This window comes from Hydrogenophaga sp. (genome assembly GCF_011390835.1).
Lineage (GTDB): Bacteria > Pseudomonadota > Gammaproteobacteria > Burkholderiales > Burkholderiaceae_C > Hydrogenophaga.
The window spans coordinates 1-113141 of sequence record NZ_JAABRQ010000002.1 but is presented as its reverse complement, the minus strand read 5'-3'; the positions used below and the strand labels follow the sequence as shown (position 1 = coordinate 113141).

The 113141-nt window shown below is 64.4% G+C and carries 110 protein-coding genes and 2 tRNA genes (1 of these 112 running past the window's edge); 53 read left to right on the top strand and 59 right to left on the bottom strand.

Features of this window, described 5'->3' with window-relative positions; all coding sequences use genetic code 11:
• The 4 genes from nadD to GPT34_RS02485 all read right to left on the bottom strand — a co-directional run.
• A protein-coding gene (gene nadD / locus GPT34_RS02500) for a nicotinate (nicotinamide) nucleotide adenylyltransferase (protein ID WP_291009355.1) crosses the window boundary here: on the bottom strand, positions 1-371 show its 5' portion. The gene continues 283 nt to the left of window position 1, outside the view; the window shows 371 of its 654 coding nt (coding positions 1-371); it begins with the start codon at positions 369-371; its stop codon lies off the left edge, out of view.
• Positions 368-1285, bottom strand: coding sequence for an oxygen-dependent coproporphyrinogen oxidase (hemF, locus tag GPT34_RS02495; protein ID WP_291009353.1), 918 nt, complete (start codon positions 1283-1285; stop codon positions 368-370). Before hemF ends, nadD begins: the two co-directional genes overlap by 4 nt.
• A 48-nt stretch (positions 1286-1333) precedes the next feature.
• Complete coding sequence (purD, locus tag GPT34_RS02490) at positions 1334-2611, bottom strand: phosphoribosylamine--glycine ligase (RefSeq protein ID WP_291009351.1); 1278 nt, start codon at positions 2609-2611, stop codon at positions 1334-1336.
• A gap of 142 nt (positions 2612-2753) precedes the next feature.
• Positions 2754-3473: a YebC/PmpR family DNA-binding transcriptional regulator gene (locus tag GPT34_RS02485; protein WP_291009349.1), complete on the bottom strand. Its 720-nt coding sequence runs from the start codon at positions 3471-3473 to the stop codon at positions 2754-2756.
• A gap of 87 nt (positions 3474-3560) precedes the next feature.
• Between GPT34_RS02485 and GPT34_RS02480 the strand changes: the two genes are divergently transcribed.
• Positions 3561-5102, top strand: coding sequence for a DUF853 domain-containing protein (locus GPT34_RS02480; protein ID WP_291009347.1), 1542 nt, complete (start codon positions 3561-3563; stop codon positions 5100-5102).
• A 14-nt stretch (positions 5103-5116) separates the two neighbouring features.
• Complete coding sequence (locus tag GPT34_RS02475; protein WP_291009345.1) at positions 5117-5608, top strand: DUF1499 domain-containing protein; 492 nt, start codon at positions 5117-5119, stop codon at positions 5606-5608.
• A 91-nt stretch (positions 5609-5699) separates the two neighbouring features.
• Here GPT34_RS02475 and clpA read toward each other — a convergent pair whose 3' ends face one another.
• From clpA to icd, 3 genes are all read right to left on the bottom strand, one after another.
• The gene (gene clpA, locus GPT34_RS02470; protein ID WP_291009343.1) at positions 5700-8042 is read right to left on the bottom strand and encodes an ATP-dependent Clp protease ATP-binding subunit ClpA; all 2343 of its coding nucleotides are present in this window, start codon (positions 8040-8042) and stop codon (positions 5700-5702) included.
• A gap of 92 nt (positions 8043-8134) precedes the next feature.
• Positions 8135-8491, bottom strand: a complete 357-nt coding sequence (clpS, locus tag GPT34_RS02465) for an ATP-dependent Clp protease adapter ClpS (RefSeq protein ID WP_291009341.1) — start codon at positions 8489-8491, stop codon at positions 8135-8137.
• A gap of 217 nt (positions 8492-8708) precedes the next feature.
• Positions 8709-9962 carry an NADP-dependent isocitrate dehydrogenase gene (gene icd / locus GPT34_RS02460; protein ID WP_291009339.1) on the bottom strand — a complete coding sequence of 418 codons (1254 nt, stop codon included), beginning with the start codon at positions 9960-9962 and terminating at the stop codon, positions 8709-8711.
• A gap of 106 nt (positions 9963-10068) precedes the next feature.
• Between icd and GPT34_RS02455 the strand changes: the two genes are divergently transcribed.
• Entirely contained in the window at positions 10069-10518 is a 450-nt protein-coding gene (locus tag GPT34_RS02455; RefSeq protein ID WP_291009337.1) for a DUF192 domain-containing protein, read from the top strand.
• Positions 10519-10573: 55 nt separating this feature from the next.
• On the opposite strand, the gene GPT34_RS02450 is transcribed toward GPT34_RS02455, so the two are convergent.
• The 3 genes from GPT34_RS02450 to xseA form a co-directional block, all read right to left on the bottom strand.
• The gene (locus tag GPT34_RS02450) at positions 10574-12811 is read right to left on the bottom strand and encodes an NADP-dependent isocitrate dehydrogenase (RefSeq protein WP_291009335.1); all 2238 of its coding nucleotides are present in this window, start codon (positions 12809-12811) and stop codon (positions 10574-10576) included.
• Positions 12812-13046: 235 nt separating this feature from the next.
• Positions 13047-13628 (bottom strand): Fe-Mn family superoxide dismutase, encoded by a 582-nt coding sequence (locus GPT34_RS02445; protein WP_291009333.1) that lies wholly within the window; start codon positions 13626-13628, stop codon positions 13047-13049.
• 123 nt (positions 13629-13751) lie between these two features.
• Positions 13752-14978: an exodeoxyribonuclease VII large subunit gene (gene xseA / locus GPT34_RS02440; protein WP_363356086.1), complete on the bottom strand. Its 1227-nt coding sequence runs from the start codon at positions 14976-14978 to the stop codon at positions 13752-13754.
• A gap of 393 nt (positions 14979-15371) precedes the next feature.
• On the opposite strand from xseA, the gene GPT34_RS02435 reads away from it, so the two are divergent.
• The 6 genes from GPT34_RS02435 (at position 15372) to adk (ending at position 19474) form a co-directional block, all read left to right on the top strand.
• Entirely contained in the window at positions 15372-16013 is a 642-nt protein-coding gene (locus GPT34_RS02435; protein WP_291009329.1) for a MotA/TolQ/ExbB proton channel family protein, read from the top strand.
• Between the two features lie 33 nt (positions 16014-16046).
• Positions 16047-16484, top strand: a complete 438-nt coding sequence (locus GPT34_RS02430; RefSeq protein ID WP_291009327.1) for a biopolymer transporter ExbD — start codon at positions 16047-16049, stop codon at positions 16482-16484.
• Positions 16485-16497: 13 nt separating this feature from the next.
• Positions 16498-17592, top strand: coding sequence for a tetraacyldisaccharide 4'-kinase (lpxK, locus tag GPT34_RS02425; protein WP_291009325.1), 1095 nt, complete (start codon positions 16498-16500; stop codon positions 17590-17592).
• A gap of 25 nt (positions 17593-17617) precedes the next feature.
• Positions 17618-17821, top strand: coding sequence for a Trm112 family protein (locus GPT34_RS02420; RefSeq protein WP_291009323.1), 204 nt, complete (start codon positions 17618-17620; stop codon positions 17819-17821).
• 58 nt (positions 17822-17879) lie between these two features.
• Entirely contained in the window at positions 17880-18662 is a 783-nt protein-coding gene (gene kdsB, locus GPT34_RS02415; protein WP_291009524.1) for a 3-deoxy-manno-octulosonate cytidylyltransferase, read from the top strand.
• 155 nt (positions 18663-18817) lie between these two features.
• A complete protein-coding gene (gene adk, locus GPT34_RS02410) occupies positions 18818-19474 on the top strand; it encodes an adenylate kinase (RefSeq protein ID WP_291009321.1) in 657 nt (218 codons plus the stop codon).
• Between the two features lie 78 nt (positions 19475-19552).
• Here the strand turns inward: adk and GPT34_RS02405 are convergent, their stop codons facing one another.
• The 3 genes from GPT34_RS02405 to GPT34_RS02395 are packed head-to-tail and all read right to left on the bottom strand — an operon-like array spanning position 19553 to position 21464.
• Positions 19553-20032, bottom strand: coding sequence for a DUF6152 family protein (locus GPT34_RS02405; RefSeq protein ID WP_291009319.1), 480 nt, complete (start codon positions 20030-20032; stop codon positions 19553-19555).
• Positions 20033-20055: 23 nt separating this feature from the next.
• Positions 20056-20475, bottom strand: a complete 420-nt coding sequence (locus tag GPT34_RS02400) for a hypothetical protein (protein WP_291009317.1) — start codon at positions 20473-20475, stop codon at positions 20056-20058.
• A gap of 2 nt (positions 20476-20477) precedes the next feature.
• Positions 20478-21464 carry an asparaginase gene (locus GPT34_RS02395; protein WP_291009315.1) on the bottom strand — a complete coding sequence of 329 codons (987 nt, stop codon included), beginning with the start codon at positions 21462-21464 and terminating at the stop codon, positions 20478-20480.
• 81 nt (positions 21465-21545) lie between these two features.
• Between GPT34_RS02395 and lexA the strand changes: the two genes are divergently transcribed.
• The 3 genes from lexA to GPT34_RS02380 all read left to right on the top strand — a co-directional run bounded on the left by lexA (position 21546) and on the right by GPT34_RS02380 (position 23847).
• Positions 21546-22232 (top strand): transcriptional repressor LexA, encoded by a 687-nt coding sequence (gene lexA / locus GPT34_RS02390; RefSeq protein ID WP_291009313.1) that lies wholly within the window; start codon positions 21546-21548, stop codon positions 22230-22232.
• Positions 22233-22363: 131 nt separating this feature from the next.
• Positions 22364-22717, top strand: coding sequence for a hypothetical protein (locus tag GPT34_RS02385; protein ID WP_291009312.1), 354 nt, complete (start codon positions 22364-22366; stop codon positions 22715-22717).
• Between the two features lie 122 nt (positions 22718-22839).
• Positions 22840-23847, top strand: a complete 1008-nt coding sequence (locus GPT34_RS02380) for a D-2-hydroxyacid dehydrogenase family protein (RefSeq protein ID WP_291009310.1) — start codon at positions 22840-22842, stop codon at positions 23845-23847.
• 69 nt (positions 23848-23916) lie between these two features.
• On the opposite strand, the gene GPT34_RS02375 is transcribed toward GPT34_RS02380, so the two are convergent.
• Entirely contained in the window at positions 23917-25995 is a 2079-nt protein-coding gene (locus GPT34_RS02375) for a hypothetical protein (protein WP_291009308.1), read from the bottom strand.
• A 76-nt stretch (positions 25996-26071) separates the two neighbouring features.
• On the opposite strand from GPT34_RS02375, the gene GPT34_RS02370 reads away from it, so the two are divergent.
• From GPT34_RS02370 to GPT34_RS02350, 5 genes are all read left to right on the top strand, one after another.
• Entirely contained in the window at positions 26072-27592 is a 1521-nt protein-coding gene (locus tag GPT34_RS02370; protein ID WP_291009306.1) for a 3-hydroxyacyl-CoA dehydrogenase, read from the top strand.
• Positions 27593-27668: 76 nt separating this feature from the next.
• Positions 27669-28448 carry an oxepin-CoA hydrolase, alternative type gene (locus GPT34_RS02365; protein ID WP_291009304.1) on the top strand — a complete coding sequence of 260 codons (780 nt, stop codon included), beginning with the start codon at positions 27669-27671 and terminating at the stop codon, positions 28446-28448.
• A gap of 126 nt (positions 28449-28574) precedes the next feature.
• Positions 28575-29294 carry a Crp/Fnr family transcriptional regulator gene (locus GPT34_RS02360; RefSeq protein WP_291009301.1) on the top strand — a complete coding sequence of 240 codons (720 nt, stop codon included), beginning with the start codon at positions 28575-28577 and terminating at the stop codon, positions 29292-29294.
• Between the two features lie 43 nt (positions 29295-29337).
• On the top strand, positions 29338-30423 hold the full coding sequence (locus tag GPT34_RS02355; protein ID WP_291009298.1) for a phosphotransferase family protein: 1086 nt from the start codon (positions 29338-29340) through the stop codon (positions 30421-30423).
• Positions 30424-30464: 41 nt separating this feature from the next.
• A complete protein-coding gene (locus GPT34_RS02350; RefSeq protein ID WP_291009295.1) occupies positions 30465-31724 on the top strand; it encodes an acyl-CoA dehydrogenase family protein in 1260 nt (419 codons plus the stop codon).
• A gap of 23 nt (positions 31725-31747) precedes the next feature.
• Here the strand turns inward: GPT34_RS02350 and GPT34_RS02345 are convergent, their stop codons facing one another.
• Positions 31748-32422 (bottom strand): hypothetical protein, encoded by a 675-nt coding sequence (locus GPT34_RS02345; RefSeq protein ID WP_291009292.1) that lies wholly within the window; start codon positions 32420-32422, stop codon positions 31748-31750.
• A 63-nt stretch (positions 32423-32485) separates the two neighbouring features.
• Between GPT34_RS02345 and GPT34_RS02340 the strand changes: the two genes are divergently transcribed.
• The 3 genes from GPT34_RS02340 to GPT34_RS02330 all read left to right on the top strand — a co-directional run bounded on the left by GPT34_RS02340 (position 32486) and on the right by GPT34_RS02330 (position 33606).
• Entirely contained in the window at positions 32486-33190 is a 705-nt protein-coding gene (locus tag GPT34_RS02340; protein ID WP_291009289.1) for a glutathione binding-like protein, read from the top strand.
• Positions 33191-33260: 70 nt separating this feature from the next.
• Positions 33261-33337 (top strand) — tRNA-Pro (locus tag GPT34_RS02335).
• A 192-nt stretch (positions 33338-33529) separates the two neighbouring features.
• A tRNA-Arg gene (locus GPT34_RS02330) sits at positions 33530-33606 on the top strand.
• A 72-nt stretch (positions 33607-33678) separates the two neighbouring features.
• Here the strand turns inward: GPT34_RS02330 and GPT34_RS02325 are convergent.
• The gene (locus GPT34_RS02325) at positions 33679-35010 is read right to left on the bottom strand and encodes a hypothetical protein (RefSeq protein WP_291009287.1); all 1332 of its coding nucleotides are present in this window, start codon (positions 35008-35010) and stop codon (positions 33679-33681) included.
• 474 nt (positions 35011-35484) lie between these two features.
• On the opposite strand from GPT34_RS02325, the gene GPT34_RS02320 reads away from it, so the two are divergent.
• The 5 genes from GPT34_RS02320 (at position 35485) to GPT34_RS02300 (ending at position 40081) form a co-directional block, all read left to right on the top strand.
• Positions 35485-36672: an ABC transporter substrate-binding protein gene (locus GPT34_RS02320; protein ID WP_291009284.1), complete on the top strand. Its 1188-nt coding sequence runs from the start codon at positions 35485-35487 to the stop codon at positions 36670-36672.
• Positions 36673-36755: 83 nt separating this feature from the next.
• On the top strand, positions 36756-37619 hold the full coding sequence (locus GPT34_RS02315) for a branched-chain amino acid ABC transporter permease (RefSeq protein WP_291009281.1): 864 nt from the start codon (positions 36756-36758) through the stop codon (positions 37617-37619).
• Positions 37616-38608: a branched-chain amino acid ABC transporter permease gene (locus GPT34_RS02310; RefSeq protein WP_291009278.1), complete on the top strand. Its 993-nt coding sequence runs from the start codon at positions 37616-37618 to the stop codon at positions 38606-38608. Before GPT34_RS02315 ends, GPT34_RS02310 begins: the two co-directional genes overlap by 4 nt.
• Entirely contained in the window at positions 38605-39366 is a 762-nt protein-coding gene (locus GPT34_RS02305) for an ABC transporter ATP-binding protein (RefSeq protein WP_291009275.1), read from the top strand. Before GPT34_RS02310 ends, GPT34_RS02305 begins: the two co-directional genes overlap by 4 nt.
• A 1-nt stretch (position 39367) precedes the next feature.
• Complete coding sequence (locus tag GPT34_RS02300) at positions 39368-40081, top strand: ABC transporter ATP-binding protein (RefSeq protein WP_291009272.1); 714 nt, start codon at positions 39368-39370, stop codon at positions 40079-40081.
• A 7-nt stretch (positions 40082-40088) separates the two neighbouring features.
• Here GPT34_RS02300 and GPT34_RS02295 read toward each other — a convergent pair whose 3' ends face one another.
• Positions 40089-40871 (bottom strand): IclR family transcriptional regulator C-terminal domain-containing protein, encoded by a 783-nt coding sequence (locus GPT34_RS02295; RefSeq protein ID WP_291009270.1) that lies wholly within the window; start codon positions 40869-40871, stop codon positions 40089-40091.
• A 153-nt stretch (positions 40872-41024) separates the two neighbouring features.
• On the opposite strand from GPT34_RS02295, the gene pobA reads away from it, so the two are divergent.
• From pobA to GPT34_RS02280, 3 genes are all read left to right on the top strand, one after another.
• Positions 41025-42209 carry a 4-hydroxybenzoate 3-monooxygenase gene (gene pobA, locus GPT34_RS02290; RefSeq protein WP_291009268.1) on the top strand — a complete coding sequence of 395 codons (1185 nt, stop codon included), beginning with the start codon at positions 41025-41027 and terminating at the stop codon, positions 42207-42209.
• An 80-nt stretch (positions 42210-42289) separates the two neighbouring features.
• Positions 42290-43201, top strand: a complete 912-nt coding sequence (locus GPT34_RS02285; protein ID WP_291009265.1) for a CoA transferase — start codon at positions 42290-42292, stop codon at positions 43199-43201.
• A 154-nt stretch (positions 43202-43355) separates the two neighbouring features.
• Entirely contained in the window at positions 43356-44033 is a 678-nt protein-coding gene (locus GPT34_RS02280) for a cold shock and DUF1294 domain-containing protein (protein ID WP_291009263.1), read from the top strand.
• A 22-nt stretch (positions 44034-44055) separates the two neighbouring features.
• On the opposite strand, the gene GPT34_RS02275 is transcribed toward GPT34_RS02280, so the two are convergent.
• Positions 44056-46395, bottom strand: a complete 2340-nt coding sequence (locus tag GPT34_RS02275) for a YgiQ family radical SAM protein (RefSeq protein ID WP_291009261.1) — start codon at positions 46393-46395, stop codon at positions 44056-44058.
• A 250-nt stretch (positions 46396-46645) separates the two neighbouring features.
• Here GPT34_RS02275 and GPT34_RS02270 point away from each other — a divergent pair, with 250 nt between their 5' ends.
• The 8 genes from GPT34_RS02270 (at position 46646) to GPT34_RS02235 (ending at position 53357) form a co-directional block, all read left to right on the top strand.
• On the top strand, positions 46646-47059 hold the full coding sequence (locus tag GPT34_RS02270) for a hypothetical protein (protein WP_291009259.1): 414 nt from the start codon (positions 46646-46648) through the stop codon (positions 47057-47059).
• Positions 47060-47198: 139 nt separating this feature from the next.
• A complete protein-coding gene (locus tag GPT34_RS02265; RefSeq protein ID WP_291009256.1) occupies positions 47199-47591 on the top strand; it encodes a hypothetical protein in 393 nt (130 codons plus the stop codon).
• Positions 47592-47722: 131 nt separating this feature from the next.
• Positions 47723-48640, top strand: coding sequence for a crotonase/enoyl-CoA hydratase family protein (locus GPT34_RS02260; protein ID WP_291009253.1), 918 nt, complete (start codon positions 47723-47725; stop codon positions 48638-48640).
• A gap of 43 nt (positions 48641-48683) precedes the next feature.
• Positions 48684-49379, top strand: coding sequence for a CHRD domain-containing protein (locus GPT34_RS02255; protein WP_291009252.1), 696 nt, complete (start codon positions 48684-48686; stop codon positions 49377-49379).
• A 219-nt stretch (positions 49380-49598) separates the two neighbouring features.
• Positions 49599-50135, top strand: coding sequence for a polymer-forming cytoskeletal protein (locus GPT34_RS02250; RefSeq protein WP_291009249.1), 537 nt, complete (start codon positions 49599-49601; stop codon positions 50133-50135).
• Positions 50136-50265: 130 nt separating this feature from the next.
• A complete protein-coding gene (locus GPT34_RS02245; protein ID WP_291009247.1) occupies positions 50266-51954 on the top strand; it encodes an ExeA family protein in 1689 nt (562 codons plus the stop codon).
• A gap of 10 nt (positions 51955-51964) precedes the next feature.
• Positions 51965-52666 carry a general secretion pathway protein GspB gene (locus GPT34_RS02240; RefSeq protein ID WP_291009244.1) on the top strand — a complete coding sequence of 234 codons (702 nt, stop codon included), beginning with the start codon at positions 51965-51967 and terminating at the stop codon, positions 52664-52666.
• Between the two features lie 49 nt (positions 52667-52715).
• A complete protein-coding gene (locus tag GPT34_RS02235) occupies positions 52716-53357 on the top strand; it encodes an ATP-binding cassette domain-containing protein (protein WP_291009241.1) in 642 nt (213 codons plus the stop codon).
• Between the two features lie 130 nt (positions 53358-53487).
• Here the strand turns inward: GPT34_RS02235 and GPT34_RS02230 are convergent, their stop codons facing one another.
• Both GPT34_RS02230 and GPT34_RS02225 read right to left on the bottom strand, forming a co-directional pair.
• Positions 53488-53655, bottom strand: a complete 168-nt coding sequence (locus tag GPT34_RS02230; RefSeq protein WP_291009238.1) for an antibiotic biosynthesis monooxygenase — start codon at positions 53653-53655, stop codon at positions 53488-53490.
• A gap of 472 nt (positions 53656-54127) precedes the next feature.
• A complete protein-coding gene (locus GPT34_RS02225; RefSeq protein ID WP_291009235.1) occupies positions 54128-54343 on the bottom strand; it encodes a hypothetical protein in 216 nt (71 codons plus the stop codon).
• 238 nt (positions 54344-54581) lie between these two features.
• Between GPT34_RS02225 and GPT34_RS02220 the strand changes: the two genes are divergently transcribed.
• From GPT34_RS02220 to GPT34_RS02205, 4 genes are all read left to right on the top strand, one after another.
• On the top strand, positions 54582-55760 hold the full coding sequence (locus GPT34_RS02220; protein ID WP_291009232.1) for an ABC transporter permease: 1179 nt from the start codon (positions 54582-54584) through the stop codon (positions 55758-55760).
• Entirely contained in the window at positions 55757-56572 is an 816-nt protein-coding gene (locus GPT34_RS02215) for an ATP-binding cassette domain-containing protein (RefSeq protein ID WP_291009229.1), read from the top strand. Before GPT34_RS02220 ends, GPT34_RS02215 begins: the two co-directional genes overlap by 4 nt.
• A gap of 13 nt (positions 56573-56585) precedes the next feature.
• The gene (locus tag GPT34_RS02210; protein ID WP_291009226.1) at positions 56586-57593 is read left to right on the top strand and encodes an MlaD family protein; all 1008 of its coding nucleotides are present in this window, start codon (positions 56586-56588) and stop codon (positions 57591-57593) included.
• A gap of 103 nt (positions 57594-57696) precedes the next feature.
• Positions 57697-58332 (top strand): ABC-type transport auxiliary lipoprotein family protein, encoded by a 636-nt coding sequence (locus GPT34_RS02205; protein WP_291009223.1) that lies wholly within the window; start codon positions 57697-57699, stop codon positions 58330-58332.
• 30 nt (positions 58333-58362) lie between these two features.
• Here the strand turns inward: GPT34_RS02205 and GPT34_RS02200 are convergent, their stop codons facing one another.
• A complete protein-coding gene (locus GPT34_RS02200; protein ID WP_291009220.1) occupies positions 58363-59526 on the bottom strand; it encodes an acyl-CoA dehydrogenase family protein in 1164 nt (387 codons plus the stop codon).
• A gap of 105 nt (positions 59527-59631) precedes the next feature.
• On the opposite strand from GPT34_RS02200, the gene GPT34_RS02195 reads away from it, so the two are divergent.
• The 7 genes from GPT34_RS02195 (at position 59632) to GPT34_RS02165 (ending at position 67403) form a co-directional block, all read left to right on the top strand.
• On the top strand, positions 59632-60837 hold the full coding sequence (locus tag GPT34_RS02195) for an acetyl-CoA C-acetyltransferase (RefSeq protein WP_291009217.1): 1206 nt from the start codon (positions 59632-59634) through the stop codon (positions 60835-60837).
• A gap of 125 nt (positions 60838-60962) precedes the next feature.
• A complete protein-coding gene (locus GPT34_RS02190) occupies positions 60963-63122 on the top strand; it encodes a 3-hydroxyacyl-CoA dehydrogenase NAD-binding domain-containing protein (RefSeq protein WP_291009214.1) in 2160 nt (719 codons plus the stop codon).
• A 107-nt stretch (positions 63123-63229) separates the two neighbouring features.
• Positions 63230-63973: a 3-oxoacyl-ACP reductase FabG gene (gene fabG / locus GPT34_RS02185; RefSeq protein ID WP_291009212.1), complete on the top strand. Its 744-nt coding sequence runs from the start codon at positions 63230-63232 to the stop codon at positions 63971-63973.
• Between the two features lie 152 nt (positions 63974-64125).
• Positions 64126-65775: an ATP-binding protein gene (locus tag GPT34_RS02180; protein ID WP_291009209.1), complete on the top strand. Its 1650-nt coding sequence runs from the start codon at positions 64126-64128 to the stop codon at positions 65773-65775.
• Positions 65762-66151 carry a response regulator gene (locus GPT34_RS02175; protein WP_291009206.1) on the top strand — a complete coding sequence of 130 codons (390 nt, stop codon included), beginning with the start codon at positions 65762-65764 and terminating at the stop codon, positions 66149-66151. The genes GPT34_RS02180 and GPT34_RS02175 overlap by 14 nt, the downstream gene beginning before the upstream one ends.
• A 26-nt stretch (positions 66152-66177) precedes the next feature.
• Positions 66178-66810, top strand: coding sequence for a chromate transporter (locus GPT34_RS02170; protein WP_291009203.1), 633 nt, complete (start codon positions 66178-66180; stop codon positions 66808-66810).
• A complete protein-coding gene (locus GPT34_RS02165; RefSeq protein ID WP_291009200.1) occupies positions 66807-67403 on the top strand; it encodes a chromate transporter in 597 nt (198 codons plus the stop codon). Before GPT34_RS02170 ends, GPT34_RS02165 begins: the two co-directional genes overlap by 4 nt.
• A 6-nt stretch (positions 67404-67409) precedes the next feature.
• Here GPT34_RS02165 and GPT34_RS02160 read toward each other — a convergent pair whose 3' ends face one another.
• From GPT34_RS02160 to GPT34_RS02140, 5 genes are all read right to left on the bottom strand, one after another.
• Entirely contained in the window at positions 67410-67751 is a 342-nt protein-coding gene (locus tag GPT34_RS02160; RefSeq protein WP_291009197.1) for a hypothetical protein, read from the bottom strand.
• Positions 67748-68491, bottom strand: a complete 744-nt coding sequence (locus GPT34_RS02155) for an NAD-dependent deacylase (protein WP_291009194.1) — start codon at positions 68489-68491, stop codon at positions 67748-67750. Before GPT34_RS02155 ends, GPT34_RS02160 begins: the two co-directional genes overlap by 4 nt.
• On the bottom strand, positions 68484-69227 hold the full coding sequence (gene rlmB, locus GPT34_RS02150) for a 23S rRNA (guanosine(2251)-2'-O)-methyltransferase RlmB (RefSeq protein WP_291009191.1): 744 nt from the start codon (positions 69225-69227) through the stop codon (positions 68484-68486). Before rlmB ends, GPT34_RS02155 begins: the two co-directional genes overlap by 8 nt.
• A gap of 44 nt (positions 69228-69271) precedes the next feature.
• Positions 69272-69979, bottom strand: coding sequence for a toll/interleukin-1 receptor domain-containing protein (locus GPT34_RS02145; protein ID WP_291009187.1), 708 nt, complete (start codon positions 69977-69979; stop codon positions 69272-69274).
• A 63-nt stretch (positions 69980-70042) separates the two neighbouring features.
• Positions 70043-70741, bottom strand: a complete 699-nt coding sequence (locus GPT34_RS02140; protein ID WP_291009184.1) for an ATP-binding cassette domain-containing protein — start codon at positions 70739-70741, stop codon at positions 70043-70045.
• Here GPT34_RS02140 and GPT34_RS02135 point away from each other — a divergent pair.
• Both GPT34_RS02135 and mnmH read left to right on the top strand, forming a co-directional pair.
• On the top strand, positions 70712-71431 hold the full coding sequence (locus GPT34_RS02135; RefSeq protein WP_291009181.1) for an arylesterase: 720 nt from the start codon (positions 70712-70714) through the stop codon (positions 71429-71431). The genes GPT34_RS02140 and GPT34_RS02135 overlap by 30 nt on opposite strands.
• Positions 71432-71482: 51 nt before the next feature.
• Complete coding sequence (gene mnmH, locus GPT34_RS02130; protein ID WP_291009178.1) at positions 71483-72550, top strand: tRNA 2-selenouridine(34) synthase MnmH; 1068 nt, start codon at positions 71483-71485, stop codon at positions 72548-72550.
• Here mnmH and GPT34_RS02125 read toward each other — a convergent pair.
• From GPT34_RS02125 to GPT34_RS02020, 22 genes are all read right to left on the bottom strand, one after another.
• Complete coding sequence (locus GPT34_RS02125; protein WP_291009175.1) at positions 72547-72741, bottom strand: hypothetical protein; 195 nt, start codon at positions 72739-72741, stop codon at positions 72547-72549. The genes mnmH and GPT34_RS02125 overlap by 4 nt on opposite strands.
• A gap of 30 nt (positions 72742-72771) precedes the next feature.
• Positions 72772-73956, bottom strand: a complete 1185-nt coding sequence (locus GPT34_RS02120; protein WP_291009172.1) for a PLP-dependent transferase — start codon at positions 73954-73956, stop codon at positions 72772-72774.
• Positions 73957-74053: 97 nt separating this feature from the next.
• Positions 74054-74578, bottom strand: coding sequence for a phosphoribosyltransferase (locus tag GPT34_RS02115; RefSeq protein ID WP_291009169.1), 525 nt, complete (start codon positions 74576-74578; stop codon positions 74054-74056).
• A 60-nt stretch (positions 74579-74638) separates the two neighbouring features.
• Positions 74639-76027, bottom strand: coding sequence for an adenylosuccinate synthase (locus GPT34_RS02110; protein WP_291009166.1), 1389 nt, complete (start codon positions 76025-76027; stop codon positions 74639-74641).
• Positions 76028-76040: 13 nt separating this feature from the next.
• A complete protein-coding gene (locus GPT34_RS02105; RefSeq protein ID WP_291009164.1) occupies positions 76041-77201 on the bottom strand; it encodes an ATP phosphoribosyltransferase regulatory subunit in 1161 nt (386 codons plus the stop codon).
• 108 nt (positions 77202-77309) lie between these two features.
• Positions 77310-77495: a DUF2065 family protein gene (locus GPT34_RS02100; protein WP_291009162.1), complete on the bottom strand. Its 186-nt coding sequence runs from the start codon at positions 77493-77495 to the stop codon at positions 77310-77312.
• A gap of 6 nt (positions 77496-77501) precedes the next feature.
• Positions 77502-78395: a protease modulator HflC gene (gene hflC / locus GPT34_RS02095; RefSeq protein WP_291009159.1), complete on the bottom strand. Its 894-nt coding sequence runs from the start codon at positions 78393-78395 to the stop codon at positions 77502-77504.
• A 31-nt stretch (positions 78396-78426) separates the two neighbouring features.
• Entirely contained in the window at positions 78427-79833 is a 1407-nt protein-coding gene (hflK, locus tag GPT34_RS02090; RefSeq protein WP_291009157.1) for an FtsH protease activity modulator HflK, read from the bottom strand.
• A 54-nt stretch (positions 79834-79887) separates the two neighbouring features.
• On the bottom strand, positions 79888-81072 hold the full coding sequence (gene hflX, locus GPT34_RS02085) for a GTPase HflX (RefSeq protein WP_291009154.1): 1185 nt from the start codon (positions 81070-81072) through the stop codon (positions 79888-79890).
• A 64-nt stretch (positions 81073-81136) separates the two neighbouring features.
• On the bottom strand, positions 81137-81409 hold the full coding sequence (gene hfq, locus GPT34_RS02080) for an RNA chaperone Hfq (RefSeq protein ID WP_291009151.1): 273 nt from the start codon (positions 81407-81409) through the stop codon (positions 81137-81139).
• Positions 81410-81479: 70 nt separating this feature from the next.
• Positions 81480-82814, bottom strand: coding sequence for a ribosome biogenesis GTPase Der (der, locus tag GPT34_RS02075; RefSeq protein WP_291009148.1), 1335 nt, complete (start codon positions 82812-82814; stop codon positions 81480-81482).
• Between the two features lie 108 nt (positions 82815-82922).
• A complete protein-coding gene (gene bamB / locus GPT34_RS02070; protein WP_291009145.1) occupies positions 82923-84056 on the bottom strand; it encodes an outer membrane protein assembly factor BamB in 1134 nt (377 codons plus the stop codon).
• On the bottom strand, positions 84053-84727 hold the full coding sequence (locus GPT34_RS02065; protein WP_291009142.1) for a tetratricopeptide repeat protein: 675 nt from the start codon (positions 84725-84727) through the stop codon (positions 84053-84055). The genes bamB and GPT34_RS02065 overlap by 4 nt, the downstream gene beginning before the upstream one ends.
• A gap of 68 nt (positions 84728-84795) precedes the next feature.
• On the bottom strand, positions 84796-86088 hold the full coding sequence (gene hisS / locus GPT34_RS02060; RefSeq protein ID WP_291009139.1) for a histidine--tRNA ligase: 1293 nt from the start codon (positions 86086-86088) through the stop codon (positions 84796-84798).
• 53 nt (positions 86089-86141) lie between these two features.
• Entirely contained in the window at positions 86142-87443 is a 1302-nt protein-coding gene (gene ispG, locus GPT34_RS02055) for a flavodoxin-dependent (E)-4-hydroxy-3-methylbut-2-enyl-diphosphate synthase (protein WP_291009136.1), read from the bottom strand.
• 2 nt (positions 87444-87445) lie between these two features.
• Positions 87446-88354: a helix-turn-helix domain-containing protein gene (locus GPT34_RS02050; RefSeq protein WP_291009133.1), complete on the bottom strand. Its 909-nt coding sequence runs from the start codon at positions 88352-88354 to the stop codon at positions 87446-87448.
• Complete coding sequence (gene pilW / locus GPT34_RS02045) at positions 88347-89207, bottom strand: type IV pilus biogenesis/stability protein PilW (RefSeq protein WP_291009130.1); 861 nt, start codon at positions 89205-89207, stop codon at positions 88347-88349. The genes GPT34_RS02050 and pilW overlap by 8 nt, the downstream gene beginning before the upstream one ends.
• Positions 89204-90355, bottom strand: coding sequence for a 23S rRNA (adenine(2503)-C(2))-methyltransferase RlmN (gene rlmN, locus GPT34_RS02040; RefSeq protein ID WP_291009127.1), 1152 nt, complete (start codon positions 90353-90355; stop codon positions 89204-89206). The genes pilW and rlmN overlap by 4 nt, the downstream gene beginning before the upstream one ends.
• A gap of 101 nt (positions 90356-90456) precedes the next feature.
• On the bottom strand, positions 90457-90882 hold the full coding sequence (gene ndk / locus GPT34_RS02035) for a nucleoside-diphosphate kinase (RefSeq protein ID WP_291009124.1): 426 nt from the start codon (positions 90880-90882) through the stop codon (positions 90457-90459).
• A 113-nt stretch (positions 90883-90995) separates the two neighbouring features.
• The gene (locus GPT34_RS02030) at positions 90996-92276 is read right to left on the bottom strand and encodes a pseudouridine synthase (RefSeq protein WP_291009121.1); all 1281 of its coding nucleotides are present in this window, start codon (positions 92274-92276) and stop codon (positions 90996-90998) included.
• On the bottom strand, positions 92242-92979 hold the full coding sequence (scpB, locus tag GPT34_RS02025) for an SMC-Scp complex subunit ScpB (RefSeq protein ID WP_291009118.1): 738 nt from the start codon (positions 92977-92979) through the stop codon (positions 92242-92244). Before scpB ends, GPT34_RS02030 begins: the two co-directional genes overlap by 35 nt.
• Before the next feature lie 205 nt (positions 92980-93184).
• Positions 93185-94357, bottom strand: coding sequence for an RluA family pseudouridine synthase (locus tag GPT34_RS02020; RefSeq protein ID WP_291009115.1), 1173 nt, complete (start codon positions 94355-94357; stop codon positions 93185-93187).
• Here GPT34_RS02020 and GPT34_RS02015 point away from each other — a divergent pair.
• Complete coding sequence (locus GPT34_RS02015) at positions 94272-95072, top strand: outer membrane protein assembly factor BamD (RefSeq protein WP_291009112.1); 801 nt, start codon at positions 94272-94274, stop codon at positions 95070-95072. The two genes, GPT34_RS02020 and GPT34_RS02015, sit on opposite strands and share 86 nt — an antisense overlap.
• Here the strand turns inward: GPT34_RS02015 and GPT34_RS02010 are convergent.
• Complete coding sequence (locus tag GPT34_RS02010; RefSeq protein ID WP_291009109.1) at positions 95035-97059, bottom strand: ATP-dependent DNA helicase; 2025 nt, start codon at positions 97057-97059, stop codon at positions 95035-95037. The genes GPT34_RS02015 and GPT34_RS02010 overlap by 38 nt on opposite strands.
• A 108-nt stretch (positions 97060-97167) precedes the next feature.
• On the opposite strand from GPT34_RS02010, the gene GPT34_RS02005 reads away from it, so the two are divergent.
• On the top strand, positions 97168-97926 hold the full coding sequence (locus GPT34_RS02005; protein ID WP_291009107.1) for a protein phosphatase 2C domain-containing protein: 759 nt from the start codon (positions 97168-97170) through the stop codon (positions 97924-97926).
• Positions 97927-98076: 150 nt separating this feature from the next.
• Here the strand turns inward: GPT34_RS02005 and zapE are convergent, their stop codons facing one another.
• From zapE to GPT34_RS01955, 10 genes are all read right to left on the bottom strand, one after another.
• Positions 98077-99174 carry a cell division protein ZapE gene (zapE, locus tag GPT34_RS02000; protein ID WP_291009104.1) on the bottom strand — a complete coding sequence of 366 codons (1098 nt, stop codon included), beginning with the start codon at positions 99172-99174 and terminating at the stop codon, positions 98077-98079.
• Between the two features lie 143 nt (positions 99175-99317).
• A complete protein-coding gene (lpdA, locus tag GPT34_RS01995; protein WP_291009100.1) occupies positions 99318-100745 on the bottom strand; it encodes a dihydrolipoyl dehydrogenase in 1428 nt (475 codons plus the stop codon).
• Positions 100746-100771: 26 nt separating this feature from the next.
• Positions 100772-101092: a PspC domain-containing protein gene (locus GPT34_RS01990; protein ID WP_291009097.1), complete on the bottom strand. Its 321-nt coding sequence runs from the start codon at positions 101090-101092 to the stop codon at positions 100772-100774.
• A 16-nt stretch (positions 101093-101108) separates the two neighbouring features.
• Entirely contained in the window at positions 101109-102392 is a 1284-nt protein-coding gene (odhB, locus tag GPT34_RS01985) for a 2-oxoglutarate dehydrogenase complex dihydrolipoyllysine-residue succinyltransferase (protein ID WP_291009094.1), read from the bottom strand.
• An 83-nt stretch (positions 102393-102475) separates the two neighbouring features.
• The gene (locus GPT34_RS01980; protein WP_291009091.1) at positions 102476-105361 is read right to left on the bottom strand and encodes a 2-oxoglutarate dehydrogenase E1 component; all 2886 of its coding nucleotides are present in this window, start codon (positions 105359-105361) and stop codon (positions 102476-102478) included.
• Between the two features lie 291 nt (positions 105362-105652).
• On the bottom strand, positions 105653-105913 hold the full coding sequence (locus tag GPT34_RS01975) for a hypothetical protein (protein WP_291009088.1): 261 nt from the start codon (positions 105911-105913) through the stop codon (positions 105653-105655).
• A gap of 11 nt (positions 105914-105924) precedes the next feature.
• Complete coding sequence (locus GPT34_RS01970; protein ID WP_291009085.1) at positions 105925-106299, bottom strand: metalloregulator ArsR/SmtB family transcription factor; 375 nt, start codon at positions 106297-106299, stop codon at positions 105925-105927.
• A gap of 135 nt (positions 106300-106434) precedes the next feature.
• Positions 106435-108384, bottom strand: a complete 1950-nt coding sequence (locus GPT34_RS01965) for a propionate--CoA ligase (protein WP_291009522.1) — start codon at positions 108382-108384, stop codon at positions 106435-106437.
• A 129-nt stretch (positions 108385-108513) separates the two neighbouring features.
• On the bottom strand, positions 108514-109119 hold the full coding sequence (locus GPT34_RS01960) for an isochorismatase family protein (RefSeq protein ID WP_291009082.1): 606 nt from the start codon (positions 109117-109119) through the stop codon (positions 108514-108516).
• A 99-nt stretch (positions 109120-109218) separates the two neighbouring features.
• Complete coding sequence (locus tag GPT34_RS01955; protein WP_291009079.1) at positions 109219-110055, bottom strand: helix-turn-helix domain-containing protein; 837 nt, start codon at positions 110053-110055, stop codon at positions 109219-109221.
• A gap of 380 nt (positions 110056-110435) precedes the next feature.
• On the opposite strand from GPT34_RS01955, the gene GPT34_RS01950 reads away from it, so the two are divergent.
• A complete protein-coding gene (locus tag GPT34_RS01950) occupies positions 110436-110999 on the top strand; it encodes a C40 family peptidase (protein WP_291009076.1) in 564 nt (187 codons plus the stop codon).
• 246 nt (positions 111000-111245) lie between these two features.
• Entirely contained in the window at positions 111246-113051 is a 1806-nt protein-coding gene (locus tag GPT34_RS01945; RefSeq protein WP_291009073.1) for an adenylate/guanylate cyclase domain-containing protein, read from the top strand.
• The last annotated feature ends 90 nt before the right edge of the window (positions 113052-113141 follow it).

Below are 113141 nucleotides of genomic sequence, written 5' to 3'. Positions count from 1 at the left end.
CAGCGCTCGAAGGCCAGCAGCTGGTCGGCGCCGAGCACCAGGTACAACGTGGCACCGGGGTACTGGGCAGCGAGCTCACTCAGGGTGTCGGCGGTGTAGCTTGGGCCTGCGCGGTGCATCTCGCGAGTGTCGATCTGGGTCCTGGGCAGGTCGCCAAAGGCCAGGCGGCACATCTCAACGCGGTGTTCGGCGGGCGACAGCACCCGCGCCTTGTGCCAGGCCTGGCCGGTCGGCATGATGTGCAGCACGTCCAGATGCAGTTGCGCCAAGGCCACCTCGGCCAGCGACCGATGGGCCCAATGCGGCGGGTCGAAGGCGCCGCCAAACATGCCCACCCGCCGCACCGTTGAGCCCGCAGGCGAATCGCTCATTCGAGCCAGTCCTTGCGCACCAGAAATTCTTTGTAGAGACGCTCTTCGGGTGTGCCGGGCTGACTTTGTCGCTGATACGACCAGCTCACCAGCGGCGGCATGGACAGCAGGATGGACTCGCTGCGCCCGCCCGACTGCAGGCCAAAATGGGTGCCGCGATCCCACACGAGGTTGAATTCGACGTAGCGGCCGCGGCGATAGAGCTGGAAGTCTCGCTCCCGCTCGCCGTAAGGCATGCGCTGGCGGCGGTCGACGATGGGCAGGTAGGCATCAAGAAAAGCATCGCCCACCGAGCGCATCATGGCGAAGTTGCCGTCGAAGCCGAACTCGGCGAAGTCGTCGTAAAACACGCCCCCGATGCCGCGCTGCTCGTCCCGGTGCTTGAGGTAGAAATACTCGTCGCACCAGCGCTTGAAGCGCGGGTACTTGTCGACACCAAACGGGTCCAGAGCCGACTTGCAGGTGCGGTGAAAATGCACCGCATCTTCTTCCTGGCCGTAATAAGGCGTGAGGTCCATGCCACCGCCAAACCAGCACACCGCAGGACTGTTGACCGGCTTGGCCGCGATCATGCGAACGTTCATGTGCACCGTGGGCACATGCGGGTTGCGCGGATGGAACACCAGCGAGACCCCCATGGCTTCGAACGGTGCACCCGATAGCTCGGGTCGGTGCTGCGTGGCCGAGGGCGGCAGGTGCGGACCGGTCACGTGCGAAAAGCCAACACCCGCCCGCTCGAACACCGGACCACCTTCCAGGATCTGGGTGATGCCGTTGCCTTGCAGCATTTCGCCAGCCGGTTTTTTCCAGCGATCGACCACGAACTGGCCACCGTCGACCACCGCGACGGTGGAGGTGATGCGGTCCTGGAGACCGATGAGGTATTGGCGAACCTGCCGGGTAGAAGCGCTCATGGTGGATCGAAAAAAGTTGTGCCGGGGCGGTGGATCGCAGTACCGACGTCAGAGCGCACGATAGCCGATGTCGCGGCGGTACTGAGCGCCGTCGAAACGAATGCCTTCCAAGGCAGCATAGGCTTGCGTGCGGGCACCTGCCACGTTACTGGCCAGCGCGGTCACGCAAAGCACCCGGCCGCCTGAGACCACCACCTGGCCACTGGCGTCTTGCGCGGTGCCGGCGTGGAACACCATGGTGTCGCTCGCGTCGGGCGGCAGACCGGTGATCACGTCGCCCTTGCGCGGCTGCAGCGGATAGCCCGCTGCAGCCATCACTACGCCCAGCGCCACGCGCTGGTCCCATTGCAGTTGGACCTGATCCAGCTCGGAGCGCGTGGCCGCCAGCAACACCTGGGCAAGGTCACTCTGCAAGCGCATCAGGATGGGCTGGGTCTCGGGGTCGCCCATGCGGGCGTTGAATTCCAGCGTTTTCACTCTGCCGTCCGGTGTGATCATGAGGCCGGCATAGAGGAAGCCGGTGAATGGCATACCGTCAGCCGCCATGCCGCGCAACGTGGGCAGGATCACCTCGTCCATGGCCCGGTTGTGCACCGCGGGCGTGACCACCGGCGCGGGGGAGTAGGCGCCCATGCCACCGGTGTTGGGGCCCTGGTCCGCGTCCAGCAGGCGCTTGTGGTCCTGGCTGGTGGCCAGCGGCAAGGCGTTCACGCCATCGCAGAGCACGATGAAGCTGGCCTCTTCGCCTTCCAGAAACTCTTCAATGACAACCCTCGCACCGCCCGCGTTGTGGGCCACGCCCAGGGCGTTGTCCACCAGCATGAAGTCAATCGCGGCGTGGGCCTCTTCCAGCGTCATCGCCACCACCACGCCCTTGCCAGCGGCCAGCCCGTCGGCCTTGACCACGATGGGTGCACCCTGGCCGTCCACATACGCATGGGCCTGCGCCGGGTCGGTGAAGGCCTGGTAGGCCGCGGTGGGGATGCGGTGACGCTGCATGAAGGCCTTGGAGAACGCCTTGGAACTCTCCAGCTGCGCGGCCGCCTGGGTCGGGCCGAAAATCGCCAGCCCATGGGTCCGGAACTCGTCGACCACGCCGTCAGCCAGCGGCGCTTCAGGGCCGACCACCGTCAGGCCCACGCCATTGGCCTGTGCCCACTCGCGCAACGCCACCTTGTCGGTGACGGCCAGATTGACCAGCTGCACATCCCGCGCCGTGCCAGCGTTGCCCGGCGCCACAAACACCTGGCTCACCCCGGCTGACTGCTTGAGCTTCCAGGCTAGCGCATGTTCACGACCGCCACCACCTATGACCAATACTTTCAAATCAAACTCCAAATCCAAAACTCAAACGGCATCCGACGGAAGGGCCTTGATCCAGAACGTCGCCGATCCGGCTCTGCCGGTCGGCCAGCGTTGCCCCCTTCCAGGGGGAGACGCGCGAAGCGCGGCGCGGGGGTGAGCAAATCTAAAGATTTGCGTTGTGAAAGATTTCCTGAACATCGTCCAGGTCTTCCAGCACGTCGAGCAGCTTTTGCATGCGCTCGGCGTCCTCTCCCGCCAAGTCGATCGTGTTCTCCGGGCGCATCGTCACCTCGGCCACCTCGGGCTTGAGCCCGGCGGCCTCCAGCGCTTCTCGCACCTTCTCCAGATCAGGCGCAGCGCTCAACACCTCGATGGCCCCTTCGTCGTCGGTGATCACGTCCTCGGCCCCGGCTTCCAGGGCCACTTCCATCACCTGATCTTCCGAGGTGCCGGGTGCAAAAACGATCTGACCACAATGTTTGAACTGGAAGGACACCGAGCCTTCGGTGCCCAGGTTGCCACCGTGTTTGCTGAACGCATGGCGCACCTCAGCCACGGTGCGCACTTTGTTGTCCGTCATGGTGTCGATGATGATGGCCGCGCCGCCAATACCGTAGCCCTCGTAGCGAATCTCCTCCAGCGCCTGGCCTTCAAGGTTGCCCGAGGCCTTGTCGACGTTGTACTTGATGCGGTCGGCTGGCATGTTGGCTGCCTTGGCCTTTTCGATCGCCAGCCGCAGGCGCGGGTTCATGGTGGGGTCGCCACCGCCAGCGCGAGCTGCCACCGTGATCTCACGGATCACCCGCGTCCAGATCTTTCCGCGTTTCTCGTCCTGACGGCCCTTGCGGTGTTGAATATTGGCCCATTTGCTGTGTCCAGCCACGCGTGCATCCTTTGTTCTGACCAGAGTTTGGTGTAATCGGGTCAATTTTACGTTCACCCCCTACCCTGCACCCGAAGGATGCCCGCCATGGCCGAACCCCTGCTGATTGCCCAGAACAAGACCACCCAGTGCCACCTGATGCCTGGCCTGGCCAACCGCCACGGGCTGGTCACCGGCGCCACCGGGACCGGCAAGACGGTTACCCTGCAGACGCTGGCCGAGCAGTTCTCCAATATCGGCGTGCCGGTGTTCATGGCAGACGTCAAAGGCGACCTCACCGGCATCAGCCAGACGGGTAGCTTTGGCGAAAAAATCAGCGCCATCCTGAAAGACCGTGGCATCCCGCTACCCGCGCCGCAGGCTTGCCCCACCACGCTGTGGGACGTATTCGGCAAACAGGGTCACCCGGTGCGCGCCACCGTGAGCGACATGGGACCCCTGTTGCTCGCGCGCATGCTCGACCTGAATGACACCCAGGCTGGCGTGCTCAACCTGGTGTTCAAAATCGCCGATGACAACGGCTTGCTGCTGCTGGACATGAAAGACCTGCGGGCCATGCTGCAGCACCTGGGCGACAACGCCAAGCAGTTCACCACTGAATACGGCAACATCAGCGCGGCGAGCGTGGGCGCCATTCAGCGCGGCCTGATGCAGATCGAGCAACAGGGTGGCGACCAGTTTTTTGGCGAGCCCATGCTCAGTATCCAGGATTTCATGCAGACCGTGGGGGGCAAGGGTGTGATCAACATCCTGGCAGCTGACCAGCTGATGAACGCTCCCCGGCTTTACGCGACCTTTCTGCTTTGGATGCTCTCCGAGCTGTTCGAACAGCTGCCCGAGATCGGCGACCCGGAGAAGCCCAAGCTGGTGTTCTTCTTCGACGAGGCCCACCTGCTGTTCAACGATGCACCCAAGGTATTGATCGAGCGCATCGAGCTGGTGGTGCGGCTGGTGCGTTCCAAGGGTGTGGGCGTGTATTTCGTGACGCAGAACCCGCTGGACATTCCAGACAGCGTGCTGGGCCAGCTCGGCAACCGGGTGCAACACGCCTTGCGCGCCTTCACGCCGCGCGACCAGAAAGCGGTAAAGGCCACCGCCGAGACCATGCGGCCCAAGGCCGGGCTGGACATCGAAGCGGCCATCACCGAGCTGGCAGTGGGTGAAGCACTGGTCAGCTTTCTGGACCCCAAAGGTCGCCCCACCGAAACCGAGCGCGTATTTGTCCTGCCGCCTGGCAGCCAGCTCGGCCCCATCACCCCTCAGCAGCGTCAGGCCTTGCTGCAAGGCTCGCTGGTCGCTGGTGTGTACGAAAAAACCGTGGACCGCGAAAGCGCCTATGAGATATTCAAAGCCCGCGCTGACGAACGCGCGGCCGAAGCCCCGGCTGCGTCCGACGCGCCCAAGAAGCCCCGCATCCCTGGTGCCACTGCGTCGGAAGCCGCCAAAGACGCCGGCGGCATGGGCGGCATGATCAACGAAGCCCTGTTTGGCCGCACCGGGCCGCGCGGCGGTCAGTACGACGGCTTGGTCCAGACCATGGCCAAGACGGCGGCGCGCAGCGTTGCCAGTGGACTGGGGCGCCAGCTGGTGCGCGGCATCCTCGGTGGCTTGCTGGGCGGCAAGCGCTGAACCGGACACCCTCTATGTTTTACAAATTAGCGCTGCTGCTCATCGTCGGTCTGCCCCTGCTATTGCTGGGCGCGGGCCAGTACGGCATGTTGCAAGGTCAGGCGCCGCAGGACCTGGGCGTGACGGATGGCCGACTCAAACTACCCTCCCTTAGCCGCAATAGCGTGAGCAGCCAGGCCTCGCTCTACCCCGACCATCCGCAGCGTGTGCATGCGCAAATCGAACCGCTGCCGCTGAAGGCCAGCGGCGCGCCGGCTTCCATCTCAGCCCTGGCCCGTGTGCTCAGCCAGCTGCAGGGTGTGACTGTCGTCGAGCAGCGCTCCGACTACCTGCGCGCAGAAGCCCAGACCCGGTGGCTGAAGTTTGTGGACGATCTGGAGTTCTGGATCGACCCGGCGCGCGGCGTGATCGAGCTGCGCAGCGCCAGCCGGATGGGCCAGGAAGACCTGGGTGCCAACCGCGCGCGCATTGAGGCCATCCGTACCGCCTACCTGGCAGCGCCCTGACCAACGCCGCTGAACGGCACTTCGGCCCCCCAGGCCAGCGGCAAGAAAAAAGCCCGGGAGTTGCCGGGCTTTTTCTAGGTGACGGACGCGATCAGTCCGCGGCCGCCGGTTCTTCGGTCGGCTTGGAGCGGCCTTCCTTCTTGGGCAGCGGCTGGATGTCGAGCTGGACGTCGGTGGTCTCCACGCCCTTGTCGTCCTTCTTGACCTCGATGTCCACCGTGAGGCGGCCGCCATCGGTCAGGCGCCCGAACAGCAACTCGTCGGCCAGCGCGCGGCGGATCGTGTCCTGGATCAGGCGCTGCATCGGGCGCGCGCCCATGAGCGGGTCGAACCCCTTCTTGGCCAGATGCTTGCGCAGCGCGTCGGTGAAGGTGACCTCCACTTTCTTCTCGGCCAGCTGGCCTTCGAGCTGAAGCAGGAACTTATCGACCACGCGCAGGATGATGTTTTCGTCCAGCGCCTTGAAACTGACCATGGCGTCCAGCCTGTTGCGGAACTCGGGTGTGAACAGGCGCTTGATGTCGGCCATCTCGTCGCCCGACTCGCGCGGGTTGGTAAAGCCAATGGTCGCCTTGTTCATGGTCTCGGCGCCCGCGTTCGTCGTCATGATGACGATGACGTTGCGGAAGTCGGCCTTGCGCCCGTTGTTGTCGGTCAGCGTGCCGTGGTCCATGACCTGCAGCAGCACGTTAAAGATGTCCGGATGCGCCTTCTCGATTTCGTCGAGCAGCAGCACACAATGCGGCTTCTTGGTGACCGCTTCAGTCAGCAGACCACCCTGGTCGAAGCCTACATAGCCCGGGGGCGCACCGATCAGGCGGCTCACCGCGTGGCGCTCCATGTACTCCGACATATCGAAGCGGATCAGGTCGATACCCATGATGTAGGCCAGCTGCTTGGCAGCTTCGGTCTTGCCCACGCCCGTAGGGCCGCTGAACAGGAAAGCGCCGATCGGCTTGTCGGCCCGGCCGAGACCGGAGCGCGCCATCTTCACGCTGGCAGCCAGCACCTCAAGGGCCTTGTCCTGTCCGAACACCACGCTCTTGAGATCGCGCTCCAGCGTCTGCAGCTTGCCGCGGTCGTCGTTGGACACATTGGCCGGCGGAATACGTGCGATTTTGGCGACGATTTCCTCGACCTCGGTCTTGCTGATGGTTTTCTTGCGCTTGGACACCGGCAGGATGCGCTGGGCGGCACCTGCCTCGTCGATCACGTCGATGGCCTTGTCGGGCAGGTGACGGTCGTTGATGTACTTGGCGCTCAGCTCGGCCGCGGCCTGCAGTGCCGCCACGGCGTACTTAACGCCATGGTGCTCTTCAAAGCGCGATTTCAGGCCTTTGAGAATGTCCACCGTTTCCTGCACAGTGGGCTCGACCACATCAACCTTCTGGAAGCGGCGGCTCAGCGCCGCGTCCTTTTCAAAGATACCGCGGTATTCGGTGAAGGTGGTGGCGCCAATGCACTTGAGCTGGCCGCTGGAGAGCGCCGGCTTGAGCAGGTTGGACGCGTCCAGCGTACCGCCAGAAGCCGCGCCAGCACCGATCAGGGTGTGGATCTCATCAATGAACAACACCGCATTGGGCTTGTCCTTGAGCGACTTGAGCACACCTTTGAGGCGCTGTTCAAAATCGCCGCGGTACTTGGTGCCGGCGAGCAGCGCGCCCATATCCAGCGAATACACATTGGAGTCGGCCAGGATTTCGGGTACGTCGCCCTGGGTGATGCGCCAGGCCAGGCCTTCGGCGATCGCCGTTTTGCCCACACCCGCTTCGCCCACCAGCAGCGGGTTGTTTTTGCGGCGGCGGCAAAGGATCTGGATCACCCGCTCGACCTCGTACTCTCGGCCGATCAGCGGATCGATCTTGCCGTCTTTGGCCATCTGGTTGAGGTTCTGGGTGAACTGCTCCAGCGGCGAAGCCTTTTCGTTGGACTTGCCCTCAGCGCCCTGCTCTTCGTTCTCGGATGCGCTCTCGGGCTTGGAGGCCTCAGGCGGATCGCTCTTGCGGATCCCGTGGGCGATGAAGTTCACCACGTCCAGTCGCGTCACGCCCTGCTGATGCAGGTAATACACGGCGTGCGAGTCTTTCTCGCCAAAGATCGCCACCAGCACGTTGGCGCCGGTGACTTCTTTCTTCCCGTTGCCGGTGGACTGCACATGCATGATGGCGCGCTGGATCACACGCTGGAAACCCAGCGTCGGCTGGGTGTCCACCTCATCGGTCCCTGCCACCTGCGGCGTGTTGTCCTTGATGAAGTTGGTGAGCGACTTGCGCAAGTCGTCGACGTTGGCCGAGCAGGCGCGCAGCACCTCGGCGGCGCTGGGGTTGTCAAGCAGCGCGAGCAACAGGTGCTCTACGGTGATGAATTCGTGTCGCTGTTGCCGGGCCTCGACAAAGGCCATATGCAAGCTGACTTCAAGTTCCTGGGCAATCATGGACACTTCCTTTGGGCTGGGTGTGAGAGCTGAAGCTGGACCACGGGGTCTAGGTTACGGGCAAGAGTCCATCAAGTGGGGCATTTTTTGTTTTATTCAACCGGTTCACTCAAGCACTGCAACGGGTGACCAGCATGGCGGGCCGCCTGGGTGACCTGATCCACCTTGGTCGTGGCCACGTCTCGGCTGTAGACGCCGCAGATGCCTTTGCCCTCTAGGTGGATCTTGAGCATTATCTGTGTCGCTGTCTCGCGGTCCTTGCTGAAATACTCCTGGATCACATGCACGACGAACTCCATCGGCGTGAAATCGTCGTTGAGCAGGACCACCTGGAACATCTGCGGCGGCTTGACGCGCTGAGTGCGCCGCTCGAGGACGACCGCATCATCGTTGCCGATGCTGGGAGGAGCCACCGGCTGGTCGGGCTTTTTGGGAATCTGTGACGCCATGAAAACGATTCTAGCGGTCCGCTCGCTTCCTCGCCCGAGCATGGACATCTGCTCGCCGCGTTGGTCACGCCCGCGGACTGGGCAACCCAGGGGGTGCAAAGGCGATTCATGACCCATTGTGGCGCGTCCTCCCAAAAGAAAACCGCCAAGGAGACCGGCTTCCTGGCGGCTTATTCACGTTTTCCGCACTCGGCCCTGGCCGGCGGCGGGAGCAGCATCACATGTTTTCAATCATCACCTGGCCAAAACCGGAGCAGCTGACTTGGGTGGCGCCGTCCATCAGGCGGGCGAAGTCGTAAGTGACCTTCTTGGAAAGAATGGCTTTCTCGAGCGAACTGATGATGAGGTCGGCCGCTTCGGTCCAGCCCATGTGGCGCAGCATCATCTCGGCCGAGAGGATTTCCGAGCCGGGATTCACATAATCTTTGCCTGCGTACTTCGGCGCCGTGCCGTGCGTGGCTTCAAAACAGGCCACGTTGTCGGACAGGTTGGCCCCTGGGGCGATGCCGATGCCACCCACCTGCGCTGCCAGGGCGTCGGAGATGTAATCGCCATTGAGGTTCAGCGTGGCCACCACCGAGTACTCGGCAGGGCGCAACAGGATCTGCTGCAGGAAGGCGTCTGCGATGCTGTCCTTGACGGTAATTTCCTTGTCAGTCTTGGGGTTCTTGAACTTGCACCAGGGGCCGCCGTCGATCAGCTCGGCGCCGAACTCCTTCTGCGCCAAAGCGTAGGCCCAGTCGCGGAAGCCACCTTCCGTGTACTTCATGATGTTGCCCTTGTGCACGATGGTCACACTGGGCTTGTTGTTATCGATCGCGTACTGGATCGCCTTGCGCACCAGGCGCTCGGTGCCCTCGCGGCTGACTGGCTTGATACCGATGCCAGAGGTGTTGGGGAAACGGATCTTGGTGACCCCCATCTCGTCTTGCAGGAATTTGATGAGCTTCTTGGCCTTGTCGGACTCGGCTTCATACTCGATGCCGGCGTAGATGTCTTCCGAGTTTTCGCGGAAGATCACCATGTTGGTCTTTTCCGGCTCTTTCACTGGCGAAGGCACGCCCTTGAAGTACTGCACCGGGCGCAAGCAAACATACAGGTCGAGCTCCTGGCGCAACGCGACGTTGAGCGAGCGGATGCCACCACCGACCGGCGTCGTCAGCGGGCCCTTGATCGACACCACAAACTCGCGCAACGCATCCAACGTTTCTTCGGGCAGCCAGACGTCCGGGCCATAGACCTGGGTCGACTTTTCGCCAGCGTACACCTCCATCCAGTGGATCTTCTTTTTGCCACCATAGGCCTTGGCCACGGCCGCATCAACCACTTTGAGCATCACCGGGGTGATGTCCAGCCCGGTGCCGTCGCCCTCGATGTACGGCACGATGGGGTGATCAGGCACGTTGAGCGACATGTCGGCGTTGACGGTGATCTTGTGACCTTCAGCGGGCACTTTGATGTGCTGGTACATGGAATGGAGTCTCCGGGTTCGATACGATGGGCAAACTTCGGCCAGTGAACTCAGCATTCGAAAATGGATCACAGGCTCAACTGATTCTAGTCCTGCCCATCCGATCATGAAACGCATCCGCCCTGCCCTCGCTGCCCTGCTCGTCGCCTTTGCCGGGCTTGCTGCAGCACAGGATCTGGCCCAGACCAACTTGCCGCGTGCGAAACTCTCGGCCGGCATGCACCTGATCGATGCTCAGGTAGCGAGCACCCCGCAACAGCGGCAGATCGGCCTGATGCACCGGGCAGAGATGCCGGTTCGGGAGGGCATGCTGTTCGTGTTTGACGCACCAGCCGTGCAATGCTTCTGGATGAAAAACACGCTGTTGCCGCTGACCGCCGCCTTTGTGGCAGACGACGGCCGCATTGTGAACCTGGCCGACATGAAACCTCAGACCACCGACTCGCACTGCTCGAGCGAGCCAGTGCGTTACGTTCTGGAGATGAACCAGGGCTGGTTCGCCAAGCGCGGTATCACCGCAGGTAGCCGCATTGGTGGCCTCAACAAACGACCATAAAAAAGGCGGCGAGCTCTGCGCACGCCGCCCTTTCTGCGCCCACGCGCGTTGAGCGTCAGGCGTTGGCGCCGGCCAGGGCCGCGTTCAGGGTCTTGCTAGGGCGCATCACGGCATCGAGCTTTTGCACATCAGGCTGGTAGTAACCACCAATGTCCACCGCCTGCCCTTGCACCGCGGCCAGTTCAGCCACGATGGCTTGCTCGTTGTCGGTCAGGCGCTTGGCCAGCGGTGCGAACTGTTTGGCGAGAGCCGGATCATCGGTCTGCGCCGCCAGCGCCTGCGCCCAGAACATGGCCAGGTAGAACTGGCTGCCCCGGTTGTCGAGCTGGCCCGTCTTGGGCGAAGGGTTCTTGTTGTGGTCCAGCAGCTGGCCCGTGGCCGAGTCCAGGGTGCGCGCCAGAATCCTGGCCTTGGCATTGCCCGTCTTCAGCCCCAGGTCCTCCAGCGATGCGGCCAGCGCCAGGAACTCCCCGAGCGAATCCCATCGCAGGTGGTTTTCCTCCACCAGCTGCAGCACATGCTTGGGCGCTGAGCCCCCCGCGCCCGTTTCGTACATGCCGCCACCCGCCATCAGCGGCACGATGGAGAGCATCTTGGCGCTGGTGCCCAGCTCCATGATGGGAAACAGGTCGGTAAGGTAGTCGCGCAAGATGTTGCCGGTGGCGCTGATAGTGTCCAGACCCCGCACCACGCGCTCCAGCGTGTAGCGCATCGCGCGCACCTGGCTCATGATCTGGATGTCCAGGCCGGCCGTGTTGTGCTCGTGCAGGTACATCTTCACCTTGGTGATCAGCTGCGCCTCGTGCGGACGGTAAGCGTCGAGCCAGAACACCACCGGCATGCCCGAGTTGCGTGCGCGGCTCACGGCCAGCTTCACCCAGTCGCGAATGGCCGCATCTTTTACCTGACACATACGCCAGATGTCGCCCTGCTCGACATCCTGGCTCAGCAACACTTCGCCCGTGGCCAAGTCGGTGATGTTGGCGGTGCCGGCTTCCGGTATCTCGAACGTCTTGTCGTGTGAGCCGTACTCTTCGGCCTGCTGGGCCATCAGGCCAACGTTCGGCACCGTACCCATGGTCTTGGGATCAAACGCACCGTGCCACTTGCAGAAATTGATCATCTCCTGGTAAATACGGGCAAAGGTCGACTCCGGCATCACGGCCTTCACGTCCTTGAGTCGGCCGTCGGCCCCCCACATCTTGCCGCCATTGCGGATCATGGCGGGCATGGAGGCGTCCACGATCACGTCATTCGGTGAATGGAAGTTGGTGATGCCTTTGGCTGAGTCGACCATGGCCAGCTCGGGGCGACCTTCATGGCAGGCGTGCAGATCGGCAGTGACCTCTTCGCGCTGCGACTGGGGCAGCGTGGCGAGCTTGTCATAAAGGTTGACCATGCCGTTGTTGACGTTCACACCCAGCTGGTCGAAAAGCTTGGCGTGCTTCTCGAACGCATCCTTGTAAAAGATGCGCACACAGTGGCCGAACACGATGGGGTGCGACACCTTCATCATCGTGGCCTTGACGTGCAGCGAGAACATCACGCCTGTCTTGTACGCGTCCTGGATTTCCTTCTCGTAGAAGTCGAGCAAGGCCTTCTTGCTCATGTACATGCTGTCGATGACTTCACGGTCCTGCAGCGCCACTTTGTCTTTGAGCACGATGGTTTTGCCGCCCTTGGTGATCAGCTCCATCTTGACGTCGCGCGCCTTGTCCAGCGTCATGGATTTCTCGCCATGGTAGAAGTCTCCGCGGTGCATATGGGAGACATGGGTGCGCGAGGCCTGACTCCAGTCGGCCATGGAATGGGGGTTCTTGCGGACGTATTCCTTGACCGCGCGTGGTGCGCGCCGGTCGGAGTTGCCCTCGCGCAGCACAGGATTGACCGCGCTGCCCGTGCATTTGGCGTAGCGTGCACGGATGGACTTCTCCTCCTCCGTCTTTGGCGACTCGGGGTAGTCGGGCAAAGCGTAGCCCTTGGCCTGCAGCTCTTTGATCGCGCTGACCAGCTGCGACACGGAGGCGCTGATGTTGGGTAGCTTGATGATGTTTGCCTGGGGCTTGAGCGTGAGCTGGCCGAGCGCGGCCAGGTTGTCAGGCACACGCTGTTCCTCGGTCAGGCACTCCGGAAAAGCCGCGAGCACCCGCGCTGCGACGGAAATGTCGCTGGTCTCGACGTTGATGCCGACGGGCTGGGTAAACGCCTGAATAATGGGCAGGAACGCGTGCGTGGCCAGCAGGGGCGCCTCGTCGGTCAGCGTGTAGATGATGGTGGGTTGCTGGGCGCTCATGTCTTTGGCTCCGTGAATCGTTGTGGGAATCCCGCTGATCGAGGGCGTCGTCAGCCGAATGTCGTAATCGTCCGCAATTTTGCTTTCAACGCTCTGACCTGGGCTTCATTTATTGAAGCCAGATCTCACATTGAGAAAATCAAAAGCTGGAAATGCCTAGCATCTTCCAATGACACCAAAAAAAAAGGGCCCGAGGCAAAGCCTTCGGACCCTGGGCGATCACGCCGGACCGCGATCAGGCGAAATTGGCTTCGGCAAACGACCAGTTGACCAGCTTGTCCAGGTAGGTCTCGACAAACTTGGGACGCGCGTTGCGGTAGTCGATGTAATAGGCGTGTTCCCAGACGTCAACCGTCAGCAAAGCCTTGTCGCCAGTGGTCAGCGGGGTGCCAGCAGCGCCCATGTTCACGATGTCCACCGAACCGTCGGCCTTCTTCACCAGCCAAGTCCAGCCCGAACCAAAGTTGCCGACCGCGCTTTTCACAAACGCCTCTTTGAAGGCAGCGTAGCTACCCCACTTGGCGTTGATGGCCGCAGCCAACGCGCCAGAAGGCTCACCGCCGCCGTTGGGCTTCATGCAGTTCCAGAAAAAGGTGTGATTCCAGATCTGAGCCGCGTTGTTGTACACACCGCCGCTGGACTTCTTGACGATGGACTCGAGGTCCATGTTCTCGAACTCGGTGCCTTTTTGAAGGTTGTTGAGGTTGACCACATAGGCGTTGTGGTGCTTGCCGTGATGAAACTCCAGCGTTTCCTTGGAGTAGTGAGGCGCAAGCGCGTCAATGGCGAAAGGCAGGGCTGGCAGGGTGTGTTCCATGGTGTTTCCTCTTGGGGGTCGAATCGTGAATCGGACGGGACGTTGGCGGATGCGGCCGCTGGTCCACTCAAGCTTTCATTGTAGGCACGGTCGGCAACGGTACCGCGACTGGGGTCTCTGCGCTCATCGGTCCACCGTGAGCCCGAGCTCGCCATCGCTCAGCCTTGCCCGAATCGCCTGTCCTGGCCGGGTCTGTGCGGTGTAGGTGATGGCAACGCCGGCTGCATCGGTCAGGTAGGCGTAGCCGCGCTCCAGTACCAGCTGGGGGTCGAGCAGCGCCAGCGCAGAGGCCTGGCGCTGCAAGCGGTCTTCCTGATGCCGCACGGCCCGTTGCAAGGCCGGCGATAAGGCGAGCGCCAGCGACTGCACCCGGTTGCGTTGCGCCTGGGCCGCCAACAACAAGCCGCTCTGCAGGCGGTGCTGCAGACGGGCCAGCTCGTGGCGGCTGTCGTGCAGCCGGGTCGACGGCCGGCCCAGGCGCTGGGCGATCCGATCGAGCCGCTGCGCGCCAAGGTCGAGTTCGGCATGCGCGGCATCCGACAATCCCACCTGCAAATGCTCCAGCTCGCCCAGCCGCTGTTCGCGAGACGGTGCACACAGCTCGGCGGCGGCGGTGGGCGTGGGCGCCCTCAGGTCAGCGGCGAAATCGGCGAGGGTGAAATCAGTCTCATGACCCACGCCACAGACCACCGGCATCGGCGAGCGCACCACCGCGCGCACCACGGCCGGGTCGTTGAACGACCAAAGGTCCTCCAGCGAGCCGCCGCCGCGCACCAGCAACAACACGTCGCAAGGACCGCCTGACGTGAAGTGCCGGCCAGCGGCCGTTATCGCAGCATCAATCTGGGCGGGCGCCTGCTGCCCCTGCACCAAGGCAGGATAAATCACCACCGGCAGATGTGGTACGCGCCGGCGCAAGGCCGTGACCACGTCGCGTAGCGCCGCGGCGCCCAGCGAAGTCACCACCGCGATGCCGCGCGGCTGGGCCGGCAAGGAGCGCTTACGCGCCGGGTCGAACAGACCCTCGGCTTCGAGCTCGGCCTTGAGCCGCAGAAACTGCTCGAACAACGCGCCCTGCCCGGCTGGCTTGAGCCGGTCAACGATGAGTTGCAGGTCGCCGCGCGGGCCATAGACGTCGAGCTTGCCCAGCGCCTCCACCAGCTGGCCATCCTGGGGGGAAAAGCTCAGCTGGTCAGCGGCACGGCGAAACAGGGCACAGCGCACCTGACCGCTGTCGTCCTTGAGCGAAAAATAACAGTGGCCACTGGCTGCGCGCGAAAAGCCAGAGAGTTCGCCGCGCACCGTGACCGGGTTGAATCGGGCGGCCAACGTGTCGGCTACCGCTCGCATCAGCGGGCCAACCGCCCACACCCGCCCCACGCCATGCGGCTGAGCACCACCGAAGCCCTCAGCCACGGGCGTCTCCAAGCGGAATGTGTCCACAAGCCGCATCGTCGCTGGGGTTTCGTGGACGAAGCCCCGCGGCTACGTCAGCTCGCGGCCAAGCCCTTGATTTCACAGCGTTTTGCAGTGCTCGTTTTGTCATCGATCTATCGAAATGCAGCGCTTGCGCGGGATTGAGCGGGGGCACACCTGGGTTCTTCACAAAGTTATCCACAGATTCTGTGAATACGCTGAGGCAGGCGGCTCGGCTTCAGGGCCTTGGCTCAGGGACCGTGCCCGCCAGCTCGTGCGCCATAATCGAGGGCGTAGCAACTTGGCTGTTTTGCCTGGAGCCCTGTTTTGTTTTCCATCATACAAGCGGCCGGCTGGCCGATCTGGCCCCTGATTGCCTGCTCTGTCATTGGTCTGGCCTTGATCATTGAGCGTTTCATCAGCCTGAAGACCGCGAAGATCATTCCTCCAAAACTGCTGGACGAGGCCATCATGGTCTCGCGCAATGGCGTGCCCAGCCCCGACGTGGTCAAGCAGTTGGAGCAAAACTCGACCCTGGGTGGCGTGCTGGCCAGCGGTTTTCGGGCGCTCAATGCCAATCCGCGGGCCAGCGAGGAAGACCTGCGAGCCAGCCTGGAAAGCGCGGGTCGGCAGGCAGCGGCCCAGTTGCAGCGCTACTTGGGGGCGCTTGCCACCATTGCCTCGGCAGCTCCGTTGCTGGGCCTGCTGGGCACAGTCATCGGCATGATTGAAATTTTCGGCTCCCAGGGCGGTAACGGCGGTATGGGCACCGTGCCAGGCGGCGGCAACCCCGAGCAGTTGGCGCATGGCATCTCTATCGCGCTTTACAACACCGCGTTTGGTCTGATTGTGGCGATTCCGGCGCTGATCTTCTGGCGCTATTTCCGCGGGCGAGTGGATGGCTACCTGCTCACCATGGAAATCTCCGCCGACCGCTTCGCGCGCCACCTGCATCATCTGCGCAAGTGAGCCCGGTATCCCTCTGCTGAATCTGCACTGCGCATGAACTTCCGACCCGGCACCCGCGACGAGCCCGAGATCAATCTGATCCCGTTCATCGACATCCTGCTGGTGGTGCTGATTTTCCTCATGCTCACCACCACTTACAGCAAGTTCACCGAACTCAAGGTAAATCTGCCAGTGGCCGACGCCGAGGCGCAGCGGCAGAACCCAAAAGAAATCATCGTTGCGGTGGGTAGCGACGGCCGCTATTCCATCAACAAGTCGGTGCTGGATGGCGGCAGCGTGGAGCAGCTCACCCGCGCCTTGTCGGTGGCCACGCAGGACACGCGAGACGTGGTCGTGATCATCAGCGCCGACGCCGCGGCCACCCACCAGTCGGTCATCAACGTCATGGACGCTTCGCGCCGCGCCGGCTTGGTGCAGATCACCTTCGCCACCCAGCAGGCGGGTGCCGGCGGCGCCCGCGCCAGGCCCTGACCCCTGAGGCCGCATGAACCTGCGGCCCGACGATCGCCAAGCCCGACGCGAGGCCCGCTGGCAGGCGCTGGCGCAGCACAAGACCCTGGCCGCGAGCCTGCTTTGGCCGCTTTCCCTGATTCACGCCATGCTGGGCCGCTTGCGGCGGCTGGCGTTTGCCCTGGGTTGGTTCCAGATCCACAGAATGCCGGTGCCGGTGATCGTGGTGGGCAATGTGGTGGTGGGGGGGGCTGGCAAAACGCCGACCGTCGTTGCGCTGGTGAAACACCTGCAGTCACATGGTTGGCACCCAGGTGTTGTGTCCCGCGGCTACGGTCGACAGACGGAGCAGCTGCAGCAGGTGGACGCCACCACCCCGGCCAGCGCCGTGGGCGATGAGCCCGCCCTGATCCATCAGTCCACCGGCGCACCGGTCTGTGTCGCCCCCCGCCGGGTCGACGCCGCCCGCGCCCTGTTGGAGCGCCACCCTGACATCGATGTGCTGCTGTGCGACGACGGCCTGCAACATCTGGCCTTGGGACGCGATCTGTCGATCGCGGTGTTTGACGAGCGTGGCATAGGCAATGGCTGGCAACTGCCCGCGGGCCTGCTGCGCGAGCCCTGGCCGCCCGCGCCCGGCCACCCTGCACCGCCCGATCTGGTCCTGCTGCAAAGGCGTGAGGAGGCGCTGCCAATCACGCTGCCGATGGGCGATGTGCCTCAATTTCTCGCCGCCCGACGGCTGGCCGATTCCGCGAGCAACCTCGCTGGTCAGACACAGCCTCTGTCCACGCTGCAGGGGCAAGCCCTTTGCGCGGTGGCTGGCATCGCCCGACCCGATGCCTTCTTCACCATGCTGCGCGCGCGCGGCTTGACGCTTGCCCGCACCGTGCCCCTGCCCGACCATGCCGCCAGCGATGCATACGCCGGCCTGCTGGCAAGCCCGGAACACCCGCTGATCTGCACCGAAAAAGACGCCGTCAAGCTTGATGCCCTGCTGGGCGATGCGTCGACCAAGCGACAGCAGGTCTGGGTGGTGTCCCTGGAACTGCACCCTGAACCTGGCTTCTTCGATGCGGTGGACATGGCCTTGGCGCATGTTCAGCGAAGGCCGGCCGCCGCACGTTGACGGCCACCCGCACTATCATTCAGCCATGGACACCAAACTGCTCGAACTGCTGGTCTGCCCAGTCACCAAGGGCCCCTTGATTTACCTGCGTGACCAGCAGGAGCTGCTGTCGCGCAGCGCCCGCCTCGCCTATCCGGTGCGTGATGGCATTCCCATCCTGCTGGAGCACGAAGCCCGCCCCATCACCGACGAAGAGGCCGAGCGCCCGCCCGCGCCCCGCGCGGCATGAGCGTTGCCGGACAGGTCACCCAGCGCTTGCACCGCAGAGAAGAGGATTTTTCGTGAGCGTGGCACATGCAGCTGCCAGTGCCGGCTTCATCGTCCTGATCCCGGCGCGTTTGGCATCGACCCGGTTGCCCAACAAGCCGCTGGCGGACATTGCCGGCATGCCCATGGTGGTGCGCGTAGCGCTGCGGGCGAGGCAAAGTGGCGCACAGCAGTGTGTGGTGGCTGCCGACGACAAGACCATCCTGCAGGTCTGCAGCGAGCACGGCATTGACGCGGTGCTAACCCGCCAAGATCACGCCTCGGGCAGCGACCGGCTCGCCGAGGCCTGCGACCGGCTGGGTCTGGCCGATGAGACTGTGGTGGTGAATGTGCAGGGCGACGAACCGTTGATCGAGCCGTTGCTGATCACCGCGGTGGCCGACCTGCTGCGCTCGCGTCCAGACTGTGTCATGAGCACCGCTGCCCACGCGCTAGACCGACTGGAAGATTTTCTCAATCCGAACGTGGTGAAGGTGGTACTCGACCGGGCGCAAACGGCGCTGTATTTTAGCCGTGCACCGATCGCCTGGTGGCGTGACGGCATGGCCGAAGGCTCACCGCCGCGGCTGCCGGCCCCTGCGCCGCTACGCCATATCGGCCTGTACGCATACAGAGCCGGTTTTCTGAGGCGATTTCCCAAACTGGAGCCCTCGCCGCTGGAACTCACTGAATCGCTGGAGCAGTTGCGCGTGCTCTGGCACGGCGAGCGCATTGCGGTGCACATCAGCGCGCAGGCGCCGGGCCCGGGGGTCGACACGGCCGAGGACCTGGCCCGCGTGCGGGCAATATTCCACCCTACCTGACCGGGCAGTTTCCAGCTTGTGGCCAGGGGGTTCGGCTGTAAGCGGGCGTCAGGAACCTGCGTGCTATCCTCGACCGCGATCCCGCCGGGTCCTCCTGGCGAACCGGCTGCTCGAGACAAGCAGCCGTGGCACGAAACCTCGAACAAAGGACAGTGATGCGATTGATTCTGTTGGGTGCACCAGGAGCTGGAAAAGGCACCCAGGCCACCTTCATTTGCCAGAAATACGGCATTCCCCAGATCTCCACCGGCGACATGCTGCGCGCGGCGGTCAAGGCCGGCACACCGCTGGGTCTGCAGGCCAAGAGCGTGATGGAGTCTGGGGGCCTGGTGAGCGACGACCTGATCATCAACCTGGTGAAAGAGCGCATTACCCAGGCTGATTGCGCCAACGGTTTTCTCTTTGACGGGTTCCCGCGCACCATCCCGCAGGCCGATGCTATGAAGGCCGCCGGTGTGAAGCTGGACTACGTGCTGGAGATCGATGTGCCGTTTGATGCCATCATCGAACGCATGAGCGGCCGCCGCTCACACCCGGCCTCTGGCCGCACTTACCACGTTAAATTCAATCCGCCGAAGGTGGAAGGCAAAGACGACGAGACTGGTGAACCGCTGATCCAGCGCGCCGACGACCAGGAAGAAACCGTCAAGAAGCGCTTGGAGGTGTACAACGCCCAGACGCGACCCCTGGTGGACTACTACAGCAGCTGGGCCCAAGCCGAGCCAGATGCTGCACCGAAGTATCGCGCCATCAGCGGCACCGGTTCGGTGGATGACATCACCGTACGCGCTTTTGAAGCCTTGTCCAGCTGATCGGGCTTGACGCTCATCTGAAACGAAACAGCCCGGCATCGCCGGGCTGTTTCGTTTTGGGGACTTACCGCACTCTGGTCACGCAGGACTGGATCGCAGCCCGTAGGCTTTGCCCTCAAGAAAGAGGTACTCGACACGAACCAGCGGGTCACCCTTTTCTTCCTTGAATGTGAAGCCCACCATGGACAAGGCCTGGCCGGCGCGGATTTCGGGCACTTGCCACAGACCGAGCCGGAACATCGGCGCCAGCTCGATCTCCCAGCGCCGATCACGCCGGTTCGGCACCACGGCCTTGGCCAACAGGGCCGGGCCATCCACCCCCGCGGTCTGCGCCGGCACAGGCCTGGTCGCGAGATCACCCGGCAAGGCCAGCCGCTCGGGCACTTCCAGCACCAGTTCCGCATGGGGGTTGCGCCAGGCCACCGACACCGCGCGCCCCTCCAGGTAAATCGGTCGATCCTGGTCAAAGCTGCTCCAGCCATGGTGGGCCCAAGCTGGCCGCATCGCAGCGCCCAGCGCCAGCAGGCCACCCGCCTGCATCACCTGTCGTCTTTGCATGGTTCGCTCCTGTTCAAGTTGATTCACACGTAACCAATCCACCGGCCGCAGGTGAGCACCCCCAGCCACAACACGCCCGACAACCCCATGGACACCCTGGCCGTGGCGTCCAGCCGCTGCAGGGATTGCCGCGCATGGAACCAGGCTGCGTTGCAGCCGGCCAGCATCAGTAAGCCCATCTTGACTGTGAACACGCGGTTGGCCAACAGTTCCTGCGGCTGGGTACCAAACATGAGCAGACCGGTGATCGCCGCCAGGGAAAAGCCTGTCAGCACCAGTCCCAGACTCAGCCTCGCCAGTGGCTGGATCGGCAAGACCACACCCCAGCCGAACACGCGCAACTCCAGCAGCGCCATATTGCCCAGCAGCAAACCCACCCCCAGCAGGTGGACGGTCTCCAGCATGGGATAGGCCCAGGGATGGGCGCCGAGCGCGACCAGCATGCTCAGGCGCTGAGCAGTTCCATCGCCAGCGCGAGGCGGGCCTTCACAGGTGAGAGCGCGCTGATCTCCGGCAAGGCGTGGCCCGACTGCGCCAGCACCTGCCCGCGGGCGCAGCGCGTGGTGCGCACCACACGAACTCCCTGTTCCTGTGCGGCGGCCAAGGCCGCCGCCAGGGTCCGGTGCACCGTGCCGTTGCCCGTGCCCGCTACCACTAGCCCTTGCATCGAACGATCACCCGCACTGGCGAGCAAGGCCTGCACGATCAAGCCGTCGGCATCGGCATGGCTGGTGAGCAGGGTCACGGAGGGCAACGCGGCAGCGCTGAGAAAGCGCTGTCGCAAGTCGTGGCCAGCGTCGTGGTTTGGAGCGTGCATGACCGGCCAGGGATGCAGCTGGCGCACCTGGCCGTTCTCGATCAACGCGAGCGCGCCGGCCTCACCACCGTCAAAGGCGTCCAGCCGGTAGCTGTGTACCTTGCACACATCCAACGCAGCAAATGCCTGACCGGCACACACCGCCATCGCACCCTTAGCGCCAGGGTGGCGCGCCAACGTCACCGCGTCCAGCAGGTTTTGGGGGCCATCGGCCATCAGCGCACTGGCCGGCCGCATAGCGCAGGTCAGCACCACAGGTTTGTCCGAGGGCAGCAGGCTGTGCAGCAAAAACGCGGTCTCTTCCAGCGTGTCGGTGCCATGGGTGATCACCACCGATCCTACTTCTGGCCTGGCCAGGTGGTGCACCAAGCGCTGCACGAGTGCCTGCCAGACGCGCAGATCCATATCCTTGCTGTCGATCTGCGCCACCTGCTCCACCTCCAGCTGCAGGCCTTGCAGTCCGGGCACATTAGCCACCAGATCGGCCAAGGCGATCTCGCCCGACACGTAGCCAACGTGGTCGTCCGCCCGGGCTGAGCGACCAGCTATGGTGCCGCCAGTACCGAGCACCACGGTCACCGAGCGATCGTCAGCGATCTTGTTTGCAGGGAACACTTGCCAAACCTCCAGAACTGGTTAAAAATACAGATACTGGATAGACAAACAGTCTGTCGGTCCACCCAGCGAAGGCCATTCATGAACGACCTGCAACGCACCCACCCGAAGCTCACGCCCAGGCAACAGCAGATCCTGGAGCTTATCCAGACGGCCATCCGCCGCACTGGCGCCCCGCCGACCCGTGCCGAGATCGCCACCGAGCTGGGCTTCAAATCGGCCAACGCTGCCGAAGAGCATTTGCAGGCCTTGGCGCGCAAGGGGGTGATCGAGCTGGTGAGCGGCACCTCGCGCGGTATTCGCCTGCGCAGCGAAGACCTGCATTCCATCAACGCTTCACGCGGGCGCCAGCTTACACTGCCGCTGCCCAGCCTGTCCCAGCTCATGCTGCCCCTGATTGGCCGGGTCGCAGCCGGCTCCCCGATCCTGGCGCAGGAGCACGTGGACCAGACCTACCAGCTGGAACGCCACCTGTTCCAGCGTACACCGGACTACCTACTCAAGGTGCGCGGCATGTCCATGCGCGACGTCGGTATTTTGGATGGTGACCTGCTCGCAGTGCAGTCCAGCAAAGACGCGAAAAACGGCCAGATCGTGGTGGCCAGACTTGGGGATGACGTGACGGTCAAGCGCTTCATGCGCCACCCTGATCGCATCGAATTGCGCGCCGAAAACCCGGACTTCAAGACCATCGTGGTCGAACCCGGCGAGCCCTTCGAAATCGAAGGGCTCGCCGTGGGCCTCATCCGCAACAGCTTTCAGCTCTGACGAAAACCATCCGGTCGCTTCAGCAGGTGGCGGGCGTTTGGCCGAACCGGTGTCTGACCGGTCGGCACATCCCTGTGGTAGCGATTTCTGAGTCAATCCTGCCTGTGTTCAACCCCTTTTTGGAGTTTCGCATGGGAATCCGTTTCAACACGAACACTTGGCGCGCGCCGCTGCTGATCATCGACAGCTGGTTGCCCCGTCGCGCCGACCCGGTGGCTGTTCAGCCCCAACCACTGGCCATGCAGCGTTTTGCCCGCGCTGGCTGGCTTGGCAGTCCAGCGACCCGGGCCATCGCACCCGCCCAGCTCACCGTGGCCCGCGTGCCATGTGACAACACGAACAGCAGCCGGGTGCGGCGCGCCGGCAGCCGAGAACCCTGGGGCCAGGATAAACGCGTGGTGCTCGCAGGCCGCGTCGGCGATGTCTGCGCTGAGCTGGATCGGCTGGTGGCGATGGAGCAGCACCTGGGCCAGTCTCGCGCCTGAAACAACAGCGTTAGCGGCCGGCAGGTGCAGCCGCTTGTGCTGCGGCGAGATCGTGCACATGCCTCGTGCCAGACACGATTCGGCCAGCCGGAGGCTGAAACGGGGAAGGCACAATAGCGTGCATGAATATCGTGATCCTCGACGACTACCAGGACGCTGTGCGCAAATTGCCTTGCGCAGCCAAGCTCGAGCCCTATCCCGCCAAGGTTTTCACCAACACCGTCAAGGGCGTGGGTCAGTTGTCCGTTCGCCTCAAGGATGCTGACGTGCTGGTGCTCATCCGTGAGCGCACCCTGATCAACGCCCAGCTGATCGCCAAGCTGCCGCGCCTCAAGCTGATCTCTCAGACGGGCAAGATCGGCGCGCACGTCGACGTCAACGCCTGCACTGAGCGCGGCATCGCGGTGGCCGAGGGAGTGGGTTCGCCAGTGGCCACCGCCGAGCTCACCTGGGGATTGATCATGGCGGCCATGCGCCGCATTCCTCAGTATGTCGCCAACCTCAAACACGGCGCCTGGCAACAGGCCGGCCTCAAGGCGGCGTCCATGCCGGCGAACTTTGGCGTCGGCATGGTGTTGCGCGGCAAAACGCTGGGCGTGTGGAGCTACGGCCGCATTGGCCAGCTGGTCGCGGGCTACGGGCGCGCCTTTGGCATGCGGGTGGTGGTTTGGGGCAGCGAAGCGACGCGGGCCCGTGCCGCGGCGGACGGATACGACGTGGCCACCACGAAGGCGGGCCTGTTCGAGTCGGCCGACGTGCTCACGCTGCACCTGCGGCTGGGTGACACCAGCACCGGCTGCGTGTCGCTCGAAGACCTCGCTCGCATGAAACCCACCGCCCTGCTGGTCAACACCTCGCGCGCCGAAATCATCGAGCCTGAGGCCTTGCTGGCCGCCCTGAACCGAGGGCGCCCCGGCATGGCTGCGGTGGACGTGTTCGAGTCCGAGCCCATCCTGCAGGGCCACGCCCTGCTGCGGCTGGAAAACTGCATTTGCACACCCCACATCGGCTATGTGGAGCAGGACAGCTACGAGACCTACTTCTCTGCGGCCTTCGACAACGTGGTGAACTACATCAAGGGTACGCCGACGAACATCGTCAACCCTGGTGCACTGCAAGTTCGCCGCTGACGGAAACTCAAAAAAGAAAGGCCAGACCGAGTTGCCCCGGTCTGGCCTGCGGTGAATCTGGACGGAGACTCAACTCTTCATGGCGCCTGGCTCGTCCTTATTCTTGTCTTGATCTTCATCGGGAGCGGTGAAATCCAGCACCTCGAAATCGATCAAGTTTCCAGCATCGTCGCGGTCGTCGGAATCGCGCTGCAATTTGGGCTTGGACGTCGGTGACACCGGCGCAGGCACTTCGGGCAACGAAGCCTCGAAGGCCGAGAATTCCGACAGATCGTCCAGATTCACATCGAGACCGAGGTTGGGCGATGCCGGCGGCTGCATGTCCATCGGCTTCGTGAGTCCATCGCCCTCTCCCGCCAGTTTGTTCGTGGCCTGGAGGCGCTGCACCTTCGTGCTCTGAAAGTCATTCGGCGCAGCTGAGTCAGCGGCCTCGCGCTGGATGATCTCCTTGGCCAGCGCGTGCAAGAGCAGCAGCTCGCGGTAGGCCTCGAGATCAAACACCTCGGCCTCCTCAGTATCTCCCGGCTCCCGGAAGATGGACTCCTCGATCACGTCGAGCACCCGAGGCTCTGGCCAGAGGGCCTGGATGCGACCAAACGCGGTCTCGTAGGCTTCCAGCCCTTTGCTGCCGTCGGCGTACTGGTCGAAGGGAGGAGCGCCAGCGTTGAACACCCGGTTGAACTCGACCCGCAGTGCTTCGTAGTCGGCATTGCGACCGAGGCGGTGGTAGATCTTGAAGAGATCGAGATAGGCCAGCGCACTGGGCACCTGGCTGTCCTGGATGTGGTTGCGCAGCACCTGAATGGCCTGCTCATCCTCGCCCAGAGACAAGAAGAACTCGGCCTGCTGCTGCACGTCGAACAGCTCCTCGGCCGCCACCGATCGGGACGCAAGCTGGCTCGGGGCGAAATCTCGCCGCTCCGTGCCGGACACGGACGAGCTGCCCACCGAGCTGTCCAGATCTGCTGGTGTGCTGTCTTCCAGTAACTGAGAACGCGAGGAGGGGTGGAATGGATCCGCACCCTGCGCGTCGCTCAGATCCAGATCGATGTCCACCAACGCTGCCGCAGCGGCGGTGCGTCCCAGTCCGGGTTCGCTCGCTGTTGACTTGGCACCACCCTCTGCCGCCCACCAGGCTTTCGCAGCGTCAAAATCTCGCGCGCTTTTCGAACGCCGCCACACCAACAGCAGACCCAGAAGAGCGAGCGCCAGCAGCGCAACCAGTCCGTAGGCCAGCCACTGCCAATTACGCGCCTGTTCGACCGCCGCACTCAGCTCCGCGATGGTGGCCTGGTTGCGGGCCTCGGCCTCGCGCAGGCCTTTGGACTCGGCCTCCAGCACCTCGAGCTTGCGCGCGTCGCGCAGGATGTCTTCCGGTGACGCATTGATCGTCTTCCACAGCAAGCCAGCCGCCGCCCGGGTCTCTTCGGAGGTCGTGGGTTCGCTCAGCAGGCTCAGTGACAGCTTGAGCACCGGATCGCGTTCGATCGCCAGGCTCAGATCCATCGCGTCCAGCTCCAGCCGAGGTGTGGGGTTGGGTAGTGGAGCCACCGGTTTGCGCACCACGCTCGCAGGTCGGTTGGCGCGCTCTGCGGCGCGGGGCCGCTCGCGAGCGGCTTGAGGTGCAGCTGGCACACGAGGCGCTGCGGTGGCGGCAGAGGGACGATTCGCCGTTGACGCAGCGGGGAGCGGTGTGCCTGTGGCAGGCGGTGCGCTAGGCAATGCACTGGCGGCGGGGACAGCCGGCCGCGCAGGAGCAGCGTCAGAGGCGCGCGTCGGCTCGCTCACCGGATCGGCCAGCAACACGTAGCGGCGGGTGAACGCCGTAGTGCAGCCCGCGCGCACGAACACGGTCACAATAGGTTCATCGATCGGCGTCAGGGTCTGGATGCGAACCGAAGGCTCGGCATCGGGCGAGGCGCGCTGCACTATGGTGCGAACGGCATCGGGCGATACCTTAACGTCGCCATACAGCACATCGGCATTCACGCAGAGATTGGCGATGTCTTCGCCGGGTGACAATAAGGCTTGCACCCGGATATCCAGAGGCCGACCAATGATGCCGGCACCACTGTGCCGACCCAGTGTGACCGCCGAACTGCTCACTGCAGTAAGAAGCAGAATGCTGCCGATACAGAACTGGCGCACGTCAAAGACCCTTGTGTGGTGGTACTGATCATTCTGTCATAGGTCTAAAGCGTTCCCCTCCAAAATAGGCACCCTTATGCAAGCCATCTTTCAGACTGCGGGCATTGTTGGCACCGGCGCCATGGGCCGAGGCATCGCCCAGATGGCGGCCCAGGCCGGCAGCACCGTTCTCCTGCTCGACGCCCAGCCTGGTGCCGCAGAATCTGCACGCCAAGCTTTGCAACAAACATGGCAAACCTTGGTGGTCAAGGGCAAGCTCTCGGCAGCAGAAGGCGAGGCCTGCCTCGCTCGCGTGCAGGTGGCTTCCAGTCTGGCCGCACTGTCCGCCTGCGATTTGGTGGTCGAAGCCATCGTCGAACGGCTCGAGGTCAAGCGCGAGCTCTTTTCCGAACTGGAGGCCGTGGTCAGCCCCCAGGCGGTGCTGGCCACCAACACCTCTTCCCTCTCTGTCACCGCCATTGCCGCTGGCCTGCAGCGCCCGGGACAGCTGGCTGGTTACCACTTTTTCAATCCGGTCCCGTTGATGCGCGTGGTGGAGGTGATCGCTGGCCTCAAGACCAATCCTGTTGTGTGCCAACAACTCACGGCCTACACCCGTCAGTTTGGACACACCCCGGTGACGGCACAGGACACCCCGGGCTTCATCGTCAACCATGCCGGGCGCGGTTACGGCACCGAGGCCTTGCGGGTGGCCAGCGAGCGCGTGGCCGACTTTGCCACCATCGACCGCATCCTCAAGGACCAGATGGGGTTTCGACTCGGCCCGTTTGAATTGATGGACCTCACCGCGCTGGATGTGTCGCACCCGGTGATGGAGTCCATTTACCGCCAGTACTTTGAGGAGCCGCGCTACCGCCCCAGCGCCATCACGGCGCAGCGATTGGCCGGCGGGGTCATCGGAAAAAAGGTCGGCGAAGGCTTCTACCGCTACTCGCAAGGCGTGGCCGAGGTGCCAGCCGAGCCAGCCGTTCCCACGGTCAAGGCCTTCCCGTCGGTCTGGGTGTCGCCCAAGGCGGCCCGCCGGGCCGAGCTTTATCAAATGCTGAAAGACCTGGGCGCAAACATCGAGACCGGGCAGGCACCATCCAGCGAGGCGCTGATTCTGGTCGCACCGCTGGGTTTGGACGTGACCACGCTGGCCGCAGTCGAGCGGCTCGATCCAGCACGCACCGTGGGCATCGACATGATGCTCGACGACGCCGCTACCCGCCGCCGCGTGCTCGCCACCAACCCAGCGACCCGCACCGACATGCGCGACGCCGCGCATGCGCTGTTCGCCAAAGACGGCAAGGCCGTCAGTGTGATCCGCGACAGCGGCGGCTTCGTTACCCAACGGGTGGTCGCCACCATCGTCAACATCGCAGCCGACATGTGCCAACAAGGTGTGTGCACGCCGGCCGACTTGGAAGTTGCCGTCACCCTGGGGCTGGGCTACCCCATGGGCCCGCTGGCCATGGGCGACCGCATCGGCCCGGCCAACGTGCTGGAGATCCTGTTCAACATGCAGACGGTTTACGGCGACCCGCGCTATCGCCCTTCTCCCTGGTTGCGCCGCCGCGGCGCCTTGGGTCTGAGCCTGATGCACGAGGAGGCTTGACACCCCTGCACAGGTTCCACGGGCGCCCTGAAACCAGACACCGCACGCCACCACTTCCTTCCTCACACAACACCCCATGACCGCCAGCCTCAAGAGTGACAGCCATGGCCAGACCATGGTGCTGACCATCAGCAACCCCGATCACCGCAACGCGCTCGGGCCAGACATTTACGCCGCCGGTGTGGAAGCGCTCAACGTGGCCGAGAGCAGCCCGGATGTGCGCAGCGTGGTCATCACCGGCGAGGGCCAGCACTTCTGCGCTGGCGGAAACCTGCAGCGCCTGCTCGACAACCGCCAGCAGCCGCACTCGGTCCAAGCGCAGAGCATCGAAGGCCTGCACAACTGGGTGGAGACCATCCGCAGTTTCCCCAAACCTGTGGTTGCAGCGGTCGAAGGCGCCTGTGCCGGTGCTGGTTTTTCGCTTGCGCTGGCTTGCGACCTCATCGTCGCTGCGCACAACAGCGTGTTCGTCATGGCTTACAGCAACGTGGGGCTGTCGCCCGACGGCGGCGCTACCTGGAGCCTGATGCGCGCCTTGCCGCGCGCCACCGCCCTGGAGCTGCTCATGCTGGGTGAGCGGATCAGCGCGGAACGTCTGCAGCAGCTCGGCGTGATCAACCGGGTGAGCGGCGAGCGCGAGGCGTTGGACCAGGCGCTGGCTTTGTGCGAACGGCTCAATGCGCGCGCGCCCAACGCGCTGGCCAGCATCAAGGAGCTAGCCAACGATGCACCGACTTCACCGCTGCACGACCAGCTCGGCAATGAGCGTGACCATTTTGTGCGCTGCCTGCACCATGCCAACGGCGGTGAAGGCATCGCAGCGTTTCTCGACAAGCGCCCGGCCCGCTACCGCTGACGTCGCCCCGGTCGCTTCAATTTCCCCTGCCGCGCCTGAGCAACAGGGCTGCGCGCTTATCCCGATGGGCACGCCACGTCTCTGTGGCGACAATGCACTCTCTCCCAGTCACCCATAAGACAGGCCATGGACGAACCCATTCTGACAATGGAAGAACGCGAGGCGATCAACAGTGGTCGCTGGTTCAGCAATCTTTCTCCCTCCCTGCGACACGACATCCTGCGATGCGCCTACGTCAAGCGATTCAAGGACAGCGATCTCATCGTTGCCCGTGGCGACCCGCCCTCCGAATGGACGGCGGTGGCCAAGGGTGCGGTGCGCGTGAGTTCGACCTCGCTCTCTGGCAAGCAGATCACGCTGACCTATGTGGAGCCAGGCGTGTGGTTTGGCGATGTGGCGATGTTCGATGGCGATCAGCGTACCCACGATGCCTATGCCCACGGTCCGACCACGCTGCTGTGCGTGGCTCGCAACGATTTCCAAAAAATTCTCAACACCCACGTCGAGCTGTACGAGGCGCTGATGCGCCTGCAGGCGCGGCGCATCCGAACCCTGTTCGGCCTGGTGGAAGACCTCAACACGCTGCCTTTGCGAGCGCGCCTGGCCAAGCAACTGCTGCACCTGGTGCGCAGCTACGGTGTGCCCTGCCTGGCAGACGGCAACGAAATGCGCATTGGCCTGCAACTGGCACAGGAAGAACTGGCGCAGCTGCTGGGCGCTTCGCGTCAGCGGGTGAATCAGGAATTGAAATCCATGGAGCGCGAGGATGCGATCCGCATCGAGCCGGGTGGCCTGGTCGTGCGCAACCGCGACATGCTGATGCGCATTTCGGAGGCCGAATCCTGAGCGCCGCATGTGTGGCTGACCAGAACCAACCGGGCTCTCAGCCATGAGCGATCAGCAGAATTTCACGGGTACGCGCCCGGTCTCGGCTCAACATGAAGTTGATCTGGCCATGTTGCAAGTCTGGATGCAGGCCAACGTGCCGGGTTTCGATGGTCCGCTTCAAGTGGAGATGTTCAAGGGCGGCCAGTCCAACCCGACCTACAAGCTCATCACGCCCAGCACCGCCTACGTGATGCGCGCCAAGCCGGGCCCGGTAGCCAAGCTGCTGCCCTCGGCGCACGCCATTGAACGCGAATTTCGCGTCATGAGCGCGCTGCAAGGCACCGGCGTGCCGGTGGCCCAGATGCTGGCGCTGTGCGAAGACGAATCCGTGATCGGCCGCGCTTTCTACATCATGGAGTGCGTGAACGGCCGTGTGATGTGGGACCAGTCCTTGCCAGCGCTGGACAAGCCACAGCGCGCAGCGGTGTATGACGAAATGAACCGCGTGCTGGCTGCACTGCACAAGGTCAAGCCCAGCGACGTCGGCCTGGACGGCTATGGTAAGCCCGGCAACTATTTTGAGCGCCAGATCGGCCGCTGGTCCAAGCAATACGTTGCCTCCATCACCACACCCATTCCCGAGATGGACCAGCTCATGGCCTGGCTGCCGGAGAACATCCCGGCCATGGCGCGGGACGAGTCCCTGGTTTCGGTGGTGCACGGCGACTACCGCCTGGACAACCTCATGTTCCACCCTACCGAGCCGCGGGTGCTGGCAGTACTGGATTGGGAGCTCTCCACCCTCGGTCACCCGCTGGCCGACTTCAGCTACCACTGCATGGCCTGGCACATCCCGCCGGGCGCGTTCCGTGGCATCGGTGGGCTTGATGTGGCCGCCCTCGGCATCCCCACCGAGGCCGAGTACATCGCCCGCTATTGCGAACGCACCGGCTTTGCCACGCCACAGCAGCTACAGGCCGACTGGAACTTTTACCTCGCCTACAACCTGTTTCGCCTAGCCGCCATCCTGCAAGGCATAGGCAAGCGGGTGGAAATGGGCACTGCATCCAGTGCCCAGGCCGTTTCCTCCGCCGCAGGTGCCCGCCCGCTGGCAGAAATGGCCTGGCGTTTTGCCTGCGCCGCCTGACCCCGTATTGATCGAACCGACCAGATTCCCAAGGAGACACCATGCAATTCGACTACACCGACAAAGTCAAGGCCATGCGCGAGCGGCTGCTCGCTTTTATGGACCAACACATCTACCCCAACGAGGCGCGTTTCTACGCGGAGATTGCCGAGAACCGCAAGAACGGGAATGCCTGGATCCCCACCAAGATCGTCGAGGAACTCAAGCCCAAGGCCCTGGCCGCCGGCCTTTGGAACCTGTTCCTGCCCAGCAGCGCGCGAGCCCCCCAGGGCCTGACCAACCTGGAATACGCACCACTCTGTGAAATCATGGGCCGGGTGCCGTTTGCCGCCGAAATCTTCAACTGTTCGGCGCCCGACACCGGCAACATGGAAACCTTGGAGCGCTACGCCAGCGAAGCCATCAAGGACCGCTGGATGGAGCCGCTGCTGCGCGGCGAAATCCGATCGGCCTTTCTGATGACCGAGCCGGCCGTAGCTTCCTCGGACGCCACCAACATCCAGTGCCGTATCGAGCGCGATGGCGATGAATACGTGATCAACGGCACCAAGTGGTGGTCGTCCGGCGCGGGCGACCCGCGATGCGCGGTCTACATCGTGATGGGCAAGACCAATCCGGAGGCGCCGCGTCACTCGCAGCAGTCGATGATCGTCGTGCCCTCCGACACCAAGGGCATTGAGGTGGTGCGCGCGCTGTCGGTGTTTGGCTACGACGACGCGCCCCACGGCCACATGGAGGTGCGCCTGAAGGACGTGCGCGTGCCGGTGGGCAACCTGCTGCTGGGCGAAGGCCGCGGCTTCGAGATCGCCCAGGGTCGCCTTGGCCCGGGTCGCATCCACCACTGCATGCGCTCCATCGGTGCGGCCGAGCGCGCGCTCGAGCTCATGTGCCAGCGGCTCAACAGCCGGGTGGCGTTCGGCAAGCCGGTCTCGGCGCAATCGGTCTGGCACGAGCGAATCGCCGACGCGCGCTGCCGCATCGAGATGGCGCGTCTGCTCACGCTGAAAGCGGCCTACATGATGGATACCGTGGGCAACAAGGTGGCCAAAGCCGAGATCGCGATGATCAAGGTGGTGGCACCCAACATGGCTTGCGACATCATCGACATGGCGATCCAGGCGCATGGCGGCGGCGGCGTCAGCGACGATTTTCCACTCGCCTACAGCTATGCCGGCCAGCGCACACTGCGCCTGGCCGACGGCCCGGACGAGGTGCATCGCCAGTCGATCGCCAAGCTGGAGCTGGCCAAACACATGGCGGTGAAAGTGGACGTGGAGATGCCGATCACCCGCGGCAGCTGACGCGCAACGCTAGCCGCCGACGGTCAGCGGTCGAGGATTTGCAGCGCCCGCCCGGTCAGGTGCTCGAACACATCGAGCGCATGCACTGCCACGCCCGCCTGGCCACCAGGGCCGCCCTGCCCGCCCTGCATGCGCAAGTAGGTTTTGCCGCGCGTCAGCATGAAAAGAACGGGAGTCCCCGGGCTCACGTCGAGCGGCCATTCCATGAGCATGTCCACCGTGTCCCCATCCACCCAGTGGCGCGCCACCTCGGGCGTGTCGGTCAACACCGCGTACCGTGCCCAGAACGCAGGTGCCGGCCCTTCCCAGCCCGCATCCCGGTACAGAGACAGCCAGCGCAGCTCTTCCGGCAGGGCCTTGGCGGTGGTCTGCAACGTGTCGGTGACATCGGCGTAATGCGCCTGAGCCTGGGTTTCAAACTGGCGTTTCAGGTTCCGGTTCATCAGGATCACGTTGACGGCCGGGGTCAGACCCAGGTCGGACTTGGCCATCAGCTCCATGCCTGTGATGTACTGCCGCGCCGAGGCCAAACATTCGGCACGAAACGGCCGGTCCAAGAGGCGGCCGCCCAGCGCGTAGGCGCCCCCCACCATGCCCATGTGGCTAAGCAGACGCTCATTGGCCCACTGGACGAGCGATTCGTCCATGGCGCCGGGTTTCGGCGAGCGATTCAGCGCAGTTTTGAGCAGGTCGAACATGGACTGCGGTTTTCCCGTAGATTTGATCCCTTGTCAACTTGATTTATTCGAAAGGCCACCCTCATGATCGACGTCTACTCCTGGCCCACGCCCAACGGGCACAAGGTACACATCATGCTGGAGGAGTGTGGCTTTCGCCTCGGTCGCGACTGGCAGGTGCACCCGATCAACATCGGCCAGGGTGACCAGTTCCAGCCCCACTTCCTGAAGATCAGCCCGAACAACAAGATTCCGGCCCTGGTCGATCCGGTCGGTCCCGACGGCCAACCGATCAGCCTGTTCGAGTCTGGCGCCATCCTGCTCTACCTCGCGGCCAAGACCGGCAAGTTCCTGCCCAAGTCCGACCGCGCCAAGTTCAAGACCCTGGAGTGGCTCATGTTCCAGATGGGTGGGGTCGGGCCCATGCTGGGACAGGCGCACCATTTCCGGATTTACGCGCCCGACAAGATCGACTATGCGGTGGACCGGTACACCAACGAAGCCAAGCGGCTCTACGGCGTGATGGACAAGCAGCTCGCCGGCCACAAGTTCATCGCTGGCAACCAGTACACCGTGGCCGATATCGCCATCTTCCCCTGGGTGAACAGCTGGGAAAAACAGGGCATTGACTGGGCCGACCACCCGCGCCTCAAGTCATGGTACGACGCCATCGCAGCCCGCCCGGCGGTCAAGCGCGGCCTCGCGGTGCTGGCCGGCGCTCGCAAGCCGTTGACCGACGACAAGGCTCGCCAGGCCCTGTTTGGCACCAGCCAGTACGAGAAGCGCTGAAGCTTTCGAACAGGTTTCGTGGAGGCGGGCCAAAAACAGCTCTGGCAGCAGGTACAATTCGGCGCTTAGTCGGAGCGTAGCGCAGCCTGGTAGCGCATCTGCTTTGGGAGCAGAGGGTCGCGAGTTCGAATCCCGCCGCTCCGACCATTCATTGAAAAATGCAAAAACGGCCCATTTGATGGGCCTTTTTTGTTTCTGGGTCCACCCGTGCTGCCCACAGCACAGCCAGACAACAGGTCTGTCTCACTGGGTAGCAGGTATCCATCAGGAACTCGTCGTATAACAACGACCTGAGAGCGTGCGCTTCTCCGAGGGCTCCCGGAGAGGTGCGCACACCGAGCGGCGTTAGCTCAGCTGGATAGAGCAACGGCCTTCTAAGCCGTAGGTCAGAGGTTCGAGCCCTCTACGCCGCACCACCCCCCTCGCTGAGCGCATCAAGCGCCCTGGTTCGTCGCGGGCCCCGTCGGCGCGAGGAGCTTCAGCCTGACTCAACGCGGCGGAATGCGCGTCGCTAGCGGTTTGGGTACGAAGTCTGGCAAAAAGCGGCAATCACCGGCCTGGGCTGCGCGCAGCTGCCGGCAACGCTCGGCGACACCTGCGGGCGTGGGCTTGCTGCCCATTTCCACCCAGTTCAACAGGGCTTCGAACAGCGGCGGGTAGTAGGCATCGCCCCAATAGCTGTGTTCGCTGGAATCGATGAAGGTCTGCACCAGCCGCGCGCCGTTGCCAGCGGCTTGCATGCGCTGGCGCAGGGTGTCGTTGCCTTCAACGAACACGGTGGCGTCGCCTGTGCCATGCGCACTGAGCACAGGCATCGTAAAACGACCCGCGTGGTCCACATCAGAAGCAAACTGGGCCTTGGCCCTCGCATCAGCGGCAAAACGCGGCACAGCGGCATTCAAGGCTGCGTCCTCGCTGGACCCGGTGTAGCGCACCCCCACATTCCCGAACGGGCTGGCGCCTGCCGTGCGGCTGACCACGTCGCGCAGCGTGAAGGTGCCCCAATTGAGGTGGCCAATCACCGAACGCTCCGGGATGTTCACCACATCGACGAGGGTCTTGAGCTTTTGCACTTGCACTTCGGTGCGCTGGGCCGCTGGTTTGCGCACGCCCAGGCAATCGTCAGCGCGCTTGGCCAGCTCAGCCGTGGTCATCTTGCTGTCTGCGGGCAGGCCGATGGACAGCGGGTACTGCGGCTCATCGGGCAGCGGATGGTTGTTGCACAAGTGCTGGTACAGCGCACGCACGTCGAGGCGGAAATCGTAGGTGGCCGGCCCGGCCACCACACCGCTGGTCAACAGCATGCCATCCCAGCTCTTGGGAAACAGTTCGGCCGCGCGGGTGGCCAGCATCGCGCCCCAGGACTGCCCATGCAGCAGGGTGCGTCGTGGCTTGGCCACGTGGTCGACAAAAATGCGCCGTACCCGCTCGGTGTCTTCGGCCGCCGTAGTCACGCCAAAACCGCCCTGGCGGAACACCGATCCAGCCCAGGCGTGGCCCTCGCTCACGGTGATCGCCCAGCGCTTGATGTCAGCGTCAGCGCGCGAAACCCTTGGGGGACCCAATGTCGGGCCGCCATGAGCGTGCACCACCAGCACGCCGCTCCACTGAGCGGGCATCACGATCAGGTAGTGCGCTGTGGCCGAGTCCTGCCCCCGAAAGCAGCGCGCGCCCTGCGGCACACCTTCAGGACAGGCCTGGGCCACCGGGGCGGCTTCGGGCGGGGCAGAGGGAGCGCTGGCACACGCGGACAGCATCAGCACGGCAACGCTCAACACGCCCCAGCGGCTATGCGCATCAAACTTTGACATTTCAGACATGTGTTTTTGGGGTGGAGTGAGCGGCCGGCCATTAGGTTGGGGGGCCTCATGCCTGTCAATCAGGGGCAGCCCATGGGGCGTGAGCCATGAGAACGCTAACCGGTGATGGATACATCCCGTACAAGACCGGGTGGTGTGATCGCTGGGGCTGGACCACGGCTTGGCGTCTGATGAATACCGTGCTTGAAAAGTGAGTCGGATGTGAGCTGCATTCGCGGGTAAACACCCCCTTCCACCCAAGCGATCATGCACTATAGTGCATCATGCCTGACACAGGCCATCTGGATCCAGATGATTCAGGGGCTCAAAAAGCAATTTAGCACCTGTGCTGCACATTGAGACGTCAGGGCGTTTACCCGTTAAATAGTTAAGCTGTTAATGGTTCACTCCTCAAGTAGGGGTTAGTCGCTATCCCCAGATGCCCACCCCCGGCATACATTGATCCACAACTTCCAACCCCTCAGGAGACCGCTCATGACCACCCGCCGACTTGTTCTTACCCGCAGCGCTGCCGTGATTGGTGCTGCATCCACCGGGCTGCTGCTGCCACAGATCGCACGTGCGCAGTCGGCCAAGGTCCGGGTGGGCTTCATGCTGCCCTACACGGGCACCTTCGCCCAGCTTGGCGTGGCAATCGAAAACGGCTTCATGATGGCGCTGGCCGAACAGGGCGGCAAACTCGGCGGGCGTGAAATCGAGTTTTTCAAGGTCGACGACGAGTCCAGCCCGCCCAAGGCCATCGAGAACGCCACTCGCCTGGTGCAGCGCGACAAGGTCGACGTGCTGGTGGGCACGGTGCACTCGGGCGTGCAGATGGGCATTCACAAGGTGGCGCGCGAAAGCGGCGTGCTCAACCTGATCCCGAACGCCGGCGTGCACATTGCCACCCGGGCCCAGTGCGCACCCAATGTGTACCGCACCTCGTTCAGCAACTCGCAGCCGACCCGGGCGCTGGGCAAGGCCATGATGGATCGCGGTCACAAGAAAGCGGTCTGGATCACCTGGAACTACGCCGCCGGAGAGGAGGCCTACGAAGGCTTTGAAGAAGGCTATACGGCGGCAGGTGGCACCATCATCAAGAAGCTGGGCGTGCCCTTTCCCAACGTGGAATTCCAGGCGCTGCTGACCGAAATCGCCTCCCTCAAGCCCGACGCGGTGGCCTGCTTCTTCGCGGGTGGCGGCGCGGCCAAGTTCCTGCGCGACTACGCCGCTGCGGGCCTGAACAAGAACATCCAGCTCTATGGCTCGGGCTTCCTCACCGAAGGCGTGCTGGAAGCAGCGGGTCCAGCCGCCGATGGCGTGCTGACCACCATGCACTACAGCGACTCACTGGACACCCCACGCAACAAGCAATTCCGCCTCGAGTACGCCAAGACCTTCAAGGCACAGCCCGACGTGTACGCGGTGCAAGGCTACGACACCGGTCTGCTGCTCATCAAGGGCGCCAATGGCGCCAAGGGCGACTTCTCCAACAAGAAGGCCCTTTACGCAGCCATGGACGGTGCGGTGATCGACAGCCCGCGCGGCAAGTGGACCATGAGCCCCTCGCACAATCCGATTCAGGACATGTACCTGCGCAAGGTGGAAAACAAGGAAAACAAGGTGATCGGCATTGCCGGCAAAGCGGTGGCCGATCCGGGCACTGGCTGCCGCATGAGCTGAGCGCCGCCCTTCCCTGCCATTTGCCGAGCCAGCCGGGCACCCCTTGGGGTGCTCGTCTGCAGTGCGCTTGCCCCTGCGTCTGAATGGACTTCGCCAATTTCCTGATCCAGCTGCTCAACAGCCTGCAGTACGGACTGTTGCTGTTCATGCTTGCCGCAGGCCTGACCCTGATCTTCGGCATCATGGGCGTGGTCAACCTGGCGCACGGCAGCTTCTACATGATTGGTGCCTACTTGGCCTGGTGGCTGACGGCCCAGCTGGGCAGCCTGGTGCTGGCGATCGTGATTGGCACGGTGCTGGCGGTGGCGCTCGGCTGGCTGCTGGAGTGGCTGCTGTTTCGTCACTTCTACCACCGCGACCACCTCGACCAGGTGCTGCTCACCTTTGGTCTGATCTACATCTTTGAAGAGTCCCGCTCCATCCTCTGGGGTGACGATGTGCACGCGGTCAGGGTGCCTGAGCTGGTGCGCTGGTCCATCCCCTTGACCGAAAACCTGTCCTACCCCGTCTACCGGCTGGTGATCTCCGCGGTCTGCATCGCGCTGGCCATCGGGCTGTACCTGCTGATCTCAAAAACCCGCCTGGGCATGAAGATCCGCGCAGGAGCCTTCAACCGCGAAATGACCGAGGCACTGGGCATCAACATCCGGCTGATCCATGGCGTGGTGTTTGCGCTCGGCGTCGGTCTGGCTGCCATTGCCGGCATGATCGCCTCGCCCATTGCGAGCGTTTATCCGGGCATGGGCAGCTCGGTGCTCATCATGTGTTTTGTGGTGGTGGTCATCGGCGGCATCGGCTCGGTGCGCGGCGCGCTGGTCGCTGCCCTGCTGGTCGGTCTGGTCGACACCTTCGGCAAGGTCCTGCTGCCGCAGATCGCCGGCATGGCGGTCTACATGCTGATGGCGCTGGTGCTGCTCTACAAACCTGAAGGCTTGTTCAAACAATGAGCAGCCCCAAGGCGCAACTCGAGATCCTGCCGCGTGGCATCCAGGTGGTCCTGGCCTTGGGCGCGCTCGCGCTCGCGGCGTTTCCGCTGGTGCCCATGGAAAGCTCAGGCTTTTACCTTCAGATGCTGTCGCAGATGATGATCCTGGCAATCTTCGCGATGAGCCTGGACCTGCTGCAAGGCGTCACCGGCCTGGTCTCACTCGGCCATGCGGCCTACTTCGGTCTGGCGGGCTATGCGCTCGCCTTCCTCACGCCGGCCGACACGCCGATCAGCCTGTGGTGGTCGCTGCCCCTGGCTGCGTTGGCCTCGGGCCTGGCTGCCTTGATCATCGGCTTCTTCGTGGTCCGCACCCACGGCATCTACTTCATCATGGTCACCATGGCGTTCGCGCAGATGGTGTTCTTTCTGTTTTTTGACAACCGCGCCCTCGGCGGCTCGGACGGGCTTTACATCAACTTCCGGCCCGACGCCAGCCTGTTCGGCTGGAGCGGCATCGACCTGGACAACAAAACCACCTTCTACTACTTCACCTTGCTGGTGATGCTGGCGGTCTATTCCTTCCTGCGCCGCCTGCTGTTTTCACCGTTTGGGCGCGCGCTGGCCGGAATCCGGGTCAACGAGCACCGCATGCGCGCCGTGGGCTACGGGACCTTCGGCTACCGCCTGACCGCCTTCACGCTAGCCGGCGCGCTGGCCGGCGTGGCGGGCTACCTGTGGGCAGCGCAGTCGGGCTATGTGAACCCCGAGCTGATGGGCTTTCACCTGAGTGCGCACGCCATCATGATGGTGATTCTGGGCGGCATGGGCAATTTCGCGGGCGCCATCGTTGGGGCCTTTGCGTTTGAGTACGTGATGCACTTCTTCAAGGACCTCACCAAACACTGGCAGCTGCTCATGGGCAGCTTCATCGTGCTGGTGGTGGTATTTGCGCCCCGTGGGTTGCTCGGCCTGGCCGAGCGCCTGTTCCGACGCCGGGATCCTCCATGAGCGATCTCCTGCTCAGCGCCCAGCATCTGACCAAGCGCTTCGGCGGACTGGCCGCAGTGCACGACGTGTCGGTAGACCTGTTTCGCGATCGCATCCACGCGGTAATCGGTCCCAACGGAGCCGGCAAGTCGACGCTGACCAACCTGCTCTCTGGTGACCTGCCACCCACGTCCGGGCGCATCTTGCTGGGCGGTCAGGACATCGCCGGGCGCAGCCCCGAACGCATCTCGCGCCTGGGTCTGGGTCGCAGCTACCAAAAGACCAACATCTTCCTGCCCTTCACCGTGCGGGATAACGTGCGTCTGGCTTCACAGGCCAGCGAGCGCCTCGTCGCGTGGAACCCGTTCAACTGGGTCAGCGCAGCCGCTTCGCAGCGCCAGGTCAACCAGCGCTGCGAACGGGCTCTGGAGCTCGCCGGCCTCACGACGCGCGCTGATAGCGTGGCCGGCACCACCAGCCATGGTGAGCAGCGCCAGCTCGAAATTGCCATGACGCTGGCCACCGAGCCCACAGTCCTGCTGCTCGACGAACCACTGGCAGGCATGGGACAGGCTGAAGCGGAAAGCATGGTCGCGCTGCTGCTCAAACTCAAGGCCAACCACGCCATCCTGCTGGTGGAGCACGACATGGACGCCGTGTTCACCCTGGCCGACCAGCTCACCGTGATGGTCAATGGTGAGGTGATCGCCAGCGGCACGCCCGACGCGGTGCGCAACGACGCAGCGGTGCAGGCCGCTTACCTCGGCGAAGAAGCCTGACATGACCTCACCGCTCATCGAGGCCACCGGCCTGCACACTCACTACGGAGCCAGCCACATCCTGCGTGGTATCGACTTCACCGTGAACCCTGGCGAAACTATCGGGCTGATGGGTCGCAACGGCATGGGCAAGACCACCCTGCTCAAATCGCTCATGGGCATCGTCAAGCCCAGCGGTGGCAGCGTGAAGGTCTGTGGCCGCGACATGACGGGTGCGGCCACCTTCGATATCGTGCGTCAGGGTATTGCCTACGTGCCCGAAGGCCGAGGCATCTTCGGTAACCTCAGCGTGCGTGAAAACTTGGTGATGGCAGCGCGCCATGGCACCCGCGGCCAGAGCGAGTGGACCTATGAGCGCGTGCTCGACACCTTCCCGCGCCTGGCCGAGCGGCTGAACCACGGTGGCCAACAGCTCAGCGGCGGCGAACAGCAGATGCTCACCATTGGCCGCGCGCTCATGACCAACCCAGACCTGCTGATCCTGGACGAGGCCACCGAAGGCCTCGCGCCCCTGATCGCACGCGAGATCTGGCGCCTCTGTGGCCTGATCCGCGAAAGCGGTATCAGCAGCGTGATCGTGGACAAGAACTGGAAACACGTCACCCGCATCACCGACCGCAATGTGATTCTGGTCAAGGGTGAAGTGGTGTTCGAGGGCCTTTCGGAGAGCCTGCTGGCCCAGCCGGAACTGCTGGAGCAGTACCTGGGCGTCTGAGCCCGGTCTACAGCAGAGGACGCAGCTCACGCGCCGCGTCCAGCAGCAGCGGCAGCAAGTCATGCTGCATCACCTCGGGCGCAAGCCGCTGTGGTGATGCCACCACGTTGAGCGCAGCCACCGTCTGGCCCCTCATGTTGCGCAGCGGCACTGCCAGCGCATGCACGCCCAGCTCGTGCTCTTCGCTGGCCAAGGCCAGGTCGTCCGCGCGCACCCGATCGATCGCGGTCCGAAACGCCTTCACATCAACCACCGTGCGCGGCGTCAGGCGCGGCAGTTCGCGCCCCTTGAGCCAGCCATTGAACGCTGCCTTCGGCAGCGAGGCCAGCAGCACGCGCCCGGTGGAGGTGGCGTGCAGTGGCAGTCTCGCGCCCAGGTGCAAGCCGTAGGCCATCAGCCGCTGTCCGCCGACCGCGGCGCTGCGCGCCACGATCACCACCTCATCGCCATCGCGCACCACCGCCGAGAACGACTCCCGCGTCTGCGCCGCCAACCGGTTCAGGGTCGGCTGCAGCAGGCGCGGCAGGCGCGCCGAGGCGAGGTAGCTGCCGGAAAAACGCAGCACCTTGGGCGAGAGCCAGTAGTGGCTGCCATCGGTGTCCAGATAGCCCAGGTGCGCCAGCGTGAGCAAATGGCGGCGCGCCGCCGCCCGGGTCAGGCCGGCGCGATCGGCGGCCTGCGTCGCATTGAGTCGCTGGCGTTCGGTGTCGAAGCTCTCCAGCACGGCCATGCCTTTGGCCATGCCTTCGATGAAGTCGGCTTTGGCAATCGGTTTGGGCTCGGCATCCATATTGCGCGATGATCGCACACCTTAACCGGTGATCGCACACACTGGCGGTTGGCCGGTTGGCGGTTGGTTAATCGCCGCTTACGCTTTCCTGATCGTCAACCAACCCATTGCCCGCCCGCCACACCACTAGCGTCGCGGCGGAAACCCCGACCCATGCGAACCCAAATTGCCATCATCGGCGCCGGCCCCTCCGGTCTGCTCCTCGGCCAGTTGCTGCACAAGGCCGGCATCGACGCCGTGATCATCGAGCGCCAGTCGCCCGAGTACGTGCTGGGCCGTATCCGCGCCGGTGTGCTCGAACAGGTCGCCACCGATCTGCTCGACGAGGCCGGCGTGGGCCAGCGCATGCACGCCGAGGGATTGGTGCACACCGGTTTCGACATGCTGTTTGGCGGCGTGCGCCACCGCATCGATCTGGACAAGCTCACAGGCGGCAAGCGCGTGATGGTCTACGGCCAGACCGAGGTCACGCGCGACCTGATGGACGCCCGCCAAGTCGCCGCCCTGCCCACCGTCTACGAAGCTGCGAACGTTCAGGTGCACGACTTCGACACTGATCAGCCGCGCGTGACCTATGAGAAAGACGGACAGAGCCATACCCTGTCGTGCGACTTCATCGCCGGCTGCGACGGCTTTCACGGCGTGTGCCGCGCCAGCGCCCCGCGCGGCGCCATCCAGGAGTTCGAAAAGGTCTACCCGTTCGGCTGGCTCGGCCTGCTCTCGGACACCCCGCCGGTGCACCATGAGCTGATTTACGTGAACAATCCGCGCGGCTTCGCACTGTGTTCACAGCGCAGTGCCACACGCAGCCGCTACTACCTGCAGGTGCCCCTCACCGACAAGATCGAGCAGTGGAGCGACGATGCCTTCTGGCAGGAACTGAAACTGCGCCTGGACCCAGAAGCAGCCGGAAAGCTGGTCACCGGGCCCAGCATCGAAAAGAGCATTGCACCCCTGCGCAGCTTTGTGACCGAGCCGTTGCGCTTTGGCCGCATGTTCCTCGCTGGCGACGCGGGCCACATCGTGCCGCCGACCGGCGCCAAGGGCCTGAACCTGGCAGCCACCGACGTGAAGTACCTGATGGACGCGTTTGTCGAGTTCTACCAGGAGCGATCAGAGGCCGGTATCAACGGCTACTCCGAGCGCTGCCTCAAGCGCATCTGGCGCGCCGAGCGCTTCTCCTGGTGGTTCACATCCATCATGCACAACTTCCCCGACGAAGGCGCCATCCACGCGAAGCTGCAGGAAGCCGAACTGGACTACCTGATGCACTCTGAAGCCGGCCTGCGCACCATCGCCGAAAACTACGTCGGGCTGCCGCTGGACTTTGGCAGCTGACGCTGTCGCCGGTTTGCGGCCGGGGCGCCTGGGCTGAGGTTAAATGTCAGCCAGCACACTACCCACCCAGACACCTGCCCATGACCGCTGCCAGTCCCGTCAACGTTTCGTTCAAACCTCTGAAGCCGCTGCGCGGCGTGCGCATCCTGAGCCTGGCGCTCAACCTACCCGGCCCGGCCGCACTCATGCGCCTGAAGGCCATGGGCGCGACTTGCACCAAAGCCGAGCCTCCCGGCAAGGCAGGCGGCAGTGGCGATCCCATGGGCAGCTACAACCCGGCGGCCTATGGTGTGCTGCACCAGGGTGTGAAGGTGATCGAGGTTGATCTCAAGACCGAAATGGGCCAGACCTCGCTGCACAAGGCACTGGCCCGCACCGACCTGCTGCTCACTTCGTTTCGCCCGTCGGCGCTTGCCAAGCTTGGCCTGGGATGGCGGGCGCTGCATCGCCTCTACCCGACACTCTCGCTGGTCGCCATCGTGGGCGCTCCCGGTGCACGCGCCGAGGAACCGGGTCACGACCTGACCTACCTGGCCGAAGCCGGGCTGGTCACGGGCCTCGATCTGCCAGCCACGCTGTTCGCCGACATGGGCGGCGCGCTCATGGCCAGCGAAGCCGCGCTGCAGGCGGTGCTGCTGCAAAAATCCACGGGCAAGGGCTGCTTCCAGGAAGTGGCCTTGTCCACTGCGGCCGACTGGCTCGCCCTGCCCCGCAGCTGGGGCCTGACCCAACCCAAGGGCGCGGTGGGCGGCGCCCATGCAGGCTACCGCGTCTATCCCTGCCGAGGCGGACGTGTCGCCGTCGCGGCGCTGGAGCCTCACTTTGCGGCTGCCTTGTGCGCCGCTGCAGGCGTGCAGATCGACGGACCGATGGCCTTGTTCAAACCCGCCACCCACGAGGCGATCGCCGCGTTTCTCGCCAGCCGGACCCGCCAGCAGCTGGACCAGCTCGCGGTGAGCCAGGACATCCCGCTGCACACCTTGCCTGCCTGAGGCCAAAACACCACGATCAGCTCGCTCCGAAGTCGCGCAGCTTCATGACAGATCGCACGGGCAGACGCCAGGCGTGGGCCGGATGACAGGCCACGCGCCGCCATGGCACCCGCCACCGGCATAATTTGGCGCTTTCAACCACGGCTGCAGGTCCATGCGAAAACAAGGAACGGTGGTGCGCTGGGACTCGGAGCGGGCGTTCGGCTTCATCCGAAGCCCGGACACCGCCGCCGAGATCTTTTTTCACCGCCGCGATTACAGCGAGAACCGCGCGCCCACCGAGGGCATGGCGGTCACGTTCGAAGAGATTCACGTGGGCGGCAAGGGCCCGCGCGCGCTGTCGGTCGCACCCAAGATCAACACCATCGAAGCACCCAAGCTGGTGGTGGACGAGACTGCCGAGCTGCTGCCGCGCAGCGAACCTGCGCCCCGCTCCACGCCGCTGCACCTCAAGAAACGCGAAGACCGGCTTTACTGGACCGCGCTCGGCCTCATGGGCCTGTGGCTGCTGTTCTGGATGGTGGGCATTGGTCTGGGGCGTTTTCCCTGGGTCATCCTCACAGGTGTGATCATGCTCAACCTCGCCACCTTTTACGTCTACTGGCGCGACAAGGAGGCTGCGGTGCAAGGCGGCTGGCGCGCCAGCGAAAACCAGCTGCATGGGCTGGCGGTGCTGGGTGGCTGGCCTGGGGCCTGGTTTGCGCAGCAGATCCTGCGCCACAAGTCGAGCAAGAAGTCGTTCCTGGTCATTTACTGGGCCACGGTGGCGATCAACCTGCTGGGGATGCTGGCCTGGCTGATCTGGCCGGCGTTTCAGGCGCCTGTGGTCTGAGCAGCTCAGCTGCCGTCGAACATCAGGGCCTTCGCTTGACCGCCCCGGGGCGTGTGGCGGAGCCGGTCTGCCGTGGCGGCAAGCCGGTGTGCTGTGTGAGCAGCCGTCCCTTGACCGGTTGGCCGGTTTTCCCAGCAGCTACCTTGCCGCCCGGCGTGCTGTTCTTGCGGCGCGCGCTCTGGTAACCGCCGTCGTTGAGCGGCTGGAAGGTGGGGATGAGGTGGTGCTTGCCGTTGCCGATCAGGTCGGCACGACCCATGCTCTTCAGGGCCTCGCGCAGCAGCGGCCAGTGATTCGGGTCGTGGTAGCGCAGAAAGGCCTTGTGCAGCCGGCGCCGTTTCTCGCCACGCACGATGTCAACCCGCTCGGCCCGCTGCGGGTCACGGCTGATGCCCTTGAGCGGATTCAGGTTACTGTGGTACATCGCCGTAGCGGTGGCCATGGGGCTGGGATAGAAAGTCTGCACCTGGTCGGCGCGAAAGCCATTGCGCTTGAGCCACACCGCCAAGTTCATCATATCTTCGTCGCTGGTCCCGGGGTGGGCGGCGATGAAATACGGGATGAGGTACTGCTTCTTGCCCACCTCCTCGCTGTACTTCTCGAACATCTGCTTGAACTTGTCGTAGCTGCCAATGCCCGGCTTCATCATCTTGGACAGAGGGCCGCCTTCGGTGTGCTCGGGCGCGATCTTCAGGTAGCCACCCACGTGGTGCTGCACCAGTTCTTTCACGTACTCCGGGCTCTTCACCGCCAGGTCATAACGCAGGCCCGAGCCGATCAGCACCTTCTTGATGCCGCGCAGCTCGCGCGTGCGTTTGTAGATCTTGATCAGCGGGCCGTGGTCGGTGGTGAGGTTGGAACAGATACCGGGATAGACGCAGCTGGGCTTGCGGCAGGCGGCCTCGATCTCGGGGCTCTTGCAGCCCAGGCGGTACATGTTGGCGGTGGGGCCGCCGAGGTCGGACACTACACCGGTGAAGCCCTCGACCTTGTCGCGCATCTCTTCCACCTCGCGGATGATGGAATCCTCCGAGCGGCTCTGGATGATTCGGCCTTCGTGCTCGGTGATGCTGCAAAAGGTGCAGCCACCAAAGCAGCCGCGCATGATGTTGACGCTGAAGCGGATCATTTCCCAGGCCGGGATCTTGGTCGCGCCGTCGTGCCGGCCCTGTTCGTCGGCATAGGTCGGGTGCGGGCTGCGAGCGTACGGGAGATCAAACACGTGATCCATCTCGGCCGTGGTCAGTGGAATCGGCGGCGGGTTGATCCAGACATCGCGCGCTACTGCGCCCTCGCCATGCGCCTGCACCAGTGCGCGGGCGTTTCCGGGGTTGGTTTCCAGGTGCAACACCCGGTTGGCGTGGGCGTACAACACCGCATCGCTCTTCACCTGCTCGTAGCTCGGCAGGCGGATCACCGACCGATCGCGCGGTGGCGTTCTCACGCGACCCTGCAGCGCCGGATTGGGCACAAACTTGAGCACCTTGGTGCCGGCCGGTTGATCGCTTGCTGTCGACTCAGCGTCTTCTTTTGCACAGGACTGCCCTTGCGCCTGCGCCTGCTCGCTGGTGGTCAGGTAGGGGTTGAGTTGGGCGTCCACCCGACCAGGCATGTCGACCTCGGTGGAGTCGATCTGAATCCAGTCCGCCGCCGTGGGGTCACCCGGGCGGCGCACGAATGCGGTGCCGCGCACGTCGGTGATCTGTTCGACCCGCTCCTTGGCCGCCAGCCGGTGCGCAATCTCGACCAGCGCACGCTCGGCATTGCCGTAAAGCAGCAGGTCGCACTTCGCGTCCACCACGATGCTGCGGCGCACCTTGTCGCTCCAGTAGTCGTAATGCGCGATGCGGCGCAGCGAACCTTCGATGCCACCCAACACGATGGGCACGTCCTTGAAGGCTTCCCGGCAGCGCTGGCTGTAAACCAGCGCCGCGCGATCGGGACGCTTGCCCCCCACATCGCCAGGGGTGTAAGCGTCATCGCTGCGGATTTTCCGGTCGGCCGTGTAGCGGTTGATCATGGAATCCATGTTGCCCGCCGTCACTCCCCAGAACAGATTGGGCCGACCCAGCACCTTAAATGGCTCAGCACTCTGCCAGTCCGGCTGGGCAATGATGCCCACGCGAAAGCCCTGCGCCTCCAGCACGCGCCCGATCACCGCCATGCCAAAGCTGGGGTGGTCCACATAGGCGTCACCGGTCACCAGAATGATGTCGCACGAGTCCCAGCCGAGCTGTTCCATCTCGCCCCGGCTCATGGGCAGGAACGGCGCTACCCCGAACCGCTTGGCCCAGTAAGGGCGGTAGCTGGTGATCGGCTTGGCGGCACGCGCGAAGAAGGAGACGTCGATGGGGGCGTTCATGGATACACAAGGGGTAACCATCAAGTGTACGGTTGATGCGCGTTTTGGGTCGGGCTCACGATTGCGCCCCTGCTGGCGAAGCGGCGTTACAGACCGACGCAAATGCCGCAAGCTCCTTACCTGCTTAGTTGACTTAAGTCAATTGCAAACGCCCACGGAAGCCCAAACTAATACTTAAGCGGGTACTGGTGGGGGTACACATCCTCCCAGCCGCTTGAAGAAGTTCGATTCAACCATTCAAGGAGTTCTCATGAAACAGCCAAATTTGATCAAGGCCCTCATCGTCGCAGCATCGCTGGCGGGCATTGGCCTGGGCACCGCAATGGCGCAAGAGCAACTCAAGACCCAGGACCAGTTGCGGACGCAAGACAAAGACATGATCAAAGACAAAGATATGGACAAAGATCAGGATCGCATGCGCGATCAGGACCGGCTCCATATCTACGGCTATGAGCTCATGACCGATCAGGAGCGCAATGCCCAGCGGGAGCGTATGCGCGCCGCCAAGACGCTCCAGGAACGCGACCGTATCCGCGCAGAACACCGCGCCCAGATGGATGCCCGGGCCAAGGAGCGCGGCGTGGCCATCATTCACCGCGATGGTGGTGCCACAGGCAGCAGTGGCTCGTCTGGCGCTGGGACTGGCGCGGGCGGCAAGAAATAAGGTCGCCGAACCCGGATGCATCTGCGGCGCAAGCCCACTCGCTCAGCAGCCGCAAACTCATCCCATCGTCAGTCCGAAGCTGACCCACAAGCGCAGGCCGGACCAACGCCCGGTTGGCGAAGCGACACAAGGAATACACATGAAACACAGCAACTTTGCAAAAGCCACCCTCCTGACACTGGCCTTGACCGGCCTGGGATCTGCGCTGGCTCAGGACCAGCTTCGCACGCAAGAGCAGTTGCAAACGCAAGACATGCGGCAACTGCGCGATAAGATCTATGCCCACGATTACATGACGCAGCGCGAACGCGACGCCTACCTGGAGCGTATTCGGCTGGCCCGGACCGAGCAGGAACGAGAACAAGTTCGCCTGCAGCACCGTGAACAGATGGACCTGCGCCTGCGCAACATGCAACAGAACAAGAACGCCATGCCCGGCACCGGGATGCAAGGCGGTTCCGGTGGCATGGGCGGGCACCAGGGTGGTCAACCCATGTTGATGCCCAAGCGCCAGGGTTCTGGCCGGAACTGATTAACCCTCGAATCGCACCCAATGCCGACGCGCCCGAGTCGGCATTTTTTTGGCACCGTACCTAGTCACATGCGCAGTTGCCAGCGGCCTTGCGGTGCGCCTAGCATGGGTCCACCCAACCGGAGATCCCCATGCCCGACTACAGCACCCTCAGCATCCGGCCCGATGAGCGCAACCCGCGCATCGCCCGCCTGCTGCTCAACCGCCCCGAGAAGCTCAACGCCATCAACGACGCCATGCCACGCGAAATCCGCGCCGCGATGGAATGGGCCAATGCCGAGCCGGCCATCCACGTCATCGTGGTCGAGGGTGCGGGCAAGGGCTTTTGTGGTGGCTACGACCTCAGCCTTTTCGGCGAAGGCGACATCGACCACCCCTGCCAGCAGGAACGCCATCCCTGGGATCCGATGGAGGACTACGCCTTCATGAAGCGCAACACCGATGACTTCATGAGCCTGTGGCGCAGTGCCAAGCCCACCATCGCCCAGGTGCAGGGCGCCGCGGTGGCGGGTGGCAGCGACATCGCACTGTGCTGCGACCTGCTGGTGATGGCTGACGATGCACGCATTGGCTACATGCCCACCCGCGTTTGGGGCTGCCCCACCACCGCCATGTGGACCTACCGGCTCGGCCCCGTGCGCGCCAAGCAGCTCATGTTCACCGGCGATGTGATCGACGGCCGCACCGCCGCCGTCTGGGGCCTGGCCAACGAGGCCGTGCCCGCCGACCAGCTCGATGCCGCGGTGATGAAGCTGGCCACGCGCATCGCCAGCGTGCCGCGCTCGCACCTGGCCATGCACAAGCTGGTGGTCAACCAGGTGATGCTGGCCATGGGCTTGGAGCAAAGCCAGCAGATGGCGACCGTGTTCGACGGCATCACCCGCCACAACCCCGAAGGCCTCTGGTTTCGCCGCTATGCGCAGGAACAAGGTTTCAAAGCAGCGGTGCAGTGGCGCGATGGTGGCGAGCCGATTCCTGAAGGCGACGAAGCCCGTGCCCTGGTGCTGGAGATGGAGGCGCGGCGAAAGGCCCAGGGCCAGACACCCTAGGCGCCATGTCGGTCTGGCTGGAGAAGTCGCTGCCGGTGGCTCGGTGAAATTGGAATCCGACCCCGAATGGGGACCTATAGATCTTCTGGCAGAAGAGCAACATCGAAGTTTGAATCCAGTTGGCCCTCCGCTGCGTACCCAATTGCAGGGCCTCTGCATCCGGTATGGGGCGCCGAATGTGATCAACCCAATTGGAGCTCCCACCATGACACTCAAAAAACACCTCCTTTCCATCGCTGACTCGGGCTTGATCGGCCTCGCCGTCTGGGTCCCCAGTGCACAGGCGGGGCATTTGAACCCAGTGCTGGAAACCAACCTGGTCGGCGTGGAAGAAATCGACAACATGGGCAAGATGGCTGGCGATGCCAACGCTCGCGGTCACGCCACCGTTTTCGGTATCGACGGCGCGCAGAACATGAATACCCTGTGCTACGCCATCGTCGTCGATGCTCAGCTGGCCGAATTGGATCAGGCGCCAGGCAACGGCAGGGCAGCCCACATTCATGAAGATGCACGTGGCAGCAATGGCCCGGTGGTCGCCGCTCTGGCCTGGCCACAAAATGGCCAGGCTGGCGACTGCATCAGCGAGACCACGGAAGGCAGATTCCCGACCAAGGAAGCCGGCATCCTTCAGCGTATCCTGAAAAACCCACAAAACTTCCACATCAACCGGCACAACAGCGTGCATCCCGCTGACGCCATCCGGGGTCAGCTCGCCGAGACACCTCACGTTCACTGAACGTCTGCACCCACAGGGTGCGTGCCGCCCATCGTTGCAGAGATGCGGCTGTGGGCGACGCTGCACTTTGGCAGGGTTCTGGCAAATCCGCGTAACGACAAGACTTGCAACACCCGCAACCAGACGTACTGTGCATCTCGTTACCCCACTTACAGACCCGATCAGAATGTAAGCCACGTGGCCTTTAGCATGACTGCTTCACTTTTTGAAGGAGCTGACATGGCACTGCACTTTGGCAAACGCGATCCCGAACCCACCAAACCTATCAACAGCAGCCTGTCCACCCAGCGTTATGGCTCCGCTGCCAGCAGCGCTCCCCAAGTCGAAGAGTCCGCCACCCTGATCACGCCGGCCGCATCCACCAGCAGCACCGTGCCCGAAGGCGGCAGTAAGCTGACCGTGGGTCCGAACATCAAGCTCAAAGGAGTCGAGATCACCGACTGCGACACACTGGTGGTCGAAGGTCTGGTCGAAGCCACGATGGACTCTCGCGTGATCCAGATAGCGCAACAAGGTGCATTCAAGGGTTCGGCCGAGATCGACATCGCCGAAATCCGCGGCGTGTTCGACGGCAACCTCACCGTGCGCCAGAAACTGGTGATCTACGCCACCGGCAAGGTCACCGGCAAGATCCGCTACGGCAAGGTCGTGATTGAAGAAGGCGGTCAGCTCTCTGGCGATATCGAGTGCTCGGTGTCATCTTCATCCAGCAGCAACAAGGCGGTCAGCAAGCCCGCCATGTCCCTGGCCGCCTGATCCTGCCCTGTGGCGGCGCGCCTGGGCGGCGCGTCGCCCTGACCGCGGCGAGCCCCACATCGGTCAGGTCGCCAACCACCTCGCGACCGCTCAGATTGCCCGGCCTTGGCGCCCCCGTTATCCTCAGCGCATGTACGCCGGTCATTTCGGGCTGAAACACACGCCCTTTTCCATCGCCCCAGATCCGCGCTATCTCTTCATGAGCGAGCGCCATCGGGAGGCGTTGGCGCACCTGCTTTACGGCATCGAGGGGGGTGGCGGCTTTGTGCTGCTCACCGGGGAGATCGGCGCGGGCAAGACCACCATCTGCCGGTGCTTCCTCGAACAGATCCCGCCGCACTGCAATGTGGCGTATATCTTCAACCCCAAGCTCACCGTGGGTGACCTGCTCAAGACGATTTGTCACGAGTTTCACATCGAGGTGAGGCACGAAGGCATCGGCCCGGCCACGATCAAGGACTATCTGGATCCGCTCAACGCCTACCTCCTGAGCAGCCACGCAGCCGGCCAGCACAACATCCTCATCATCGACGAGGCACAAAACCTCACCAGCCATGTGTTGGAACAGCTGCGCCTGCTGACCAACCTGGAGACCCGAGAACGCAAGCTGCTGCAGATCATCCTGATCGGGCAACCCGAGCTACGCAAGATGCTCGCCCGGCCCGAGCTGGAACAGCTGGCTCAGCGTGTGATCGCGCGCTTTCACCTCGGTGCGTTGACCGAGACCGAGACCCGGCACTACATCCGGCACCGCCTTGCGGTGGCCGGCCTGAAGGGTCCTGCCCCCTTCACCGACTCCGCCATCAAGCGCATCCATACCCTCACCCAGGGCGTCCCCCGGCGTATCAACCTGATCTGCGACCGTGCCCTGCTGGGTGCCTATGCCGGCGGTCTGGACCGGGTGGATCGCTCGGTGGTCGACAAGGCCGCCGCCGAGGTGTTTGAATCACCTGCCATGCGCCCTCCCGCACCGCCTGCCTCGCGCCGCGCGTCGCGCCGCCTGGGCACGCTGGCGCTGGGGGCACTGGGCGGTGCCCTGCTCACCGCCGGACTTGTCGGGCTCTGGATCGCGACACGGCCCAGCGCACCCACGGTGGTTGCGGCGCCAGCGGTCGTGACGCCGCCGGCGGCCAACGCCGCAGTGGCCGCGAGCCCGACCACCAGCGCGATCACCCCAGCGTTCGTCGCCAGACGCGTGCCAGTCTTGTCACCGCCCACACCTGGCCTTCCGCCGGCGGCAGCTTTGCTGCGCAGCGAGCGTGCTGGCGTGCGCGAACTGGGGCCTTTGTGGGGCCAGAGCCTGCCCGATGCCGATCCTTGCGCCCGAGCCGAGCGCGAGCAGCTGCAATGCTTCACCACCAGCCGCATGACGCTGCATGGCATGCGCCAGCTCGATCGCCCCGCCCTGCTGGCCCTGCGCCTGCCCGGACAGCCTCGCGGCTGGGCGCTGGTCACGCAGATCACCAGCGAAACGGCCACGCTCAGCGTGGGCAACGATCGCTGGCTGGTGCCACTCACCGCATTGGCCGATGTCTGGCGCGGCGACTACACCACCCTGTGGCGCCTGCCTCCAGGGCAGGATGGCGCCTTGCGCAGTGCCACCGACGGAGCGGCGGCGGTTTGGTTGAGCGCGCATCTGGAGGGCATGAAGTCGCGCGGCGAACTGCCCGCCAGCGCCAGCACGCTGCGCCAGCTGGTCGAAGCCTTCCAGCGAGCCCGCGGGTTGGAGGTGGACGGCATTGCCGGCGCCATGACCTTCATGCTGATGAACCGGGCGGTGAACTTGGATGAGCCGCGCCTGGTTGCCGCCACGCGCTGAGAGCCACGCCATGTCCTACATCCTCGACGCACTCAAACGGGCCGACGCCGAGCGCGAGCGCGGCCACATCCCTGGTCTGCACACACGCAGCGCGCCCACCCTGGACCGCCCCGTCACCGCACCACCCAGGCGCTGGTTGCCCGCCGCGCTGATCGGGCTTTCCTTGTTGCTCGCGGGCGCCCTGGGTCTTTGGTGGTGGCAAGGGGTATCACGAAACGCGTCTGCGCTGGTGATCCCGCCCGAGGTCGCCCCGGCACAGCCCCCCGCTGGGGCGCCGCCGCCCCAGTCCACGCCCGCCACCCCGGACGCCACCCTGTCCACGCTGCCCATCCTCGCGCCCGAGCCCCCGCGCCCACCCCGTCAAACCAGCGCCGCCCCCGAACGGCCAGCTGAGCCTGAAGGACCGGCGGCGGCGGCGGCGACAATACCGGCTGCTTCAACCGCATCCACCTCCGCAGCGCCCACGGCAATCGCCACCGTCAACCCGGTACGCAGCTTCGCCGAACTCACGCCTGATGTGCGTGCCAGACTGCCTGCCGTCAACGTGAGCGGCTCCACCTATTCGCAGAATCCAGCCCACCGTATGCTCATCGTCAATGGCAAGGTAGTGCAGGAAGGTGGCGAGATCAGCCCCGGCCTCAAGCTCGAAACCATCGAACAACGCTCGGCCGTGCTCAACCACCAGGGCCTGCGTTACCGCATTGGCTACTAAAACACAAGCCGCGCGACGCGCACCTGCGCCCAACGCTGAGACCCTGCTCTTGTCCCACCATCCTGATGCGACCCGCCCAGCCGTGCTGCAGGTGCAGAACCTGTGTTTTGCGTGGCCGGACCAGCCTCCGCTATTTGATGGCCTGTCGGTCACGCTCGAGCCCGGTCTGCACCTGGTGCGCGGGGATGACGGATGTGGCAAAAGCACATTGCTGGCATTGCTCGCCGGGGTGCGCGCGGACGTGTCGGGCAGCGTGGTGATCGATGGCGTGAGCCTGGCGGCGGACCGCGCGGCCTTTCAGGCGTGCGTGTTCTGGATGGATCCCGCCACCGACGCATTCGACGCCATCAGCGCCAACGCATTTTTTGTCGCTCAGTCCGAGCGCTTCCCGGGCTTTCAGCCTGCGCTCGCTCATGAATTGGCCGAAGCGCTGGGCTTGGCGCCACACCAGCGCAAACCGCTGTACATGCTCTCTGCGGGCAGCAAGCGCAAGGTCTGGCTGAGTGCTGCGATGGCCTCAGGCGCGCCTCTCACGCTGATCGATCAACCCTTTGCCGCGCTGGACGCGCCCTCCACCCGCCAGCTGCGCGAGTTGCTGACAGAAGCCAGTGAACACCCCAGCCGCGCGTTCGTGATCGCTGACCACGAGGCGCCAGCCGGCCTAGCGCTGGGTCAGGTGATCGAAATCTGAGGCCCGCACCCTAGGCGAGCTTGTCGTAAGCCAGGATCTCGGGAGGCGATGCAAACAGCGCGGTCGCTGCCTCAATGGCCGCGCCCACGTGCGGCGTGCCCATGTGCGCGTCGGCCGCGACGGCGTCCTGCTACTGCTCCACCGTTTGGAACACATGCGGCGTGACCAATTGCTGGTACAGCTTGTAAGACACATAGCCCGGTTCCTGGCGAGACTGGGCGACCAGCTCGGTCAGGATGGAAGCGGCTTGCGCGGCCGCGTCGGGCTTGACGGTGATGCGGGCGAGGACGTGGTGCATGGAAGTCTCCTAGAGGGGGCAAAGCTGACCGGGCACCCTCATCGCGCCCAGTAACCTCACCATACGCTCGGGCTACTTCCTGCCGGGGACTATCACCCCAGCTGGCCGGTCTGCGTCACCACCGACACCCCTTTTTTGCGCAAGTTCTGGTGCACCGGACAACGGTCGGCGATGGCATCTGCCGTTCGCGCGGCGCTTCACTCAGCACGCCAGTGAGCACGATCACGCACGCGATGCGATCGATCTGCCCCGACTGTGTTTCGCAGCGCTCGCCGTCGGTGGCGTGTACCTTGTCGTGCACCAGCGCCCCGCGCACCCACTCCAGAGCTGCCAGCCGTTGCGCCGCGCAAACATACGCAGCGTCCACGGAGCGCTGCTCCCTGCGTGTTGTAGGGGCTGGGGCCGAGGTTGTCGCCCCCACCGCCACCGGTTCGTCCATCAGGAAATGGTGCTTGCCGGCACTCACGCCACCTTAAAAGCAGCCCCCGCTGCCGCCCCGGCCGGTGAAATCAAAGCGCAGCACTTCATCGCCGGTCTCGGCCCAAGCTCGGGCAATGAAGGCCGCAGCCTTGCTGTCTTCGAAGCAGATGACGCAGTGGGCGAACAGAGCCCAGGCGCAGGGCAGTTCGAGCAGACCCGCGCGCGTCACGCCGGCCGAGCTCGGAAGCGCCACGGATTGCTTAAGCACGGGGGTTGTTTCGTCGCGCGGAGCCAGTCAATCTGGCCAACCCACTGGCGGTTGATCTTTGCTTCAGCTCGCTTCTAACCGACGTCCTCTAAGCATCTAAGAGAGGCCTTCCCACACAAGCGGCTTGAAGGCTGCTCCAAGGGCAAAGACAGATAGCCTCGTTGTCCACAGTAGCTTGGTCAAGATCACTATGATGGACCACGCCCTGTCGCGCGGCCCATTGCCGAAGTTTCACGCCATGAACCAGGCCCACATTTCAGCCGAACCCTCCGAAGTCGCCCAGATCGAGTGCAACGCTGCGCCGCGCGTCGCGCAACAGATGGGTCCACAGGGCCCTGTTCTGCAGGTCTTGGGTCATTGGACTGCGGCGAGGCTGGCTGATGCACAGCTCTGGCGCGGCCTGCAGGCCAGCCTGAAGCAGCACGCCGGCGGCACGTCACCACCGACCGCATGGGCCTTAGAGGGCGCTCAAGCCATTGACCATATTGGCGCACAGCTGCTCTGGGATCACTGGGGCCACGCCTGGCCACCCAATCTGTCCCTGAGCGATGGGCAGCGCGCCTTGTTCGAGCGCGTTGAGCGCTTCACGTTGTCGCCCCCCCCAGAACCAACGCGCAATCTGTGGCAACGCTTCTTGAGCCTGGGAAGCAGCGTGCTGAGGCTGCTGGAGCACCTGTACAGCTTCATCGGACTGCTGGGCCAGTTGTTATTGGACACGCTGCGTTTGCTGCGGGCCCCAGCCCGCGGACCTTGGCGCGACATCTCAAGCCACCTCTTCCACTTCGGCGCAACAGCCCTGCCCATCACCGCGCTGGTCGGTTTTCTCATCGGCGTGGTGCTGGCTTACCTGAGTGCCCAGCAACTCAAACAGTTCGGTGCCGACGCCTTCATTGTCAACCTACTGGGTGTCTCGCTGGTGCGCGAACTCGGCCCGATGCTCGCCGCAATCTTGGTCGCAGGTCGATCCGGATCTGCCATCACGGCACAGATCGGCGTGATGCGCGTCACCCAAGAGCTCGACGCCATGCGCGTGATGGGCATCGCACCTGGCTTTCGCCTCGTCATGCCTCGTGCGCTAGCACTGGCCATCGCCATGCCGCTCATCAGTGTCTGGACCACCGTGCTCGCCCTTCTCGGCGGCATGGTGGCGGCCGACATTTCCCTCGGTATCTCGCCCACCTTCTTCATCAACGCACTGCCCGCTGCTGTCGAGCTGGCCAATCTCGGACTGGCCACGGGAAAAACGGTGGTCTTTGGCCTGTTCATCGCGCTCATTGCCTGCCATTTTGGCCTTCGGGTTGAGCCCAACACGGAAAGCCTGGGTAAAGGCACCACGGCATCGGTCGTCACATCGATCACCGTGGTCATCCTGGTCGACGCCTTGTTTGCCATCGTCTTCAAGGACATCGGCGTATGAGTACAACGCGCCTTGCAAGCGAACAGCCGGCAGTGGACATTCGGGGTTTGTGGACTGTCTATGGGGGTGGCAATGCGCCCGAATTCGTGGTGCACCGAGATCTCGATCTGCAAATCGCGAAGGGCGAAATCCTGTCGCTCGTGGGCGGGTCAGGCACAGGCAAGACCACGCTGCTGCGTCAGATTCTGGGTCTGGAGTCGCCCACCCGTGGCGAGATCAGCGTCATGGGCGAGGCTGCAGGCCACGCCAACTCCCGCAACGCCGCCACCAGCCGCGTCGGCATGCTGTTTCAGCAAGGCGCCTTGTTCTCGGCCTTCAACGTGCTGGACAACATCGCCTTCGCCCTGCGCGAGTTGAGCCACCTGCCCACAGAGCTCGTGCGCGACGCCGCTTTGGTCAAGCTTCAAATGGTGGGCCTGGAAGCCAAGCACGCCAGCAAGATGCCTGCAGATCTCTCGGGCGGCATGGTCAAGCGCGTGGCCTTGGCCCGTGCCCTCATCATGGACCCACCGCTGCTGCTGCTGGACGAACCCACCGCCGGACTCGACCCTGAGGGAGCCGATGGCTTCTGCCAGCTGCTTCGCTCCCTTCACCGAGAAATGGGTCTGACGGTCATCATGGTCACGCACGACCTAGACACCTTGCTCGAACTCTCCAGCCGGGTGGCGGTTCTTGCTGACCAGAAAGTCGTGGTGGTGGGCACGCCCCAAAAGGTGATTGCGACACCCCACCCCTTCATCCAGCATTATTTTGGCGGCGGCCGAGGCCAGCGTGCCATGGCCTTGCTGGACGCGCCCGAGCCGCCCGCCTAAAGGACAACGCTCTATGGAAAACAAATCCCACGCCTTCGCCGCCGGCGCCTTCATCATCACGGTGGTCGCACTGCTGCTCGGACTGGCCACCTGGCTTTCGCGCGACCAACAGGAAGGTGACATCTACGAACTCTCCACCGCCGAATCTGTGACCGGTTTGTCTGAACAGGCGGCGGTTCGCTTTCGTGGCATCAACATTGGCAAGGTCACCCAGATTGGGTTTGACCCCTTGAACAAAGGCCAGGTTTTGCTGCGCATTAGCATCAGGAAAGACGTGCCGCTGACCGAGAGCACCTACGCCACCTTGGGCTACCAGGGCGTGACGGGCCTGGCCTTCGTGCAGCTGGACAATGAGGCCAGCACCGGCGCAGCCTTGACCACCAACAGCGACCAGCCCACGCGCATTCCCCTGCGCCCGGGCTTGCTGAGCCAGTTCGCCGACCAAGGCTCGTTCATCCTGGAGCAGACACAGCGCATTTCAGAACGGGTGGGTGAGCTGCTGTCCCCGGCCAACCAGCAGGCCATCATGGGCAGCGTGCAAGCCATTGGCGAAACTGCCACCAAACTCGGCGCCGCTTCCGACCGGATACAGACCATCCTCGACGCCCAGCTGGGTCCCGAGCGCACCAACATCCCCGCCCTGGTCGCTGACACGCGAGCCACCATGCTCGCGCTGCAAAAGTCGACGGCTGAGCTCAACGCCACGGCCCAGGCCGCCACGGCCAGCGCCCAGGCGCTGACCGACATCGCCAAAGCAGCCACTGCACCCAACGGCTTGTTGCAAAGACTGGAGCAAGGCGCCGAAGACCTGTCTCAAAGCGCTCAGGCCATCAACAGCGTGGTCCTGCCGAGCGCGGTGCGCGCAGCCGAAGGGGCAGCCCGCACCGCCAACGCAGCCACCAGCGCTGCGCGCAGCGTGGATCGAGCGGCCACCGCCTTGGCCGACGAACCACGCAGCCTGATTTTCGGCAGTGGAGGCACTCCGCCAGGCCCTGGCGAGCCCGGCTTCGTTTCGCCCTGAAGCACCCATCGCGTTCGCCACTGCCGCCCATGAATCCGTTTGTATAAGCCCTGGCGTGTGTCCGTGTCTGGCCATACCCGGTAATTCGCAAGGAGTCCAACCCATGCCCCTCCACACCGACCGCTCCTCCGCCATCCCTTGGACCACCCAGGCCAGGAGACTGGCTGCGGCAGCCGCCGCGCTGGCGTTATCGGCCTGCGCAGTGACCCAGGCACCCGCACCCAAGCTGGTGTACGACTTTGGTCCCGCTGCCCCGGTCGCGTCCAACCCCGCGGTGCCCGCGCTGGCGCCCCTGGCCCTGGCGGAGGTGCAGACCAGCGTCTCGCTTGACACCACCGCCGTACAGTTTCGCCTCACCTACGCCAATGCCCAGGAACTGCGCCCCTACGCCCTGGCCCGCTGGAGCATGCCACCAGGGCAACTGCTGCAGCAGCGGGTGCGCGCCGTTTTGACTTCGCAAGGGCCCGTGCTTTCGCCGGGCGAAGGCTCACCGGCTTACGCCCTCAAGCTTGAACTGGAGGAGTTCAGCCAGCAATTCGACGCACCGAACTCCAGCCAAGGTGTGGTGCAACTGCGCGCCACCTTGCTCAAGGGCAACGAATTGTCAGCTCAGCGCAGCTTCACAGCCACTGCACCAGCACCCACGGCAGACGCCCCCGGCGGCGTGCGCGCGCTGACGGCCGCGACCCAGGACGCTGCCACACAGATCGCCGCCTGGCTGGCGCAAAGCATGCCGTAACGCGCGTGAAAGCGGCAAGTGCGCCGCCGCTCAGCGACCGCCCAGCCCCATGGCGCGCGAGATCACCTCTTTCATGATTTCGTTCGTGCCTCCATAGATGCGCTGCACACGCGCGTCGGCGTAAGCACGGGTGATGGGGTATTCCCACATGTAGCCGTATCCGCCAAACAGCTGCACGCAGGCGTCCATCACCTGGCATTGCAGATCGCTGCACCAGTACTTGGCCATGCTGGCGGTGGCGGTGTCGAGCTGATCGGCGTTGACCAGCTCGCAGCATTTGTCCACAAACACCCGCGCCACCTGCACCTGGGTTTGCAGCTCGGCAAGCTGGTAGCGCGTGTGTTGAAACGCCCCCACCGCCTGGCCAAAGACCTTGCGTTCCTTCACGTAGTCCACCGTCCAGTCGATCGCAGCCTGTGCGGCCGACACCGCGCCGATCGCGATCTGCAGCCGCTCCCAGGGGAGCTGCTCCATCAGGCAAATGAAGCCGCGGTTTTCCTGGGCTGCGCCACCCAGCAGCTGCTCGGCGGGCAACTTCACGTTGTCGAAGAACAGCTCGCTGGTGTCCTGCGCTTTCAGCCCCAGCTTCTTCAAACGCTTGCCCTTCTCGAATCCCGGTGTGCCGCTTTCCAGCAAGAACAGGCTGGTGCCTTTTGCGCCCGCTGCCGGGTTGGTCTTGGCGACCACGATCACCAGATCGGCGTGCCAGCCGTTGGTGATGAAGGTCTTGCTGCCGTTGAGCAGGTAGCCGCCATCGGGCTGCTGCATGGCCGTGGTCTTCACGCCTTGCAGATCACTGCCCGCCGCGGGCTCGCTCATGGCGATGGCGCCCACCATCTCGCCGCTGGCGAGCAGCGGCAGGTACTTCGACTTTTGCGCCTCGGTACCGTAGTGCAGGATGTAGGGTGCCACGATCTCGCTGTGCAGCCCGTAGCCGATGCCGGTAAAGCCACCGCGCGCCAGCTCCTCCATCTGCACCACCGAATACAGCTTGTCCGCGTCGGCACCGCCGTGTACTTCGGGCATAGTCATGCACAGAAAACCATTGGCACCTGCCTTGCGCCACACCTCGCGGTCCACATAGCCCTGCTCCTCCCAGGCTTCGTGGAACGGGGCAATTTCCCTGTCCATGAAGCGGCGAAAGCTGTCGCGGAAGGCTTCGTGGTCGGCGTTGAACAGGGTGCGTGGAATCATGGCTGTCACCTATCGGACGTGGAGGGAGAGATTTATGCAAAGCGCTTGCTTGGCAAAAGTCTATACTGATTCGCGCCCCTTGAACCGTTGCCCTGGAGACAAGCCATGCCTGAAGCCTTCGTATATGACGCCATCCGAACGCCCCGCGGCAAGGGCAAGAAGGACGGCAGCCTGCACGAGGTGAAACCGGTAAACCTGCTCGCGGGCCTGTTGAGCGAACTGCAGCGCCGCAACCAGCTCGACACTGCCGCGGTGGACGACGTGGTGATGGGTGTGGTCTCGCCCATCGGTGAACAGGGCTCGGTGCTGCCCAAGGTGGCCGCGCTCAAGGCCGGATGGGACTGGCGCTGCTCGGGTGTGCAGCTCAACCGCTTTTGTGCATCAGGCCTGGAAGCGGTGAACATGGCGGCAATGAAAGTCCGCAGTGGCTGGGAAGACCTAGTTGTCGCGGGCGGGGTGGAGAGCATGAGCCGCGTGCCTATTGGCTCGGACGGCGGCGCCTGGGCGCAAGATCCGGAAACCAACAGCGCCACACTGTTTGTGCCGCAAGGCATTGGCGCCGATCTGATCGCCACACTCAACGGCTTTTCGCGTGACGAAGTGGACGCCTTTGCGCTGGAATCACAAAAGCGGGCTACCGCTGCCCGAGCCGCCGGGTACTTCGATGGTTCAGTGGTGGCGGTGAGGGATGCGCTCGGCCAGATCATCCTCGCCAAGGACGAGTTCATCAAACCCAACACCACGATGCAAGGCCTGGCGAGCCTGAAACCCGCGTTTGAACAACTCGGCGCTATGGGTTTTGACGCCGTGGCCCTTCAGCGGTACCCGCAGGTCGAGCGCATCCACCATGTGCACCACGCCGGCAACTCCTCGGGCATCGTGGACGGCGCCGCGGCGATGCTGATCGGCAGTGAAGCTGCGGGCAAGACACACGGCTTCACGCCACGCGCTCGCATCGTGGCGGTCGCCCTCTCGGGTGCCGACCCCACCATCATGCTCACGGGCCCCATGCCGGCCGCGCGCAAGGCGCTGGCAAAGGCAGGCCTCAGCATCGACCAGATCGACCTGTTTGAAGTCAACGAAGCCTTTGCTGCCGTGCCCATGAGGTTCATGCAGGAGCTGGGCGTGCCACACGAGAAGGTCAACGTGAACGGCGGCGCCATCGCCATGGGCCATCCGCTCGGTGCCACCGGTGCAATGATTCTGGGCACGCTGGTGGACGAGCTGCACCGCACCGGCAAGCGCTATGGCTTGGCGACGCTATGTGTCGGCGGCGGCATGGGCATTGCCACCATCATTGAGCGGGGGTGACCACCCGATACGCGCGCCGCGCTTCGCGCATCACCCCTGAAAGAGGCAACACCTGCGGCCCGGCAAAGCCAGTTCCGCGGTGTTCTTGAACCACGCTCGATGGGCATCTCTTTGGAGCTTTTCACATGATCACCCCAACCATCCGCTACGAACTCGCCAACGGCATTGCCACCATCACCTTTGACGAGCAGGGCTCGCCGGTCAACACAATGTGCCTGCAGTGGCAGGAAGACTTGGCGACGGTCGCTGCACAGGTGGTGCAGGACAAGGCGCAGCTCAGAGGCGTGGTGCTGGCCTCAGCCAAAAGCACGTTCTTCGCGGGCGCCGACCTCAAGGGGGTGATGCGAACCCAGGCCAGCGATGCGCCGCGCATCTTCGCGGAAATCGAGCGCATCAAGCAAGCGTTCCGCGCGCTGGAAACCCTGGGTGTCCCGGTGGTTTCGTGCCTGAATGGAACGGCGCTGGGCGGTGGCTGGGAAGTGGCGCTGGTCGGTCACCACCGCATCGCGGTGAACGACCGCAAGATCCAGTTTGGTCTGCCCGAGATCACGCTGGGCCTGCTGCCTGGCGCCACCGGCATCACCAAAATGACCCGCCTGCTCGGCCTGATGGGCGCACAACCCTACATCTTGGAGAGCAAGCTGTTCGGTCCCGAGGAAGCGGCGAAGCTGGGCCTGGTGCACGAGCTGGTGGCCACACCTGAGGATCTCATGCCGCGCGCCCTGGCCTTCATCGAATCGGCGCGGGGTCAGCCCGAGGCAGCGCAGCACCCCTGGGACCGCAAGGACTACAAGATGCCCGGTGGCACACCGAGCAATCCCAAGATCGCGGGCATGCTGACCGTGGCACCCGCCGTGCTCAAGCAGAAAACGCGTGGCCTCTACCCAGCGCCTGAAGCGGCGCTGGCTGCCATGGTCGAGGGGGCAATGGTGGACTACGAGACCGCGCTGCGCATCGAGAGCCGCTACCTCGCTGGCCTGATGGTGAATCCAGTAGCGAAGAACATGATCAACACGTTCTTTTTCAACCTGAACGCCATCAAGAGCGGGCAGTCGCGTCCAAAGGACGTGCCCAGGTTCCAGCCCAAGCGTGTCGGCATCCTGGGCGCGGGCATGATGGGCGCGGGCATCGCCTATTCGCAGGCCAGCCGCGGCATCGCGACTGTGCTCAAGGATGTCTCGATGGAGGCCGCCGAAAAAGGCAAGGCCTACACCGCCAAGCTCACACAAAGGCGCGTCGACAAGGGCCAGATGTCGGCCGAGAAGCAGCAAGGCATGCTGAACCTGATCACACCCACCCCCAGTGCGGCTGACCTGAAAGGTTGCGACCTGATCATCGAAGCGGTGTTCGAGCAACGCGAGCTCAAAGCCCTGGTGACGATGGAGACCGAGCCCATGCTCGCCGAAGGCGGCTTCTTTGCCAGCAACACGTCTACCCTGCCCATCTCCGGGCTGGCGAAGGCATCGGCCCAGCCGGCCAAGTTCGTCGGCATCCACTTCTTCAGCCCGGTCGACAAGATGAAACTGGTGGAGATCATCCGCGGGAAACAGACCGATGACGAAACGGTGGCCCGCGCCTACGACTACGTGCAGGCGCTGGGCAAGCTGCCCATCGTCGTCAACGACTCGCGGGGCTTCTACACCAGCCGCACGTTTGGCACTTTCGTCATGGAGGGCGCCGTCATGCTGGGCGAAGGCATTCCGGCGCCGGTGATCGAAAACGCGGCCATGCAGGCCGGCATGCCGGTGGGTCCGCTGGCCGTGCTGGACGAAACCGCCCTGTCGCTCTCCGTTCATGTGCTGGAGCAGACCCGGCTGGACTTCCAGAAAGAAGGTCATTCCTACACCGCCACGCCGGGCGAGACGCTGGTGGAGCGCATGGTAAAGCAGCACCACCGCGCCGGCCGCGCCGCCGGGGGTGGTTTTTACGACTACCCCGAAGGCCAGAAGAAGCACCTGTGGCCCGAGCTGAAGGAGCTGTTCGAAAAGCCCGGTGTGACCTGGGACCTGCAAGACATCAAGGACCGTATGCTCTACCGCCAGGCGGTGGAGACCGCGCGTTGCCTGGCCGAGGGCGTGCTCACCAGCGTGCACGACGGCAACATAGGCTCCATTTTCGGCATCGGCTTCCCCGCCTGGACCGGGGGTGCGCTGCAGTTTGCATATGGCATGGGGCTGGATACTTTTGAGCGCCGCAGCGCCGAGCTGGCGGCCCAGTACGGCAACGGCTTCTTGCTCAGCGACGAGGTGAAGGCCACGTTGCGCCAACACCAGCCGGTGTACTGACGTCAGGGCGTTGTCAGCCTGCCGCCATTTCCCCAACGGATACTGCTGATTGCCAGCGGGCATTTCGCTCGCCGACCTGTTTCGTCAACCCGCTTCACACCCCCACCATGACACGTCTCGCAGGAAAAGTCTCGATCATCACCGGCGCCGCGCAAGGCATCGGCCTGGCCACCGCGCTCAAATTCGCCCAGGAGGGCGCGACCGTCATCGTCTGTGACGTGAAGCAGTCGGCGGTGGACGCCGCGGTCAAACAATGTGAGGCGCTGGGTGCCACGGCGCTCGGTTTTGTGATGGACGTGACCCAGCGCACCATGGTCGACGCGGTGGTGGCGAAGGTGAACGCACAATTTGGCCGCATCGATGTGCTGGTGAACAACGCCGGCATCACGCAAGACGCGCGGCTGCAGAAGATGACGCTGGAGCAATTCGACAAAGTGATCGACGTCAACCTACGCGGCGTGTTTCATTGCGCGCAGGCTGTGGCCGACACCATGACGGCACAGGGCAGCGGCGTGATCCTCAACGCCAGCTCCGTGGTCGGCATTTACGGCAATTTTGGTCAGACCAACTACGCTGCCAGCAAGTTCGGCGTGATCGGCTTCACCAAGACCTGGAGCCGCGAACTCGGACCCAAGGGCGTGCGGGTGAACGCGGTGGCGCCGGGCTTCATCAGCACGCCCATCCTCTCCACCATTCCCGACAAGGTCATTGCCGAGATGGAGCATCGAGTGCCGCTCAAACGCCTGGGAAAGGCCGAGGAAATCGCCAACGTCTACGCCTTTCTGGCCAGCGACGAAGCCAGCTACGTCAATGGCGCGGTGATCGAAGTCTCGGGCGGCATGTCGGTCTGAGGGTCCAGTGTCCGGCCACTGCTGTGCCTGCGAGCAGGCGCGATACCGCGGGCGGTATGCCCATGGCGCAGCCGATTCAGGTACAAGAGAGAATCACCCGCTTGAAACCGCTCGCCGCGCTCACCCCGACACCTCCCTGACCAGTCCACCACTTGAAACCTGCCGACCTGCCCCTTAACGAAGCCCAACGGCTGGCCCGCCTGCGCAACCTGGAGATCCTGGACACGCTGCCACAGCAGGCGTTTGACGAGATCACCGCCCTGGCATCCTCGCTCTGCGGCACGCCGATCGCGCTGATTTCGCTGGTCGACGAAAAACGCCAGTGGTTCAAATCGCGCCAGGGGCTGGCTTTCAACGAAACGGGACGCGATATCGCATTCTGCGCCCACGCCATCCTGCAGCCAGATCAAGTCATGGTGGTCTCCGACGCCACTCAGGATGAGCGCTTCCGCGACAACCCGCTGGTGACCGATCCATCCAGCCCATTGCGGTTCTACGCAGGCTCGCCCATCGTCACCCAGGACGGCCTGGCGCTGGGCACGGTCTGCGTGATCGACACAGAGGTGCGTGAGCTCTCGGCCAGTCAGGCGGCGGCATTGCGATCGCTGGCGAGTCTGGTCACCACCCTGCTGGAGCACACGAAGCTGCAGCGGGAGCTGGCGCGGCACGGGGCAGCGAAGGTGCGCCAGGACATCGCGGTGATGCAGGCCCTGCTCACCAGCGGGCGCGAACTCGAAGCGTTCATCGACCACGACCACACCTACCAGTTCGTCAATCCGGCTCACCTGGACTACTGGGGCCGGCAGCCGGACGACATCGTGGGTCGCCAGGTGCCCGACCTCATCGGACAGGCGCAGTTCGAGCTCATCATCCGGCCGTACCTGGATCGGGCCCTGGCCGGTGAATCCGTGATTCACGAGTCGCCGATCGACTTTCCGCATCTGGGCCAAAGGCAGTTCGAGGTGTCATACCTGCCCGCGCGAGACGACGAGGGGCAGGTGCTCGGTGTGGTGGTGCGTGCCCAGGACATCCAGCAACGCAAAGACCGCGAGGACGCGCTGAGCCAGGCCCTGGAACAGCTGCAGCTCACCACGGTGGAGCAGGAGCGTTTCATCCACATCATTTCGCACGACCTGCGCGAGCCCATCAACTCCATCAATAACTTCGCCGAGTTGCTGGCCACGGACGAACGGATCATCTGGCCCGGCAAGTCCCGCAGTTACCTCGATTTTGTGCGCCAGGGCGGCCAGCGCATGGAGACCCTGCTCAACGACCTGCTCGAATTTGTGCGTATGGATCACCATGTGCTCCAGCCGCAGCCAGTGGATCTGGGCCAGCTAGCGACCCAGGTGCAGGACGATCTGGCCATGGCGCTAGAGCGCTCTGCCGGTCGGCTGGTGGTTGGGCAACTGCCCTCCGCCTGGGGCGACCCCACCTTGCTGCGCATCGCGCTGCAGAATCTTGTGAGCAATGGCCTGAAATTCGCGCGGTCTGGCGTGGCACCGGAGGTGAACATCACGACCCAGCTCTCCGACGGTCAGCTGCAGCTGGCGGTGCGAGACAATGGCATCGGCATCTCCGCCGAGCATCTGGACAAGGTTTTCGGCATGTTCCAGCGCTTGCACACGCGCAAGCAGTTCGCGGGCTCCGGGCTGGGTCTGTCGATCTGCCGGCGCATCGCCGAACAGCACGGCGGTTCGATTTCGGTCACCTCCACACCCGGCGAGGGCAGTTGCTTTGTGCTGAGCCTGCCGCTGGATCCCACCCCAACTGCACCCAGGAGTGCCAATGAGCCGGTATGAACGCTTCATCCTGATCGACGACAACGAGGCCGACAACGTTTACCACGAGATCATGATCGAACGCGCCGGCTTCACCGGCGAGGTGCTGGTGTTTGAAAGCGGCGAGGACGCGCTGGCGTTTTTTCGCAGCGACGCCATGCAGGTGCCCACCTGCATCTTCCTGGACATCAACATGCCAGGACTCGACGGCTTCGGCGTCGCGGAGCAAGCCACGCCGTTGCTGGCGGACAAGCCCACCATCATGCTGGTGATGCTGACCTCGTCGGGCTCACCGGCCGACCGCGCCCGCGCCGCCACATTGCCCATCATCAGGGGCTACGTCACCAAGCCGCTGGACGTCGAAGGCATCCAGGCCCTGATGGCCGAGGCGATCTGAGTCTCCGCCGCGCCAGTCGCTCCACCATGGCCCTCGAACCGCCCCTGCCCGGGTCCGCGGCCAGCGTAGACGACGCGCCCCTGGCGGTACCCGACTCGCTAAGCGACCTGTTCTGGTCCTTCACCCGGTTGGCGTTGCAAGGCTTCGGCGGCGTGCTGGCGGTGGTGCAGCGTGAAATGGTCGAGAAAAAGCGCTGGATGACACGCGAGCAGTTCGTGGAGGACTGGGCAGTGGCCCAGGTCATGCCCGGGCCCAACGTAGTCAACCTGTCACTGATGATTGGAGGGCGTCACTTCGGCCTGCCCGGCGCGCTCGCTGCGCTGGCCGGCATGCTTGCTGCCCCCTTGGTCGTGGTGTTGCTACTCGCCGCGCTTTACGGCCAGTTTGCCGACACCGCCAGCGCGCAAGGCGCGCTGCGAGGCATGGGTGCGGTGGCGGCCGGGCTGATCACGGCCACGGGAATCAAGCTGGTGGTGGCGTTGGGCAAAAACCCCATGGGCTTGCGGACCTGCGCGGCACTGGCATTAGTGACTTTTGTGGCGATTGCCCTGCTGCGCTGGAAGCTGGTGTGGGTGCTGCTGTGCGTGGGCGGCGCAGCCTGCCTCTGGGCCTACCGCCTGCTCGGCCTGCGGCCAGCGCTCGACAGGGCGAAACCATGACAGGCGCGGTGACCGCGATCGACTGGCTGGCGGTGTTCAGCCATTTCGCTTCGCTCTCGCTGCTGGCCGTGGGTGGCGCCATCACCACCGCGCCCGACATGCACCGCTACCTGGTCACGCAGCAGGCCTGGCTAAGCGACGCCCAGTTCACCGCCTCCATCGCCTTGTCGCAGGCCGCGCCGGGACCAAATGTGTTGTTCATCGCATTGCTGGGCTGGAACCTCGGGTTAAACGCCGGCGGTGGCGCGGCGGCTGGTTGGCTGGCCTGGGGCCTGGCCCTTCTGGGAGTGGTGGTCAGCATGACGGCCACTCTACTGCCTTCGTCGGTACTGACCTACACCGCCACGCGCTGGGCGCATCAACATCGCGAGCGGCGTACGGTGCGAGCCTTCAAAGCCGGCATGGCACCGATCGTGATCGCGCTGCTGATCGCCACCGGCTGGCTGCTGACCGCAGCCCACGATCAGCCCACGAGCGACTGGCCGCTGTACCTGCTCACCGCCGCAGCGACGCTGCTGGTCTGGCGCACGCGCATACACCTGCTGTGGCTGATTGGCGCCGGCGCCCTTCTGGGTGCAATCGGCTGGGTTTAAAGCGGCTCAGCGCGGATTTTCGAAAAATACCGCGTTCGTGTAGTCGCTGATCTCGAAGTACACCTTCTTCTCGCCGGGATCGACCTGCATGTTCAGGTTTTCGTCGAGCACGCCGTAGCCGTAGCGGTAGGCGCGCGGCGTCTTGTCGCCAGTGCCCAGCGCGGTGCTGATCTTGTCGACTTTCAGGAAACGGCGCACCACCTTGTCGCCGGCATACACCTCCAGCACGCCGTTGGTGCCGGTCCAGTTCTGGATGTCCCGGCTGATCTGGTTCTGCTGCTCCTGGGTGCAGGCCGACAGCAGAATGGTGATCAGGGCCAGGGGAAGAAGGCAGGTAGAACGGTTCATGAATTTTCCAGCAGGTGTGGCAAACATTGTGCCGCAGGCTCGCGCAGGCAGGCATCGGCCACTGCATCGAGGTCGGACGGCTCGGGATTGACGATGACCACCCGGGCGCCGCGCTGGTGGGCCGTGAATGCCAGGCCCGCGGCCGGGTAGACCACGCCGGAGGTACCCACCACCAGCATCAGGTCACAGTCCTGGGCGGCGGCCTCGGCCGCGGCAAACGCCGGGCCTGGCAGCGATTCACCGAACCACACCACCGAGGGGCGGCGCTGGTTGCCGCAAACAGGGCAGCTCGGCGGCTCGCCAGACTGGATCGGCTCAGTGTGGCAACAGGTCCTGGGCAGGTCGAGCCAGTGGTCGTCCAGCAGGCTGCCGTGCAAGGCAATCGTGTCGGCCAGGCCAGCCCGCTGGTGCAGGCCGTCAACGTTCTGAGTGATCAGCGTCAGGCGGCCGGGGTGGCGCAGTGCAAACGCCGCCAGCGCGCAGTGGCCAGCGTTGGGCTGCACCTGCGCCAACGCCTCTCGCCGGTGCGCGTACCAGGCCCAGACACGCTGCGGATGAGCGCGGAAGGCCGTTTCGGTGGCCAGCTCCTCTGGATTGAACCGGGCCCACAGGCCGGTGAGCGCATCCCTGAAAGTTGGCACACCCGACTCGGCGCTCATGCCCGCTCCGCTCAGCACCGTGATGCGCGGCGCCTCGACGATCCACTGACGCACCTGGGACCGCAGGGCGGCATCAACCACGCTGGCGCAGCGCTTCGTAGAGGCAGACGCCGCTGGCCACCGATACGTTCAGGCTTTCCACCGCGCCGCGCATGGGGATACTCACCAGCTGGTCGCAAGTCTTGCGTGTGAGCTGACGCATGCCCTGCCCCTCGGCACCCAGCACCAGCGCGGTCGGACCGCGCAGATCAACCTGATACAGGGTCTGCGACGCATCGTCGCTGGTGCCGGTGATCCAGATGCTGCGCTCCTTGAGCTCACCCAGTGTGCGTGCCAGGTTGGTCACCATGAAGTAAGGCATGGTCTCGGCGGCACCGCTGGCCACCTTGGCCACCGTGGCGTTGATACCGGCCGCGTGGTCCTTGGGTGCGATCACCGCGTGAGCGCCTGCCCCATCGGCCACGCGCAGGCAGGCACCCAGGTTGTGTGGATCGGTAATGCCGTCGAGCACCAGCAGAAGCGGCGCCGTGCTCGCCGCTTCCAGGTCCTCCAACAAAGTGTCGAGTGAATGAATCTGCTCGACCGCCTGCACCCGGGCCGCAACGCCCTGATGACCATGGCTGCCCGCGAGTTTGGCCAGCCGCAGGCCATCGGACTCGATCAGTCGCACATTGGCCTCTTTGGCTCGCTCCAGAAACTGGCGCATGCGCGCGTCGCGACGGGTCGGCTCGAAATAGATCTCGACAATGGAGGCTGGCGCGGTTTTCAGGCGCACGCCGACGGCATGGAAGCCAAACAGGACTTTGGAAGCAGACATGCAGCGATTATCCCGTGGCCATGGCCGTACCGGCCCAGACACCGTCAGAACAGGCGCTGGATTTCCTGCCAGGTGGTGTCAATCAGTCGGCCCATGACCCGATTGGCTCCCGGACCACCCAGGGCGCGCACGCCGATGTAGACCGCAGCGCCCAGCGCCACCAGACCAGCGACACGGCGCAACAACGAGCTCAGCCAGCGCACAAACCCGGATGGCAGCGCTCGACGGGCTGGCGCTGCGGGCTCTCGGCTCTTGGCTGCCGGCCTGGCGCTCTGAGCTCGCGCCTTGGCGAGCCGAGGTACCCGCTCGCTCAGTGCATCGCACAGGGCCCGCATGTCATCGGGCCAGCGATGATCGGACAGGGACAGAGCCTGAAATCGCGCCAGGCCTTGCAACGAGCCAGGTAATTGGGTGGCCGTGGGCATGGGCACCCCCGCCACCAGCAAGGGAATCACCGGCATGCCGCTGGACAGCGACCACTCGATCTCGCGTCGGACCCAGTCTCCGGGCTGATCCAGCCGACGGGCGCCACTGGCATCCTGGATGTCGAGCCAGTGCCGGCCGATCACCACCAGAGAGGCATCGGCAGCGCGCAGCTGGTGCTCGATGTGGTCTGCAAAATCGGCGCCGGGCGGGATCTCGCGGTCCCGGAACACCAGGTCGTCACCAAAGCACTGTGCCAGATCGTGCTCCAGCCGCCCGGCGAAGCCCTGACTGTCGTCCCGCCGGTAGCTGATGAAAATGCCGCCCATGGTGCGAGCCTAACGGCCCACCGGGCGATGTGCAATCGTCGGGACGGCGATGGTCTCGCTAGACTAAGGCGCCATGGACGGGCTGCTGGCGTCAGCCACCACCTCGCCAGCCTCGATGGTAATGCGGTGCTCGCAGCGCGCGGCGATGGCGCGATCATGCGTCACCATCACCAGCGTGGTGTGCTGTTCGCGGTTGAGTTCGAACATCAGCTCCATGATGGTGTTGCCAGTGGCGAAGTCGAGGCTACCGGTGGGCTCGTCGGCCAACAACACTGCGGGCTGCACCACGAAGGCACGCGCCAGCGCCACGCGCTGCTGCTCACCACCAGAGAGCACCTTAGGGTAACTCGCCAAGCGCTCGCCCAAGCCCACGCGTTGCAACATCTGCGTGGCTGCGGCACGCGCGTCGCGCCGACCGGCCAGCTCTAGCGGCAGCATCACGTTTTCCAGCGCCGTCAAATTGCCCAGCAACTGGAAACTCTGGAACACAAAGCCGACCTTTTGCGCGCGCAAGGCGGCGCGCTGGTCTTCGTCGAAGGCGAACAGGTCGACACCATCGATGTGAACTGTTCCGCTGCTCGGGGTATCCAACCCTGCAATGATGGACAGCAGAGTGCTCTTGCCCGAGCCGGAAGCTCCCACGATGGCCGCGGTTTCCCCTTTGTTTAGGGTGAAATCGATATCGCGCAGAATCGTGAGTGAGCCGGTCGAATCGGTCACGGTCTTGAACACATGCTGCACCGCAATCATCACATCGGACATGGAAAGACTTCTCTGTTGAAACGACGTCACTTTACCGCGCTCGCCCTGCTCGCTGGCTCGCTGGGGTCTTCGGGCCTGGTGCTGGCTCAATACACCGCCCGTGCCACCGCAGCACCCTCGGCCGGCAAGCCGGGTGCGCCCATCATTCTGGTGGTCGGCGATTCGCTCAGCGCCGAATACGGGCTCAAGCGCGGCACCGGCTGGGTCGCGCTGCTGGAGCTCCAGCTGCAGGAAGGAAAACACCCGCACCAGGTGGTCAACGCCAGCATCAGCGGCGACACCACCTCGGGCGGTCGTTCGCGGCTGCCCGCCCTGCTGAAGCAGCACCAGCCCGCCATCGTGATCATCGAGCTCGGCGGCAACGACGCGCTGCGGGGCCTACCGCTCAACATGACACGCGACAACCTCGCCACCATGGCGCGTCAGTCGCGCGCGGCCGGTGCCAAGGTGCTGCTGCTGGGCATGGAAATGCCGCCCAACTACGGCGCCCGCTACGGCCAGGAGTTTCGCGAGCTCTACACCACCGTGGCCCAAGAGCAAAAAACGGCGCTGTTGCCGTTTTTCCTGAAAGGCGTGGGCGATCTGGCCGATCCCACCCGGCTGTTCCAGTCCGACCGCATCCACCCCAACGAGAGGGCGCAGCCCATCATGCTGGGCAATGTCTGGCCCGAGCTCAAGAAACTGCTCTGATCGAAGCCCGCGGCTCGGCTGACGCTCATCGCCGCGCGGGATAATCGGTGCATGCCCGTGCACACCCTCCCCGCCGCCGAAGCCCTCCGGCGACTCGCCGACTTCGACACCCTGATCGACGCGCGTTCCGAAGACGAATTTGCGCTCGACCACCTGCCCGGGGCCATCAACTGGCCCTCGCTGGACAACGCCGAGCGCATCGCCATCGGCACGATGTACAAGCAAGTCAATGCCTTCGAGGCCAAGAAACGCGGCGCGGCGCTGGCGGCGCGCAACATCGCCGAGCACATCGAGCGCGAGGTGATCGACAAACCTCGCGGCTGGAAGCCGCTCGTGTACTGCTGGCGCGGCGGCAACCGCAGCGGCGCGCTGGCCACCATTCTTGGCGCCATCGGCTTTCATGTGACGCTGGTCGACGGCGGCTACAAGGCCTGGCGAGCCGCCCTGGTCGACGACCTGCCCCGCTTGGCTGAGCGGCTGAGCTACCGCGTCGTCTGCGGGCCCACTGGATCGGGCAAGACCCGCCTGCTGCAGGCGCTGTCGGCACAGGGCGCTCAGGTGCTGGATCTCGAAGACCTGGCCAACCACCGCAGCTCGGTGCTGGGCCACATCCCGGGTCTGCCGCAACCGAGCCAGAAAGGTTTCGATTCCCTGATCTGGAATGCTTTGCGCGGCTTCGATCCGGCGCGCGTGGTCTATGTGGAAGCGGAAAGCAAGAAGGTCGGCAATGTGCGCGTGCCGGACGCGCTGATCAACGCCATGCGCGCCAGCCCATGCCTGGACCTGCGGCTTTCAGACGACGAGCGCGTAGCGTTGCTGCTGGAGGACTACGACTTCTTTGTCACCGATCCGGCCCATTTTTGCCAGCGGCTGGACGCGCTGACCGAGTTGCGGGGCAAGAATGTTGTGCAGGAATGGCAGGCCCGGGTGATGGCGGGTGACACACCGTCGGTCGTGCTGGCGCTGCTGACGCAGCACTACGACCCGATGTACGCCGCGTCGATCCGGCGCAATTTCAGACACCATGCCGATGCGCAGCCCTGCGTTCTGCAAGACCGCTCGGCTGGCGCCTTGACGGCGCTGGCGACTCGGCTGATCGCCAGCGAAACCACCGTTTAATCGGTACCGTCTCCGCCCTCACCGGGTGTGGCGGGCTGGGCACCGGGCGCCTGCGCACCATCGTCGGCGGGTGCATCGTCCGCCTCGTTGTAAGGCTTGCCCGCCGCCTTGGCACGCAGCTTCTCCTCCTTCTTTTTCTTCTTGGCCAGCTCGCGCTGGCGTTTTTCGTATCCGTAATTGGGAGTGGCCAAAACAGTCTTTCTGTCTGAGGGTTGAAAAAATCAGTCGGTCAGCGCCTGCAGCGCCTGGGCAAGATCGGCCTGCAGGTCATCGGGAGCTTCCAGGCCGACCGCAAAGCGCACCAAGCCGCCCCGGTGGGGCCAGGGCTTGGTGCGAATGGAGGGCATGTTGTAGGGCGCACAGAGGCTGATCGGCCCGGCCCAGCTCCAGCCGAGCTTGAACAAAGCCAGCCTATCGCAAAACGCATCGATCTGCACCTGGCTGAAGCGTTCGTCGAAGGCCGCGCTGAACAGGCAGGCGGCGGCGGTGGCATCGCGCTGCCAGGTGGCGTGGCCCGGCGAGCTGGGCAAGGCCGGATGAAACACCTGGCTCACGCCGGGCTGCTGGGCCATCCAGGTGGCCAGTTGCCGGGTGGTGACATCCTGTGCGTGGTAGCGCAGCGCCATGCTGGGCAAGCCCCGCAAGACCAGTTCGGCGTCGTTGGCGCCCACGTTGAGGCCCAGGCGCATGTGGCACAAAAGCACCTGCTGGTGCAGCGCCTCGTCCCTCGTCACCACCGAACCCATGAGCACGTCAGCGCCGCCGCTCGGGTATTTGGTGAGCGCCTGCATGGACACGTCCACGCCCAGATCAAAAGCGTTGAACGCAATGCCCGCGCCCCAGGTATTGTCCAGCACGGTGACGATGGCGCGCTCGCGCCCGGCGTTGGCAGCACGCACCACGTCGACCAGCGCGGGGATGTCGGGATATTCCAGGGTGATCGAGCCCGGCGCCTCCAGCCATACCAGTCGCGTCGCGGGTGAAATCTTGCGCGCCAGATCGGCCGGGTTCTGCGAGTCGTAGTAGCGGTGGGTGATGCCCCAGCCCGCCAGCTCACCGGCGGCAAACGCCTTGCCCGGGCCATAGGCGTTGTCCGGAATCAGCAGCTCGTCGCCCTGACGCAAAAAGGCCATGTCGACCAGGGACACCGCCGACAGCCCACTGGGCGCCAGCACACAATAACGCCCACCCTCGATGGTGGCGATGCGCTCTTCCAGCGTGAACGTGGTCGGCGTGCCGTGCAGGCCGTAGGTGTAGCCGCTCTTGTCTTTCCACTCCTGGCTGCGCAGCGCGTGCACGCTCGGAAAGATGACGGTCGAAGCTTTGTGAACCGCAGGCGGCAAGGCCTCAAATCCCGCGGGGGGCTTGTAGGGGTGGTGAATGAGCTGGGTGGAGAGCTTGCGCATCGGCATCAAAGAGTTTTCGGCGACGGGCCGCCCCAAGCCGAAACGCGTCCCCTCGTGAGGAAGCGACCCGCAGAGCGGTGGAGCGTGGGGGTCATCCTCACAATTGCCATTTTTCGAGCAGTTGCGCGGGCCGCAGGCTGTCATAGCCTTCAAACGGCTGGTGGATCCAGGGGTTGGTGGGCAGGAACTCGACCGAATAGTCTGGCGTGAAGCTGGAGAGCTGCTTGGTCCAGATCACTGCGCTGCGCAGTTCGGTGATGGGGGCATAGTTGTTTTTCAGCAGGTCGATCACCGCCTTGAGCGTGTGGCCAGAGTCGGCCAGATCGTCCACCAGCAGCACCTTGCCCGCGATCTCCCCCTTGGGCGTGGTGATGTAGCGCGCAATGTCCAGATTGCCCTGCTCGGTGCCGGCGTTGGCCCGGTAGGAGCTGGTGGACATGATGGCCAGCGGCACGTCGAAGATGCGAGAGAGGATGTCACCCGGCCGCATGCCTCCGCGCGCCAGGCACAGGATGGTGTCGAACTGCCATTCCGATTGGTAGACCTTGAGTGCGAGCTTTTCGATGAGGTTGTGGTACTCGTCGTAGGACACGTACAGGTGTTTGCCGTCTTCGGTCAGCATGGGCGCTCCATGGGGTGGTCGGTTGGGGATGGTGCAGGAACAGCGTGGCGCGCTGGCGCCTCAGGCATGGTAAGGGTGGCGAACCAGGATGGTGTGGTCGCGGTCCGGACTGGTTGACACCACGTGCACCGGCACGCCGGTGGTTTCTTCGATGCGCTTGAGGTAGCGGCGTGCGTTCTCAGGCAGATCGTCAAACTGCGTCACGCCCACCGAAGAGTCGGTCCAGCCTGGCAGGGTTTCGTAGATCGGCTTGCAACGGGCAATGTCTTCCGCGCCCATGGGCAGGATGTCGATGGTTTCACCGTCCAGCTCGTAGCCAACGCACAGTTTGAGCTCAGTCAGGCCGTCGAGCACGTCGAGCTTGGTGATGCACAGACCGGTGAGACCATTGACCTGGGCCGAGCGCTTGAGCAGTGCCGAGTCGAACCAGCCGCAGCGGCGGCTGCGCCCTGTGGTCACACCCTTTTCGGCGCCCACCGTGGCCATGTGCCAGCCGGGTGTGCCCTCCTTTTCCCACTCCAGCTCGGTCGGGAACGGTCCACCGCCCACCCGTGTGCAATAGGCCTTGGTGATGCCGAGCACATAGTGCAACAGGCTGGGACCCACGCCCGCACCCGCTGAGGCGTTGCCAGCCACGCAGTTGCTGGAGGTCACGAAGGGGTAGGTTCCATGGTCGATGTCGAGCAACGTGCCCTGGGCGCCTTCGAACAGCAGGTTGACGCCCGCGCGGTGCGCCTCGTTGAGCTCGCGCGACACGTCGGCGATCATGGGTTTGAGCAGCTCGGCCTGGACCATGGCCTCGTCATAGACCGCCTCGAACTGGATTTCGCCATTCTTCATGTAAGCAGCGATTTTTTCGTCCCACACCATGTCGGCCGAGTGCAGGTAGCTCACCAGCAGGTGGTTGTGGAGGTCGAGCAGCTCGCGCAGCTTGGCGGCAAAACGCTCGGGGTATTTGAGATCCTGCACGCGCAGCGCACGGCGAGCGATCTTGTCTTCATAGGCCGGGCCAATGCCGCGGCCCGTGGTGCCGATCTTCTCGGTGCCAGCCTTGACCTTGGCCGCCTCACGCGCGATGTCGATCGCCGCGTGAAACGGCAATATGAGAGGACAGGCTTCAGAGATTCGCAGCCGCGAGCGCACCTCGACACCTGCATTCTCCAGCCCGGCGATCTCTTCAAACAGCTTGCCCACCGACAGGACCACACCGTTGCCGATGTAGCACTTCACACCAGCGCGCATGATGCCGCTGGGGATCAGGTGCAGCGCGGTCTTGACGCCGTTGATCACCAGCGTGTGGCCCGCGTTGTGGCCGCCCTGAAACCGAACCACACCGCGCGCGGTCTCGGTCAGCCAGTCAACCAGTTTGCCCTTGCCTTCGTCACCCCACTGGGTGCCCACCACGACCACGTTGCGCCCAGGTACCACGGCGCCGCTGTTTCTGTTCATCTGATCTTTCCGTTCAAAGAGGCTTCACTGTCCACGCTGAGGTGCTGTCCTGCACCAGTGCGCGATCGCAGCGGAATTCGTCAATTTCCTGTTCGTGCCCAGGCAAGGCACAGACCACTGTGTGTCCTTCGGCGCGCAAGGCAGCGATCGCGGCTCGCAAGCCAGCGTCCACCCCCCAGGGCGCGCGGATCGCAGCGCGCAAGGGGTGAGGCGCCACCGCGCCCACCAGCTCTTTCAGATCGAGGCTGAAGCCAACCGCAGGCCGCTTGCGGCCAAACACCGCGCCGACTTCGTCGTACCGGCCTCCGCGCGCCAGCTCTTCAGGCTCACCCCCGCGTCCCGGTGCAAACAAGGCAAACCGCATGCCGGTGTAATAGGCATAACCGCGCAGGTCGGCCAGATCGATGGATACCGCCATGCCGCTGACCTGAGACGCTAGCCAAGCCAGGCTGTCCAACGCCTGGTGCAAGGCCAGCGAGGGCTGCAGCAGCTCACGCGCCTGGGTCAACACGTCCAGCCCACCAAATAGCCGCGTAAGGGCCAGCAAGTCCTGGCGCACCCGGGCTGGCAGATCACGAGCGAGCTCATCGAGCGTGGCCACGTCCTTGATGGCGAGCGCAGCGTGGATGCGGGAAGTGCGAGTGGCGTCGAGCGCGGCGGGCGACAGTACGGCGTCGATCACGCGCACGTCAGCCAGGTCGAGCTGCAAGTGCGCCACTCCTGCGGCCTGAAGGCAGGCACGGGCCAGCTCCAGCACCTCAAGATCGGCCTCCAGCCCGGCATGGCCGAAGATCTCGGCACCAAACTGCAGTGGCTCGCGGCTGGCCAGTGGACGGTCAATGCGGGTGTGCACCACCGGGCCGCAATAGCTCAGGCGGGCCACGCCCTGGCGGTTGAGCAAATGGGCATCAATGCGCGCGACCTGTGGCGTGCTGTCGGCGCGCAGGCCCAGAGTGCGGCCCGAGAGCTGGTCTACCAGCTTGAAAGTCATGAGATCGAGCGCTTCACCGGTTCCGGTGAGCAGAGAATCGAGGTGCTCCACCAGCGGCGGCATCACCAGCTCGTAACCATAGCCGCGCGCCGTGTCCAGCAGGCCCCGGCGAAGTTCTTCGATGTGCCGGGCCTCGGACGGGAGGACATCGGCAATGTGGTCCGGCAGGACCCAGGCAGACATGGGCATGTTGGGCAGGCTGTTAAAACGGTGATTTTACCGGGCCGCCTCCCGTGCTTTTCGCCCGTTGACGGGACGCTGGGTGATCCAACCGCAGCGAATCCTTTTCTGTCAGGTCACGGCCCACCAGAGCAGCAGACCCGACAGCACACAACACAGTCCAAAAAACCGCACCTGCCCATCCTGCAGGCGGGTCATCTCGGCAAACACCCGACGCCAGAGCCCAGGTGCGACGAAGGGCAGCAGTCCTTCCAGGATCAGGACCAGCGCCAGCGCCGGCCACAGCAAATCGGCCATGACCGATCAGCGGGTGCTATTGGGATTGCTGCCGCGCAAGGCCTTGAAGAACTCAGACGAGGGATCGATCACCAGCACGTCGGACTTGCCAGAGAAACTGGCGCGATAGGCGTCCAGGCTGCGGTAGAACTGCGCAAATGCCGGATCGCGGCCGAAGGCGTCGGAGAAAAGGGCTGCGGCCTTAGCGTCACCCTCGCCTTTGATTTGCTGGGCGTCTCGGTAGGCCTCGGACACGATCACCTCGCGCTGGCGATCGGCATCTGCCCGGATCTTCTCGCCCTCGGCAAAGCCGGTCGACCTCAGTTCGTTGGCCACGCGCTTGCGCTCGGCCTCCATGCGGCGATAAACCTCACCGGTGATGCTCTCTGCGTAATCCACCCGGGTGATGCGCACATCCACCACGTCCATGCCCCATGGCTTCTCGGCGCCACGCACCGCCGCCAGCACTTGGTCTTTCACATCGGCCATGAGCTGTTCACGGCGGCTGGACAGCAGCTCGTTGACCGTGCGGCGGTTCACTTCCTGCTGGAACGAGTTGCGCACCACGCGGTTAAGCTGCAGCGCACCAGCGCGCTCGTTGATGCCCACATTTCGGATGTATTCCTGCGGCTCGCTGATGCGCCAGCGCACATACCAGTCGATAACCACCCGCTGCTTTTCGGCCGTCAGCATGGGCTCGGTGTCGGTGCTCTCCAGGGTGAGCAGGCGCTTGTCGATGTACGACACGTTCTGAAACGGCGGCGGTAGCTTGAAGTTCAGGCCGGGGTCGGTGACCACCTGCTTGATCTGTCCGAGCTGGAACACCACGCCGAATTGGCGCTGATCCACCACGAACAGCATGGAGCTGGCGATGGCAAGCGCCACCACGAGTGAAGTGAGGATGAAACCCAGTTTGTTCATATGCGTGACTCTCTGATCGCGTGTAGGAGCTTCAACGGCTCTCGCGCTCGCGCGAACGCGCGGCGGCATCGAGGCTTCGGCTGGCCGGCGTGGAAGCGGGTTGCGAGGCGGGCGGCGCGGACGTCGAAGCGGCACCCGCTGCAGCTGGCTGGCCGGTCATCTGCATGATCTTGTCCAACGGCAGGTAGAGCAGGTTGTTGCCCGCCTTGGAATCGATCAGCACCTTGGTGGTGTTGCTGTAGATCTCCTGCATGGCATCGATGTACAGGCGCTCGCGCGTCACTTGCGGCGCCTTCTGGTACTCGGCGAGCACCGAGCTGAAGCGCTGCGAATCACCTTCGGCCTGAGCCACGATGCGCGCGTTGTAACCGGCGGCCTCTTCGGTCAGACGCGAGGCTGCACCGCGGGCGCGCGGCACCACGTCGTTGGCGTAGGCCTGGGCTTCGTTTTTGGCGCGTTCGCGCTCCTGACCGGCCTTGAGCACATCGTCAAACGCCGCCTGCACCTGCTCGGGTGGTCGCACACCACCTTGCTGGAGGTTGATACCGACGATCTCGACACCCACCTTGTAGCGGTCCAGGATGGTCTGCATGAGGGCGCGCACGCGGGGCGCGATCTGATCGCGCTCTTCGGCCAGCGCCGCGTCCATCTTCATCTTGCCCACCACTTCGCGCACCGCCGTTTCGGCCACCTTGACCACCGACGCATCGGGGTCGCGGCTTTCAAACAGGAACGCTCGGGCATCGCTCAAGCGGTACTGGACCGCGAACTTGATCTCGACGATGTTTTCGTCTTCGGTCAGCATGCCCGACTCGCGCAGACCGGTCGCCGGCACGATGTTGTCGCGCCCTACGTCCACCGAGCGGATCTGGGTCACGAACACGGTTTCGTGGCGCTGCACCGGGTAGGGAAGCCGCCAGTTGAAACCGGCGCCCACTGTGCTGTGGTACTTGCCAAACTGGGTGATCACGGCCTGCTGACCTTCTTGCACGATGAAGAAGCCGGTACCGAGCCAAATCAGGGCGGCCACGCCCGCGATAAGCCCCGCGCCAATGCCGGTGGTTTTCGGGCTGGGGTTGAAACTGGGAATGCCGCCACCGCCTCCGCCCGCGCCGTTACCACCGCCACGTCCACCCTTGCCGCCCAGCAGACCACCGAGCTTGCGGTTGAAATCGCGCCAGAGCTCGTCGAGGTCAGGAGGTCCCTGGTTGGGGCCTTGACCACGCGGCCGCTGATCGCGGCTGGGTTTGGACTCTTCGTCAGGGCGCTTGCCGCCCTCTTCATCGGGCGCCTTGTCTTCGCGCGCACCATCGTCGCCGCGGCCCCAGCGGGGATCATTGAGGTTGAACACGCCCCACAGGTTGCTCCAGTGGCGGCGCGGGCTGTCAGGCGAACCCCGCTCAGCGTCGCGGGCAGGGGAAGGCAGATTCAAGTCCATGGATGACCAACTTTTGCTATGCATAAAAGGAACAGATGCCTACATTGTGCCCAATCAGGGCAGCACATTCTCGAAGTCGGGTCGTTGCCCCGGGGTATCTCCGGTTGATCCGCCCGCCGTGGCCAACACGCGTTGCGCCAACAAGGCCCTCAGCTCGGGCAGACCAGTGCCTTCGCGGGCACTGACGAAAATACGAGGCACGGTTTGCCCTTCGAGTTCCATCACATCGCTCAAGCGCTGCGGCATCCGGTCGGGCGCCATGGCGTCGAGCTTGTTGAACACCAGCACCTGCGGCACCTGATCGGCACCGATTTCCTTCAGCACCGACAGCACGGAAGCGATCTGCTCAGGATGCGACGGGTTGGATGCATCGACCACATGCAGCAACAGGTCGGCTTCGGTGGCCTCCTGCAGCGTGGCAGCAAAAGCGTCGACCAGGCCATGGGGCAGGTCTCGAATGAACCCCACTGTGTCGGACAGCGATACCGATCGCCCCGCTTCCCCCAGATACAGCTGGCGGGTGGTGGTATCGAGTGTGGCAAACAGCTGGTCGGCTGCGTAGGCGCGGGCTTTGACCAGGGCATTGAACAGGGAAGACTTGCCGGCGTTGGTGTAACCCACCAGCGAAATGGTGAAGGCGTCGCGCCGTTCGCGCTGGCGCCGCTGGGTGGCGCGCTGTTTCTTGAGCTTGACCAGCCGCTCCTTGGTGCGCTTGATGGCCTCGCCAATCATGCGACGGTCCAGCTCGATCTGGGTCTCGCCCGGGCCGCCTCGCATGCCGATGCCGCCGCTCTGGCGCTCCAGGTGGGACCAGCGCCGAACCAGACGGGTGGAGAGGTACTGCAGCCGGGCCAATTCAACTTGCAACTTGCCCTCGTGGCTGCGGGCGCGCTGGGCGAAGATCTCCAGGATCAGCAGCGTGCGGTCGTTCACCGGCATACCCATGAGGCGCTCGAGATTGCGTTGTTGCGCCGGGCTTAGGGCGTTGTCGAAGAGGATTTCGCTGGCGCCCGTTGACTGGGCCAACATCTGGATTTCTTCGGCTTTGCCCGAGCCGACGAACAAAGCCGGGTCAGGGGCTCGCCGCTTGCAAGCCACCCGCTCGGCTACTGCGTAGCCGGCAGTCTGTGCCAGCAGACCCAGCTCTTCCAGCGAAGCGTCAAATGGATCGCCACCAAAATCCACCCCGACCAGGATGACCGACGGGGGCGAAGTGGATGACGCAGATGGGGCGCTCAAAACCGCCTAACCGGCACGAGAAGCAGCCATTCGCCTATGGGCGAGGGGCCATGCTGCGACCGGGTCAAGACGCGGCAGGTTCTTCCGCACCGGCGGCGGCGGAGAACTGCACCGGGCGGCCCGGCACGATGGTGGAAATGGCGTGTTTGTAGACCATCTGCGTGACCGTGTTGCGCAGCAGCACCACGTACTGGTCGAACGATTCAATCTGGCCCTGCAACTTGATGCCGTTGACCAGGTAAATCGACACCGGCACATGCTCCCGGCGCAGCTGGTTCAGGAAGGGATCTTGCAAGAGCTGGCCTTTGTTGTTACTCACGATATGCTCCGTGTTCAAAGAAATAGTTGTTAGACCGCAGACCTTACCACAGGAGCGCAGGTGAGCTTCCAGAGCCTAGCCGTCAGGCCTACTCCTTGAAGGGATTGTCCGAGGTCTTGAATTCAATGCGCAGCGGTGTGCCGACCAGGTCGAAGGCCTTGCGGAAGCGCCCTTCCAGGAAGCGCTTGTAGGCATCGGGCACGTGCTGCAGCGAATTGCCATGAATCACGATCACCGGCGGATTCATGCCGCCTTGGTGCGCATAGCGCATCTTGGGCCGGAACATGCCAGTGCGCTGCGGCGCCTGAAAGGCCACCGCTTCCTGCAGCAGGCGGGTGAGCACCGGCGTGGACATCTTGCGCATGGCTGAGGTTTGCGCCTGGATGATGGATTTCCAGACTGGCGCCAGACCCTGGCGCTTCTTGGCCGAAATCAAATGCAACGAGGCAAATTTCAGGAAGGCCAACCGGGTTTCAATTTGACGCTCGATTTGCTCGCGCTGGTAGGCGTCCACCGCGTCCCATTTGTTGATTGCCAGTACCACGGCCCGGCCGCTCTCCAGGATGAAGCCGGCGATGTGTGCGTCCTGATCGGTCACGCCCTGCGTAGCATCCAGCAACAGCAGCACCACATGGGCTTTTTCAATCGCCTGCAGGGTCTTGACCACCGAAAACTTCTCGATCGCCTCGAAAACCTTGCCTTTGCGCCGCAGGCCCGCGGTGTCGATCAGCTCGAACTGCTTGCCGTCGCGCTCGAACGGCACCGAAATCGCGTCTCGCGTGGTACCGGGCAGGTCAAACGCCACCAGGCGCTCCTCGCCGAGCCAGACGTTGATCAGCGTGGACTTGCCGACATTGGGGCGACCTGCTACCGCCAGGCGGATCACGCCTGTGTCGGCTTCAACGTCGGCTTCGTCTTCCTCGGCCAAGCCGGGCACGGCCTGCAGCGCGGCGTCCAGCATGGAGCGCACGCCTTGGCCGTGGGCGCTGGAGACTGGCATCACCTCCCCAAGCCCGAGTTCGAAAAACTCGACCAGCTGCAGGCCCTGCGTCATGCCCTCGGCCTTGTTGGCCACCAGCACGGTCGGCTTGCCCAGGCGGCGCAGGTAGTGCGCGATTTCGTGATCTTGGGCGCTGATGCCAGCGCGGGCGTCAACCACAAAGACCACCACATCCGACTCGGCCACAGCCTGGCGGGTCTGCTTAGCCATCTCGCGGTAGATGCCTTCAGCGGCGTCCGGCTCAAAGCCGCCGGTGTCGATCACGATGTACTCGTGTGCGCCGGCGCGCCCTTTGCCGTAATGGCGGTCGCGCGTGAGGCCGGCGAAATCGGCCACGATGGCGTCGCGGGTGCCCGTCAGCCGGTTGAACAGGGTGGACTTGCCCACATTGGGCCGCCCCACCAGGGCGATGACGGGTTTCATAACAAGCATCCTTTCATGGCATGGACCGCCGCGCGGTCCACTGGGCCGGCTTCACCGGCCCTGCCAGGCGGTCCAGAAACGACCCGGCGGAGTTGGGGCGAGCCGCGCCTACTGCGGGCGCCAGGCGAAGACGCCGCCGTTGCGAGTCTGCGCCACCAGTACCTGCCCGGCGACCACCGGAGAGCCAATGACGGCCGAGCCGTCGGTGCTCAGGCGCGTGAGTTCGCTGCCGTCTTCGCGCGACAGCAAATGCAGCGTGCCCGAGGCATCGCCCAGCGCCACCACCCGGCCCACCGCCAGCGGCGCGCTGAGGTCGCGGTACTTCAGTCGTTCCGACGTCCAGGCCACCGCGCCATCAGCGCGTTGCCAGGCGCGCACGCGGCCATCCGACTCGGTGCCAAACACCAGCCGGTCGTCGCCACCCAGCCCCGTGGCACCCTGCGCTGGCTGGTTCCAGGCCACGCTGCCCCGCGCCGCATCCACACAGCCAACCGCGGCGGAATAGGCGCGAGCGCAAACTGAGCTACCGACCCGACTGATCGGACCGACCAGGTCCACAAGGCGCTCGACTTCGTTGGTGCCGCGCGCGGTGGCGATCGGTGCTTCCCAGCGAACAGCACCGCTTTGGGGGTTGAGCCCGGTCAACCGGCCGGAGAGACCAACCACCAGGGTGTCACCCACCGCAAGCAGCACACCGCCCTGGCGCAGCACCAGCGGCTCACCAGGTCGGGATTGGGTCCAGAGCCGGGCGCCGCTGGCCCCATCGTAGGCCAACACCGTGCGCTCCGCGGTCACCACGAACACCCGCTGGCCTGCCACCAGCGGCGCGGTGAAAACCTGCGCTGGCAACTGCACGCGCCAGCGCTCCTGCCCATTGGCCAACGCCACCAATGCGTTGTCGCGCGTGACCACCGCAGCGGTTTCGCCGTCCGATCCGACGCCAGTGGCCAGCGGGGTGGCGAGGCTCGTGCGCCACACATCGCGACCGGTCTCGGCGTCGATCACCGCCACCGTGCCAGCACCACCGGAGAGGTAAATTCGGTTGCCCAATGCAAAAGGCTTAGCGGTGGCCGGGGCCGTGCCGACCTGAGCCGTCCAGACCAGCTGCGTGCCCATGAGCGCTGCCACCGGTGGCAACGGCGCGGGTTCGGGTTTGGGGTTGGACGCACAGGCCGACACCAGCAACGCAACCACGGCGGCCGCACCGATCCGCCAAGCAAAACGCCGGGCCGTCGCGCTCACTTGCTGACCTCCGCGGCAATAGCCGCGGCGCTGACGTCCACACCCAGTGCGGCGAGTTTGATTTCCACCAGACGGCGGTACTCGGCCTGCTGGGCGAATCCGCTCCAGGCCGCCTGATACTGGGCCCTGGCCTCGTCGTTCTTTCCTTGCGCCATGAGCACGTCACCGCGGCGATCGGCCACCAGCGGTTCAAACGCCTTGGGGACCGGGGCTTCCAGGGTCTTGAGCGCCTGATCCAGCGCGTTGGACTCCACATCGAGCCCGGCCAGGCGCAGCCTTGCAACCGCCTGATACGCCTTGTCGGAGGAAGCTTCGGCGACCCAGCTCAGGGCTTGGCGCGCGGCGTCAATCTTGCCAGTGTCGTGCAAGGTCTTGGCCGCCAGCAGTGCGGCCTGGGTGGCGTAGGTGGTGCCGCCGTAACCGCTCTTCATCTCGGCCAGTGCACGCTCCATGCGCTCAGCATCGCTGGCCTGGGCGGCGCTGTCGATCTCGTCATACAGGGCCGCGGCCTTGGTCGCCTGGTTGCGTTGCCAGTAGTTCCAGCCGTTCCAGGCGGCCAATGAACCAAACACGGCAATCAGCACCCAGGTGATCAGGTTGCCGTATTGCGCCCAGAAGTGTTTGAGCTGATCGAGCTGTTCCTGCTCTTCGAGATCGAGATGTTTGGCCATGGTGTCAGTAGAAAGCGAGTTGCCATTGTAGGGGCCGTACCCTCACGGGCTGGGGCGGCACGGAAGGACTAGCGCAGACGCCCAGCCCAGGTGTCCACCTCGGCCAACGAGTGACTGCGCTGCTCGGCAGCCGGACTACCAGGGTCGGCACGCAGTGGTTTGATCGATACTTGGCCTTGTTGCAGCTCGTCCGGACCGAAGATCAGCGCGTAGCGCGCGCCGCTGCCATCGGCCTTCTTGAACTGTGATTTCATGCTGCCCATGCCATCAGCGGTACCCGCGTGCATCTGCACCCGCACACCGTGAGCCCGCAGCGACCGCAGCACCGGCATCACCTGGCCCATGCTCGCCGCGTCCGGAACCACGGCATAAGCGTCTGGCACCGGTGGCTCGGGCAACTTGCCCTGCTCCTTGAGGAGTTCCAGGATGCGCTCCATACCCAGCGCCCAGCCCACCGCTGGTGCCGGCTTGCCTCCGATCTGTTCAAACAAACCATCGTAGCGGCCACCGGCGCAGACCGTGCCCTGCGAGCCGAGCTGGGTCGTCACGAATTCGAACACCGACAGGTTGTAGTAGTCCATGCCGCGCACCAGGCGCGGATTGATGCGGTACTCGATGCCATGGGCATCGAGCAGCGCGCGCAGCCGGCTAAAGTGATCCAGCGACTCAGCGCCCAGGTGGTCCATCAGCCGGGGCGCGCCGTTCACCAGCGCCTGCATGGCCGGGTTTTTCGTATCCAGGATGCGCAGCGGGTTGCTATGTAGGCGGCGTTTCGCGTCTTCGTCCAGCTGGTCGGCATGCGCTTCCAGGTAGGCGATGAGCGCCTGGCGGTGCGCCTGGCGCTCGGCAGTCTGGCCCAGGCTGTTGATCTCCAGCTCGATGCCGGTCAAGCTCAGTTCGGCCCAGAGATCGCAGGCCAGCACGATGAGCTCTGCGTCCACATCGGGGCCGGCAAAACCCAGCGCCTCGGCACCAAACTGGTGGAACTGGCGGTAGCGCCCACGCTGGGGCCGCTCGTGGCGGAACATCGGCCCCATGTAATACAGGCGCTTGCCGCCGTCGTACAGCAGGTTGCTCTCCAGCACGGCGCGCACCACGCCCGCAGTGTTTTCGGGGCGCAGCGTGAGCTGCTCACCATTGAGCCGGTCTTCGAAGGAGTACATCTCCTTCTCCACAATGTCGGTCACTTCACCCAGGCCGCGCACAAACAGCGCGGTGGGCTCAACGATCGGGGTGCGCAGACAACGGTAGCCGTAGCGCTGCATCAAACCGCGCAGCCGCTCTTCCAGCCACTCCCAGTGTGCGGACTGGGGCGGAGCGATGTCGTTCATGCCTTTGACGGCGGTGAGTTTGTCAGCCATGTTGCCGTTGGGCGCATGGCGTCGGGGCGGGGGCAGCGCACGCCGCCGCGCCTTCAACGCGCTGCGCCGAACCTTTTCTCGATGTAGTTTTCAACAATCTGCTGGAATTCCAGCGCAATGCCCTCGCCGCGCAGCGTCGTCGCCTTCTGGCCGTCGATGTACACCGGCGCGGCCGGTGCTTCGCCCGTGCCCGGCAGGCTGATGCCGAGGTCGGCGTGTTTGCTCTCGCCAGGGCCATTGACGATGCAACCCATGACCGCCACCTTGAGGTTTTCTACCCCGGGGTAGCGCTTGCGCCAGACCGGCATGGAGCCGCGCAGGTAGTCGTCGATCTGCTTGGCCAGCTCCTGGAAGGTGGTGCTGGTGGTGCGGCCGCAACCGGGGCAGGCGATCACGCTGGGCACAAAGGCGCGCACGCCCAGGGCCTGAAGAATTTCGGACGCAATCACCACCTCCTGCGTGCGCGCTTCGCCCGGCTGCGGCGTGAGCGAGACACGGATGGTGTCGCCAATGCCTTGCTGCAGCAGCACGGCGAGCGCCGCGGTGGAGGCCACGGTGCCCTTGGTGCCCATGCCGGCTTCGGTCAGGCCCAGGTGCAGCGGGTAGTCGCAGCGCCGCGCCAGCTCCTGGTAGACCGCGATCAGGTCCTGCACGCCGCTGACCTTGCAGGACAGCACGATGTGGCTGCCCGGCAGGCCGATGGCCTCGGCGCGGCTCGCAGAGTCGAGGGCCGAGGTGATCAGCGCTTCGTACATCACGTGGCGCGCATCCCAGGGTTCGGCGCGCTGGGCGTTCTGGTCCATCAGCCGCGCCAGCAGGTCCTGGTCGAGACTGCCCCAGTTGACGCCGATTCGGATCGGCTTGTCGTGCCGCGCCGCGATCTCCACCATCTGCGCGAACTGGCGGTCGCCCTTGTCGCCTCGGCCAACGTTGCCGGGGTTGATGCGGTACTTGGACAGCGCCTGAGCGCAAGCCGGGTGGTCGGTGAGCAGGCGGTGTCCGTTGTAATGGAAGTCGCCGATCAGGGGCACCGGAACACCCATGCGGTCCAGCTGCTCGCGGATGTAGGGCACAGCCTTGGCCGACTCGTCGTTGTTGACCGTGATGCGCACCAGCTCGGAACCCGCCATCGCGAGCTCCTTGACCTGGATGGCCGTGCCCACCGCGTCGGCGGTGTCGGTGTTGGTCATGGACTGAACGCGCACCGGGGCGTCACCGCCCACGGTCACCCGGTGGTCCCCCCAGGCCACCACGCCTTGGCGGGTGTGCCGCTTGAGGGTGCCCGCCAGCGGGATCGGCTGGGCATCGACCGCCTCGCAGGACATGGCGCTGGTGAGAACGCTGGCAGCTTCCATATTCACTTCACTTCGAAACGCGCCACGCTGTTGCGGGCGTAAGGCAGCACGTCGAGCGGCTTGCCACGCACCGTGACCTGCACGGCATCGGCCCGACCCACCACGATCGAGTACGGCGGCGAGGTCGAAAAGTCCACCACATCGCCCGGCTTGAGCACGCGCTGCATCACCTGACTGCCGGAGCCATTGATCACCTCGATCCAGGACTCCCCGGTGGCGCGGATGCTCAGCAGGCTGCTGCTGGGCATCGGCCCTGCGGTGTCGACCACGGGCTCGCTGGCAACGGCGGGTGCAGCCTGGATGGGCGCAGCCTGGGCGGGAGCATCGTCCGTTGACAGCTCCGGCGCAGGCGTCATGGACAGCGAAATGCCGTCCTGTGCAGGCTCAACCGGCGCCACCTCTGTGACTGGCGAAGTCGGCGCGGTCCCGGCCGTCTCCGGCAGGTTGGGCAGGGCTTCATGAGCGCGCTCCAGCAAGCCAGCGGGGACCAATGCCAGCGCCAGGGCCGCAAGCAACAGCAGCAGAACACCCCACACTGCAGGCCGCGACAGGATCGCAAGTGCACCGGCGCCAGCGCCTTCCCCTGGCACCTGAAACGGCGTGTTGATGCTGTGCGGTGCGTCTCCCAGCACCGGCTGCACTGCGCCCGGAATCTGCTCCAGCACGCGCGCCGGGTCGATCTTGAGCTGTCGGCAGGCGCTGGAGGCCAGCGCCCGGGCAAAGGTCATGTCGGGCAGCTCTTCGTAGCGCCCCGCTTCTAGGGCTTCGAGCTTTTTCACCGGCACCTTGAGTGCGGCGGCCAAAGCGGCAATGTGCAGTCCGGCGGCCTCTCGGGACTGGCGCAGCAGCAGCGGCGCGCCTGGGTGATTGGCAGCAGCCGGCGCGTCCGTCAAGAACGTCGACTCACTCATCAAAGGCTCCCCTCTGGTACAGCGTCCACTGACGCGACTCTGCGAAGCGGCGCCCCAGCTGGCGCGCCAGCTGCTCCACCTCGGCGGTGTTGCGCAGGCGGCGCTCCACCTTGATGCCCAGCCACAGCGTCTCGGCGTTGGCCAGGTTGGAGTTGTTGATGCGCCGGATGTAAAACTGGGCGCGGCTATCCTCACCTCGCTGGAACAGCAGCGCGGCTAGGTTGTACCCAGTGATCGGGTTGCCAGCGTCCAGTTCGTACGACTTGGAGAAACTCGCCTCGGCTTCAGTCGGCTGCCCGGCGCGAACCTGGCAGATACCTTTGACCAGGTGGGTGCGGGCGACGGCGCCGTAAGTGGGCGATGCCAGCGCGCGGTCAAACAGCGCGAAGGCCTGCGGGTAGCGACCGGCCTCGCACTGGAACCACCCGTAGTTGTGCAGCGTGTCGCCGTCGCGAGGATCGATCTGCAGCGCCCGCTGAAAACTGTCTTCGGCCAGAACCGGATTGTTCAGGCGCATGTAGACCAGGCCGCGCAAGACATAGGCAGGGGTGTAGCTCGGATCGGCGGCGAGGGATTGCTTGATCTCGTCCAGCGCGATGGTGGTCTGCCCCTGCTCGAAGTAGTTGGAGGCCAGCTCCAGGCGAATGCGCGCGCGCTTACGGATTTCGGGTTCGTCGAAAGCTGTGATCGGCTCGGCGGTCGCCGACGCGCCGCCGGCGCCGGTGGCGGCACAGCCGGACAAGCTGCCCAGCGCCCACAGCATCAAGGGCACGGCAAGCCAGCCCAGGACCCATCGGGGCAGGACTGGGGACAACCCGAGGGGCAACGGTGCGGCAGCGTTGAAACGGCTCATGTCTGCTTTTCTCCTGCGGCGGGAACAAATCGGATGGGGTGCACAGTGGTGACGCGTCGCTGGGCCATACGGCTGGCTGCGCGGGTGCGGTCCAGCACGTCGCCGGCCAGCTGGCCACAGGCGGCATCAATGTCATCGCCACGGGTCTTGCGCACCGTGGTGATCAGGCCGCCATCGCTCAGCAGGCGGGCAAACTGCTGCACCACAGGCCGGGGCGAACAGGTCAACCCCGAATCCGGGAAGGGGTTGAACGGGATCAGATTGATCTTGCAAGGCACACCGCGCTCGCCATGGCTGCGCAACAGCTTGAGCAGCTCGCGTGCGTGTTCGGGCTGGTCGTTCACACCATCGAGCATGCAGTATTCGAAGGTGATGAAGTCGCGCGGCGCCGCGGGCAGGTAGCGCAGGCAGGCATCAAGCAGTTCGGCCAGCGGGTACTTCCGGTTGAGTGGCACCAGCGAGTCGCGCAAGGGGTCGTTGGGTGCGTGCAGCGACACGGCCAGGGCGACCGGGCAGTCCTGGGCCAGCCGGTCCATCATCGGCGCCACGCCCGAAGTGGACACGGTGACCCGGCGGCGCGACAGGCCGTAACCATGGTCGTCCAGCATCACGCGCAGAGCAGGCACCAGTGCGCTGTAGTTCTGCAGCGGCTCACCCATGCCCATCATCACCACGTTGCTGATCACCCGTTCGGTGCTGCCCAGGTGCTGGCGCAGAAAAAACTCGGCCTGCCAGAGCTGTGCAACGATTTCACCGGTGGTGAGGTTGCGCGAAAAACCCTGGTGGCCGGTCGAACAGAAACGGCAACCCACGGCACAGCCCGCCTGCGACGAGATGCACAGGGTGCCTCGATCGTCTTCCGGAATGAACACCGTTTCCACCGCGTTGCCGTCGCCCACGTCGAACAGCCACTTGATGGTCCCATCGGCAGAGTCCTGGCGCGAGAGCACCGGTAACCCGGTGATGTGGGCATGAGCCGGCAGCTTCTCGCGCAGGCTGCGCGCGAGGTCGGTCATGGCCGAAAAGTCGCGCGCGCCGCGTTGGTGCACCCAGCGAAACAGCTGCACCGCCCGGAAGCGCTTCTCACCCAGCTGCTCGCAAAAGGCAGCCAACCCGTCGAGATCGAAGTCGAGCAGATTGACCGTCATGACGTCGGCACAGCGCCCGGCCGCACGCGCACATTCCGGCCCCGGCAGGGGCTGGAGGTCTGCACGTACCGCATCGACGCCATGGCTTCGTCCGGTCGCTTTCAGCGCGAGTAGACGTTCATGCCAGCGAAAAAGAAGGTGATTTCGACGGCTGCTGTTTCAGGGGCGTCGGAGCCGTGCACCGCGTTGGCGTCGATGCTGTCGGCGAAGTCGGCGCGGATCGTGCCCTTCTCGGCTTTCTTGGGATCGGTTGCGCCCATCAGGTCGCGGTTCTTGGCGATGGCGCCTTCGCCTTCCAGCGCCTGGATCATCACCGGGCCGGAAATCATGAAGTCCACCAGATCTTTGAAGAACGGACGGGCCTTGTGCACGGCGTAAAACGCTTCTGCTTCGCTGCGCGACAGGTGTGCCATGCGAGCGGCGATCACCTTCAGGCCGGCGGCCTCAAAGCGGGCGTAAATCTGGCCGATGACGTTCTTGGCGACGGCGTCGGGTTTGATAATGGACAGAGTGCGTTCGATGGCCATGTTTTTCCTTGAGATTTATGGGGTAACTTGTTGATTTTGCGGCCTGCCGCAAAGCTTTTTATTCTACAACGTGCAACCGGTTCAAGCCGGCAGCCAGCCGCCTGACAGCAGGTTCAGCGCCCGCTGGGGCGGCGCTTGCGCTTGGTAGGCCCGCCGCGCTGGGCATCTTCCGCGCGCTTGCGCTGCAAGGCGTCTTGCCCGATGTAGCCAAACGAGGTTTTTAATGGGTCGGGCTGGGACGACGCGTCGCGCCCTTCGCCCCTGCCCGCTGCCCCTCCACCTTGAGGAGCAAACATGCTGCCGCGCCGCACTGAGGGCGCTTCGCCGCGGCTGCCGGCGGGGTTGCCGAAGTTGCGCCCGCCCTGCGGTCCTTTTCCTGGAGCGCCCGAGCGACGGGTCTGCAGGCGGGCCGCGCGCACAGGCGCAGCGCTCGGCATCGGAAGGCCTGCCGCAGCCCCCAGGCGCTGGATATCGCGCTCATCGAGCTCCACCCACACGCCGCGCTTGAGGCCGCGCGGCAGCATCACCGCACCATAGCGAATGCGGATCAGGCGGCTGACCGCGTGGCCCACCGCCTCGAACATGCGGCGCACCTCGCGGTTGCGGCCCTCGCCAATAGTCACGCGGTACCAGCAGTTGGCGCCCTCACCGCCTCCATCTTCAATGCTGGCGAACTGCGCCAGACCATCGTCGAGCTTCACGCCGTCAAGCAGGCGGTGCTTTTCCTCATTGGACAAAGCACCCAGCACCCGCACCGCGTACTCGCGCTGCAGGCCAAAACGCGGGTGCATCAAGCGGTTGGCGAGTTCGCCCGAGCTGGTCAGCAGCAGCAAACCTTCGGTGTTGATGTCGAGCCGACCGACCGACTGCCATTTGCCCTGCTGCAGCTTGGGCAGGCGACGGAACACCGTGGGCCGGTTCTGCGGATCGTCGTGCGACACCACCTCGCCGGCAGGCTTGTGGTATGCCAGCACGCGCGGCGGCGGCGGCGTCATGCGCACCCGCACTGGCTTGCCATTGACCTTGATGACATCACCAAACTGGATGCGCTGACCGATGTGGGCCGGCTCGCCGTTGACCGAAATGCGCCCCTCCAGGATCAGCTGTTCCATCTCCAGGCGCGAACCCATACCGGCCTGCGCGAGCACCTTGTGCAGCTTGGGCGAATCGGCCTCGGGTTTGAGAACGCGCTTAGTGGGCAGTGGCAGCGGCAGTTCTTGCTCGGCGTCGTACGCGCCGCTCACCACGTCGTCAAACCGCAGCATCTCGTCGGCAGGAGCGGCCGCAGCGCGTGGCGCGGCCAGCGGCGCAGCGGCTTCTACGGAAGGCTCGACCGCGGCGGGCGCCGCCTTGTCATCTTCAGGCGGATCGGTCGGGGGTTGCTGCGGGTTCATGGCTGTCCAGGGTGGGAGTGTCTTCAGGCGTTGTCGGGGCGGCGGTGGCATCGGCAGGCGTGTTGGGGAATGCATTGACCGAATCCAACTCGACCGCTAGAGGATCAGCCGGCACAGGCGCCTCCGCCTCTGCATCGGCACCAGCCGACAGCGCTTCAAAATCGAGCCGGTCCAGCGCAGATTCCTGTACGTCCGTGCCGTCTAGCGGCGGAAGCTGATCGAGCGACGACAGGCCCAGATCATCCAGAAACTGGCGCGTGGTGGCGAACAGGGCCGGGCGGCCCACGGTTTCGCGGTGGCCAATGACCTCGACCCAGCCTCGGTCTTCGAGCTGCTTGAGCAGCAGCGAGTTGATCGTCACGCCACGGATGTCTTCCATGTCACCTCGGGTGACGGGCTGCCGGTAGGCGATGATGGCCAGCGTTTCCAGCGTGGCGCGCGTGTAACGCGGCGGCTTTTCAGGGTGCAGGCGATCCAGGTAGGGCCGCAGCTCGGGACGGCTCTGGAAACGCCATCCACTGGCCACCTGAACCAGCTCCACGCCGCGCTGCGTCCATTCGAGCTGTAGGTCGACCAACAGCGATTTCAGCGTATCAGGTGAGAGCTCGCCGTCGAACAGCACGCCCAGATCACGCAGGGAGAGGGGCTGCTGGGCGCAGATCAGGGCCGTTTCAAGCACGCGGCGGGCATCCGTGGTGTTCATCGCGGGTGTCTGAGATCAGCCGGCGGGTGGCCGGCGAGCTGAAAGATGGCACCGGCACCGGTTCGGGACACGGCAGCTGGCACGGCTTGACCGGCCGCACAGGGGCTTGGCCGATCGGGAAATCCTCAAGGGAGCGTCGGGAAGGGGTTGAACTGCACCGCCATTTCGTGACCGCAGGACCCCGATTGCGCCGCGCTCGGCAGCGTCAACCCGGAATAACTGCATTGTAATGGAGCCCGCTCTGCGCCAGCGCTTGAAGAAAATCCGCCGGCGGCTCGCGCAGAAAATCCAGCGGAGCGCCGTTCACCGGGTGGGCCAGGCGCAAACGGCGCGCATGCAAGCCCTGCCGGGTCATGCCCCAGAGCACACGTCCGCCGTACAGCGCATCGCCCACCAGGGGGTAACCCAGCCACGCCAGGTGCACTCGGATCTGGTGCGTGCGCCCGGTGTGCAGCTTGCAGGCCACCAGACTTGCCTGGGTTTGCGTATCTAGCAGCGTGACAGTGGTGCGGGCGGTCTTGCCACCGGTGGCATCCGGGCGCAGCACCGCCATGCGCAGGCGGTTGTTCACATCGCGCCCGATGGGCTGATCGACATCCAGCACCGAGGCCACCCGCCAGGCGCCGTGCGCCAAGGCCAGGTATTCGCGCTGCACCTCGCGCGCGGCAATGGCCCGCACCAGCGCTTCCATCGCCAGGCGGCTCTTGGCCACCAGCATCAGACCCGAGGTGTCCTTGTCCAGCCGGTGCACGATGCCGGCGCGAGGCAGCGTCGCCGCGCCCGCGTGGTGGGCAAGCAGCCCATTGAGCAGGGTGCCGCTCCAGTGACCGGCAGCTGGATGCACCACCAGGCCCGCCGGTTTGTGCACAACTAGCAGGTGATCGTCTTCGAACACCACGTCCAGCGCCATGGGCTGGGCCACGAAAGACTGCGCCTGCGGTGTCGGCCGAAGCTCTACCGCCAGCCGGTCGCCCGCACTCAGGCGGCTCGCCGCCTTCAACAGTGGCGCGCCTTGCAGCGTGACCGCGCCATCGGCCATGAGCTGCTGCAGGTAGGAGCGCGAAAATTCGGGGATCAGGTGCGCGAGCGCCCGGTCAGCCCGCCAGCGATGCAGCTCCGCCGGTACCTCGCAGGCCCGCAGCTCGGCTGCAGCGCTGGAATCGTCGCCCGCATCGTCGACGCTCTCGTCTACCTCGAAGGCCGACGGGTCAATTGAGATAGGCGCGCCGTCCCCGGTCGATATAATTTCGGATGCCAAAGCGGGGTGTTTCCGTTGCAAAGATGGGTGCTTGATGCGTTCGAACAGATTATCGGTGGCGAGCTGGGCGGGCTTAGCCGCCTTGGTGCTGGCCGGTTGCAGCACCACCCCCGTGGACATCACCGCGGGCTGGAGCCCCAACAGAATTTACAGCGAAGCCTCCGACGAGCGTGATGCGGGCAACTATGAAAAGGCCATCACGCTGTACGAGAAGCTGGAAGGCCGCGCCGCTGGCACACCGCTGGCCCAGCAGGCACAGCTCGACAAGGCCTACGCCCACTACAAAGCCGGTGAACCGGCACAGGCCCAGGCGGCCATCGACCGATTCATGCGCCTGCACCCTGCGAGCCCCGCGCTGGACTACGCGCTCTATCTCAAGGGGCTGAGCTCGTTCAACGACAACCTGGGCCTGTTTGGCTCTTTGGCGCAGCAGGATCTTTCCGAGCGCGACCAGAAAGCAGCCAAGGAGTCTTTCGAGGCGTTCAAGGAGCTGGTCACCCGCTTCCCGGATTCTCGCTACACGCCCGACGCTCGCGCGCGCATGACGTACATCGTCAATTCGCTGGCCAAGTCGGAAGTGAACGTCGCACGCTACTACTACACCCGCGGCGCCTATGTGGCCGCCATCAACCGCGCGCAAGCTGCACTGACCAGCTTTGTCGATGCGCCCGCCCTCGAAGAGGCGCTGTACATCCTGGTGCGCTCCTACGACGCCTTGGGCATGACCCAGCTGCGAGACGACGCGCAGCGCGTCTTGCAGGCTAGCTACCCGCAGAGCGAATACATGGCCAAGGGCTTCAAGCGCAACGAGGGTCCGTGGTGGAAGCTCTGGTGAGCACCAGCTCGTCGAGCGCCGCCAGCAACTGAGCCTCTCCGTCCAGCCATCGCATCGCTGGCAGGCTGGCCAGCAGAGCTGGCCCGTAGGATCGGGTCAGCAAGCGCCGGTCGCCCACCACCACCACGCCGCGGTCGGTTTCCGACCGGATCAGGCGCCCCACACCCTGTCGCAAGGCCTGGATCGCCATCGGCAGGTCGTGAGTTTCAAAGGCGCTCTGACCCACCGCGCGCAGCCGCCTGGCCAGTGCGCTGAGCAGCGGATCCTCGGGGGAGGGAAACGGCAGCTTGTCGATCACCAAGAGCTGCAGCGAGTCGCCCGGCAGATCCAAGCCTTCCCAGAACGAGGTCGAGCCGATCAGCACCCCGCCTGCTCCCGCCGCACCGGCCTGCATGAAGCGAGCCAGCAGGTCGCGCTTCGCCGCTTCACCCTGCGCCAGCACCTGCCAGCCGCCCGTCGACGCCAGCCGCTCGCGCAAGCGCGCAGCGATGCGGGCCACCGCCCTCAGGCTGGTGCACAGCACCAGGGTGCGACCGCCCAGGCGGGTGGCCCAGGTGGCCACATGCTCTGCCAAAGCGTCGGCATGGTCGGCCTGTCCCGGCTCGGGCAGGTCCGACGGCACATACAAGGCCGACTGGCGCGCATGATCAAACGGGCTGGCCACCCTCAGGCTCCGAAGCCGCGGCGCATCACTCAGCCCAAGCTGCCGGGTGAATCTGCTCAAGCTGGCCTCGTGACACAGGGTGGACGAGGTAAACACCCAGCTGCGCCCCGGTTCGTCGTGCATTGCACCCAGCGCCTGGCGCAGCAAGCTGTCATCCAGCGGCGCCTGCTGTAAGCGCCAGGAACCGGTCCAGCCGATCCAGCGCGCGGCGTCGGTCGGTGCACCGGGTGGCAGGGGTCGCGTCAGTCCCGCCCAGCGCGAGCTCAGGGTTTCGCTTCGAGCCAACAGACGACGCATGTCGGGCGCGGCGTCTGCCGTGGCCCGCAATCCCTGTACCGCAGCACCGAGGGCCTGGCTCGTCTGATTCACCGCAACGGCCCAGGCGCGAGCGTCCAGGCCCTCGGGAGCGTCCGCCTGCCAGCGGCTCTGAGTCTGCCCTGGTGGCGTCAGGCGCGTGATGGCCTGCGCTGCGCGCTCCAGGCCCAGCGCAATCATCGCCCAAGGCCGCTGGCCGAGCGCCCAGAGCGGCGCCTGCGCGCCGATGTCCCGTGCCAGCGACAGCAGGTCGCCCTGCCCGACCGCGGGCGCCAGCAGGTCCCGGGCCACCCCGGCCAGTGAATGTGCCTCGTCGAACACCACCACCGACGCTGTCGGCAAGTGGGGCGACAGCGACGCCTCCGCCCGATCGGCCACAAACACATGGTGGTTGATCACCACCCAGTCGGCGGCTGTGGCGGCGCGGCGTGCGCGATTCACATGGCAATCCCCGGCGCTGGGGCAATCGGCCCCCAGGCAGTTGTCTCGGGTGGAGCTGATCCAGGGGCGCAACGCCGAGCGTTCGTCCAGCCCGGACAGCTCGGCCAAGTCACCGCGCGCCGTCTGCTGAGACCAGCGATGCACCTGCTCCAGTCTGCTCACCAGCGCCGGGTCGGCGCGCATGCTGGTCGCGGTTTGGCGCGCCATGCCCAGCCGGTGCAAACAGAGGTAGCTGCCACGTCCCTTGAGCACGGCCACCTTCACCAGTAGGCCCAGCGCCCGACTCACCTGAGGAATGTCGCGCAGGGCCAGCTGCTCCTGCAAGGCCTGGGTGGCGGTCGACAGCAGCGCACTGCGACCGCTGAGCAACAGAGGCACCAGGTAGGCCAGGGTCTTGCCCACGCCAGTGCCCGCCTCCACCGCCAGCACCGAGCCGTCCTCGATGGTGTCGCCCACGGCCAGCGCCATCACCAGCTGGCCATCGCGCTCGCGCAGGTCGCCGATCTCGGCACCCAGCCCGCCCTCGGTCGAGAACACCGAGCGCACGCGCTCACACAGCGGGCTCAAGCGGGCCCCAGGTGTGCGAAAGTGGGCTGATGGGCTCCGGCGGCCCGAGCATTACTGGTTACCATTGTTCGCATTGTTCACGTTTGACCGACCGGCCCGATACATCCCATGTCCACAGGCTACCGCATCCAGGCTTCCACCGGCATCCACCGAGGTGACCGCGACTACCAGCAGGACCAGGTCTGCCTGTTGCAGCACCCCCGCCATGTGGGCTGCCTGCTCGCGGTGGTGGCCGATGGCATGGGCGGGCGCAGCGGCGGCCGCAAGGCCTCCGACCAGGTGATGCTCACCGCGCGCCAGCTGTTCGAACGCTATGACCCGGATACCGATGACGCCGCGGCTTTTTTGCGCCAGATCGTCGAAGAGTCCCACCTGGTGATCAAGCTCACCGCCGTCTCGGCCGAGCAGGAACCGCACAGCACCATCGCCGCGTTTCTGATCAATCCGGCTGGCGACAGCCACTGGGTGCATGCTGGCGATTCGCGTATCTATCACTTCCGCAATGGCCGCATGGTGTTTCGCACCATGGACCACTCGTATGTGCAGACCCTGGTCAACCAGGGGGAGATCAGCGAAGAAGAGGCGATGGACCACCCGCACTCCAACATCCTCATGGGCTGCCTAGGCACAGAAAACGAGCCGCCGGTGGATATCCATGTGGTGCCGCGTCTGGCGGCAGGCGATGCCCTCATGTCCTGCAGCGACGGCGTCTGGCACTACTTCACCCCCGAGGAACTGGCCAGCACCATCAGCATGCTCTCGCCGCGCGAAGCCTGCGAGTTCCTGATCCAGAAGGCCCGAGCGCGCGCCAAGGGCATGGGCGACAACCTCTCGCTCACCATCGTCAAGCTTGAACCGCTGAGCTGAGCGTACTTAGCCCCATTGCGAGCCACATCCTCCGGATGTAACTCGAGGCTCCTCCGCTGCGCGGGGTTCGTTATGCCCGAGGAGGCTGGGCCTGCCTTGGGGTGGCACGCCTGCTGGCCCGATGACCCCTCGCTCCGTCAGCGGCGGCTTTCAGGTCAGACCTGTGTCCACCGTGCGCCGCTCCAGCGCCAGAAACTCGGCCGACTGCATTTCACTCAGGCGAGAGACAGTGCGCGGGAACTCGTGCGACATCGGCCCTTCGGTGTAGAGCTCCTCGGGCGGCACCGCGGCCGAGATCACCAGCTTCACCCGGCGGTCGTACAACACGTCCACCAGCCAGGTGAAGCGACGCGCTTCGGACGCCTGATGCACCGACATTTTTGGGACATTGGCCAGCAGCACGGTGTGGAACTGGCTGGCGATCTCCAGGTAGTCGTTTTGTGAGCGTGGTCCACCGCACAAGGTGCGAAAGTCGAACCAGATCACGCCGCCCGCCCGGCGCACCGCTCGAATTTGCCGTGACTCGATCCTCAGCACGGGATTTTCATCGCCTGCTTCGGCCAGGCGCACAAACGCTTGCTCCAGAGCGGCATCGGTCTCTGGTCCCAGCGGAAACCGGTAGAAGTCCACCACCGCCAATGAGCGTTGGCGGTAGTCGGTACCATCGTCCACGTTCACCACCTCCAGCCGCTGCTTGAGCAGTTCAATCGCGGGCAGGATGCGGTCGCGGTGCAGTCCGTCGGGATACAGGCCGTCGGGATGGAAGTTGGAGGTGGTGACGAAGCCCACGCCGGCTTTGAACAGCGCATCCAGCAGGCGATGCAGGATCATGGCGTCGGTCACGTCGGCCACATGGAACTCGTCAAAGCAGATCAGCTTGTAGCGCTTGGCCATGCGCAGGCCGAGCTCATCCAGCGGATTCTGCGTACCCTGCAGTTCGCGCAGTTCGCGGTGAACCTCGCGCATGAACTCGTGGAAATGCAATCTCGTCTTGCGCCGGATCGGGACCGCGTTGTAGAAGCAGTCCATCAGAAAACTCTTACCCCGCCCCACCCCGCCAAACATGTAGACACCGCGCGGGATCTCGGGCTTGACGAACACCTTCTTCAACGCATTGGAGCGGCGCTGCTTGTAATGCGTCCAGTCGGACGCACAGCGCTCAAGCGCATCGATCGCCCGCTGCTGCGCGGGATCGGTGGTGTAGCCACGCTCAACCAGCGCGGCTTCGTAGGTGCTGCGAACAGACATGAATCAAGCGAATGGAGAGGACGGATCCGGAGCGAGCAGCACCTTGGCCACGCAACCCGCAGAACCGGCTTCGCCGGGCTGCAGGGTTGGCCCCCTTGAGGGGGTGACGCGGCTGCGCGAAGCGAGCAAGAGACAGGAGTGGATCAGAAGTTCAGCGTGCGCTTGTCCACCGCCAGCGCAGCTTCCTTGGTTGCCTCCGACAGCGACGGGTGCGCGTGGCAGATGCGGGCGATGTCTTCGGCGCTGGCCTTGAACTCCATTGCCACCACCGCCTCGGCAATCAGCTCAGACGCCATCGGGCCCACGATGTGCACACCCAGGATCTCGTCGGTCTTGGCGTCGGCCAGAAACTTCACCATGCCGGTGGTGTCACCCAGGGCGCGGGCCCGGCCGTTGGCCAGGAAGGGGAAGGTGCCGGCCTTGTAGTCGGCTTTGCGTGCCTTGAGCTGCTGCTCGGTCTCGCCGACCCAGGCAATCTCGGGGCTGGTGTAGATCACCCAGGGTACGGTGTTGAAGTTCACGTGGCCGTGCTGTCCAGCGATGCGCTCGGCCACGGCCACACCCTCTTCCTCGGCCTTGTGGGCGAGCATGGGGCCTCGCACCACATCACCCACGGCCCATACCCCCTTGACATTGGTGCGACACGCCTCGTCCACCTCGATCGCACCGCGCTCGTCCAGCTTCAAGCCGATGGCCTCCGCGTTGAGGCCAATGGTGTTGGGCACACGACCGATGGAAACGATGAGCTTGTCGCCATCGAGCTTCTTGGCCTCACCCTTGGCATCGGTGTAGGCCACGCTCACGCCCTTCTTGGTGGCCTTGACCTCGCCCACCTTCACGCCCAGCTCGATCTTCAGTCCCTGCTTGTCGAAGGCCTTCTTGGCCTCCTTGGCGATCTGCTCGTCCACTGCCCCCAGGAAGGTCGGCAGACCTTCGAGGATGGTCACGTCAGCGCCCAGGCGGCGCCAGACCGAGCCCATTTCCAGACCGATCACGCCCGAGCCGATCAGGGTCAGCTTCTTGGGCACAGCACCCAGGCGCAGAGCACCGTCGTTGGAGAGGATCATGTCCTCGTCGAACGCTGCGCCCGGCAGGGCACGGGCGTTGGAGCCGGTCGCGACGATCACTTGGCGCCCGGTGATCACCTCTTCCTTGGCGCCTTTGACCTGGATCTCGAAGCCGGACTCCACCGCCTTCACGAACGAGCCGCGGCCATGAAAAAAGCTCACCTTGTTCTTCTTAAACAGGTAGAGGATGCCGTCATTGTTCTGTTTGACCACGGCATCCTTGCGACCCACCATCTTGGCCACGTCGATCTTCACGTCCTTGACCTGAATGCCGTGATCGGCGAAGTGGTGGTTGGCCTGGTCAAAGTGCTCCGACGACTGCAACAACGCTTTGGACGGAATGCAACCCACGTTGGTGCAGGTGCCGCCAGGCGCAGGGCCGCCGGTGGCATTTTTCCACTCGTCGATGCAGGCCACCTGGAAACCCAGCTGGGCTGCGCGAATGGCGGCGATGTAGCCGCCTGGGCCGCCACCGATCACGATGACATCAAAAGATTGGGACATATTCAAATTCCAGTTGCACGCCGGACTCAGTCAGCCGGCACAAAAATCCACAGCAAGGCATAGATCGCCACACCCAGACCACCCGCAAACGCCAGCGCCACCATCAACAGCCGCCATACCCAGGACTCCACGCCCGTGGCCACGGTGAGACCACCGCACACACCGGCGACCCAGCGGTCGCTGTGGCTGCGCCGCAGGCGGTTGATCGCCTTGGCCAGATCGGAAGGCAGGACCGGCACCGGGTCCGAGTTGAGCAGGCTGGTCTTGGCCCGATCAAACTCCTCTGCATTCAGCGTGCCGCGCTCGCGCAGCTGCTCGAGCTTGATGAGTTCGTCGGCCAGGGACATGCGGCAGCCTCGTCGGTCAGATGTCGAACAGCAGGCGCGACGGATCTTCCAGCGCTTCCTTCATCGCCACCAGCCCCAGAACGGCTTCACGGCCGTCGATGATGCGGTGGTCATAAGACATCGCCAGGTAGTTCATCGGACGGATCACGATCTGACCGTTCTCCACCACTGCGCGCTCCTTGGTCGCGTGAACGCCCAGGATGGCCGACTGCGGCGGGTTGATGATGGGCGTGGACAGCATGGAGCCGAAGGTACCGCCGTTGGAGATCGAGAAGGTGCCACCGGTGATGTCGTCCAGACCGATCTTGCCTTCCTTGGCCTTCTGGCCAAACTCGGCGATCTTCTTCTCGATGTCGGCAAAGCTCATCTGATCGGCGTTGCGCAGGATGGGCACAACCAAGCCGCGCGGTGATCCCACGGCAATGCCGATGTCGAAGTAGCCGTGGTAGACGATGTCACCACCATCAACACTGGCGTTGATGACCGGGTACTTCTTGAGCGCATGCACCGCGGCCTTCACAAAGAAGCTCATGAAGCCCAGCTTGACGCCGTGCTCCTTCTCAAACTTCTCCTGAAACTTCTTGCGCATTTCCATCACAGGCGCCATGTTCACCTCGTTGAAGGTGGTCAGGATGGCGTTGGTGGCCTGCGACTGCAGCAGTCGCTCGGCGACGCGGGCGCGAAGGCGCGTCATGGGCACGCGCTCTTCCGGGCGGTCGCCCAGATCGGGCGCGACCACCGCCACCTGACTCAGCACCTTGGTTGGCGCACCGGTGGGAATCGGCACCGGCGCGGTCGCGGCGGCCGGCGCAGCGGCTTTACCCGACACCGCCGCCAGCACGTCGCCCTTGGTGATGCGACCATCCTTGCCAGTGCCGGGGACCGAGCCCTCAGCCAGTTGGTTGTCGGCCATCAGCTTGGCGGCGGCTGGCATGGCCACACCCGCCTTGCCAGCGGCTGGCGCTGCGGCAGCCGGCGCGACTGAAGCTGCTGGGGCGGCGGCTGCTGGAGCCGATGAGGCAGCGCCTGCCGCAGGCGCAGCGCTGGCGCCCGCTGCAGCGTCGGTGTCGATGCGAGCGATGAGCTGCTCGGCCGCCACGGTGGCGCCGTCAGCCTGGAGGATTTCCACCAGCACGCCAGCGGACGGGGCTGGACATTCCAGCACCACCTTGTCGGTTTCGATGTCGATCAGGATCTCGTCGACCGCGACCGCCTCCCCCACCTTCTTTTTCCACTGCAGCAAGGTGGCCTCGGCCACGGATTCAGAGAGCTGCGGAACCTTGACTTCTACGATTGCCATTTTTTATCCCGGTTGTGCGATGTGCGCCGGTCCGGCGGGGGCGAGCAAATGCTTTCGCACCCTGCCCGGCAGGACCTGCTGGTTTACTTGGTGAGGATGAAGCCCTTGAGCTTGCTGAAGGCTGCCTCGATCAGGGTTTTCTGCTGCTCCTGATGCAGGTGCGCATAACCCACGGCCGGCGAAGCCGATGCGGTGCGACCGGCGTAGCCCAGCTTCTGGCCATCGAGCATGTTTTCGTGGATGTAGTGCTGCACGAAGAACCAGGCGCCCTGGTTTTGCGGCTCGTCCTGGCACCACACGATGTCGGTCGCGTTCGGATATTTCTTGAGCTCTGCGGCGAAGACCTTGTGCGGGAACGGGTACAGCTGCTCGACGCGCAGAATGGCCACATCCTCGTCGCCACGTTCTTCGCGCTTCTTGACCAGGTCGTAGTAGACCTTGCCCGAGCAGCAAATGACGCGCTTGACCTTGTCGGCTTTCTTAACCACCGCAGCGCTTTGCTCCGGAATCACGGTCTGGAACTGGCCCTTGGTGAACTCCGACAGGGGCGACGTGGCGTCCTTGTTGCGCAGCAGGGATTTAGGCGTGAAGATGATCAACGGCTTGCGCAGCGGACGGATCATCTGGCGGCGCAAAACGTGGAAGATCTGGCTGGCCGAGGTCGGCTGCACGATCTGCATGTTGGTGTCGGCGGCCAGCTGCATGAAGCGCTCGATACGCGCCGAGCTGTGCTCAGGGCCCTGGCCTTCGTAGCCGTGCGGCAGCATCAGCGTGATGCCGTTCAGGCGGCCCCACTTCACTTCGCCGCTGGCGATGAACTGATCGACCACCACCTGGGCACCGTTGAGGAAGTCACCGAACTGGGCTTCCCAGATCACGAGCGTGTTCGGATCATTGCTGGCGAAACCATACTCGAAGCCCAGCACTGCCTCTTCGGACAGAATGGAGTCGATGACCGTGAACTGGCCTTGATCGGCGCTGATGTTCTGCAACGGTATGTAGGTTCCGCTGTCCCACTTTTCCCGGCTCTGATCGTGGATCACCGCATGGCGGTGGGTAAAGGTACCGCGACCGCAGTCTTCGCCCGACAGGCGAATTCCGTAGCCCGCGGCCACCAGGGTGGCCAAAGCCATGTGCTCGCCCATGCCCCAGTCGACGTTGATCTCGCCACGCCCCATGGCCGCGCGATCGTCGTACACCTTCTTGACCAGGTTGTGTGGCGTGACATTGCCTGGAATCGTCGTCATCTTCTCGGCGATGCGCTTCCATTCCTTCTCGGGCAGGCTGGTGTCGCTGTTGTCGGTCCATTTGGCCTTGAGGTAAGGCGACCAGTCCACCACGAACTTGTTGTGCGCGTTGGTGATGGTGAATTCTTTGGCATGACGCCCTTCATCCATCGCCAGGCGGTAGGCCTTGACCATGTCCTCACCCAGCGTGTCGCCCAGGCCTTGAGCGGACAGCCGATCGGCGTACAGCTTTCGGGTGCCCGGGTGCTGAGCGATCTTTTTGTACATCAGCGGCTGCGTGAGCGCTGGCGTGTCCTGCTCGTTGTGACCCAGTTTCCGGAAGCAGATGATGTCGATCACCACGTCCTTGTTGAACTCCTGGCGGTAGTCGAGGGCGAGCTGGGTGCAGAACACCACCGCTTCGGGATCGTCGCCGTTGACGTGCAGCACCGGCGCTTCCACCATCTTGACCACATCGGTGCAATACAGGGTGGAACGCGTATCACGGGGGTCGCTGGTGGTGAAGCCGATCTGGTTGTTGATCACCACATGCACCGTGCCACCCGTGTAGTAGCCACGGGTCTGCGACAGCGCCAGCGTCTCCATCACCACGCCCTGGCCGGCGAAAGCCGCGTCACCGTGCACCAGGATGGGCAGGACGCTGTCGCCGTCGGTGTCCTTGCGCCGCTCCTGGCGCGAGCGCACCGAGCCCTCGACCACCGGGTTGACGATTTCCAGGTGGGACGGGTTGAACGCCAGCGTCAGGTGCACCGGGCCGCCCGGCGTGGCGATGTCCGAGCTGAAGCCCTGGTGGTACTTCACGTCGCCAGCCGGCAGGTCTTCCACGGCGGTGTGGTCAAACTCGGCAAACAGGCCGGCTGGGGTCTTGCCCAGCGTGTTGACCAGCACGTTCAGGCGACCGCGGTGCGCCATGCCGATCACCACTTCCTGCACGCCGCGCGAACCTGAAAGCTGTACCAGTTCGTGCATACAGGCGATGAAACTCTCACCGCCTTCAAGAGAGAAACGCTTCTGACCCACGTACTTGGTGTGCAGGTAGCGCTCCAGACCCTCTGCAGCCGTGAGCTGCTTCAGGATCTCTTTTTTCTTTTCGGCGTCGTATACCGGCTTGCTGCGCTTGCTCTCCAGCTGCTCCTGCCACCAGCGCTTTTCGCGCTGGTCAGAGGCGTACATGTATTCCGGGCCCACGGTGCGGCAATAGGTCTCGCGCAGCGCATTGAGCAGGTCGCGCAAGGACATCACCTCTTTGCCGAAGAAGGTGTTGCTGGTGTTGAACACCGTCTCGAAATCGGCATCGGTGAAACCGTAAAACGACGGCTCCAGCTCGGGGATGTTGTCGCGCTCGTCGCGCTTGAGGGGGTCGAGATCGGCCCAGCGGGCACCCACGTTGCGGTAGGCGGCGATCAGCTGCTGGACAGCGACGCGTTTGCGGCCCAGATCGGAATCGGCGCCGGCGGCGATGACCACGCGGGTACCGCCCTGCTTGGCTCGATCGGCAAAGGCATTGATGACAGGAAGGTGGGGGACGTCGCGGACGTCGGTTCCATCGACGGCCGGCACATGCTGCAGCGCGTCGAAATAGGAACGCCAGGATTCGGACACACTGCCTGGATTGGCCAAGTAGTTCTCGTACATCTCTTCAACGTATGGCGCATTGCCACCGTAAAGGTACGAGTTGCCCTTGTAGGCAACATAGACGTTGCCGGATGCGGAATCGCTCATGAATTCGCTGACCTCCGTTTCCCTGCAGGAAACATTAGCTGGTTAAAACAAACCTTCCGCGACACGGCTTGACCGTTTGGCGGATGCGACAGTGACTGTGGAAGGAACTGAATGCAAGCGTCGATTGTGCCATCCCCATTGGGGCTGCGGGAAAAAGCGGCGGCTTGAGTGCCCCGGATGGGCGCAACGAGCACGTCGTTGTTGCGCTCGCGCCAACTGACAGCGGTGTGTCAGCCCCGTATGGGAATCGGAACCTTGAGCGGACTGGACAGCCGCTCGCTGAAAACCAGCCTATTTGCTGGTTGGGTCTTTGTCGGTGGTGGACGGCGCTGGCGATAGCAACTGCCCCGAGGTGCCGACGCTGACCGAGCCGCCTCCCACACCCACACCGACGCTGGTGCCGATACGGCCATCACTTCCTACGCTCACCCCGACACCGGCATTGCGGCCGATCGGCAGGGAGAAGCCCAGGTTCACGCCGCCGACCGCGCAACCTGACAACGCCGACGCAGCAGCGGCAGCGAGCAGACAACGGGCGATCATCGAAGGCATGGGCATAGATATCAGGACATCAGGCGTGGCGACAGGCGCTCGGACGCGGGCACTGCGCTGGGCTCGTCCATCTCGATCGCGATCTGCGTGCATACGGTGCGGCACAGCATCACCGCCTTTTCGCTTTGCACGCGGTAGATCACCTGGGTGCCTTCCTTGCGCTTGGCCAGCACACCGGCGCGGTACAGCAGGTTGAGGTGCTGTGACAGGTTGGGCTGGGTGGTGTCGATTTCCTGCAGCAGTTGCGACACGGATTTCTCCTTGTCACACAGCGCGCTGAGGATGCGCAGACGCATGGGCGTGGCGAGCACACCGAACAACTCGGCCGCCATTTCGAAGACGCGCACCTTCTCGATGTTGGCTTCGGATCCGATCATTTGTTCCATGCCTGCTCACACTGTTGTCAATATAAGCATGCATCATACGGTCAAATGCCGCGCGCATCCACCTGTTGAAGCTCTCGCCCGGACGCGATCAAGCCCGGCACCTCGACGGCACCGGGCTGCTTGGGCCGACGACGCTCAGGCCAGCAGGTCTTTGATCTGCTGAAGCGCGGCCGGATCGTCCATGGTGGTCAGATCACCGGCATCGCGGCCTTCGCACACCGCCTGAATCGCGCGGCGCAGCAGCTTGCCGCTGCGGGTCTTGGGCAGCACGGTCACAAAACGCACCCGCGCCGGCCGGGCCACCGCCCCCAATTGTGCATCCACCTGCTTCATCACCTCGCCTTCGAGTTTGAGGCGGGCAGCATCGTCGGTCAGCAACGAGGCGTCCCTGACCACGGCGAACGCCATGGCGACCTGCCCCTTGAGCTGGTCGGCCACGCCGACCACCGCCACTTCGGCAATGCTCGGGTGGCTGGAAATGCTCTCTTCGATCTCTCGCGTGCCCAGCCGGTGGCCAGCGACGTTGATCACGTCATCAGTGCGCCCCAAAATGAAAAAATAGCCGTCATCATCCCGAACACCCCAGTCGAAGGTGCTGTAGACCAGCTTTCCCGGCACGCTGGACCAGTAGGTCTTTACGAAACGGTCGTCGTCCTGCCAAACGGTCTGCATGCAGCCCGGCGGCAGCGGACCTTCGATGGCGACCACACCCTTCTGGTTGCTGCCGGTCAGCACCTCCCCGGTCTGGTCGTCCAGCAGCTGCACGTTGTAGCCGTACACCGCCTTGCCGGGTGAGCCGAACTTGCTCGGTGCGGACTCGACGCCGTTGCACAGCGAGAGAATGGGCCAGCCGGTCTCGGTCTGCCAGTAGTTGTCGATGATGGGCTTGCCCAATTCCGTGGAAATCCACTGCGCGGTGGGCTCGTCCAGCGGCTCGCCCGCCAGAAACAGCGCCTTGAGGCTGGAGAGATCGTATTTCTTGATGAACGACGGGTCGTACTTCTTGAGCACGCGCACCGCCGTGGGGGCGCTGAACATCACCGACACCTTGTACTTCTCGACCAGATGCCACCAGATGCCCGCATCGGGCCGCACTGGCAGCCCTTCGTACATGATGGTGGCCATGCCCCCGATCAAAGGCCCGTAAATGATGTAGCTGTGGCCAACCACCCAGCCGATGTCGCTGGTGCACAGATAGGTTTCCCCCGGCTCGCCCTGGTAGATGTGCTTCATGCTGGCGGCCAGCGCCACGGCGTAGCCGCCGGTATCGCGCTGCACGCCCTTGGGCTTGCCGGTGGTGCCGCTGGTGTAGAGCGTGTAGCTGGGGTGGGTGGCATCGACCCACTCGCAGGGCACCACCGTGTCCATGACCTGCTGGCGCGCGGCAGCGTAGTCCACATCGCGCCCGGATACGCTGGTGAACGGCGACAGACCCCTGTCGACCATGATGACCTTCGCCGGCTTGTGGCTGGAAAGGCGGATCGCCTCGTCCAGCAGTGGTTTGTAGGCCACCACCTTGCCACTGCGCGAACCCGCGTCGGCACTCACGATGGCCACGGGTGAGGCGTCTTCGATCCGGCTGGCCAGCGAGTGGCTGGCAAAGCCGCCAAACACCACCGAGTGAATGGCGCCAATGCGCGCGCAGGCCAGCATGGCAAACGCCGCTTCCGGGATCATGGGCATGTAGATCAGCACCCGGTAACCCTTCTTCACACCCTGCGCCAGAAGGATGGCCGCCATGCGCTGCACCTCGGCGTGCAGCTCGCGGTAGGTGTAGACCTGCTCCGTGTCGGTTTCGGTGGAGACGAAGATCAGCGCGTTCTGGTCCGGGCGCTCGGTCAGGTGGCGGTCGATCGCGTTGTGACACAAATTGGTCAGTCCGCCCTCGAACCATCGGGCAAAGGGCGGGTTGTCGTAGTTGCAGACCCGTTTGAACGGCTGCTTCCACTCGATGCGCTGAGCCTCTTCAGCCCAGAAGGCATCGCGGTCGTCAATCGAGCGTTGGTAGAAATCGGCGTAGGTCTGGGGCTGATTCATGCTGGTCTCCTGCTTGACGCAACGGTGCGCCGGGTGCCACGTCCCGATCAGGGCCTGGCCATATCAAACTGAATTCATAATTATGGCGAGCTGGCTTGCGACAGCCTGACGCTTGGCCCCGCGTCATGCCAAGATTCCTTCATCGAGAATGGGCCTGGCGCCAAGGCGCCCGCCGGGTCATTTGATCAGCGACTGCGCCTGGCGAAACGAGGTGTGCTCCGCGGTGCGCAGCCACTCGAACACCACCATCTCCGTCGTCACCAGCTCAGCACCAGCACCGGCCAACCGGTCGAAAGCCGCGTCGCGGTTGCGCTCGGTGCGCGAAGCACAGGCATCGGTGACCACCCACACGTCCATCTCCTGCTCGATCAGCTCCAGCGCAGTCTGCAGCAGACACACATGGGCCTCGCAGCCACCGATCACGATGGTGCCGCGCTCCGGCGCGGGTGCCGTGGCGGGTTTTTGCAGGTGCTTGGGCAGGCTGCGGGCATTGCCGCCAGCCGGGCGCACCGGCGGGCGCAGGCAGTCGAGCAGCCCGTCTGCCACAGCGCTGAAGTGCATCTTGGGCATGGTCTTTCGGCACAAGGCGCGCAGCTCGGGCGCATTGGCGCCGAGCTTCTCGGGGTTTTGTTCGGTGCCCCACACGGGCACATGCAGCAGCTCAGCGGTCTGAGCGAGGCGCAAGGCGTTGGCCAGCGCCTGCGGGCCTTCGTGCAGCGCCGGCATCAGCCGCGACTGGTAATCCACCAGCACCAGTTGGGAATCGAGTACGTCAAGCAGCATGCGGCAGTCCTTGGAAATTCTGGTGGGTGCTGGCTACCGGGCCACCACCAGCCCGACGTCAGCGTCTTCAGGGCATTGTCGCCGCTGCCCGATCGCGGGTCACTCGCCGAACAGGTCTGCCTGATCGATCGGCCTGGCCGCAGCCCCATCGCCTGCCCCAGCGGCTGACAACGGCCGCATGCTCACCGCCAGCCAGCGCTCCAGCGTGCCGCGCCACTGGGCCTCCAGCCCGTCTGGCTGGCTGTGTCCACTGGCCGTGGCCAAGGCCAGCAGACCCAGGCCGCAAGCCACCAGTTCGCGGTGCAGCAGATAGGCCTCTGTCTCGTCCAGCCCGCTGGCCAGCAAGGAGTCGCGGCACGGCTGCAACACCGCCTCCAGATCACCCAGCATCGCCGCCGGGCCAGACAGCGGAGCCGGCGCAGCCGGCGATCCAGCAGCCGTCACCAAGGAGGGGCGCAACAGCAGTAACTGGAAGCCGCCCGGATCTTGCGCCAAGCGCCGCCACCAGGCCAGCGACTGGGCAAGGTACAGCTGCTGGGCAACGTCCAGCGCCAACGCCGGCGCGGCTTTCGCCTCCTGCATGCCCGTCGGACCGGATCGGGCCCCACGCGAGGCCCGGGGCCATTTCACGCCCTGCACCGCGTCCGCCAGCCGGTCCAGCACCCGCCGCTGCAAAGCCAGCAAGATGCCTTCCTTGCCATCGAAATAGGCATAGAGCGCGCCGGCCGTGTAGCCCGCGCGCCGGGCGATCACCCGCATGTTGAAGCCATCCAGTCCCTGCGCATCGATCAAGTCCTGGGCCACGTCGAGCAACTGCTCGCGCCGAATGCCGTTGGCACGAGCCTGACGGTCCAGCCGCTCCTGGATGCGCTCCCGCGCCTCGGCCAGGTCTTGCGGACTGGGCACGGGCGTCAATGCATCAAACTTGACTTTCATGAGTAAATTTATATATGAATCATCTAGTTAAGGCCATTAATTGAAGTCACCTGAGAATCAAAGTATTGAACTTCGTTCATTTTATTTGGCAGTTTTTATATTATTAACGGATCGCCGCTTCACTGATACCTCATTAAACTTTTGATCCAGCATCGAGTCATTGATGATCAGTCAGCCACTTGACCGCACGTGAGCGACGAGGAAGCAACACGCCGGAACACAGCAGCGACGGACTGCTAACCGCGGTGCGCTCCGGACACGGGCAATCACTCAGCCATTGCTCAACGAGCTCCGTCATCCGAAATTGCTCGCGAAATCAATCGTCTCCGCGAATTTCTTCACTTGACTTCTGGGTCTGCTGCCCCTATCGTCGCGCCACCATGAAACGCTGGATGGCCTACCTCCTGCTCAGCCTGTCGGCCTCGGCGTTTGCCGCGCCAGGCCAGCCAGCCTATGAAAGCATGGACGCTTTGCTGGCCGACAAAGGCCTCGCGCAGCGGCTTGGTAACCAGCTTCAGCGCGCCGGCGATGCGATGGGCGATACCGCTTCGCAGCTGGTGATGAACGCCATGGGCTTTCTCGGCGTGCCCTACAAATACGGCGGCAACAGCGCCGAAACCGGATTCGACTGCAGCGGCTTTGTGCGCGCGGTGTTCGAAGAATCGCTGGGCAAGGTGTTGCCGAGGCGGGCCGACGAACAGGCTGCCGCTACCGATCCCATCGAGCGCAGCGAACTCAAGCCTGGCGACCTAGTCTTCTTCAACACCATGCGCCGCGCGTTCAGCCATGTGGGCATTTACGTGGGTGACGGCAAGTTCATCCATTCGCCGCGCTCTGGCTCCACCGTGCGGGTGGAAGACATGCGCAAGGCTTACTGGGAAACCCGTTTCAACGGCGCACGCCGTGTGCAAGCCGTGGCCGACGCCACACCCGCGGCGCGCTGAGCGCCGCCCGCTTTCGCCGGCCACACACGCCGGTGCCTGCGCAAGCCGCGGGCCTTGTCCCCGCCGCCGCCTCAACCCACCTCAGTTTGGGCTGAGGCATGACCGGTGCATTGAGGCGTCAATAGCGACGTCGCCCATGCGGCCGCTGGCGTCCGGGCTGTCAATCAGCGCATCCCCCATCTGTGCGAAACTGTTTGCAACACATCCCCCGGACGAGGTATGACGTCAAGCGGTTCACCCCCCAACATGAAGGCTCCCGAAAGGGGACACCAAGCGCAGTCCGCCCTTGGCCTCCCGTTCGAGGCGTACAAGGTGGTGCTGGTGGTGGATCTGGTGGAGTCGGTGCGCTTGATGGCGCAGCATGAAGAGACAGTGGTTCAGCACTGGCGCGACTTCATGAACCATGCGAACCAGGAGATCCTGCCCAAACACCATGGCCGCCTCGTGAAAAGCCTGGGTGACGGGCTGCTGGCCGAGTTCGACGAGCCGGTCGATGCGGTGCGAACCGCCCTCGCCCTCAATCAGTTTTTCCCCCGCATCAACCGCCCCCTGCCCGCCGGCGAGCAGCTGCACTTGCGCGCCGGCATCAACGCCAGCCACCTCTACGTGGGCGAACACGATGTGTACGGCCACGGCGTCAACCTGGCAGCGCGCGTCGCTGGCCTGGGCGAAGCGGGCGACATCATCGTCACCGCGCCGGTGCGCGACGCCATCGTCGACGGGGTTGACGGCGAAGTCGAAGACATGGGCGAGAGCTACCTCAAACACTGGCCCGAACCGGTGCGCACCTGGCGCGTGAATCCGGTGCGCAGCGGCCAGCCCAGCTGGCGGCCCGAGAAGCGCGAAGCGCCGGCCAGCGATTTCCGACCCTCCATCGCCGTCATTCCGTTTGACGCCCGCACACCCGCGCCCGAGCATTTCGTGATCGGTGAGCTGATCGCAGACGGCGTCATTGCCCAGCTCGCCCGCAGCCAGGACATCCGCGTCATTGCCCGCCTGTCCACCACCGCGTTTCGCGGTCGCCAGGCCACGCCTGGCGAGATCGACGCCCGGCTCGACGCTACCTTTGTCCTCAGCGGCGGCTACGCGGTGCTGGGCGACAAGGTACTCATCACCGCCGAGCTGGCCGATACCCGCCGCGGCGAAGTGGTGTGGGCCGACCGCGTGAGTGGTGACACGCTGGACCTGATTCAGCTGCACAGCGAGCTCATCCACCAACTCTGCACCGCCTGCACCCATGCCCTGCTCAACGCCGAGGTGCAGCGCAGCCTGGTGATGCCCCTGCCCCAGCTCGACAGCAACGCGCTCATGCTCGGCGGCATCACGCTCATGCACCGGTCCACGCCGCGCGACTTGCAGCGCAGCCAGCAGCTGCTGGAGGCTGTGGCCGAGCGCCACAAGCGGGTAGCTGCCCCTTGGGCTTGGCTGGCCAAGTGGCACATCATCCAGGTCGTGCAGGGTTTGTCTGCCGACCCGGCCAACGATTTTCGCCGGGCCATCAGCATCGCCGACCGCGCGCTCGATCTGGAGCCCAACAGCACCCTGGCCATGTCCATCAAGGGCCACGCGCTGTGCCACCTCGGCAGCGATGTCGACGACTCGCACCGGTTGCTGCAGGAAGCCACACAGAGCAACCCCAACGACCCGATGGCCTGGCTGTACAGCTGTGTCTGGTCGTCCATGTGGGGCGTTTCTCGTGACTCGGTAACCGAGGCGGAAAACGCTCTCAACCTGTCTCCACTTGATCCGCAGCGCTACTATTTTGAAATGATGCTGGCGACGAGTTGTGCAGCTGACCAGCAATGGTCACGAGCCATCGAACTGTGCAAATCATCCCTGCTAAAGAATCGCTATCACCTGCCCACCATCAGATGTCTCATCGCGTCTCAGTACGAGGTGGGCCAGATTCTGGAGGCACAACAAACCTACAAGACGCTGAAGACGCTGCAGCCCGACTTCACGGTGGAATCCTACCTTGCAGCTGGTGGAGAAAGCCCCCTCAGGAAGCGCGTGGCGAGCGCTTTGGTCGACCTGGAAAAGCGTTCTCACTGACACCAACTGCAGCACAACCAACCAAGGAGAAGGCATGAGTGGAGGTATGAGTGGAGGTATGAGTGGAGGTATGAGTGGAGGTATGAGTGG

Excerpts from the sequence above, each read along its gene's own strand:
- GPT34_RS02345 (WP_291009292.1), bottom strand. The coding sequence starts at position 32,422 with ATGTTCGACCTGCTCAAAACTGCGCTGAATCGCTCGCCGAAACCCGGC.
- der (WP_291009148.1), bottom strand. The coding sequence starts at position 82,814 with ATGAAACCCGTCATCGCCCTGGTGGGGCGGCCCAATGTGGGCAAGTCC.
- hemF (WP_291009353.1), bottom strand. The coding sequence starts at position 1,285 with ATGAGCGCTTCTACCCGGCAGGTTCGCCAATACCTCATCGGTCTCCAG.
- GPT34_RS02455 (WP_291009337.1), top strand. The coding sequence starts at position 10,069 with ATGAAACGCATCCGCCCTGCCCTCGCTGCCCTGCTCGTCGCCTTTGCC.
- GPT34_RS02230 (WP_291009238.1), bottom strand. The coding sequence starts at position 53,655 with ATGCACCACGTCCTCGCCCGCATCACCGTCAAGCCCGACGCGGCCGCG.
- GPT34_RS01990 (WP_291009097.1), bottom strand. The coding sequence starts at position 101,092 with ATGTCCCTGGCCGACGAACTCATCAAGCTCGAGCAGCTGCGCGAGCGC.
- GPT34_RS02170 (WP_291009203.1), top strand. The coding sequence starts at position 66,178 with ATGGCCCTCGAACCGCCCCTGCCCGGGTCCGCGGCCAGCGTAGACGAC.
- clpS (WP_291009341.1), bottom strand. The coding sequence starts at position 8,491 with ATGGCGTCACAGATTCCCAAAAAGCCCGACCAGCCGGTGGCTCCTCCC.
- GPT34_RS02200 (WP_291009220.1), bottom strand. The coding sequence starts at position 59,526 with ATGATTCCACGCACCCTGTTCAACGCCGACCACGAAGCCTTCCGCGAC.
- GPT34_RS02400 (WP_291009317.1), bottom strand. The coding sequence starts at position 20,475 with ATGCTGGTCGCGCTCGGCGCCCATCCCTGGGCCTATCCCATGCTGGAG.
- GPT34_RS02315 (WP_291009281.1), top strand. The coding sequence starts at position 36,756 with ATGGACTTCGCCAATTTCCTGATCCAGCTGCTCAACAGCCTGCAGTAC.
- GPT34_RS02385 (WP_291009312.1), top strand. The coding sequence starts at position 22,364 with ATGGGAATCCGTTTCAACACGAACACTTGGCGCGCGCCGCTGCTGATC.
- zapE (WP_291009104.1), bottom strand. The coding sequence starts at position 99,174 with ATGTCTGTTCGCAGCACCTACGAAGCCGCGCTGGTTGAGCGTGGCTAC.
- GPT34_RS02450 (WP_291009335.1), bottom strand. The coding sequence starts at position 12,811 with ATGAGCGCCCAGCAACCCACCATCATCTACACGCTGACCGACGAGGCG.
- rlmN (WP_291009127.1), bottom strand. The coding sequence starts at position 90,355 with ATGACGGTCAATCTGCTCGACTTCGATCTCGACGGGTTGGCTGCCTTT.
- GPT34_RS02320 (WP_291009284.1), top strand. The coding sequence starts at position 35,485 with ATGACCACCCGCCGACTTGTTCTTACCCGCAGCGCTGCCGTGATTGGT.
- GPT34_RS02165 (WP_291009200.1), top strand. The coding sequence starts at position 66,807 with ATGACAGGCGCGGTGACCGCGATCGACTGGCTGGCGGTGTTCAGCCAT.
- GPT34_RS02420 (WP_291009323.1), top strand. The coding sequence starts at position 17,618 with ATGGACACCAAACTGCTCGAACTGCTGGTCTGCCCAGTCACCAAGGGC.
- GPT34_RS02020 (WP_291009115.1), bottom strand. The coding sequence starts at position 94,357 with ATGTCCACGGGGGTGGTGCTGCAACCGGCCAGCACCAAGGCGGCTAAG.
- GPT34_RS01955 (WP_291009079.1), bottom strand. The coding sequence starts at position 110,055 with ATGAAAGTCAAGTTTGATGCATTGACGCCCGTGCCCAGTCCGCAAGAC.
- hisS (WP_291009139.1), bottom strand. The coding sequence starts at position 86,088 with ATGGCTGACAAACTCACCGCCGTCAAAGGCATGAACGACATCGCTCCG.
- GPT34_RS02005 (WP_291009107.1), top strand. The coding sequence starts at position 97,168 with ATGTCCACAGGCTACCGCATCCAGGCTTCCACCGGCATCCACCGAGGT.
- GPT34_RS02205 (WP_291009223.1), top strand. The coding sequence starts at position 57,697 with ATGCCCCTCCACACCGACCGCTCCTCCGCCATCCCTTGGACCACCCAG.
- GPT34_RS02175 (WP_291009206.1), top strand. The coding sequence starts at position 65,762 with ATGAGCCGGTATGAACGCTTCATCCTGATCGACGACAACGAGGCCGAC.
- GPT34_RS02135 (WP_291009181.1), top strand. The coding sequence starts at position 70,712 with ATGCTGCACCGCAATCATCACATCGGACATGGAAAGACTTCTCTGTTG.
- GPT34_RS02430 (WP_291009327.1), top strand. The coding sequence starts at position 16,047 with ATGAACTTCCGACCCGGCACCCGCGACGAGCCCGAGATCAATCTGATC.
- GPT34_RS02445 (WP_291009333.1), bottom strand. The coding sequence starts at position 13,628 with ATGGAACACACCCTGCCAGCCCTGCCTTTCGCCATTGACGCGCTTGCG.
- GPT34_RS02310 (WP_291009278.1), top strand. The coding sequence starts at position 37,616 with ATGAGCAGCCCCAAGGCGCAACTCGAGATCCTGCCGCGTGGCATCCAG.
- GPT34_RS02220 (WP_291009232.1), top strand. The coding sequence starts at position 54,582 with ATGAACCAGGCCCACATTTCAGCCGAACCCTCCGAAGTCGCCCAGATC.
- GPT34_RS02265 (WP_291009256.1), top strand. The coding sequence starts at position 47,199 with ATGAAACACAGCAACTTTGCAAAAGCCACCCTCCTGACACTGGCCTTG.
- GPT34_RS02295 (WP_291009270.1), bottom strand. The coding sequence starts at position 40,871 with ATGGATGCCGAGCCCAAACCGATTGCCAAAGCCGACTTCATCGAAGGC.
- GPT34_RS02145 (WP_291009187.1), bottom strand. The coding sequence starts at position 69,979 with ATGGGCGGCATTTTCATCAGCTACCGGCGGGACGACAGTCAGGGCTTC.
- icd (WP_291009339.1), bottom strand. The coding sequence starts at position 9,962 with ATGTACCAGCACATCAAAGTGCCCGCTGAAGGTCACAAGATCACCGTC.
- GPT34_RS02340 (WP_291009289.1), top strand. The coding sequence starts at position 32,486 with ATGATCGACGTCTACTCCTGGCCCACGCCCAACGGGCACAAGGTACAC.
- GPT34_RS01980 (WP_291009091.1), bottom strand. The coding sequence starts at position 105,361 with ATGAGCGATTCCGCATCCGGCAACGTCTATGTTGCCTACAAGGGCAAC.
- rlmB (WP_291009191.1), bottom strand. The coding sequence starts at position 69,227 with ATGTCTGCTTCCAAAGTCCTGTTTGGCTTCCATGCCGTCGGCGTGCGC.
- GPT34_RS01945 (WP_291009073.1), top strand. The coding sequence starts at position 111,246 with ATGAAGGCTCCCGAAAGGGGACACCAAGCGCAGTCCGCCCTTGGCCTC.
- ndk (WP_291009124.1), bottom strand. The coding sequence starts at position 90,882 with ATGGCCATCGAACGCACTCTGTCCATTATCAAACCCGACGCCGTCGCC.
- GPT34_RS02105 (WP_291009164.1), bottom strand. The coding sequence starts at position 77,201 with ATGTCTGCCTGGGTCCTGCCGGACCACATTGCCGATGTCCTCCCGTCC.
- GPT34_RS02140 (WP_291009184.1), bottom strand. The coding sequence starts at position 70,741 with ATGTCCGATGTGATGATTGCGGTGCAGCATGTGTTCAAGACCGTGACC.
- hflK (WP_291009157.1), bottom strand. The coding sequence starts at position 79,833 with ATGGACTTGAATCTGCCTTCCCCTGCCCGCGACGCTGAGCGGGGTTCG.
- GPT34_RS02100 (WP_291009162.1), bottom strand. The coding sequence starts at position 77,495 with ATGGCCGATTTGCTGTGGCCGGCGCTGGCGCTGGTCCTGATCCTGGAA.
- GPT34_RS02065 (WP_291009142.1), bottom strand. The coding sequence starts at position 84,727 with ATGGCCAAACATCTCGATCTCGAAGAGCAGGAACAGCTCGATCAGCTC.
- GPT34_RS02325 (WP_291009287.1), bottom strand. The coding sequence starts at position 35,010 with ATGTCTGAAATGTCAAAGTTTGATGCGCATAGCCGCTGGGGCGTGTTG.
- GPT34_RS02480 (WP_291009347.1), top strand. The coding sequence starts at position 3,561 with ATGGCCGAACCCCTGCTGATTGCCCAGAACAAGACCACCCAGTGCCAC.
- lpxK (WP_291009325.1), top strand. The coding sequence starts at position 16,498 with ATGAACCTGCGGCCCGACGATCGCCAAGCCCGACGCGAGGCCCGCTGG.
- GPT34_RS02120 (WP_291009172.1), bottom strand. The coding sequence starts at position 73,956 with ATGCGCAAGCTCTCCACCCAGCTCATTCACCACCCCTACAAGCCCCCC.
- GPT34_RS02305 (WP_291009275.1), top strand. The coding sequence starts at position 38,605 with ATGAGCGATCTCCTGCTCAGCGCCCAGCATCTGACCAAGCGCTTCGGC.
- lpdA (WP_291009100.1), bottom strand. The coding sequence starts at position 100,745 with ATGTCCCAATCTTTTGATGTCATCGTGATCGGTGGCGGCCCAGGCGGC.
- GPT34_RS02210 (WP_291009226.1), top strand. The coding sequence starts at position 56,586 with ATGGAAAACAAATCCCACGCCTTCGCCGCCGGCGCCTTCATCATCACG.
- lexA (WP_291009313.1), top strand. The coding sequence starts at position 21,546 with ATGAACGACCTGCAACGCACCCACCCGAAGCTCACGCCCAGGCAACAG.
- hflC (WP_291009159.1), bottom strand. The coding sequence starts at position 78,395 with ATGAACAAACTGGGTTTCATCCTCACTTCACTCGTGGTGGCGCTTGCC.
- odhB (WP_291009094.1), bottom strand. The coding sequence starts at position 102,392 with ATGGCAATCGTAGAAGTCAAGGTTCCGCAGCTCTCTGAATCCGTGGCC.
- GPT34_RS02195 (WP_291009217.1), top strand. The coding sequence starts at position 59,632 with ATGCCTGAAGCCTTCGTATATGACGCCATCCGAACGCCCCGCGGCAAG.
- GPT34_RS01960 (WP_291009082.1), bottom strand. The coding sequence starts at position 109,119 with ATGCTGCTTGACGTACTCGATTCCCAACTGGTGCTGGTGGATTACCAG.
- mnmH (WP_291009178.1), top strand. The coding sequence starts at position 71,483 with ATGCCCGTGCACACCCTCCCCGCCGCCGAAGCCCTCCGGCGACTCGCC.
- GPT34_RS02015 (WP_291009112.1), top strand. The coding sequence starts at position 94,272 with ATGCGTTCGAACAGATTATCGGTGGCGAGCTGGGCGGGCTTAGCCGCC.
- GPT34_RS02380 (WP_291009310.1), top strand. The coding sequence starts at position 22,840 with ATGAATATCGTGATCCTCGACGACTACCAGGACGCTGTGCGCAAATTG.
- GPT34_RS02240 (WP_291009244.1), top strand. The coding sequence starts at position 51,965 with ATGTCCTACATCCTCGACGCACTCAAACGGGCCGACGCCGAGCGCGAG.
- GPT34_RS01950 (WP_291009076.1), top strand. The coding sequence starts at position 110,436 with ATGAAACGCTGGATGGCCTACCTCCTGCTCAGCCTGTCGGCCTCGGCG.
- GPT34_RS02050 (WP_291009133.1), bottom strand. The coding sequence starts at position 88,354 with ATGAGTGAGTCGACGTTCTTGACGGACGCGCCGGCTGCTGCCAATCAC.
- GPT34_RS02475 (WP_291009345.1), top strand. The coding sequence starts at position 5,117 with ATGTTTTACAAATTAGCGCTGCTGCTCATCGTCGGTCTGCCCCTGCTA.
- GPT34_RS02275 (WP_291009261.1), bottom strand. The coding sequence starts at position 46,395 with ATGAACGCCCCCATCGACGTCTCCTTCTTCGCGCGTGCCGCCAAGCCG.
- GPT34_RS02285 (WP_291009265.1), top strand. The coding sequence starts at position 42,290 with ATGACCGCTGCCAGTCCCGTCAACGTTTCGTTCAAACCTCTGAAGCCG.
- GPT34_RS02260 (WP_291009253.1), top strand. The coding sequence starts at position 47,723 with ATGCCCGACTACAGCACCCTCAGCATCCGGCCCGATGAGCGCAACCCG.
- clpA (WP_291009343.1), bottom strand. The coding sequence starts at position 8,042 with ATGATTGCCCAGGAACTTGAAGTCAGCTTGCATATGGCCTTTGTCGAG.
- GPT34_RS02250 (WP_291009249.1), top strand. The coding sequence starts at position 49,599 with ATGGCACTGCACTTTGGCAAACGCGATCCCGAACCCACCAAACCTATC.
- GPT34_RS02245 (WP_291009247.1), top strand. The coding sequence starts at position 50,266 with ATGTACGCCGGTCATTTCGGGCTGAAACACACGCCCTTTTCCATCGCC.
- GPT34_RS02350 (WP_291009295.1), top strand. The coding sequence starts at position 30,465 with ATGCAATTCGACTACACCGACAAAGTCAAGGCCATGCGCGAGCGGCTG.
- GPT34_RS02270 (WP_291009259.1), top strand. The coding sequence starts at position 46,646 with ATGAAACAGCCAAATTTGATCAAGGCCCTCATCGTCGCAGCATCGCTG.
- pilW (WP_291009130.1), bottom strand. The coding sequence starts at position 89,207 with ATGAGCCGTTTCAACGCTGCCGCACCGTTGCCCCTCGGGTTGTCCCCA.
- GPT34_RS01970 (WP_291009085.1), bottom strand. The coding sequence starts at position 106,299 with ATGGAACAAATGATCGGATCCGAAGCCAACATCGAGAAGGTGCGCGTC.
- GPT34_RS02110 (WP_291009166.1), bottom strand. The coding sequence starts at position 76,027 with ATGAACAGAAACAGCGGCGCCGTGGTACCTGGGCGCAACGTGGTCGTG.
- GPT34_RS02365 (WP_291009304.1), top strand. The coding sequence starts at position 27,669 with ATGACCGCCAGCCTCAAGAGTGACAGCCATGGCCAGACCATGGTGCTG.
- GPT34_RS01975 (WP_291009088.1), bottom strand. The coding sequence starts at position 105,913 with ATGCCTTCGATGATCGCCCGTTGTCTGCTCGCTGCCGCTGCTGCGTCG.
- GPT34_RS02280 (WP_291009263.1), top strand. The coding sequence starts at position 43,356 with ATGCGAAAACAAGGAACGGTGGTGCGCTGGGACTCGGAGCGGGCGTTC.
- fabG (WP_291009212.1), top strand. The coding sequence starts at position 63,230 with ATGACACGTCTCGCAGGAAAAGTCTCGATCATCACCGGCGCCGCGCAA.
- GPT34_RS02160 (WP_291009197.1), bottom strand. The coding sequence starts at position 67,751 with ATGAACCGTTCTACCTGCCTTCTTCCCCTGGCCCTGATCACCATTCTG.
- GPT34_RS02115 (WP_291009169.1), bottom strand. The coding sequence starts at position 74,578 with ATGCTGACCGAAGACGGCAAACACCTGTACGTGTCCTACGACGAGTAC.
- GPT34_RS02030 (WP_291009121.1), bottom strand. The coding sequence starts at position 92,276 with ATGAACCCGCAGCAACCCCCGACCGATCCGCCTGAAGATGACAAGGCG.
- GPT34_RS02215 (WP_291009229.1), top strand. The coding sequence starts at position 55,757 with ATGAGTACAACGCGCCTTGCAAGCGAACAGCCGGCAGTGGACATTCGG.
- ispG (WP_291009136.1), bottom strand. The coding sequence starts at position 87,443 with ATGGAAGCTGCCAGCGTTCTCACCAGCGCCATGTCCTGCGAGGCGGTC.
- GPT34_RS02405 (WP_291009319.1), bottom strand. The coding sequence starts at position 20,032 with ATGCAAAGACGACAGGTGATGCAGGCGGGTGGCCTGCTGGCGCTGGGC.
- adk (WP_291009321.1), top strand. The coding sequence starts at position 18,818 with ATGCGATTGATTCTGTTGGGTGCACCAGGAGCTGGAAAAGGCACCCAG.
- GPT34_RS02355 (WP_291009298.1), top strand. The coding sequence starts at position 29,338 with ATGAGCGATCAGCAGAATTTCACGGGTACGCGCCCGGTCTCGGCTCAA.
- scpB (WP_291009118.1), bottom strand. The coding sequence starts at position 92,979 with ATGAACACCACGGATGCCCGCCGCGTGCTTGAAACGGCCCTGATCTGC.
- pobA (WP_291009268.1), top strand. The coding sequence starts at position 41,025 with ATGCGAACCCAAATTGCCATCATCGGCGCCGGCCCCTCCGGTCTGCTC.
- GPT34_RS02300 (WP_291009272.1), top strand. The coding sequence starts at position 39,368 with ATGACCTCACCGCTCATCGAGGCCACCGGCCTGCACACTCACTACGGA.
- xseA (WP_363356086.1), bottom strand. The coding sequence starts at position 14,978 with ATGCGAGCGGTAGCCGACACGTTGGCCGCCCGATTCAACCCGGTCACG.
- GPT34_RS02360 (WP_291009301.1), top strand. The coding sequence starts at position 28,575 with ATGGACGAACCCATTCTGACAATGGAAGAACGCGAGGCGATCAACAGT.
- GPT34_RS02370 (WP_291009306.1), top strand. The coding sequence starts at position 26,072 with ATGCAAGCCATCTTTCAGACTGCGGGCATTGTTGGCACCGGCGCCATG.
- GPT34_RS02190 (WP_291009214.1), top strand. The coding sequence starts at position 60,963 with ATGATCACCCCAACCATCCGCTACGAACTCGCCAACGGCATTGCCACC.